The sequence below is a fragment of the Streptomyces sp. MUSC 14 genome, assembly GCF_001866675.1.
Taxonomy (GTDB): domain Bacteria; phylum Actinomycetota; class Actinomycetes; order Streptomycetales; family Streptomycetaceae; genus Streptomyces.
In genome coordinates, this window is record NZ_MLYN01000007.1 from 56,678 (window position 1) to 166,375 (window position 109,698).

A 109,698-nucleotide genomic window follows, 5' to 3' on the forward strand; every position below is an offset into this window, starting at 1 on the left:
AGGTCTCGGCGCCGAGGAAGCCGGGGTAGGAGGCGGCCGCGGTGTTGAGGTCCGCCTGCCAGGACGCGAAGTCCTCCTCAGCCCCGGGCAGGACCTTCTGACCGATGATCGCCGTGGCCGCGGCGGCCGCGTTCTTCGCGGTGTTCATGGTGCTCGGCCCGCCGCCACCGACTGCTGTGCCTGGAGTCGGCCGTAGATCCGTTCCGGGGTGAGCGGCAGCGCGCGGTAGCGGACGCCGGTCGCGTCGTGGACGGCGTTGGCCAGCGCGGGGGCCACCGGGTTGATGCAGCACTCCGCCATGCCCTTGGCGTGCAGCGGCCCCACCGAGTCCGCCGAACCGACCAGGATGACCTCGGTGCGGGGGACGTCGGCGTAGGTGGGGATGCGGTAGTTGCGCAGGCTGGGGTTGGTCATGACGCCGTGGTCGTCGACGTGGTGGTTCTCGGTGAGTGCGAAGCCGATGCCCTGGGCGACCCCGCCCTCCACCTGCCCGCGGACCTGAGCGGGGTTGATCACCACTCCGGCGTCCGCCGCCTGCACGCTGTACAGGATCCGTATCTCCCCCGTCACCCGGTGCACGGCGACCCGGAACCCCTGGGTGTTGGAAGTGACGCTGCGGGGCGAGCCGTAGGCCTTGCGGGCGGCGGTGAACCGGATGCCGCGCGCGCGTGCCGCCGCGACGAGCTCGGCCAGCGACACCCGCCGGTCCCCGCAGACGACCCCGTCGTCGTCCATGGAGCACAGCACGACGTGCACGCCCGTGTGCGCCGCGGCGAACTCCAGGATGCGGTCGCGTACGGCACCGGCGGCGCGCAGCACGGCGTTGCCGGCCACGGACAGGCCCGCGCTCGCGAAGGCGCCGGTGTCGAATCCGGTGCGGTCGGTGTCGGACTGCACCAGACGGATGCGCGCCGGTGTCGTGCGCAGCTGACCGGCCGCGAGCTGGACATGGGCGGTGGAGGTGCCCTCCCCGAACTCGACCGTTCCCACGGCCAGTTCGTAGACGAGGTCGTCGCCGAGCGTCACCCAGGCCTCGGAGAGGTGCTCGGTCGGAGGCGCGGTCTCGTGCAGGGAGCTCGCCACGCCGGTTCCGACGAGCCACTCGGGGCCGGGGGGCCGCTGGTCGGCCGTACGGGCCAGGGCGTCGCCCACCAGGTCGATGCACCGCGCGAGGCCGTCCTCGGTGAAGACCACGTCGTCGGGGCCGTCGTGCAGGGCGACCAGGGGCTCGCCCGGCCGCACGATGTTGCGCCGGCGCAGTTCGAGCGGGTCGAGGTGCAGGGCACGGGCCAGTTCGTCCATCGCCGACTCGACGGCGAACGCCGGCTGGGTCATCCCGTAACCGCGCAGGGCGCCGCTCGGCACGGTGTTCGTGTAGACGGAGTAGGCGTCGTACCTCTTGTTGGGGCAGCGGTAGACCATGACGGCGGCGCCGCCCGCGTACAGCGTCTCGCCGCCGTGGTTGCCGTAGGCGCCCGTGTTGGACACGTTGCGCACCTGGACGGCGGTGAGCGTGCCGTCCGCCTTCGCGCCGAGCTTGACCGTGAGGGTCATCGGGTGCCGCGGCGAGGCCGTGGTGAACTCCTCCTCGCGGGTGTACTCCAGGCAGCTGGGCCGCCCGGTGTCGAGGGTGGCGAGCGCGACCAGGTCCTCCGCTATCACCTCCTGTTTGCCGCCGAATCCGCCGCCGACGCGTGCGCAGAACACCCGCACCTGGTCGGGCCGCAGCGCGAAGAGGTACTCCAGTTTGACCTTGGCGATCGACGGCGACTGCGAACTGGTGCGGACGTTCAGCCGGCCGTCCTGAAGCCAGGCGATCGCGCCGTGGGTCTCCAGGTGGGCGTGCTGCACCCGCGGTGAGACGTACGTGCCCTCGTGGACCACGTCGGCCTGGGCGAAGCCGGCGTCGACGTCGCCGACGTGGGAGTGCAGTTCGAGCAGGATGTTGTGCTCGGGGTCGCGGACGAACGGGTCGTCGCAGCCGTGCAGTCGGGGCGCGCCGTCGGCCATCGCCGCCTCGGGGTCGAACACCGCCGGCAGCACCTCGTACTCCACGGCCAGGCGCCGGCAGCCCTCCTCCGCCGCGCCGACCGTGTCGGCCAGGACCGCGGCGACGCGCTGGCCGGCGAAGCGGACCGTGTCGTCGAGGACGAGGGTGTCGTCCGGGTCGACCAGGTGGTCGGTGTGGATCGCCGTGGTGAAGCGTTTACGGGGCACGTCCTGCCAGGTGTAGACGCGGTGCACGCCGGGCACCGCGAGCGCGGCGCTCTTGTCGATCGAGACGATCCGGGCGTGCGCGTGGGGCGAGTGCAGCACCTTGAGGTGCAGCATGCCGTCGATGTGCGTGTCCATCGTGAACTCGGCGTGGCCGGTGACCACGTCGTGGCCCGCGGGCGCGCCGACGCTCGTCCCGACGGTCTTGCCGGGCGTGGCCGTCTCCACCGCGCCGACGCCCTTCACGGCGTCCTCGATCGCCCGGTAGCCGGTGCAGCGGCAGAGGTTGCCCTTCAGCGACCGGGGCAGATCGGCCTTCTGTTCCTCGGTGAAGGTGGCCGACGTCATGATCATCCCGGCGGTGCAGAAGCCGCACTGGAATCCCGGGGCGTCCTCGAAGCGCTGCTGCACGGGATGCGGTGCGCCGGGCCGCCCGAGGCCCTCGATCGTGGTCACCGCACGGCCGTCCGCCCGGAACGCGGGGGTGATGCAGCTGTGCACGGGGTCGCCGTCCAGCCATACCGTGCAGGCTCCGCAGTCGCCCGCGTCGCACCCCTTCTTGACGCCGAAGTGGCCGAGTTCGCGCAGGAAGGTGCGCAGGCACTGGCCGGGGGCCGGTTCCCGGTCGAACGTCCGGCCGTTCACGAGGAAGGTCATGGCAGGTCCCCAGCCGTGAGCTCGCGGCGGATCTCCTCGGCGAAGTGGTACGTCAGATGGCGGCGGTGCTCGGGGGTGCCGTTGGCGTCGGCGAACCAGAGGTCGGCCGGCAGGGCGTCGATGCGGCGGCGCAGGGTCCGGGCATCGGGTACGGAGGCGAAGTCGAGGCGGACGGGCCGGGTGGTGCCGGCGGTGAGGGTGAGCGACAGGTCGGTCCCGCCCCGTCCCTGGGTGCCGACGAGGAACACCGTCGAACGGCCGAGCCGGGTCAGACTGAAGCGGCGGTGCGCGGTGCGTCTGCGCAGCGCGTGTGCGGGAAGGGTGACGCGGCGCAGGATCTCGCCGGGCGTGAGGATGTTGCGGTGCTCGCCCGTGACGAAGTCGAGGGCGTCGACGAAGCGCCGGGAGCCGTCGGGAGCCCACAGTTCGCAGCGCGCCTCCAGCGCCACGGCCAGCGTGATCATCGGACCTGCGGGCAGGGCCATGCAGATGTTGCCGCCGACGGTCGCCGCGTTCCAGACCTTGAACGAGGACAGGAAGGCCTCGCAGGCCGCGTGGAAGAGGATGCCCGCCGTCCAGTCCAGGGGCCAGGTCTGGGCGTACAGGTCACGGATGGTGCAGGTGGCACCGATCTCCAGGCCCTGCTCGCTCTGGACGAGGGGCTCCCAGCGCAGCGCGGTCAGGTCGATCAGCCGGCTCAGGTCCGGTTGCTCCACGGAATAGAGCCAGGTGCCCCCGGCGAGCCAGGCGTCCCCCTCACGCCAGTCCGCGCCCGGCTGTTCGGAGGGCCGCCGGACTACGTGGGTGATGGTGTTGAGGTCCATGAGAACCGACCTACGGAGGACCGGCCCACGCGGGACGATCGCCCCGCCCGTCACGGCGGGGACCGGTGGGGCCGGGAGGGCAGAACACCTTTGTCCCAGCGTATCTCGGCGCATCCACGACGGCCCGGGGGACGCGAACGACCGACCGTAGCCGGACCGCGCCGGAGAGTCACCCCGGCGTCGTACCGTCAACTCGGCCCGCCGACGGCCGAGTTACGGCCATGGCGGCCGCCGGGCCGGACACCTCGCAGCACCCGTGCCGGCAGCGATGGTGTCCCCTCTCGTGGCGTAGCCGAGCAATGCGGCGGAATCCCCAGGTCACGGATCGGCTCCGAAGCGGGGCTGGCAGGCCGTGACCGGCTCCCACCACCACGAGGGACACGACCCGGCAGCCCCCCGTGACGCCGCGCGGCCCTACAGCACCGGCAGGTTCTTCCGCAGCTCGAACGCGGTGACCTCCGAGCGGTACTCCTCCCACTCGGACTTCTTGTTGCGCAGGAAGTGACGACGGCTCGCGGCGACCTCGCGTGATCGCCGTCAGCGCAGGGTTGGCCGGGTGCCGAGCGGTCGTCATTGGCCGTCGTTGGTCACCTTGGGCCGCCCTTCGACGGCCCACAGACGGCCCGGCAAACCCTGCCCCCAAGCGTGCCCAGCCGCCTTGTGGCCTTGCTCAGGTCGCCCCCTGACTTGCTCAGTTTCTGAGTACCAGCCTCACTCGGACCTCGGCACGTCCACAATGTCGTTGTGACACCACAACAACGGCGGAATGTATGGATTTCACTGGTCGTGACCGGCGTGGCCCTGGCAGGGTTCGGGGCGTACCTGATCAACATTGGACTAGACAAGGCAAACCAGGTGACAGGCATCGCAGGGTTCTTTGTCACAGTTCTCGGCCTTGGAGTTTCTGTCTATTCGACAATGGAAGCGCGAGGCGGCGCCCGATCGGGACCTGCCGCGACCACCCGGATGAGCCAGAGAAGTGGCGATAATTCAACGAACATTCAAGCTTCGGGTGATATTAAATTCGGCAATGATAACAGAATGGGTCGTTAATTGAAGAAATGGCTAAAGCAGAGCGCGGGAAGCAACAGTGCTCTAATTCAAGCGGAGAATATCAGCATTGGTGTTGGGGTCGCAGATGTAGAACATATTTGCGGCAGGCTATTCGAGGAGAGGTTTTCCAGTTACTCACGGGAGGCGTACGAGCTCGCCAAGGAGCGCTTCGAAGAGTTCACAGTTAATTATCTCGCCGAAATAGTCGGAACAGATCCGTGTCTTCTTGAAAATATCAAGGATCCCGGTGTCCAGTCGGCCGTCATGGAGGCGCAATGCGGGTTCGCACGTAGCGGCGATGAGGATTTGGGGATAATTCTCGTAGAGTTGCTTGTTCAGCGTACCGGCGTGATCAACCGAGACATCAAACAACTCGCTTTTGATGAGGCGATCCGCGTTGCCCAGAAGTTGACACTGCGCCACTTGAGATTGGTCAGCCTTCTCTTCTACTTCCGCAACGTTACTTATCGAACCAGGAGCTATAAGGAGCTGCGTGACTCGTGGGGAATCCACCTCCCTCCCCTAGTCAAAGACTTGGACTTCTCTAGCTCTGACGCGAAGTACTTACTGGCGACCGGCTGTGCAATCCATGACATCGAGCCCGTCAGTGTTATCAAGGCCATCAAGGATGGCAGCCCCGGCCTATTACAGAGGGGGCAATTACGATCACGCCGTGAGATATCAGAGTTTCTGAAGGTTGAATCAGAGGAGCCCCTCCTCGTTCCATCTGAGCGTGGCCCCGGACCATTTGAAGTTAATGCTCAGACCGAGGAAGAGGCTCGCGAGCTAGCGAAGAAAGCCGGCCTCCAGTCGGCCGACACGGAAACCCTCGTTTCACTGATGAAATCAGATCTCATTGGCAATACCGAGATCATTAACGACCTCGCACAAGCCGTCCCCCACGGGAGAGAGCTGGTTCGAAAATGGACGCAGCTCGGAATGTCGCGTCTGGAGCTCACGATTTCAGGTATTGCTATTGCCCACTCGTATTGTGGCCAACTTTACGGCAAGGGGTTCCCGGGTGACATCGGTACTTGGATCAGCTAGAACGGGCGGCGGTATGAGTGCGAGTAGCTGAGATCGGATCGCCAGCCGCATGTATGCACCAACTGACACAGACCATGTGCCTCGAAGCGGCAAGTATGCCACCTTGGCAAATATAACCAAGCGGGGACTGCTGCACCAACAGAAAAAGTATTGGCAGGTACCATTGATCTGGCGACAGAAGCAGCGCGGCGGCGACAGCTCGACAAATATCCAAGCACAAGTAGCGCAGTTCGGCGTAAGCTACGACGACGCCAAAGCTATTGCCATGGACGTCTTCAAAGAAAATTTCGCAAAGCTGTCACAGAATGCACATCGTATAGCGATTGAACGGGCTGATGAATTCACTCTGAACTACTTGAGTGAACTCCACGAGAGGGAGCCCGAGGCAGTCGAGAACATCGAAGATCCGGGCGTACAGTCAGACATACTAGAGGCGCAGGCAGGTTTCGCACGAAGCGGCGATAGAGACCTCGGCGAGGTGCTTGTAGATATTTTGGTGGATCGAACCGCAAGAACAGGTAGAACCACCGTCAGCCTCGCCCTGAGTGCCGCGATTTCAACGGCGCAGAAACTCACTAGGAGTCAATTTGCAGCACTAAGTGCTCTTTTTGTCTTCAAGCAGCTCAGGATTCTCCAGGTTGGCCACTATGAGCAGGTATACCAGCATCTCTCTCGCTACCTAGATCCTATGAGGGACGATATGGTGCGCCTTTCAGGCTCGGACGTTCAGTACCTGGCGGCACTCGGATGCATCACAATCTCAATGGGATCAGCTCCAATCCCCCAGGTCCTACAGAGGACTTACCCGGGACTCTTTTTTCAAGGTGTCGATATCAGCTCGGCACCAAGTGGGCCGAGCGGAGCAGCAGAAGACGGGCCAGAGTTCATCATAAACAAGCTGAAAGGAACTCGCGCGGTAATCAGAAGTCTTAGAGATCCCGCAAAATTCCAGATTAACGCGGTTGACAGTGAGGGTCTGCATGCTCTGCTGTCAGACAGTGATCTTCTTGAATACGAAGAGCTCTTGCAGCGCACACTTAGCGCTCGCCCCGTAGACGGAGATGTAATTCTCAGTGAAATGCGGAAGCATAGTGCTGCGCTGGGAGAAGTGATAGACGCATACCAGGAGAGAACACTTCAAAATTGCAGCAACACGGCCATCGGAACAGCTATCGGTCACGCCAATCTACGCAAGACGACGGGCGGGGAATTTGGATCCGCTCTTGACATTTGGATCTAGTAGATCCGCAAAAACACGAGATCAGAGACCCGGACATTGTGTCCGGGTCTCTTTGCTATGGGTCCTTCACGCTGGTGCTGGCGCTGGTGGTGAACAAGGCCAACTACCCCCATCATCACTGGCTCTGTACCGTGAAACTGGCCCCCAACCAGCAGGAGGCAGCAGGCAATGCGTGGTCTCGGAGATCACCTCAGCATCGGCGAGCGGATCGCGTTCTACCGCAAGCGCCGTGGCTACACGCAAGAGGTCTTGGCCGGACTGGTCGGACGAAGTACCGACTGGTTGGCCAAGATCGAGACAGGACGTAGGAAGCCGCCCCGTATCGACATGCTGGCGGAACTGTCGCGCATCCTGCGCGTCCCTCTCGGGGACCTGCTCGGTCAGACCGTGCTCATGGAGGACGAGAGGCACCAGGACGACGTGCCGGCCGTACGCGACGCGCTCATGAGCCCGCGTCGGCTGTCACGCTTGCTCTTCGGTCCGGAAGCCGAGGTGCAACTTCCTACACCTGCCCCTGTCGCCGTGCGTGTGGAGCAGGCATGGAACGACTATCAGGGCGGCCGGCTCGGCAGCGTCATCACGGCTCTTCCGGCCCTTCTACAGACAGCTCAGGAGCTGGAGGAGCGAGCGGCTCGCCACGGTGACGACCGTAGCGACTGTTGGGCGGTGTCAGCCCGTACCCACCACCTCGCAGCGACGACCCTCGCCAAGGTCGGCGAATCGGATATCTCGTGGCTCGCTGCCGAGCGCGCGATGCGTGCCGCAGACGAGTCTGACGACCCGCTCGTCCTGGCGTCCGCCGCACGGTCCGGCACGCACGCCCTGCTGGCCAATGGCCGGTACAACGACGCGTTGGAACTAGGCGACACGGCCGCCGCTTGGCTCTCGTCTCGGGTGACCGACAACGACCCTGCGGCGCTGAGTCTGCTGGGGATGATCCACCTGCGGGCGGCTGTCGCAGCGGCACGCCACCAGGACCGGCCCACCGCAACCCGCCTGTTGGATCGAGCCGAGGAACTCGCGGATGACCTTGGCTCGGATGAGAACTACTGGCAGACCGGCTTCGGCCCCACGAACGTCCTGCTTCACCGTCTGTCGGTTGAGCTGGACCTCGACAACGTGTCGTACGTGGTGGAACACGGTCGGATCAACGTCGACCACATGCCGCAGGAACGCAGCGTGTCGCACCGTATCGACTTCGCGCGCGCCCTGTCGCTCAGCGGACAAGGCGATGAGGCGTTCGCGGAACTGCGTACTGCTGAGCGCACATCTCCGCAGCTCGTGCGCAACAATCCGAGGGTTCGCGAGACGCTGCGGGATCTCATCAAGCAATCACCAGTCACCGGCGGCTCGCGATCGTCCGAAGTGTTCGTGATGGCTCAACGGTGCAGGGCGGTGCAGTGAGTTCAGGCAAGCGTGGAGTGCTCGGAGTCGTCGGGTCGGCTGCCGGAGGCGTAGAGGCGCTGCGCACCGGCCTGGTTGAGCCAGCGATGCAACGCGGCTGGCAGGTGGCTGTCACTCTGACGCCGACCGCAGGTCAGTGGCTACGGATGAGTGGCGAGGTCGAGCAATTGGAGAAGCTGACCGGCCTACCCGTGCGCGATGAACCGCGCCTGCCTGGCGAGGCACGACCGCACCCGCCGGTCGACTGCTACGTCGTGGCCCCCGCATCAGCCAACATGGTGGCCAAACTCGCCACGGGACTGATGGACAACCAGGCGTTGACTCAGGTGGGCGAGGCGATCGGCACCCTCGGGTTGCCCGTCGTCGTCTTCCCTCGGGTGAACGCTGCACACGCCCGCCACCCGGCATGGCAGCACCACATCGACACCCTTCGGGCGGGGGGCGTGCGTGTCATCTACGGCCCGGAGGTGTGGCCGCTGTACGAGCCGCGCGAAGCGCCGGCGGGGCGCGAACTCCCGTGGGGGGCAGTGCTGGACGCCGTGGATGAGGTCACCAGGTAGCGGGCCGTCAACCCTCCTGACCTGTGAAGAAAGAGGACCCGGACAGTCTGTCCGGGTCCTCTGCCGTTCACGGCTACATGCTCATTGGCATGCCAGGGATCAATGAGCGAAGCGGCGAGCTGGAATGCATGACTCCTGCTGAACTCGCTTTGATCAAAGCGAGTTTGGGGGACGCACGCCTCAAGGTCGAACGACTGCTGAGGCGCGCGGAAGAACTCACGGCGAAGGTGGAGTCTCGCTACCCACAAGTCGCTCAAGCCGATCAAGCCGCTCCCCGAGCGAATGGAGAGCGTCATGGATCGTGCTGAGTTCCGTGGCCAAAGCCGCGAAGGCAGGGCTGCTTCCTGGCTCGGTGCCAAGGGGCGCCGCAGGATCACGGACGAACGTCCCGCGTCCCTGCTGACTGAGGATCAGCCCCTCGTCACGGAGTTGACCGTACGCGCTCTGAACAGTCATGAGCTGCACACCAAGCTCTTTGGCGAGCGCGCGGGCTGCCGGCAACCGGTCCCCTGCGTCGTACTCGCGATCGGGGCCCGTGATCTTCTCGCGGAACTGCGCCGCAATCTCCTTGGCCGTCGGCGTGGGCTTGGGCACTTCGGGGCTCTGATCCATACCCCCGAGAGTAACCGGACCTAGGTCAATCTCTCACCCTCCAGCCGAACCCTCTTGACATTCAGATTGACCTGGGTCAATCTGAACTCATCGCCGGAACGCAAGGCCGCAAGGGCTTCACCGGCTGTATCAGCAAGTGCTTGACCTGCAAGAACGCACCACGAAGGACCCCGTCGGACCCGCTTACACGCGGCCCGAGCGGCAGGGGAGACGTAGAAGTCCGTCGTCTTCACGGATTGATCGGTGTCATCGGCTAAGCCGTTGGTCTGACCCTCGGGCGTAGACCCAGGGACCGGATCGGCGGGGATCCCGGTGATTGGGCCGCACCCAGCCCATGGCATCCAGGGAGCATCCACTCAGCGAGTGACGACTGAGTGGCCGTGGTGACCGCGCGCCGACCAAGCGAAGGGAATAAGGCGCGTACGGAGCCGCGAGAGACAGTGACGGGCTTCCCGTCACTCGTCATGCGGGCAGGGCGCTGGGCGTCGCGTCGGTGGCCTGCCCGTTTGATGAGGAACCAGAGCGGTCCCCACGGGGTGCGACCCGGGGGACCGCGTACAGGCACCTGATCTGGAGGAACCTGTGGTCACCAGTCTGACAGACAAGGAGCGCGACAACCTGTCGCGCAAGAACGCTGAGGCGAACAAGCGCAGTGAGGACAACGCCCGTGCGCGGGGCGGTCGTTGATGGCTGACACCGAGCACACCAAGGCGAAACCGCCGCTTCCAGTACGTCCGCCTCGCCCGCACCCGCACGCGGAGGTGCGCTGATGGCGCCCGACCCGGCGGCCTGGCACTTGGAAGCGAGCGCGGACGCGTGGGCCGCCGACCTCGGCCGGCAGGACCCCACTCCGGCCGCGGCTGAGCTCGCCTGGCAGCAGCAGGAGATCCGCACCGCCTACGAGGACGCGGCCCATCTGACCGAGCAGCCTCGGTAACACCCACCACCTCTACAGCCCCGGCCCGGCCGATCTCGGGCCTACGCCTCGAATGCAAGCCGGGGTACTCCCGCTGACCAGCGGGCCGCTCACATTCCAAAGGGAGAACCTCATGCGATTCCGTGACAGCGCCTCCGCCGCCGCCTCCGACGACCGGATGAAGGGCCGCACCAGCAACGACCTGCGGCGCGAGTACGACCTGATCAGCAGCGAGCGCGCCGGGGGCCACAACGCGCTCAGCGCGATCAACGCGCAGAACGACATTGCTCGCGAGCTGGAACGCCGGGACCGCTGACCCGGAAGCCCCGATGGTCGCAGGCCGGGTTCGACTCCCGGCCGGGGCACGCATCACCGGCCACTTCGTCTGGAGTTCGCATGAGCACTGTCGAGATCGTCTCGTTCGGCTACCTGCACGACGCGCCCCCGGCGGCGCACCTCACCATCGACCTGCGCCACCACTTCCGTGACCCGCACGTCTCGCCGGACCTGCGGTACATGACCGCCGAGGACGAGGCGGTCCGCACTGCGGTGCTGGGCACGCCCGGCATCACGGACCTGGTGGAAGCCACCGCCACGGCGGTCGACGCGTTCGCCTCCGGCCCCAGCGCCGGGACCGTGACCGTCGCCGACGGATGCGCCGGCGGCCGACACCGGGCCCCGACCTTCGCTCTCGCACTGGCCGAGCGGCTGACGGCCGCCGGGCACCGCGTGAGCATCCGTCACCGCGACATGGCCAGGGCCGTCGTTGAGCGCTGACCGCCCAGCCCCGGACCGGCCGTGACGGTGCTGCATCGAATGCAGCCCCGGGCACGCACCACCACCCCGACCACCTCGGAGAGGGCACCACGTGTTCGGTAAGAGCCACAGCATCTTCGTTATGTCCGGCGCACGCGGCCGTGGATACCGGTACTGCTGCACCTGCGGGGCCGAGGGCTTCACGGACCCCACCCGCCTCCTCGCGAGGCAGAGGGGCGAGCGGCACGTCGCCAAGTTCAAGGCCAACGGCCGCTAGCGAGATCTCTTCAGCCCCCACGGGGCTGATCCACACCACAACGGCGCGCACCCCCGGAGCGGCTACTCCGGGGGTGCTGTTGGGCCGTTCCACCTGTGAGAGGAACCACGACCCATGAAGCACATCGTCACAGTTCAGGACGCTGTTACCGCGTTCGAGCCGTGGATGGAACCCACCAGCGCGGAACTGGACGCTATCGAGCAGGAGATGCCGCTGATCCTCGCGGACGTCGACCTGTTGGACGCGCAGATCATCACCCTCGACCACGCCCCCACCGAGCTGGACACCCGCCGGATCCGCCGGGCCCGCCGCCGGGTGCTGGCCGAGCGGGCCGCGCTGGCCGAGCGCACGGCCACGGCGAGCCTGCCGGGCGGTGCGGCATGAACGACGACACCCGCGCGTTCCTGGCCGCCGTCCTGGACGCCATCGACATTCCCGCACCGGCCACCTTCGGCGACAGCGAAGCGTTCAGCCGTCTGCTGGAAGACCGTGTGCTAGACGCGGTCGTTGCCCTGACCGGCGCCCTGGAAGAGCCGCCGGCCGCCGACTGGGGGCTCGGCTGGCACACCAACTACCTGCGCAAGCAGCTCGCGAAGAAGCCGCCGACCACCTACCGCCACCACGACGCGGACGGGGGTGCGGCATGAACGATCTGCTCACCATGGCGTCTGCGGCTGCGCCGCTGGCAGGCGGGTGGGGCGTTCACGGGCTGTGGATGCGCCGCCGGCTGTCGGCCGCCCGGCGGGACCCGTTGTCGGGGCTGTGGACGAGGGCGCCGTTCGAACGCCGTGCGGCCCGCCTGCTGGCCCGCCACCACGCGGCGGTCGTGCTGGTCGACCTGGACGGCTTCAAGCCCCTCAACGACACCTTCGGGCACGCCGCCGGTGACGAGGCGATCCGGGTCACCGCCGCGAGCCTGAACATCGCGCTCGCCGAGCAGTCCGGGGCGATCGTGGCCCGGCTGGGCGGGGATGAGTTCGCCGCCGTCGTGCCGCTGGAGGAGCCGTTCACGCTGCCCTGGCTGCTGAACGATCTGCACGGAGCGCTCACCACCCCGTTCACCTACCGGGGCCGCACCCTCCGCGTCGGCGCTTCGGTGGGCGCGTGTCTGACCGCCGAGCTTCCGTCCCGTTCACTGCCGTTGGCGTTACGGCGGGCGGATGAGGCCATGTACACGGCCAAACGCGACGGGGGCGGCTGGTGCCTCGCCCACGGCCCCGACCTGACCCACACCAGCCGGGCCGGCCGCCGCTCGGGCCGCCCGGGAACGGGCGGAAGGGAGGCGGCGTGAACGCCGTTCATATCCGTTCAGCCGAGCGCGCCCTGTCGGTGGGCACCTGGCTGATCGTGGCCGGAGCGGTGCTCTACTCGGTCCTCACAGTGACCCCGCTCGCCGCCGCTCACACCCCGGCGAAGTGGTCGTGGACCGCACCGATTCTCCCGCTCGTCGTAGACGCTGCGGTCGTCATCGTCGTCCGGCTGGACGCCGTCCTGGCCCGGTTGAGCGGTCACGGTGGCCGGTGGCCCGTGGTGCTGCGGTGGATGACCGGGGGCATGACCCTGGCTCTGAACGTCGCCGACTCCGCCCTGAAGAACGACCTGGTGGGCGTCGCGGTCCACGCCGTGGCGCCGCTCCTGCTGATCGTGACCGCAGAGACGGGGCTCGCCTACCGGCGGGCCATCGCCGCCGCTGTCACAGCGTTGCAGGAACGGGAGCGGGCCGAGCGCGAGCAGCGTGAGCAGGCTGTTGCCGCCCGGCGGGAGGATGCCGCGCGGCGGGAGCGGGAGGCACGCGAGCACGCCGCGCAGTTGGCCCGTGAACAGCGTGAGCACGAAGCCCTCATGGCCCGGGAGCGGGCCGAGCGGGAAGCCGCCGAACGCCGCGAGGAACGCGAGCGGCAAGAGGCCCGTGAACGCGAGCGTGAACAGCGCGAGCGCGACCGTGAACGGGCCGAGCGGGAGGCGGCCGAGCGTCGCGAGCGCGAGCGTCGTGAGCGGGTGGAGCGTGAACGCCGTGAACAGGCCGAGCGGCAGCAGCGGGCCGAGCGTGAACGCGCCGCGCTGCTGGAGCGTGGCCCGGCCACCGTCAAGCTCCCGGAGGACGAAGCGCGCGCGATCGTGACCGCCGCGTTCACCGCCGGTCTGCCGGTGCGCTCTGCGGCCGAGCTGTGCGGCTGGTCGGTGGGTTGGGTCAACGCCCGCTATGCCGAACACCGGCCCCCGGACGCCGGCGGGGCTGGACTGACCGTCGTCGGCCGCTGATGGCCGCCATACCCGTCTACCCCTGGCACCTGGCCCCGGACGGATACGCCACCGTGCGCCAACTGCGCGCGCAGGGCCTCCGGCCGGGCGGCCAGGATGTGGCCGCGCAGGTCGAGCGCCCGCGCCGCCGGCGCGGCCCGCTCATCGCCTACCTGTACCGCGTCGACCTCGCCAAACCGGTCCGGCCCATGACCCCGGCCAGGTGGGCGGCGCTGGGCAAGGCGAACGCCGCCCGCCGCATCTGCCCCGCCTGCCGCGCGGATGCCGGATACGTCATTCCCTCTTCGCTCGGCATGTGCGTGCCGTGCGCCTTCCCCGAAGGAACCTCCTCGCATGGAATCGCTGCCTGACGTGCCCAAAGTCGTCCAGCTCCCGGACGGCACCTACGCCTACACCGATCAGCTTCCCGCCCCGCCGCAGTACTACAGCGGCCCGCAGATCATCCACCAGCACGTGCACCAGGCGCCCCCGGACCGCACCGTCCAGCGCATCGCTCTCGGCTCCGGCGTCGGCGCCGGAGCGGTCGCGGCCGGCGTGTACTTCGGCCCGCTGCTGGTCGGCGTGCTGACCGCCATGGCCGCGAACCTCGCACTGATCGCGTTCCTCGCGGCCGTGTGCGTGTGGGGTGTCGTCACCGTCGTCCGCTCCGTGGGCGGCACCGATGGCAAGCGCGCCGCCGGCAACGTCCGCCGGGCCCGCCGCCGGCGCTGACGGTTCCCCGCGGTTCCGGACCCTCGTGGTCCGGGGCCGTCGGGAGCCGGACAGTCCGGACCGGAACGGAGAAACCGCCGTGAGCAAGGAACAGCTCCGCCTCACCGCCGGCGAAAAGGCCCGCATCGCGTTTCTGGTCGCTCGGATGGCCAAGCGTGGGCTCGCCGATGACCGCCAGTTCGGCGGCCGGGTCGACCAGCGCGACCTTCAGCGCAAGGTCGAGCGGATCGAGGAGCAGGCCCGCAAACGCGCCAAGAACGGCAAGTAGCGACGCCCCGGGGGCGGTCATCCCGGCCAAGGAATCAGACCGCCCCCGGGCCACCCACCACCCTTCTGAGCAGCAGGAGTAGCCAGCATGACGGAAAGCCTGACGGGCCCGCACCTGCGCCCCGTGCCCAGCCTCGACAAGGACGACGACGCCCCGGCCGCGCCCGTCGCGGTCGACAACCCGGCGTTGCCGGACCCGAAGGTGACCATCGAGAAGCGCAAGCCGGTTCTCGCGGGATGGCTCACCAACCGGCGTGACTTCCTGGCCACCGCCCGCCACGCCGGCGCCAACGTCGGCTACGCCGCCCTCTACCACGGGGTCCGGCTCCCCGTGTATGCCGGACGGCTCGCCCTCATGTCGCCCCGGGGCGCCTGCCGGTACATCGCTTCTACCAACCGGTGGGTGTGGGACCGCGAGGCCGCCCCGTTGCGGGCTTACGCGGTCAAGACCGAGGACGTTGAGGAGTACATGCGCCTGGCCCGGCTGCGCGCCGGCCGCGTCCGGCTGCGCGGCCTGGTCACCGTCGTCGCGACCATGTTCGGTCTCGGGTTCGCTCTCTACCTGTACGTTCTCGCCCCCGAGTACCTGTACGCGTTCGCGGCTGGCGGGGTGCTGCTGCTCGGGATGGGCGGACAGCAGCCGGACGCCCCGGTCGTGGGCCCGGCGGTGCTGAAGACCGAGTTGCAGAAACTCACCGGCACCATCGTCCTGCGCGGTCTGGAGTCCATCGGCAACCCGAAGATCACCGCCGCCATCAAGAGGGGCGGCGACATGGACGGGATGCGCTTCACCAGCGAGATTGTCCGGGACGGGCCCGGCTACCGCGCCGACCTGGACCTTCCCTACGGAGTCACGCCGGACGACATCATGGAAAAGCGCGAGTCCCTCGCCTCCGGCCTGCGCCGCAAGGTCGGCTGCGTCTGGCCGTCCGGAGACGAGCACGAGCACGAAGGACGTCTCGTGCTGTGGGTCGGCGACCGGCCCATGAACGAGACGACGAAACCGGCCTGGCCACTGCTCAAGGACGGCCGCGTCGACCTGTTCAAACCGGTCATCTTCGGCAACGACCAGCGCATGCGCTGGGTCGAGGTCACCCTGATGTTCGCCGCCATCGTCATCGGCTCCATCCCCCGCATGGGCAAGACGTTCCTCCTGCGTCTGCTCCTGCTGATCTGCGCCCTCGATCCCCGCGCGGCCCTGTACGCGTTCGACCTCAAGGGCACCGGCGACCTCGGCCCGCTGGAACCCGTCTGCCACCGCTACCGCTCCGGCGAGGAGGACGAGGACATCGAGTACATCCTGCACGCCCTGCGGGAGATCAAGGAGGAGATCCGCCGCCGGGCCAAGGTGATCCGAAGCCTGCCGCGCTCGCGCTGCCCGGAGTCGAAGGTGACGCCGGACCTGGCCAGCGACAAGAGCCTTGGCCTGCACCCGATCGTCATCGGTATCGACGAGTGCCAGATGGTGTTCGAGCACGAGAAGTACGGCGCCGAGATCGAGTCCATCTGCACCGACATCACCAAGCGCGGCCCGGCCCTCGGCATCGTCGGCATGTTCGCCACCCAGCGGCCCGACGCGAAGTCGCTGCCGCCCGGCATCTCCGCCAACGCGGTCCTGCGGTTCTGCCTGAAGGTGATGAACCACCAGGCCAACGACATGGTTCTCGGCACCGGCACGTACAAGTCCGGGATCCGCGCGACCATGTTCAGCCGCCGCGACCTCGGTATCTGCTGGATGGCAGGCGAGGGCGACGACCCGCGCATCGTCGCGAGCGCGTTCGTGGACGCCCCGAAGGCCGAGCTGGTCGTCACCCGGGCGCGGAAGATGCGCGAGGAGTACGGCAACGTCACCGGCCACGCCATCGGCCAGGGCCCGCAGACCACCGGGACTGGATCCGACGTCCTCGCCGACACCCTCGACGTCATCGCGGAAGACGAGAAAGCCGTGTGGTGCGAGCGCATCGCGGTCCGTCTCTCCGACACGCGCCCCGAGACCTACGCCGGATGGGCCGGGGAGAACGTCACCGCCGCGCTCAAGCCGTGGGGCATCAAGCCGGGGCAGGTGTGGGGCACCACCGATGAGGGTGAGGGCGCCAACCGGCGCGGTATCAAGCGCGCCGACGTGGTGGCCGCGATTACTCGCCGTAACGCCGATCGGGCCGCCGCTTAGACCGAGCGCAGGTGCTAGACCTAGCGGCCGTCGCCGCTAGGTCTAGCACCTCCACTAGCGCCCTATAGGGCCGCTGATCAGCTTACTAGCGTCTAGCGGCCCACCTGCGAAAACACCCCGAAACCGCCCTGAGAAGGGATGTGAGCCCCCGTGGGCTTCGCTAGCCTCGCCCTCCTGCTGATCGCCGCTGGTTACGCACTGTTATGTGCGGTCCAGCCGTTCGCCCGGTGCCGGAAGTGCTCCGGCATCGGCGTTAGGCAGGCCCGCCGCAAGGTCAAACTCTGCCGCCGCTGCCACGGAGACCGCTACCGGCTCCGCCTCGGCCGCCGTCTGCTCAACACCGGCCGCGACATCCACCGCGCCGGCACCCGGCGCCCCCACTACGACCGCCACACCGACCGGGGGTTCACCTCATGGCCGTGACCGTCTCACTCGTCGCCCTGTTCGGACTCGTCCTGTTCTTCCTGCTCCGCAGTCACAGCCTCAGCTTCGGCGCCGCGTTCGCCGCCGTCATGTTCGGCTTCTTCCTCGCCTCCACCGGCGCCGCCGCACCCATCAACACCCTCACAACCGCCGTCGTCCACGCCATCCCCAACCCCTGAACCACCAGTGACGGAAGGAACACCGCACGTGGAAGACGAGATCTACTGCGACGACTGCGCCGACTACGGATGCCCCGGACACGAGACGTGCGAGGAGTGCTCCGGCGACATCTGCAACGAGTGCGGCGGCTGCGACTGCCCCGATTCGCCGTGCCCCGGCCCCGTCGCCCACTCCACCGGCACCGACTTCTAGCTACGCCAAGGGCGGCCCCCACTCTCGCCAAAGACCGGGGCCGCCCTCGTTCCACCCATCCAACTGAACAGTGGAGGTCACCAGCATGACCCACCCCACCCCTGCGTTGCGAGTGGCCCTCGCGCTCGCGGCCGCCGGCGTGCCCGTGCTCCCCCTGCGGCACGGCAAGGTGCCCGTCGGCAACTGCCCCTCCTGCGCGGGCGCCCCGCCCCGGTGCGGCGGACGGCCGAACATGAAGACCTCCGGGCCCTGCGCCTGCCCGGCCCCCTGCCACGCGTGGGCCGCCGCCACCACCGACCCGCACGTCCTCACCTCACCCGCGTGGGCACCGGCATGGCGCGAGGCTTCGGGCGTGGGCTACCACCCCGGCGGCGCGCGGCTCACCGTTGTCGACCTCGACACCCCGGACGCCGTCGCGTGGGCGCAGCGCAACTTGCCCGCGACCCGGATCGTGCCCACAACGCGCGGTCAGCACTGGATCTACCAGGGCGTCATGCGCTCGTCCAACGCGGTCCGGCCCGGCGTGGACCTCAAGTCCTCCATGGCTTATGCCCGGTGGCTTGGTCCCGGCATCGGCACCATCACCGCCCTGCCGGACACCGTCCGCGCGCTCACCGCGAGGAAGCACCTGATCCGGCCCGCACCGCAGGCCCTCACCGTGCCGACCGGGGGCGAGCAGTGCCGCCACCGCACGCCCGCCTACCTGGAGCGCGGCATCGTCATGGCCGAGCAGCAGATCACCGCAGCGCGCAGCGCGATCCACCACACCGTCTACCGCACCTTCCTCGCCGTGCTGTCCGCGCACGGCCGGTGCGGCTGCCTCACCGACGCCCACGTCGCGCGCCTGTTCACCGCCGCGCAGGCCAAGGGCGAATCCCCCCGGCACTGCACCGACGCGTGGACCAACGCCCGCACCGCACTGGGGATGTAGCCGTGTCCGAGGACGAGAAGACACCGGCCCGCCAGATCATCACCGACTACGCACAAGCGCACTTCCGCTACTTCCGCACCCCCGACGGAACCGTGTACGCGCAGCGCAACGGCCACCCCGTCGCCCGCCCGATCCGCTCCCAGGGCACGACCGGCAGCCACCGCCAGGAACTCATGGTCGGCCTCTACCGCGACGGACTGGGCGTCTTCAACGGCAGCGCTCTCAAGGAGGCGTTGGACTTGATCGAAGCACTCGCGCTGAGCGAGGACGTACAGCCCGTGCACATCCGCGTCGCCCCGGGCTTCGACGGCGCGACATGGCTGGACCTGGGGCGCACCGACGGGCAGTCCGTCCGCATCCACCCCACCGGCTGGGACATCACCGTCCCCGACCCGCGCGAGGTGTGCTGGCGCCGCACCCAGCTAACCGGCGAACTCCCCCTGCCCGCCCGGGACTCCGACGGCAAGGGCATCGATCTGCTGCTGCGGCTGTGCAACTTCGCCACCGCAGAAACGGAGTGCCTGGCCATCGCCTGGCTGATCGGCTGCCTCGGACCGTCTGTGCCCGTCCCCGCCCCCTTCCTCACCGGCCCCCAGGGTGCCGGCAAGTCCACCGGCGGCCGAATGCTCGTAAGGGTCATTGAGGGCATGAGCGGCGACCTACGCCGCGCCCCGAAGGACGAGGAGAACCTGATCGCTGCTGTGGCGGCCGGCTGGGTCACCGCCCTGGACAACCTCTCCCACATGACCCCGGACCTGTCCGACGCCATGTGCTGCATCGTCACCGGCGCCGAGAACGTCAAGCGCGCTCTGTTCACCGACGGGGACGTGTTCCGCGCCCGCTACCGCCGCCCCCTGCTCCTGACCGGCATCGACGTCGGCGTCATCCGCCCCGACCTTGCGGAACGGCTCCTGCCGTTGCGTCTGGAACGGCCAAAGGTTCGGCGCACCGAGGCGGAACTGTGGGCGGAGTACGCGGAGGTTCTACCCGTCGTCCTCGGCTCCCTCCTCGACTTGACGGTCAAGATCCGTGCGGTTGAGGCGGAGACCCCCACCGACCTGCGCATGGCGGACTTCGCTCACCTGTGCGCGCAGCTCGACGCGGCAACCGGCCTCGGAGCGCTCACCGCCTACCGGGCCAGCCTGGACGACCTCAACGACGACGTCATTGAAGGCGACCTCCTGGCGCAGACCGTACTCAGGCACGCCGCAGACCTCGAACCGGGTGGAGATCAGAGGATGACCTCCACCGAGTGGCTGCACTGCCTCACCCGCCTTTACACCGGCGAGGACTTCCGCCCCTTGCCCAAGGGTTGGCCGACCACCGGCAAAGTCCTCTCCGACCGGCTCAAGCGTCTCCAGCCGACCCTCGCCGCCCGGGGCGTCCTCATCGACTCGGGCCGCACCAAAGAGGGCCGGTACATCGAGATGACCCGCTCGCACAGCGCGCCCGCGCACGAGCAGCAGACGTTCTGACCGGCACCGCCCCCCGACCGCACAAGCAAGAGGAGCACCACGGGCGAGGCGTGCTCCTCTTGCTGTTCGGCGGCGGCGCCGCCCTGCGATGGACGCGCCGCGAAGCGGCTCCTTCTTCACGCCTTGAGCCGCGCCGCACCACCACAGACACCCCCTCTCTTTTCCTAAGTGAGAAACGCTGCGTCACCTGCGTCACCAGGGCCTGGAAAACGACGGGTGACCTGCGCATACAGCGGTGACGCAGGACGGCGAAGTCTGCGTCACCTCGCGTCACCTGCGTCACCGATGACGGACAGCCTGCGTCACCGATGACGCACCCCCACCCCTCTGCGTCACCCAAAAACCGCAGGTCAGAAGGCCCGATTGACGCAGGTGACGCGGTGACGCAGAAATCCGCACCTCGGACACACGCGGAGTCCGAGGAACCCCCGAAGCCAATGCGACTCAACCTCTGAGGAACCCATGAGCCGAACCGGTTCCGCTCAACCCGACCCCCGCGCCATCCTCCGCAACGGCCTCCCCGACCGGTATCTGACGCCGGACGACATCGCCGAGATCTTCGAGGTGCCTAAAGAGACCGTCTACCAGTGGCGTAAGAAGCGCCTGGGCCCGCCCGGCTTCCGTATCGGCAAGCACGTGCGCTACGACCCCGCCGACGTGTACGCCTACGTCGCTCAACGCAAGAGCGTCATCCAAGACGCTGCCTAACCGAACACCGCCAGAGACAGCAGGGAGAGCCGCAAACCAGCGGCTCTCCCTGCTGCGTGTCGAGAGAGGACCGCTGCCTCATGGCAGGCCACATCCAAGACCGCTGGTACAAGACCGAGATCAACGCCAACGGCAAGAGCGTCCGGGTCAAGACCGACCGCTACGGGACCGGCTTGCGCTACCGCGCTCGTTACATCGGCCCCGACGGCACGGAGAAGAGCAAGTCGTTCCCCGACCGGCAGAAGCGACTGGCCGAGGATTGGCTTTCCCGCATCGAGGCGGACATGTCACGCGGTCAGTACGTCGACCCCGCCGCCAGCCGAGTCACGTTCCGGCAGTACGCCGAGAAGTGGCTGGGCACGCAAACCACCGAGATGACCACGCGAGAGTCAGTGGAGTCCGCGATTCGCGGCCATGCGATCCCCTATCTGGGACCGCGACCGCTCGGCTCCTTCAAGCCGGAACATATCCGGGACTGGCTCAGCGCACTGGAACGGGCCGTGCCTGCGTCGTCGTACCGGCGCGTGATCTACAACAACGTGTCGACGGTCCTCAACGCGGCTGTCGATGACGGTCACCTGTCGAAGAACCCGTGTCACGCGCAGTCGGTACGTCCCCCCGCCGCGGGAAGTGGCCGCGTTGTGCCGTGGAGCGCAGACCGCGTCTTCGCCGTACGCGCCGCACTGTCAGAGCAATATCGCGCGACGGTCGACCTCGGTGGCGGATGCGGACTCCGGCAAGGGGAGATCTTCGGGTTGCCCGTTGATGAAATCGGCTTCGATTCCGGATGGTTGCACATCAAGAACCAGGTGAAGGTGACGAAGGAGGGGCTCGTGTTCGCCCCGCCGAAGCGGAACAAGGTCCGCGACGTCCCGTTGCCGGACCGCGTAGCGCACGTCCTCAAGCAGCACATAGAAGCGTTCCCCCCGGTAGAGATCACTCTCCCCTGGCTCCGAGTGGACGGCCCGCCCGTCACGAAGCGGCTGCTGTTCACACGTCTCGACGGAGCGGGGGCGGTTCGGCGTAGCGACTTCAACGATCGGGCCTGGAAGCCTGCCCTCGTCGCCGCCGGGGTGATCCCCCGGCCGCAGCAGGGCGAGCGCCACCAAGCCGCGCGCGAACACGGCATGCACGCGCTCAGGCACTTCTATGCCTCGGTACTGCTGGACGCCGGCGAGAACGTCAAGGCGCTGAGTCACTACCTCGGCCACAACGATCCGGGGTTCACACTCCGCGTCTACACGCACCTCATGCCGAGCAGCGACGCGCGTGCCCGGAAGGCCGTGGACGGCTTGTACGCGGGCTCTGATCCGACGCCGGACGGCCCAGAGACGGCCCAGGGGCTGTGAGACGCCTTGGGGCCCACGGTCCGTGACCGTCGGCCCCAAGCGATCGTTTTAGCAGGAAGCCGCTCTGACCTGCGGTTACAGCACCGGCAGGTTCTTCCGCAGCTCGAACGCGGTGACCTCCGAGCGGTACTCGTGCCACTCGGCCTGCTTGTTGCGCAGGAAGAAGTCGAAGACGTGCTCGCCGAGGGTCTCGGCGACGAGGTCGCTGCGTTCCATCAGGGCGAGGGCCTCGCCCAGGTTCTGGGGCAGGGGCTCGATGCCCATCGCGCGGCGTTCGGCGTCGGACAGGGCCCAGACGTCGTCCTCGGCGCCGGGCGGGAGCTCGTAGCCCTCCTCGATGCCCTTCAGGCCGGAGGCCAGGAGCAGGGCGTAGGCCAGGTACGGGTTGGCGCCCGAGTCCAGGGAACGGACCTCCACGCGCGCGGAGCCGGTCTTGCCGGGCTTGTACATGGGGACGCGGACCAGGGCGCTGCGGTTGTTGTGGCCCCAGCAGATGTACGACGGGGCCTCGCCGCCGGCGCCGGCCGTGCGCTCGGAGCCGCCCCAGATGCGCTTGTAGGAGTTCACCCACTGGTTGGTGACCGCCGAGATCTCCGCCGCGTGCTTGAGCAGACCCGCGATGAAGGAACGGCCGACCTTGGAGAGCTGGTACTCGGCGCCCGACTCGTAGAACGCGTTGCGGTCGCCCTCGAAGAGGGACAGGTGGGTGTGCATGCCGGAGCCCGGGTGCTCGGAGAAAGGCTTCGGCATGAAGGTCGCCTGCACCCCCTGCTCCAGGGCCACCTGCTTCATGACCAGGCGGAACGTCATGATGTTGTCGGCCGTGGAGAGCGCGTCGGCGTAGCGCAGGTCGATCTCCTGCTGGCCGGGGGCGCCCTCGTGGTGGGAGAACTCGACCGAGATGCCCATCGACTCCAGCATGGTGATCGCCTGGCGGCGGAAGTCCATGCCGACGTTGGTCGGGGTGTGGTCGAAGTAGCCCGAGTTGTCGGCCGGGGTGGGGCGGGTGCCGTCCAGCGGGCGGTCCTTCAGCAGGAAGAACTCGATCTCCGGGTGGGTGTAGAAGGTGAAGCCCAGGTCGGAGGTGCGGGCCAGGGCGCGCTTGAGGACGTAGCGCGGGTCGGCGAAGGACGGGGAGCCGTCCGGCATGAGGATGTCGCAGAACATGCGGGCGGTACCGGGGGTCTCGGCGCGCCAGGGCAGGACCTGGAAGGTGGAGGGGTCCGGCTTGGCGATCATGTCGGACTCGTAGACGCGGGCGAAGCCCTCGATGGCGGAGCCGTCGAAGCCGATGCCCTCGTCGAAGGCCTGCTCCAGCTCGGCGGGGGCCACGGCGACGGACTTGAGGAAGCCCAGCACGTCCGTGAACCACAGCCGTACGAACCGGATGTCGCGCTCCTCCAACGTCCGGAGCACGAACTCCTGCTGCTTGTCCATCTTCCGCTTCCCCATCCTTGCTGGTCAGGCCGTCTCCACGCGCGAGCGCGGGAGACGGTCGGGCACCCGAGCATCACACCACGACAGCGTTTCGAGCGCGTTGCGGACCTTGATCGCCCGAGCGTCCTCGGCCTGAACGGCTCTCGTACGACAGGTGTACTGCCGTCTCTCGCCCATCTTGCCCGCTCGGACCGGCATTCGTCATGGCCGGATCCACGCGGGACGTGAGGCAGGCCACGCCCATTTAATTTGCATCTCAAATGCAAGTTTTTATAGCGTGGCGATCAGTCGGGATGTGAAGAGATCCGGCGCGATCCGAGGAGATCCGATGCTGTCCGAGCAGTCCGCGAGCACCGTCCGCGCCACCCTTCCCGCCGTCGGGGCGGCCATCGGCGAGATCACCGAGCGCTTCTACACCCGGCTCTTCGCGGCCCACCCCGAGCTGCTGCGCGACCTGTTCAACCGGGGCAACCAGGCCTCCGGCGCCCAGAAGCAGGCGCTCGCCGGCTCCATCGCCGCGTTCGCCACGCATCTCGTCCAGCACCCGGACCAGCGGCCCGACGCCATGCTCGGCCGGATCGCGCACAAGCACGCCTCCCTGGGCGTGGCCCCCGAGCACTACCCGATCGTCCACGAGCACCTCTTCGCCGCGATCGTCGAGGTCCTCGGCGCGGCCGTCACGCCCGGGGTGGCCGCCGCCTGGGACGAGGTCTACTGGCTGATGGCCAACGCGCTCATCGCCGTCGAGAAGCGGCTGTACGAGGAGAGCGGCAGCACCGAGCGGCGGCCGTGGGAGGTCGTGGAGCGCGTCGAGGAGACGTCGGACGTCGTCACCTTCCGGCTGCGCCCGGCCGACGGCGGCCCGGTGCGCGGCTTCCGGGCCGGCCAGTACGTCTCCGTCCAGGTCGAACTGCCCGACGGCGCCTGCCAGATACGGCAGTACAGCCTGTCCGGCGCGCCGGACGACACCGTGCGCCAGTTCAGCGTCAAGCGCGTACCGGGCGACGGGGCGGCGCCCGACGGCGAGGTCTCGAACCACCTCCACGCGCGCGTGCGGGCCGGTGACGTCGTGCACCTGTCCGAGCCGTACGGCGACCTCACCCTCGGCGACACCGAGGACCGCCCGCTGCTGCTCGCCTCCGCGGGTATCGGGGTGACCCCGATGGTCGCGATGCTCGCCGCGCTGGCCGCCGACGGCCACCAGGCGCCGGTCACCGTCGTGCACGGCGACCGCTCCCCCGCCGGCCACGCCCTGCGCACCGACCACGAGGCCTACGCCGCGAAGCTCCCGGACGCCTCGGTCCACCTCTTCTACGAGCGCGACGCCGAGCCCGGCACCCGCACCGGCCTGGTCGACCTCGCCGACGTGGCCGTGGCCCCCGGCACGCGCGCGTACCTGTGCGGCCCGCTGCCCTTCATGCGCGCGGTCCGCACCCAGCTGATCGACAAGGGCGTGGCCCCTGCCGACATCCACTACGAGGTGTTCGGTCCGGACCTGTGGCTGGCGCAGCAGGCCGGCTGACGGGATCAGCCCCGGTCGTGTCCGGCGGCCGCCTCGGTCACCTGGGTCATCAGGGGCTGGAGCCTGTCGACCAGGTTCTGCCGGTCGGAGCCGCGGCCGTCGGACCACTGGGCGAGGCCGACCACCAGCAGCCTGGAGCGGCCCGCGAAGGACTGCACCAGGGCGCTGTCCGCCGGCAGCGTCCGCAGACCGGATCCGGCGGGCGGCGCCAGCACGCCCACCTCGTCGTCCGTGGGGCGCGAGCCCAGGGCGGTGACCAGGTGGACGACATCGACCGGGTCCTTCATGCCGAAGGCGACGATCGTGTACTGGTTGTCCGACGCGTCCTTGTAGAGGGCCCCGATCACGCCACGGCAGCCCTTGCTCGCCTCGATCAGCGCGGTCAGGTTCGGGCCGACCATGCCCGAGCCGGTGCAGTGCGGTCCGCCCGACTGCCCGACCTTGGTGTAGCCGGCGACCCGGGCCGGGAACGCCTGGTCCGCGGTGACCATCGACAGCGGCGCCGCGGACGACCGCGCAGGCCGCTCCGCGGGGACGGCCGAGGCGCGCGCCGCAACCTTGTCGGCCGCTTCGCCGGCCGTCCCCTGCCGCGTCCCGTGCCCCGCGCTCAGCCAGAATCCCGCCCCGGCGACCACGGCCGCGGCTCCGGCGACGACGACCGTGGCCGCCACAAGCCTGCGGCGCCGCGGACGCCCCGGGGTCGCCTCGCGCCGGGTCGCGCCCGGCTCACGGCTCCCCGCGCCGGACTCGTGGCTCTCCTCGGCCGGCCGCCGGATCCCCCTGCTCTGCTCGAACTCCCTGACGAACTCGTTCCACCGTTCGTCGTCCGTCCCCTTGTTCCCCTCCGTCACGCGCGCACCGTAGCGCCCGCCGGTGAACGCCGAGCGGCACAGGCCGTCAGCCGACCGGCGCCCGGGAGATCCCCAGCAGCAGGGGTCCCGTCGGCTCCGCGACGATCTCCCCGATCGTGATCGGGTCCAGGCTGGCGTAGAACGCCTCCTGGGCCTGCCGCAGCGCGCCCCGCAGCCGGCAGCCGGAGCGCAGCGGGCACGGTGTCGCGCCCTCGCACTCGACCACGTCACCGTCGCCCTCGAAGACGCGCACGACCGCGCCCACCGACGCCGTACGGCCCTTCTCGGTGAGCGCGAGGCCGCCGCCCCGGCCGCGCCGGGCGTCCACCAGGCCCAGGTGCTGGAGTTCGGCGACGACCTTCGCGGCATGCGTGTAGGGCACGTCCATGTCCGCCGCCACCTGGCGGGTGGTGGGCGTGACGTCGGCGGTGACGGCGAGTCGCATCAGGACCCGCAGGGCCAGGTCGGTGGAGCGCAGGAGCCGCATACGGCGAGCCTAGGTAATACGCATCCAGGGTTCAAATTAACTGATTGCCGTCGTGCCCTACGGTGCGGCACGGGTCGCCCAGTACGATCAGCACACCCCGCACCCCACCCACACGCCCCTTTCCCCCAGAAGGACACACGCCTCATGGGTTCCGCCAAGAACAGCAGCAGTGCGGCGCGCGCGGCGCGCATAGAGGAGATGCGACGTGCGGAGCGCGCCCGCGAGCGCCGCAACCGGATCCTGGTCGTCGCCGCGAGCGTGGTGGTCGTCGCCGGCCTCGTGGTCGGCGGGGTGGTCCTCGTGAACTCCCAGTCCTCCTCGGCCAAGACGTCGGACACGGCGAGCGACGGCAAGAACGGCGGGACCTCCGGTGACTCCGGACACTTCGTCAAGGGCAAGGACGGGGTGATGACCTGGAGCGGCACCCTGTCGCGCACGCACGTGACGACGAAGGTGTCGTACCCGATGCGCCCGCCGGTCGGCGGCAACCACAACCCGGTCTGGCTGAACTGCAACGGTGACGTCTACACCGAGCCGGTGCAGGACGAGAACGCCGTGCACGCGCTGGAGCACGGCGCCGTCTGGGTGACGTACACCGCCAAGGCGAGCAAGGCGGACGTCGACGCGCTCGCGGCGAAGGTGAAGCAGACGCCGTACTCGCTGATGAGCCCGTACGAGGACCAGGCCGCGCCGCTGATCCTGTCGGCCTGGGGTCATCAGGTGACCGTGCAGAGCGCGAAGGACCCCGAGGTCGCCAAGTTCTTCCAGACGTACGTGCAGGGCCAGCAGACGCCCGAGCCGGGTGCCTCGTGCACCGGCGGAGTCATGAAGTGACCCGCCGGCGCATCGGCTGGATCGCCGGGGCCGCGGCGGCGGTGCTCGTCGCGGCCGGCGGGGTCACGTACGCGGTCGCCGAGGATTCGGGCGGCGGTACGACGCAGCTGACGGTGCCCGGCGCGGAGTCGGCGGACGCCGGCTTCGCCCGGGACATGGCCGTGCACCACCAGCAGGCCGTCGAGATGTCGTACATCGTCCGCGACCGCACGACGAACGCGGACGTCCGGCGGCTCGCCTACGACATCGCGCAGACGCAGGCCAACCAGCGCGGCATGCTGCTCGGCTGGCTGGATCTGTGGGGGCTGCCGAAGGTGTCGGCCAAGCCGCCGATGGCCTGGATGGGCATGGGCGACATGCCCGAGCGCGGCGACGGCTCGCTGATGCCGGGGATGGCGACCGATACGGAGCTGAAGAAGCTCCAGTCGCTGAGCGGGAAGCAGGCCGAGGTCTTGTACCTCCAGCTGATGACGGACCACCACAAGGGCGGCATCCACATGGCCGAGGGGTGTGTGGCCAGGTGCACGGTCGGCGTGGAGAAGCGGCTCGCGCAGGGCATGGTCGACGCCCAGCAGTCGGAGCTCGAGGTGATGGCCGGGATGCTCAAGGAGCGGGGCGCGAAGCCGCGTTCGTGACCGCGAATGTGAAGAGCGGGCGAGCAGTTGTGAACAGCGGACAAGCGGTTTCGTAACGCAGCCGTAAGGATAAAGAGGCTCAAATCGCCCCACCTGACGGTTACTTGAGCGTCTCTTGACCTTTCCGTTCCCCTGGCATGAACGGTTCATCGGAGAGAGTGACCCCCATCGTGTGATCCATACGGCCGGCTGAACCGCCGCCGGGCCGGCACGCGGACCGCATGACGTACCGACCACGACATGCATGCGAACCGCATCGCAGGGGGTTCTATGAGATCCAACCGCGCCAAGCTGCGCACCGTGAGCATGGCAGCGACGCTGCCCATGATCGCCGGTGCGCTGGCGCTGGGCATACCCGCGGCCCACGCCGCGGACAGCCCCGCTCGTCAGTCCCTGAAGGGCACCAAGCCCCTCTGGGCGACGGCCAAGGCGGACAAGGGTGCGACCGCGAACAGCGCCCAGGTGAACGCCAAGGTCTATCTGGCCGGCAAGGACGCGGCGGGCCTCGCCGCGTACGCCAAGGCCGTGTCCGACCCCAGCTCGCCGCTGTTCGGCAAGTACCTGAGCGCCAAGACGACGCAGGCCCGCTTCGGGGCCACCAAGGCCCAGGTGGCCGCGGTCAAGTCCTGGCTGACGTCGGCCGGCCTGAAGGTCACCGAGGTCACCCAGCACTACGTCGCCGTCTCCGGTGACGTGGCCGCCGCCGAGAAGGCGTTCGGCACCCAGCTGCACAACTACACCAAGGGTGCGAAGACCTACCGCGCCCCCGCGCAGGCCGCCTCGGTCCCGGCCGGCCTCCAGGGTGCCGTCCTGACCGTCACCGGCCTGGACAGCGCCCCGCACATGGCCAACCACGACGACACGCTGCCGGCGCCGGACGCCGTGTTCAAGAACGCCGGCCCGTTCTCGTCGTACTACGGCTCGAAGACCGCGAGCACGCTGCCGGACGCGTACGGCCAGAAGATCCCGTACGCCGTCAAGGGCTACACGGGCAAGCAGCTGCGCGCCGCCTACGGTGCCGGCAGCTACACCGGCAAGGGCGTCCGCGTCGCCATCACCGACGCCTACGCCTCGCCGACCATCGCCTACGACGCCGGCACGTACGCGGCGAAGAACGGCGACCAGGCCTGGAAGACCAGCCAGCTGCACCAGTCGCTGCCGGACAACTGGACCAGGACCACCGAGTGCAAGGCGGCCGGCTGGTACGGCGAGGAGACCCTCGACGTCGAGGCCGTGCACGCCGTGGCCCCGAACGCCGACGTCACGTACGTCGGTGCGGCCTCCTGCTACGACGACGACCTGCTCGGCGCGCTCAGCAAGGTGGTCGACAACCACCTCGCCGACATCGTGTCCAACTCCTGGGGCGACGTCGAGGCCAGCCAGACCCCGGACCTCGCGGCCGCCTACGACCAGGTCTTCCAGCTGGGCGCGGTGCAGGGCATCGGCTTCTACTTCTCCTCCGGCGACAACGGCGACGAGGTCGCCAACACCGGCACGAAGCAGGTCGACACCCCGGCCAACTCCGCCTGGGTGACCGCGGTCGGCGGTACGTCCCTGGCCGTCGGCAAGGGCGACAAGTACCAGTGGGAGACCGGCTGGGGCACCGAGAAGGCCTCGCTGTCGGCCGACGGCAAGAGCTGGACGGGCTTCCCCGGCGCCTTCACCTCGGGCGCGGGCGGCGGCACCAGCAAGACGGTGGCGCAGCCGTACTACCAGAAGGGCGTCGTCCCGGACGCGCTCGCGAAGGCGAACGGCACCACCGCCAACCGCGTCGTCCCGGACATCGCGGCCATCGCCGACCCGAACACCGGTTTCCTGGTCGGCCAGACCCAGACCTTCCCTGACGGGTCGCAGCAGTACAGCGAGTACCGCATCGGCGGCACGTCGCTGGCCGCGCCGACCATCGCGGCCATCCAGGCCCTGGCCCAGGAGGCGCGCGGCAAGGCGATCGGCTTCGCCAACCCGACGATCTACGCCGACTACGGCAAGAAGGGCGTCTTCCACGACGTCACGGACAACCCGACCGGCTCCGGCCTGGCGGTCGCCCGCGTGGACTTCACCAACGGCCTGGACGCCTCCGGCGGCCTGCTGTACTCGGTCCGCAGCCTCGGCAAGGACAGCTCCCTGTCCGCGACGAAGGGCTACGACGACGTGACGGGCGTCGGCTCCCCGGCGGACGGCTACGTGCAGTCGTACGCGAAGGCCGCGAAGAAGCACTGACGCTCCACCGAGCGGCGGGGGCGTGGGGTCCTGACGGACCCCACGCCCCCTTCCTTCTTTTCCGGGGCACGAGCCTTGCGGCGGGACCGTTTAGCACGACTCGCCCCACCACATAAGCACCGACACGTTTTGACGACGGGTGAGAGGGGGTCCACAGATCACCCCGAAGGGCTAATAGTATTTCAATCCCACCTTTTCTGCGGCGAATTGACCTCCTGTCGCCCCCCGCGAAACGCGGTACCCGGCGCCATAAATACCCCGATTGGCGCTCTGGTGGCACTCTCCTGAAATTGCCGACATCTCAGATCTCAGTACTTTTGATCTCGAACCGGCCGACGGTCGGCATCTCCGAGAGACGAGACAGGAGCACCACAATGAAGCTCGCCCGTTCCACCATGATGGCAGGCGCCGTCGCAGGCGCTGCGGGTCTTGCCGTGACCGGCATCACCTACGCCTCCGCGGCCTCCGCCCCAGCCCCCCAGGCGGCCCCGGCCGCCGCCGTCTCCGCCCCCCTCGGCGGCAACGGCAACAACAACAACCAGAACAACAACAACGACAACTGGGGCAAGGGCAACGAGGGCAAGGGCAACGAGGGGCGCGGGGGCGGTGAGCGCAGGGAGCACAGGGAGGGCCGCGTCTTCATCAACGAGCGGTCCTACTCCGCGCACCCCGGCGACTGCATCACCGTCGTCAGCGGCCTGGGTGCCAGGAGCCTGAACATCCGCAACGACAGCCACCGGACCGTTGAGGTGTTCCGTGGGGCGGTCTGCGACAACGGCGCTCCGATCGCCACCGTCGGCCCCTTCAGCGACAGCAACGGCGTGCACGCGTGCCCGCCCGAGGGCGTCCACGTCAAGGACGGTGTGCTGGCCAGCTTCCGTGTGGTCCGGCACCACCGGCACGGCGGCGACTGGGACTAGTCCGACGCCGGCCCAGTGATGCGGAACCCCGGCCCGCCGCAATCGGGCCGGGGATTCCGTCCCCGCCATTGTCCGACAACCCCGCGCCGCGCACACCCTGCCGAGCCGCACGCCAGGCACTTCAGCCTGTCGTACGGGCGTCCGTCCCTGCCCTCGCCAGCCGACCCTTCCTGGTGCCAACCACCCGAACGCCTCCTGTGGGCGCTACCCCCGTGGCGTGGCCGCCGGCCTCCTTCCCCGGCGTAACCCCACCCCGAACGGGTGAGAAAGGACGCGCACGGCATCTCGGCGAAAGCGGTACGGCGCAGTGGTCGTCCCGGCCTCCCCGCCCGCTGTCCGGCGGGCGGGGAGGCACCCTTCGTATCCGCGACACCGCAGGATGAGCGAGGTGAGCATGCGCCTGGTGGAGGACACGAGCGACGACACCTACGTCCTGGACATCCTCGACATCACGTTGACCCCCGCATTGCCGTGGCTCGGGCGCCAGGTCCGTTGGGAGATGAGCGGTCGCCTCAAGGAAACCGTCGACCTGACCCGGGTCACCTGCAATGTGATCATGAAGTTCGGTCCGGTGAAGATGCTGGACCGCAGCTACCGGCTGCCCGACCTGCTGGCGCGCATAGGAGCGAGACTGCCCGGTGACCCGAGGCTGCCGGCCGGGCCGTGGCAGCAGACGTGGACGCTTCGGATTCCCGAGACGGTGCCGGTGGCCCGGCACCGGATCCGGCTGCGCGCACGGACGGGAAGCGGGAAGAACTTCCTCGCCCTGGACATCCCTGTGGACTTCAGCTGCAAGTTCCGTCCGGTCGCGGCGACCTGCGGCGGCAGCTCGCGCGTGCTGCACAGCACACGCCGCCGCTGACCGTCGGTCCTGCCTGCCCGTCCCGGGACGGGCAGGCAGGACCGGGGCCGGAGTCAGTGGTGCAGCGCCGCCGGCTCGTCCGGCACGTGGGAGGTGACGATCCGCCCCGCCGAGGGGGTCCCCCGGCGCCGGTCCACCGCGTACGCCACGCTCGCCACGCCCAGCCCCAGTACGGCCAGGGCCGCGCCGGCCGGTGCCGGGGACGTGACGCCGAAGCCGGCCGCGATGGCCAGGCCGCCGATCCAGGCGCCGCCGGCGTTGGCCAGGTTGAAGGCCGCCTGGTTGGCCGAGGAGGCCAGGGACGGGGCCGCCGAGGCCTTCTCCATGACCATCAGCTGGAGCGGGGAGCCGGTGATGAACGCCGCCGTGCCCAGCAGGGTCACCGCCAGGGCCGCGCTCCACTCCGCCCGCATCAGCAGCGGGAACAGCGCCAGCACCGCGCCGAGCGACGCCAGGCCGCCGAAGAGCGTACCGCGCAGGGAGTGGTCCGCCAGCCGGCCGCCCAGCAGGTTGCCGGCCGTCGCGCCCACCCCGAACAGGGCCAGGAGCAGGGTCACGTTCGACTCGGCGAAGCCGGCCGACTCCGTCAGCATCGGGGTGACGTAGCTGTACGCCGCGAAGAGCGCGCCGAAGCCCGCCACCGTCGTGCCGAGAGCCAGCCAGACCGGCAGCGACCGCAGCGCCGCCAGTTCGCCGCGCAGGCCCGTCGACGGGGCGGCGTGGCCGCCGTCCCGCGGGATCAGCAGGGCGAGCGCGGCGATGGCCGCGAGGCCGATCACGCTCACGCCGAGGAAGGTCGCCCGCCAGCCGAGGTGCTGGCCCATCAGCGTGGCCGCCGGGACGCCCGCGATGTTGGCGACGGTCAGGCCGAGGAACATCAGCGACACGGAGCGGGCCTTGCGCTCCGGGGCGACCATCGAGGTCGCGACGACCGCGCCGACGCCGAAGAAGGCGCCGTGCGGCAGGCCGCTGAGGAAGCGGGCCGCGAGGAGCGAGTCGTTGCCCGGGGCGAACGCCGACAGGGCGTTGCCCACGACGAACAGTCCCATCAGGGCGATCAGGACCGTGCGGCGGGACATCCGGGCCGTCACGGCGGCGAGCAGCGGGGCGCCGATCACGACGCCCAGCGCGTACGCCGAGACCAGGTGTCCGGCCGCGGGGATGGAGATGTGCAGGTCGTCCGCGACGTCGGGCAGCAGGCCCATCATCACGAACTCGGTCGTACCGATTCCGAACGCGCCGACGGCCAGGGCGAGCAGGGCCAGGGGCATGAAGGGCCTGTGCCTTTCAGGGGAGAGGGGTTCCGTACAGTCTAAGTTCAGCTACGGAACAAAGTCTCTCGGGCCCGGTATTCCGACGGGTTACGACGACGTGTCCAGCTTCACACGGGCCGCCACCGGGAGGTGGTCGCTGCCCGTGCGCGGCAGGGTCCAGGAGCTCGTGGGCTGGATGCCCTTGACCATGATCTGGTCGATCCGCGCCATCGGGAACGACGCCGGCCAGCTGAACCCGAATCCGCTGCCCGCCGCGCCCTGCGTGGAGCGCATCTGGGACGTGACCGCGTTGAGCGAGCGGTCGTTCATCGTACCGTTCAGATCGCCGAGCAGGATCACGCGCTTCAGCGGCTCGTGGGCGATGGCCTCCCCCAGCGCGTCGGCGCTCGTGTCGCGCTGCCGCGCGGTGAAGCCGGCCTCCACCTTCACCCGGACCGAGGGCATGTGGGCGACGTACACCGCGACCGGGCCCTCGGGCGTCGTCACGGTGGCGCGCATCGCGCGCTTCCAGCCGAGCCTGATGTCGACGGCCTGGACGTCGGTCATCGGGTACTTGCTCCACAGCCCGACCGTGCCGACGACCGCGTGGTACTTGTACGTCGGCGCGAGCGCCTTCTCGTAGACGGGTACGGCGGTGTTCGGGACCTCCTCCAGGGCGAGCACGTCGGCGCCGGAGGCGGCGACGGCGGTGGCGGTCCCGGTGGGGTCGGGGTTCTCGGCGTTGACGTTGTGCGTGGCCACCATCAGGTTGCCGCCCGACCCGGTCCGGTCGATGACCAGCCCGCCGAAGAGGTTCAGCCACACGATCACCGGGAGGAGCAGCGCGAGCAGGGCCGTCGCCGACTTGCGGAGCACGGCGCAGACCAGCAGGAGCGGGATGGCGAGGCCCAGCCAGGGCAGGAAGGTCTCCGTGAGGCTGCCGAGGTTGCCCACCTGGTTGGGGATGTGCGAGTGCAGCAGCATCACCAGGGCCAGCAGGAGCGCGAGGACCGCGAGGACGATGCCCCGGCGCCAGATACGCGGGTCGCCGCGCCAGCCGGTGAACAGGCGTCGGAGCCGGGATCCAGGTCGCTTCGGCCCCGAGCCGTCGCCCACCGTCTCCGAAACGTACGCCTGCTGCGCCATACCGTCTGCCTCACTGCCTGCCGTGCACGCCGTCGTTCCCCCGCGCCGTTGTCGACCCTAGGGGATGTCCGGCTCTGTTCCCGCCGTCCCGTGACGGCCGTACGGAAGTCGAGGACGAACGGGTCGGGGCCGCGAGTTCCGTTCCCCCTGGGACAGGCGGGGTCTGTGACGAAACGCGCACATGGATGCTACGAGGCTGTCGACCTGACGGGACGTAGGCCTTCGAGGACCGTGTCGACGATGTCCTCCGCGAGGCCCTCGGGCAGCTCGCCCTCGGGGCGCAGGGTGCTGCGGACGAGCATGGCGCCGACGAACAGGTCGTTGGCCAGTTCGAGGTCGACGTCCGGCCGGAGTTCGCCGCTCTCCTGCCCCCGACGCAGCACCTGCATGACGAGCTCGCGGCGGGGGGCGACGACGCCGGCGTGGTACGCGGACCAGATCTTGGGGCTGGACTTCATCTGGGCGTACACGTTGTGCAGGATCGCCGAGGATCGGGTGGCGAGGCCGCGCTGCCGCAGGGACTCCAGCAGGGCGACCAGGTCGTCACGCAGGCCGGTGCCGGGGAGTTCGGGGTCGGGGGGCTCGGCGGCGCGCACGACGTCGATGAACAGCTCGTCCTTGCCGTTCCAGCGGCGGTAGATGGTGGCCTTGCCGACCCCGGCCGTGCGGGCGACGCGCTCGATGGAGAGCTCGGCGAGGGGGACGCCCTCCTCCAGGAGCTTCATCACGCCTTCGAGGATGGCGCGCTCGACGGCCTCGCTGCGGGGCCTGCCCCGTGCGGGTCCGCAGGGTCGCGGCGGGTTGTCGGTGCCGGTGTCGGCAAGGCTCACGTCGGTTCCGTCCTCTCACTGCGCTGCGGGAATTGTCCCGCAGCCGCCTCCTTCCCCCGTGGCTGTGTCGATCCGTATCAGTCTGTGGCTGCTGCTCAGTCCGCCGCTACGACCAACTCCGGCTCTTTCTCGCCCTCTTGGCCCGCCGTCGGCCTGCCCGGCAGGAACAGAACGGTCACCACGGCGCCGATCAGCGCGACACCCGTTCCGCACAGCGCGGTGACGTGCATGGCGTGCAGGAACGCGTCGTTGGCGGGGGTGACGAGGGCCTTGCCCCGCGGGCCGAGCCTGCCGGCGATGCCGAGGGTGGCCTCGATGGACTCGCCGGCCTTCTCGCGCAGGGCGGGCGGCAGCAGGCCGAGCTTGCCCTCGACGCCGTTGCGGTACGACGTGGCGAGCACCGAGCCGAGTACGGCGATGCCGAGCGCGCCGCCGACCTGGCGGAAGGTGTTGCTCAGCGCCGAGGCCGAACCGGCCTTCTCGCGCGGCAGGGCCTGCATGATGACGACCGAGGTCGGCGTCATGATGTGCGCCATGCCGGTGCCCATGAGGAAGAAGATCACCTCCAGCAGCCAGATCGGGGTGTCGGCCTCGAAGGTGGCGAACGCGGCGAGCGTCGCGGCGATCAGCACCAGGCCCGCGGTGGTGGTGGCCCGGTTGCCGAACCGGTCGACCACCAGCCGGGCACGCGGCGCGAAGATCATCTGCGCGGCGGCCAGCGGCAGCATCAGCACACCGGACTCCAGCGGCGAGTAGCCGCGCACGCTCTGGGTGTAGAAGACCGAGAAGAAGGTGACGCCCATCAGCGCGAAGAAGACCAGCGCGATGGCGGCCATGGCGGCCGAGAAGACCCTGTTCTTGAAGTAGGTGACGTCGAGCGACGGGTGGTCGCTGCGCTTTTCGAAGATCACGAAGGCGACGAGGACGACGACACCGGCGCCGGCCGTCGCGAGCACCTTCGGGTCGGTGAAGTCGGCCAGTTCGCCGCCCTTGATGATGCCGTAGACCAGCAGGACGAGGCCGACGACGGACAGGACCACGCCGATCGGGTCGAGGCGCCCCGGGCTCGGGTCGCGGGAGTCGGGCACCAGCCAGGCCATCAGGACCAGCGCGACGATCACGATGGGCACGTTGACGAGGAAGACCGAGCCCCACCAGAAGTGGTCGAGGAGGGCGCCGCCGGTGATCGGGCCGATGGCGATGGCGAGGCCGACGCCGCCGGCCCAGATGCCGATGGCCTTCGGCTGCTCCTCGCGCTCGAAGACGTTCATCAGGACGGCGAGCGTGGCGGGCATCACGAAGGCGGCACCGAGGGCCATCAGCGCGCGGAACGCGATCAGCTGGGCCGGGGAGCCGGACTCGGCGGCCAGCGCGGAGCCGATGCCGAACACGGCGATGCCGCCGATCAGCACCTTCTTGCGGCCGAGGCGGTCGCCGACGAGGCCGGCCGTGAACAGCAGGCCGGCGAAGACGAGGGTGTAGGCGTTGATCGCCCACTCGATCTGCCCCTGGCTGGCACCGAGGCCGACGGGCGCCGGGGTGGAGATGGTCTTGATGGCGACGTTCAGGATCGAGTTGTCGAGCACCACGATGAGCAGGCTCAGCATCAGGACGCCGAGGATCGCCCAACGGCGCCGGTGCACCGCTTCCGGTATCCGGGAGGCAGGGACGGGACTTGTCATGTGTTCGAGGCTACGTTTATTTCGATACGGAACGGTCTCGTATCTAATTCCTTTACCAAGGCCTTACGCGAGAGCGGATCACGGCGGACCCCTCTGGCCCTGCTCGGCACGAAGTGCCACCATGGAGGCGATCCGGGGACGCCGTACGGGCGCCTCGAGATGACTGAAGGAGCTGTTCCCATGACGCAGCTTTCGGCTGCCCAGACGAAGCCCTCCGACGGCAGCAAGGCGCTGTACGGGGGCAAGGGCACACGCCGCATCACGGTTCGCGACATCGCCCTCGCCAAGGAACGCGGCGAGAAGTGGCCCATGCTCACCGCCTACGACGCGATGACCGCGTCCGTCTTCGACGAGGCCGGGATCCCGGTGATCCTGGTCGGCGACTCGGCGGGCAACTGCCACCTCGGGTACGAGACGACCGTGCCCGTCACGCTGGACGAGATGACCATGCTGTCGGCCGCCGTGGTACGCGGCACGCAGCGCGCGCTGATCGTGGCCGACCTGCCGTTCGGCTCGTACCAGGAGGGTCCGGTGCAGGCGCTGCGCTCGGCGACCCGGCTGGTGAAGGAGGCCGGGGCCGGCGCGGTCAAGCTGGAGGGCGGCGAGCGCTCGCACGAGCAGATCCGGCTGCTGGTGGAGGCCGGCATCCCGGTGTGCGCGCACATCGGTCTGACCCCGCAGTCCGTGAACGCGATGGGCTACCGGGTGCAGGGGCGCGGCGAGGAGGCGGCGCAGCAGCTGCTCCGCGACGCCAAGGCCGTGCAGGACGCGGGCGCGTTCGCGGTGGTCCTGGAGCTGGTCCCGGCGGAGCTGGCGGCCGAGGTGACGCGCGTCCTGCACATCCCGACGGTCGGCATCGGCGCGGGCCCCGAGTGCGACGCGCAGGTCCTGGTCTGGACGGACATGCTGGGCCTGACCTCCGGCCGGGTCCCCAAGTTCGTCAAGAAGTACGCCGACCTGCGTGCGGTCATGACCGGCGCGGCGAAGGCGTACGCGGAGGACGTCGTCGGTGGAACGTTCCCGCAGGAGGAGCACTCCGTCCACTAGGCGTCGCCACTGAGCCACTGCGGAAACACCCCGGGCAGCCCGCCGATCTTCCCCCGTCGGCGGGCTGCCCCTTCTTCAGGTGTGCGCCGGTCCGCTGTCGGGTGGCCGTCGGCGGCCTGTCGGTCGTTTGTCGGTGGGGCCTGGCACCGTCTGTGGCATGACGCGAATCGATGACAACCCCGTCGGCGCGGGCCATGCGGTGACGGTGCGGGGACTGGTCAAGCACTACGGCGAGACCAAGGCGCTGGACGGCGTCGACCTGGACGTGCGCGAGGGCACCGTGATGGGCGTGCTCGGGCCGAACGGCGCCGGCAAGACGACCCTCGTCCGGATCCTGTCCACCCTGATCACCCCGGACGCCGGACAGGCCACCGTGGCCGGGTACGACGTCCTGCGCCAGCCCCGGCAGCTGCGCCGGGTCATAGGGCTCACCGGGCAGTACGCCTCGGTCGACGAGAAGCTGCCCGGCTGGGAGAACCTGTACATGATCGGGCGGCTGCTCGACCTCTCCCGCAAGGACGCCCGCGCCCGGGCGGACGCGCTGCTGGAGCGGTTCTCCCTCACCGAGGCGGCCAAGCGGCCCGCCAGTACGTACTCCGGTGGCATGCGGCGGCGGCTGGACCTCGCCGCATCCATGATCGGACGGCCCGCCGTGCTGTATCTCGACGAGCCGACCACCGGGCTGGACCCCCGCACCCGCAACGAGGTGTGGGACGAGGTGAAGGCCATGGTCGGCGAGGGCGTCACCGTGCTGCTCACCACCCAGTACATGGAGGAGGCCGAGCAGCTCGCCGCCGAGCTGACCGTGGTGGACCGCGGCAAGGTCATCGCCACCGGCGGGATCGAGGAACTGAAGGCCAGGGTCGGCGGCCGCACCCTGCGCGTGCGTCCCGTCGATCCGCTGCAGCTGCGCCCGCTCGCCGACATGCTGGACGAGCTGGGCATCACCGGGCTCGCCGCCACCACCGTCGACCCCGAGACCGGGACGCTGCTGGTGCCGATCCTCAGCGACGAGCAGCTGACCGCGGTGGTCGGCGCGGTCACCGCGCGCGGCATCACCATCTCCTCCATCACCACCGAACTGCCCAGCCTGGACGAGGTGTTCCTGTCCCTCACCGGCCACCGTGCCGGTGCTCCGGAGAAGGACGCCACGCCCGCCGACGCCCGTCAGGAGATCGCCGCATGAGCTCGGTCACCACCACCGTCGCCGAGGCCGACGGCCGTATCCCGCTGCGCGGTCATCTGCGGCACACCGGCGCGCTCATCCGCCGCAACCTGCTCTGGATCCGCCAGGACCCGGAGTCGATGTTCGACGCACTGCTCATGCCGATCGTCTTCACGCTGCTGTTCGTGTACGTCTTCGGCGGCTCGATCGGACAGGCGCTCGGCGGCGGCCAGGGGAAGTACGTGCAGTACGTCATCCCCGGCATGATCGCGATGATGAGCATGACCCTGTCGCAGGGCGTCGGCACCGGCTTCAGCCAGGACTTCAACAGCGGGGTCATGGACCGGTTCCGCTCGCTGCCGATCGGCCGCGGCTCCGTGCTGTTCGCGAAGATCGCAGTGGAGCTGGCGCGGATGCTGTTCGCGACCGCCATCCTGATGGCCGTCGCGGTCCTGGTCGGGTTCCACATCCACAGCTGGCCCGGGCTGCTCGCGACCGTGGGGCTGTCCGCGCTGTTCGCCACCTCGATCATGTGGGTGTTCCTCACCCTCGGCGTCGTCCTCAAGAACGCGCAGTCGGTGCAGGCGATGGGTTTCCTGGTGCTGTTCCCGCTGCAGTTCGGGTCGTCCATCTTCGCCCCGCCCCGGTCGATGCCGGGCTGGCTGCGGCACTTCACCGACTACAACCCGCTGTCGACGCTCGCGGACTCGGCCCGCGGCCTCATGAACGGCGGTCCGATCGCCCACCCTGTGTGGATGACGGTGGGCTGGTCGGTGGCGATCACCGTGGTGATGGCGCCGGTCGCGATCCACAAGTTCCGCACGAAGAGCTGACGTCCGCCGTGCGTCAGAACAGGGCGGTGGCCTCCGCGAGGGAGAGGCCACCGCCCTCGGCGTACGCCGCCGCGTATTCGGCGGCGTCGAGCCGCTCGCGGACACGGGCCTCGGTCAGGTCGTGCGCCCGGCGCTCCATGCCGGAGCGGACATGGCCGGGCGGCAGCAGGGCGTCGGCGGCGCCCAGACAGCGGGCGCCGTCCACGGCACCCGCGTCGCCGCGCTCGGCCAGGGCCATCGCGGCGACGGCGAGACAGACGGACGGCAGGTGCGGGCTGATGGCCTCGGACAGCGGGTCGCGGGCCAGCCGCAGCGCCTGCCGGACCCGGTCCAGGGCCTGCTCCGGCAGCCGGTCGAGGGCATCCAGCCAGGCCTCCTGGACGAGGATCATCGCGTCGAAGACCACGAAGTGCGCGATCTTGAACTCCTCGCGCAGCAGCCGGAGTTGCTCACGCGCCTCGCCGGTGCGGCCGTACACGCCGAGCCAGCAGGCGAGGAAGAGCCGGGCGGCGGGCATCGCCTCGTTGAAGGAGCCGTCCTGGCTGGCGATGACGTCACGGAGCATCTCCTCGCCGCGCTCCAGCTCGCCCTGCTCCATGAGCACGCTGCCGAACCGCGCACCCAGGACGGCCGCCTGGGCGCGGGCGCCGAGGCGATCGGCGTAGGCGATGGCGGCCTGGTAGTCGTCGGCGGCGGCCGCGTAGGCGCCCTTGCGCTCATGGGCCTCGCCCCTCGCGGACAGCGCCTCGGCGATGCCCCACGCGTCACCGAGGCGGTGGTGGATCTCCAGCGCCTCGTCCGCGTCGCGGGACGCGTCGCCCGCCCAGGCGGTGCGGTTGGCGAGCAGGCCGGCGCGCATGTGGAGGGCGAAGCCCAGCTCCCACTCGAAGCCGGGGGTGCTGCGGCACGTCTCCACCGTGGCGTCCATGATCGTGTGCAGCCGGTCCATGCCGCCGGTCATCATCTCGGCGAAGAACCACAGCATGCCCGGGACCCGGCAGGTCTGCGGCAGGCCGGGCTCGTACACCTGCGTGACGGTCCGCAGCTTGGCCTGCGCCTCGGGCGTCTGCCAGGCCTCCAACTCGGTCTCCATGCAGGCGAGATGGGCCAGATGAACGCCGCGCCGGGCCTCGGCGAGCACCTCTCCGGTGTACGGGGGCGGGGCGTCGGTGCAGCGCTGCCACACCGGCAGGGCCGGGCGGGCCGGTGCGGCGAACGGGTCGGGGCCGAGCCGCATCACCTCCGCGCACCAGGTGCGGGTCTCCAGGCGCTGGTCGCGCATCTGCCAGAACCACAGCAGGGACAGCACGAGGCACAGCGCCTCCTGCTCGTCACCGAGGGCGACGGCGTGCCGCAGGGCGGTGCGCAGGTTCTCGTACTCCAGCTGGAACCGCTCGATGGCGGTGCGCTGTTCGGGGCCGCGCAGCAACGGGTCGGTGGTGCGGGCGAGTTCGCGGTAGTAGGTCAGATGCGCGTGCTCGGCGTCACCGCGGCCACCGGTCTCGGCCAGCCGTTCGGCGGCGTACTCGGCGACGGTCTCCAGGAGGCGGTAGCGCATCGCGCGGTCGCCCGACGGAGCGGCCACCACCAGGGACTTGTCCACCAGGGACCCGAGCGCGTCGAGTGCGACGGGGCCGCACACCGCCTCGGCGGCGGCCAGGTCGCAGCCGCCCGCGAACACCGACAGCCGGGCGAGTACGGCGCGTTCGTCCGCGTCCAGCAGGTCCCAGGACCAGTCCACGACGGCCCGCAGCGTCTGCTGGCGGGGCAGCACGGTCCGGCTGCCGGAGGTGAGCAGCCGGAAGCGGTCGTCCAGCCGCTCCGCTATCTGCCGGGGGGTGAGCATGCGCAGCCGGGCCGCGGCCAGCTCGATCGCGAGGGGCAGCCCGTCGAGCCGCCGGCAGATCTCGGCGCAGGCGTCCGGATCGTCCTCGGTGCGGAACCCGGGCCGGGCCGCCGCGCCCCGCTCGGCGAGCAGCCGCAGCGCGACGGGTTCCGGCAGCGGCTCCACCGGGCGCACCAACTCCCCCGGCACACCGAGGGGTTCGCGGCTGGTGGCGAGGACGACCAGCCCCGGGCAGCGCTCCAGCAGCCGGGCGACCAGCTCGGCGGCGGCCTCCACGACGTGCTCGCAGTTGTCGAGGACGATCAGCATCCGGCGCCGGGCACAGTGCTCCAGGAGCCGTTCGAGGGGTTCGTCGTGCCGGTCGGCGACCGCGCGCATGTTCTCGACACCGGCGCCGTGCAGCACGGTCTCGCGGGCGCCGATCGCGGTGACCACGGCCTGCGGTACGGCCCCGGGGTCGTCCACGGGAGCCAGCTCGGCCAGCCACACGCCGTCGCGGACGGTGTGCCGTACCGCGTCGGCGGCCTCCTGGGACAGCCGGGTCTTGCCGGCGCCGCCGGGCCCCAGCAGGGTGACCAGCCGGGCCCGCCCGAGATCGGCGCCGATGGCGTCGATGTCGGTCTCCCGGCCCACGAAGGAGGTGAGCCGGGCGGGCAGGTTGCCCACGGCGGGCCGCGGCTGCTGCGGCCTCGGGGGTTCCTGCGCCTCGGCCGTCAGCAACTCGGCGTGCAGGGTGCGCAGTTCGGGCCCGGGGTCGACACCGAGCCGGTCCGCGAGCAGCCGTCGCACGTCCTCGTAGGCGGCGAGCGCCCGGGCGGGGCGGCCGGTGTCGCGCAGGGCGCGCAGCCGCAGCGCCTGGAGCGGCTCGTCCAGCGGGTGCTCGTCGCACAGCGCGGTCAGCTCGGGCAGCGACTGCTCGGCCCGGCCGAGCGCGAGGGCGGCGGTGTGCCGGGCGCGCAGCGCGTCCAGCCGGCGGGTCTCCCAGCGGGCCGCCTCGCCGCCGTGGTCGGGCAGGTCGGCGAGGGCGGGGCCGTGCCACAGGGCGAGCGCGTCGTCCAGGACCACGGCGGCCTTGGCCGGGTCGCCGTCGGCGAGCGCGGCGAGCCCGTCGCCGGTGAGCCGCTCGAACCGGTTGAGGTCGACGTCGTCGAAGGCGGCGGCGAGCCGGTAGCCGCCCTCGGCGGAGGCGACGGCGGCCGCGCCGAGGGTACGGCGCAGCCGGCCGACCAGCGCCTGGAGCGCGCCGGCGGCGTCGGCGGGCGGGTCGGCGCCCCACACCTCGTCCACGAGCACGCCCACGGGCACGGTCCGCCCGGCCCTGAGCGCGAGCACGCTCAGCAGGGCGCGCAGCCGCGCCCCGCCGACCGGGACGGTCGTACCGTCGGGGCGGAGTGCCTGGGTGGTGCCGAGAAGCCGATAGCGCACGGGGTCCATTGTCTCCGGCTACGACCGGGCGCGGCTTGTGGGTTTCAGATGCGCATGAACTGGGAGGAGTCGAGGGTGAGGGTCCGGTCGGCGACGGGGATCTCGATCTCCTTGCCGAAGGGGCCGGACTGGGTGCACTGGTAGGCACCGTTCTCCGGCTGGGTCAGGAGCGTCCAGGTGGCGGCGAGGACGTCGACGATCAGGTAGGCGGGGATGCCGCGCAGCGCGTAGTGGTCGGGCTTGGTGCTGTAGTCGCGGTGCTTGCTCTCCGGCGATACGACCTCTACCACGAAGGGCAGCAGCGATTCATCGATCTCGCTCTTGCCCGGACGGATCTGCTCCAGCGGCAACGCCGACGCATCAGGCTCCGGCTTGTAGCCCTCCCGGGGAGGGACGACCGAGAACTCGCCTGTCGCCATCCAACCGGGCAGTCCTGCCTCGATCTGGTTGGCGATGCGCCGGGCCGTCGTCACGTGCGCCTGAGTGACAGGTACCAAGGTGAGCCCATTCCTCGTCAGCCGGAGGCGCGCGGTCTTCGGCACATGGATGGCGTCCTGGACAAGCTCGACCCAGCCCTCGGCAATCGTCATGGCCACCTCCTCAGTCGACTCGATTCCAGCCTACCGATTACCAGGAACCTCTGGCCGTCCGCAGGACGTTCCCCCCACATCACCGGTACGGTCGACCCCACCCCACCCAAGACACCAGCAGGAGCCCTGCCCATGACCACCGCCACCACCCGCTCCAGTGACCGCCGGGTCAGTCCCGTGTTCGTCGGGATCATGGCCGTGACGGCGGTGACCGGCTGGGCCACCTGGAGCGGGTACGCGACGCAGCCGGGCGTCGCGGTGTTCCTGTTCGTGACGGCGGCCTGGGTCGTCTCCCTGTGTCTGCACGAGTACGCGCACGCGCGCACGGCGCTGCACGGCGGTGACATCACGGTGGGCGCGAAGGGCTACCTCACGCTGAACCCGCTGAAGTACACGCACGCGCTGCTGAGCATCGTGCTCCCGGTGGTCTTCCTGATCATGGGCGGGATCGGACTGCCCGGCGGCGCGGTGTTCATCGAGCGCGGCCGGATCCGGGGCCGCTGGAAGCACAGCCTGATCTCGGCGGCGGGCCCGATGACGAACGTGCTGTTCGCGGTGGTGTGCAGCGCGCCGTTCTGGCTGCACGCGCTCGACGGGGTGCCCGCGGACTTCCGGTTCGCGCTGGCGTTCCTGGTGCTGCTCCAGGTGACGGCGTCGATCCTGAACTTCCTGCCGGTGCCGGGCCTGGACGGCTACGGCGTGATCGAGCCGTGGCTGTCGTACCGGATCAAGCGGCAGCTGGCGCCGTACGCGCAGTTCGGCCTGCTGTTCGTGTTCGCGCTGCTGTGGGTGCCGTCGGTCAACAGCGTCTTCTTCGACGCGATCGACACGATCCTGCGCGCCCTCGGCGTCGACGACTACTCCCGCTACTGCGGCCAGGAGCTGTACCGCTTCTGGCGCGGCACCCCGGAGATCTGCACGATCAGCCGGTGACGGACTCGCCCTGCGCCGCCGCCTGCCGGCCGCGCTTCACGTAGTACCAGCTCATGTTGGACGACAGGCCCGCCAGCAGCACCCAGACGATCCCCAGCCAGCTGCCCTGGACGAAGGAGACGACGGCGGCGGCCACGGCGAGGACGCAGACGGCGAGGGCATAGAGGGCAAGTCGCCGGGTCTGGGTGGGCGGGGGCAGGGGGGGCATGGGGGTCGGCTCCTGTCGGGGGACACTGCTCGGACTGCTTCGCCGACCAGTGTCCCCCATCGCCCCTCGCGGCTCACACGTCGGTGACGCGGAGCCCGGCGTGTGCCTTGTAGCGGCGGTTGACGGAGATCAGGTTCGCGACGAGCGACTCGACCTGGTGGGCGTTGCGCAGCCGCCCGGCGAAGACGCCGCGCATGCCGGGGATGCGCCCGGCGAGGGCCTGCACGATCTCCACGTCGGCCCGCTGCTCGCCGAGCACCATCACGTCGGTGTCGATCTCGTCGGTCTCCGGGTCCTGGAGCAGGACGGCCGACAGGTGGTGGAAGGCGGCGGTGACCCGGGAGTCCGGCAGCAGGGCGGCGGCCTGCTCGGCGGCGCTGCCCTCCTCGGGCTTGAGGGCGTAGGCGCCCTTCTTGTCGAAGCCGAGCGGGTTGACGCAGTCCACGACGAGCTTGCCGGACAGGTCCGCGCGCAGGGCGGCCAGCGTGTCACCGTGGCCGTCCCACGGTACGGCGACGATCACGATGTCGCTGCGGCGCGCGGTCTCGGCGTTGTCGGCGCCCTCGACGCCGTGGCCGAGTTCGTCGGCGGCGGCCTGTGCGCGCTCGGCGGAGCGCGAGCCGATGATCACCTTCTGGCCGGCCCGGGCGAGCCGGTAGGCGAGGCCCTTGCCCTGCGGGCCGGTGCCGCCGAGGACGCCGACGACGTACCCGGAGACGTCGGGCAGGTCCCAGGGGTCCTTGGCGGGGGCCTTGGCAGGGGTCTGTGCGCTGTCGGTAGAGGTCATGCGCCCGACTCTACGTCCGTGGCGGCCACGGCACCGGGTCAGGTGAGGCGGCGCAGCGGGACCCGGCGGAAGGCGATCCTCTCGTACGGGCCGAAGTCGCCGGTCTCGTAGAGGAGTCCGACCGTACCGGCGTCGACGCGGACCAGGTCGCAGTAGGCGGCGGGCAGCCCGTCGGCGGTGAACGCCGGGCGCCAGGTGGTGCCGCCGTCGGCGGAGACGCGCAGGGTCATCAGGGCACGGGCGGCGGGGTCGGCCGGGCCGGCGTAGAGGAGCAGGTCGGGGTCGCGGAGCTGGTGGACGGAGGCCTGGCAGACCGGCCCGGCGAGCCCGGCCTGGGGCCGGAAGGGCAGGGCGAGGGTGCGGCCGCCGTCGGTGGAGTGGGCGTCGGCGCGGGTGCCGGGGGCCGGCCTGGCGCCGGGGATGGTGCGGGTGTTGAAGTACAGGCGCCCGTCGGGGAGTTCGGCGGCCGTGGTCTCGTTCGCGTTGATGTACCCGTCGGTGTTCTCGTCGACGTACCCGAGGTACCAGCTCTCGCCCCGGTCGTCGCTGAGCAGGCAGTGGCCGCAGTAGTACCGCGGTTCGGCGCCGGTGTCGGTGCCGGTGGGCGGCACGGAGTGGTTGGCGGGGACGACCACGCGCCCGCCGCCGAGCTGGAGGGCGTGCCCGGGGGTGGTGGCGTACCAGCGCCAGCCGGGCCGCCTGACCTGCGCGGTGATCTCGGTGGGCGCGGACCAGGTCAAACCCTCGTCGTCGCTGTGCCGCACCCACACCCGGCGCCCGTCGGCGTCCGGGACCTGTCCGCGCATGACGGCGTCCTCGGTGGCCCCTGCGGCGGCGCGGATGTGCACGAGCAGGACCCGGCCGGTGTCGAGGACGACGGGGGCGGGGTTGCCGGCGAGGCCGGTGCCGTTGCTCGCGGCGACGGTGAGCGGGCCCCAGGTGCGGCCGCCGTCGGTGGAGCGCCTGAGCACGAGGTCGATGTGGCCGTGGTCGGCGCCGGAGTCGTGGCGTCCCTCGCAGAAGGCGAGCAGCGTGCCGGCGCCGGTGGCCACGATCGCCGGGATCCGGAAACTGGCGTAGCCGTCGTGTCCGGCGCGGAAGGGGACGGTGACGTCGCTCATGGGCGCTCCTCGGGGTCGTCGGGGCCGTCGGGTTCTTTCGGCGTCGCGTACGTGACCGGTGCTTGTCCCCGAGGCGGGCGAATTCCGGGTGAACTCCGCGTCACGAGTGACCGGTTGCGGCAGGATGCGGTCACATGGACGCCGTACGGGTCGCGTTGCTGCGGGAAGTGCTCGCCGGGACGGAGTGGCTGGGGGCCACCCGCCGGTTCGCGGGGGCGCTGCGCGGGTCGGTGGTGGCGCACGGGGGCGGGCTGCTGCTGGTCGGCACGCCGGAGTACGAGCCGTGGCATCTGGCGGCGCACCTGGTCGACGAGGCCGCGTGGTCGGGTACGCCGGAGCTGGCGCCGACGCTGGTACGGCACCGGGCGCACCCCTCGGACCCGCCGCATCTGGCCGTCGGGCCGGGCCGCATCGAGGCGGCGGGGCGCGGCGAGACCCTGCTGGTCGTGGCGCCCGAGGAGCCCGCGCCGCTGCTGGAGCGGGTGCACGCGGCCCGGCGGGCCGGGGTGACGGTGCTGGCGCTCGGCACGGGCGGGGGCGAGCTGGCCGCGATGGCCCACGAGTCGCTGGCGGTGCCGGAGGGCGCGGAGCTGGACCTCGACTCGGTGCAGCACCTGGTGAGCGCGGGTGCGGGCGAGAACGGCGCGGGCTCCGCGAGGGCTCAGCAGGGTTTCCGTGACCGGCTGTCGAAGCTGGCGGAGATTCTGACGGCACCGCCGCCGGCCCCGTGGTGACCCGCACCCTTGTGCCCCCGGTGACCTGCACCTTCGTGGCCCGCGCCCGGAAATACGGTTGCCCGGAGCGCGCGGCCCGCCGAGCATGACCCCTTGTGCTTCGCGATCTTCTGCGCCACCTCCTCCCCGACCTCTCCCCCTGGAAGGCCTCCGCCGACTTCCGGCGGCTCTGGACATCAGGGCTGATCAGTAACTTCGGCAGCTTTCTGACCTTCGTCGCGCTGCCCGTCCAGCTGAAGGACCTCACCGGTTCCGCGGCGGCGGTGGGCGCGGTCGGTGCCGTGGAACTGCTGCCGCTCATCGTCTGCGGGCTCTACGGCGGCGCCCTCGCCGACGCCCTGGACAAGCGGAAGCTGATCGTGTGGACGGAGGCCGGGCAGGGGCTGCTGAGTGCGGCGCTGCTGGTCGACGCCCTGCTCCCGCACCCGGCGGTCTGGCCGCTGTACGCCGTCGCGGCGCTCTCCGCCGCTCTGGGTTCGGTCCAGCGCCCGGCGCTGGATTCCCTCTGGCCCCGGCTCGTGGCCCACGCCGACCTGCCCGCCGCCGCCTCGCTGAACTCGCTGCGCTGGACGGTCGGCGGCGTCGCCGGCCCGGCGGTCGCGGGCGTGGTCGTCGCGTATGCGGGCCTCGGCTGGGCGTACGCCGCCGATGTGCTGACCTTCGCCGTGTCGCTGGTGTTCATCGTGCGGATCGCTCCCTCCCCCGCCGCGCACGAGGCCGCGAAGCCCTCGCTGAACGCGGTCCTGGAGGGCGCCCGGTACGCGTGGAGCCGCAAGGAGCTCCTCGGCACCTATGCCGTCGACCTCGCCGCGATGTTCCTGGCCATGCCGCTCGCGGTCCTGCCGTTCCTGGCCGACGAACTGCACGCCGACTGGTCGCTCGGGCTGATGTACGCGGCCGTCCCGGCCGGCGCGATGCTGGTGAGCCTGACCGGCGGCTGGACCTCGCGGGTGCACCGGCACGGGCTGCTGGTCGTGGTGTCGGCCGCCGGCTGGGGCCTGGCCGTCGCGGCGGCGGGCGCATGCGGGAACGTCTGGCTGGTGCTGCTGTTCCTGATCGTCGGCGGCGGCTTCGACATGGTCTCCGGGATCTTCCGGGCCGCCATGTGGAACCAGACGATCCCCGACGAGCTGCGCGGCCGGCTCGCCGGGATCGAGCTGCTGTCCTACTCGGTCGGCCCGCAGCTCGGCCAGGTCCGCGCGGGTGGTCTCGCCGCCTGGGCGGGCGTGCGGACCTCGGTCGTCTCCGGCGGTCTGGCCTGCGTGGGCGCGATGGGGCTGCTCGCGCTGTGCCTGCCGGGGCTCATGACGTACGACGCCCGGACCAACGAGCACTCCGTACGGATGCGTGAGCGGCGCGCCGCCGCCGGACAGGCCGTGGGGTGATCACTCGTCGTCGGTGTTCCCCCGCGCGGACGCGTCGTGCCAGCGCGGGTCGTTCTCCCACTCCAGGTTGCGCTCGGCGGCGGTCTCCATCGCCCGCCGGGCCTCCTCGGGCGAGGCGTAGGGCCCGAAGCGGTCCTTGCCCGGGCACTCCGGGCCCTCCTCGACCTTCTTGTGTTCCAGGCAGTAGTACCACTCGCCCGGCTTGCCGACGGTGCGCTTCTTGAACAGGGGCATGGACAGCTCCTCTCGCCACGGACATGTTCCCCCATCTCCGCTCGATAGACTCGCTGGCATGTCTGGCCAGTCGCTGCTCGTACCAGGGGAGCTGTCCCCCACCCGTCCGGTCCCCGGAAACATCCGCCGCCCCGCGTACGTCGGCAAGCCCGCGCCGGCGCCGTACACCGGGCCCGAGGTGCAGACCCCCGAGACCATCGAGGCGATGCGGATCGCCGGCCGCATCGCCGCACAGGCGATGGCGGAGGCCGCGAAGATCATCGCGCCCGGGGTCACCACGGACCAGCTGGACAAGGTCGCCCACGACTACATGTGCGACCACGGCGCCTACCCGTCCACGCTCGGCTACCGCGGTTTCCCCAAGTCGCTGTGCACGTCCGTCAACGAGGTCATCTGCCACGGCATCCCGGACTCGACGGTCCTGAACGACGGTGACATCGTCAACCTGGACGTGACGGCGTACATCGGCGGGGTGCACGGCGACAACAACGCCACGTACCTGGTCGGGGACGTGGACGAGGAGTCGCGGCTGCTGGTGGAGCGGACCCGCGAGTCCCTGAACCGCGCGATCAAGGCGGTCCGGCCGGGCCGGCAGATCAACATCATCGGCCGGGTCATCGAGTCCTACGCCAAGCGCTTCGGCTACGGCGTCGTCCGTGACTTCACCGGGCACGGCATCAACTCGTCGTTCCACTCCGGCCTGATCATCCCGCACTACGACAGCCCGCACGCGACGACGGTCATGCAGCCCGGCATGACGTTCACGATCGAGCCGATGCTGACGCTGGGGACGTACGAGTACGACCTGTGGGACGACGGCTGGACGGTCGTGACGAAGGACCGCAGGCGGACGGCTCAGTTCGAGCACACGCTGGTGGTGACGGACTCGGGCGCGGAGATCCTGACTCTTCCCTGAACACCGACGTGCCCACCCCCTGCCGGGGTGGGCTTTGTCTTGTAGACTTTTACCGACAAGGTGTCGGCAAAGCTCCGCAGACCATCCAGGGACGGGCTCATGGACTCCTTCTCGGCACTCATCCGCACCGCCTCGCACGAGCAGCACATGGCGGCGGAGACCTCGACCTTCATGAGCGACCTGCTCGGCGGCAGACTGGGCGTGGCCGCGTACGGGCGCTACACCGAGCAGCTGTGGTTCGTGTACGAGGCGCTGGAGAGCGGCGCCGGGCGGCTGGCCGCGGACCCGGTGGCGGGGCCGTTCATCCGGCCGGAGCTGCTGCGGCTGCCGGCGCTGGAGCGGGACCTGGCGCATCTGCGCGGTCCCAGCTGGCGGGCGGCCCTGTCCGCACTGCCCGCGACCCGGGCGTACGCGGACCGGGTCCGCACGTGCGCCGAGCAGTGGCCCGGTGGCTACGTCGCCCACCACTACACCCGCTACCTGGGCGACCTCTCCGGCGGCCAGGTCATCCGCGACCGGGCGGAGAAGACCTGGGGCTTCCCGAAGAAGGGCGACGGGGTCCGCTTCTACGTCTTCGAGGGCGTCGCCAACCCGGCCGAGTTCAAGCGGAGTTACCGGCGCACGCTGGACGCGATCACCGTGGACGACCTGGAGAAGCAGCGGATCGTGTCGGAGTGCAACCGGGCGTTCGCCCTGAACACGGCCGTGTTCAGGGCACTGGGTGAGGAGTTCCCGCTGAGCGCCTGAGCGGGTCCGGCGAAGTCCGGTGCGGTTCGGCGGCGCCCCGAAGGGGCGCGGGGCTCCATCGACATGCGGCTCCGCCGCGTGGGCGCGACCAGCCACGACGGACCCGCAGATGACCGACGGCACATCGCGGCACTTCCAGCGGAGCGCCTGGCGCTGCCCGGCGGGCGGTTCAGTGCTCCAGGGAGACCCGTCCGCCGACCTCCACCCAGCCGTGCGGCTGTGGGGCGGTGAGGAGCTGGGAGCCCTTGCCCTGGGTGATGTTGAGGGCGCGGCCGAGCCGGTCGGTGAGGAGGATCGCCGCCGCGCCCGTCGCCTCGTCCTCGTCGATGCCGTCACCGCGGCCGGGGAAGGCACGGGCGCGGATCCGGCCGCCGGCCTCGTCCTGCCAGGCCCAGGCGTAGATCCACTCCCCCGGCGGCGGCACGTCGAGGGAGTCGACCTCGGCGGGGGTGCCGTACTGGCGCAGGGTGCGCGGCGGGGCCCACTCGGCGCGGGCCTCGATCCAGCTGAACTCGCCGTCCAGCCGGGCGCCGACGACTCCGGCGGGGGTGACGAGCTCGGGCACGTCGAGCAGCCAGGCGGTGCCGACGCAGGGGTGACCGGCGAAGGGCAGCCGCAGGGCGGGGGTGTAGATGTCGATCACGCCGCGCTCGGGGTCGTCCACGAACACGGTCTCGCTGAAGCCGAGTTTGGCCGCCAGCTGCTGCCGGTCGCTCCGCTCGGGCAGCACGGAGCCGTCGCGGACGACACCGAGTTCGTTGCCGTGGCCGCCGTCCGGTCCGCAGAAGACGCGGAGTATGTCGTAGTCAGTCACCCGGGAATTGAAACATCGCGGCCCGCCGGGCCGTGGGGCGGCTCGGCCAGGTCACGGTGTGGCCGCTGTACCCGGTCCCGGCACGCACCGTGTTCCCCGCCCCGGTAGGGTTCGCCTCCGGGAAGGGGAAGGTGAAGGTACCTGATGAGCAGGGATCGCAGCCCGCGCAGGCTCCGCAGGCGTGCCGGTGACGCACGCGCGGCGGTGCGCCGGGGCGCACTCATGGCGGCCTCGCTGACCGCCCTGTCGCTGACGGCGAGCGGATGCGTGGTGGTGCACGGGGAGCGGGTGGTGCTGCCCGCCGCCACCCGCGCCGAGGCCACCAAGGCGGTCGCCGCGTTCACGGCCGCGTACAACAAGGCGGACAAGGCGTTCGACAGCTCCCTGGACGCGCCCTATGTCACCGGCCCGTTCGGTGACATCGACGCCGCGCGGCTGAAGGCCGGGCACGTCAACAGTCCCTCGGGCAACGCGGCCCACGTGCCGCTGAAGCTGTCGGACGTGAAGATCACCATCCCCGAGAAGGCGGGCTGGCCGCGCTGGTTCCTCGCCGACGCCCGGGGCAACAAGGCGGGCGACGCACGCTGGCTGCTGGTGTTCACCCGCAGCGGCCTGAACGAGCGCTGGCAGGTGGCGTATCTGACGCTGGTCGCGCCGGGCGCCGTGCCACGGTTCACGACGGACAAGGACGGCTGGGCCGAGGCCGTACCGGCCGGCTCGGCCCAACTCGCCGTCACGCCCGACGCGTTGAGCGCGGACTTCGCGACGTACCTCCAGAAGGGCGGCAAGACCTTCGCCGACGGCGCGTACACGAGCGTCGAGCGGGCGAACCGCGCCCAGCGGGCCCGCAAGCCGGGGCTGGTCACGCAGTTCATCGACAAGCCGCTCACGAACGGCGACTACCAGCCGCTGGCGCTGCGCACGGCGGACGGCGGGGCGCTGGTGTTCTTCTCCTCGCGCCACTACGAGAAGCGGACGGCCGCCGCGGGCACCACGATGCCGCCCGACAACAAGGACGTGCAGGCGCTGACCCAGGGCGAGGTGAACCAGTCCCTGACGCTGGAGTTCATGTCCAACGAGGTCGCCCTGGACCCGGCGGGCAGCGGCGCGGTGTCCCTGCTGGGACGGGTGCCGGGGCTGACGTCGGCACAGGGCGGATAGCGCTCAGAGGTGCAGCGGCTCGGTGGCTCAGTGCCGCAGCGGCCAGGCGGAGGCCTGGTGCTCGGCGCCCGCGTACCGGGCGCAGGCGTCGGTGAGGACCTCCAGCAGGCTGAGCGGGTCCGGGAGCGCGTGCTCCGGGCCCCGTGCCCAGCGCACCCGCTGGTCGTCGCCGGGCAGCAGGGCGGGCGGCACGAGCACGTACGACCCCCGGCAGTGCCAGCGCAGGCCGGGGTGCTCGTCCATGGTCTCGGGGTGGCAGTCCAGCTCGCACGGCCACCACTCGTCCTCGTCCTCGGGGGTGCCGCGGGTGAGCGTGAAGAACAGCATGCGGCCGTCGTCGCTCTCGGCGACCGGGCCGACCTCGACACCGGATCCGAGCAGCCGCTCCAGCGCCTCCCGGCCGGCCGGGAGAGGCACGTCCAGGACGTCGTGGGTCATGCCGGTGGCGGTGATGAAGTTGGCCTGCGGCTGGTGGCGGACCCAGCGCTCGATCTGGGCGCGGTCGGTGGTGGACTGCGTCTGCCAGGCGAACGACACCGGGTGCCGGGCCGGGGTGGGACAGCCCACCCGGTCGCAGGAACAGCGGTAGCCGGGGGCGGGGTGCGCGGCGGGGGCGAGCGGCAGGCCCGCCCCGGCGGCGGCGAGCAGCAGGGCCTCACGGCCGCCGTCGTCGGCGGTCTCCTTCGGTCGGCGTCCGCGCAACCACTGGGAGAGTCTGCCCTGCCGGCCGGACCGGCCGCCGAACGTCGCGCTCATCTATCCCCTCGCCTCGCAGATCGCCTCGCTGATGTGCCTCGCTGGTGTGCGGGACAGCATGCCTTATCGTCCCATCCTCCTCCGCTTCGGGGGGCCGCGGGGCGGATCCGGAGGAACCGGACGAGACGCGCCTCACACGGATCAGCGGGGGGCAAGTCCGTACAGGGCGTAGTCGACGAGGGTGTCCGTGTAGGCGTGGGTGATCGGGCCCGTGTGCTGGAGCCAGCGCTGGGCCAGGGGCGAGACGAACAGCTCCAGGGCGATACGGGGATCGACGTCGGCCCGTACCGCCCCGGCGGCCTGTGCGGCCCGCAGCCGGTCGGCGTACAGCTGGAGCTGGGGTTCGAGCAGCTTGGTGACGCACTCCCGGCCCAGCGGCTCGTTGACCAGGCCCTCGGCGGCCAGCGCCCGGGCGGGCACCGCGAAGCGCGGGTCGGCCATCTGGTCCACCGTGATCCGCAGCACGGCCTTCAGGTCGGCGGCGAGGTCGCCGGTGTCCGGGATGACGTACGGCGCCTGCCCCGCTTCCTGCGCCGCCTGCATCGACAGGTCGAGGAACGCCTCCAGCAGCACGGCCGCCTTGGACGGCCACCAGCGGTAGATCGTCTGCTTGCCGACCCCGGCCCGGGCGGCGATCCCCTCGACGGTGGTCTTCGGGTACCCGACGTCACCGACCAGGGCGAGGGCGGCTGCGTAGATCGCCCGACGGGACTTCTCGCTGCGACGGCTGGCGTCGGGGGCGGGGTTCTTGGCCATGGGGGGACGCTAACAAGCTCCGCCGGTCACGCGTCCGCCTCCGGCGGCGGCCAGGGGTCTCCCCACTCCGCGTCCCGCGCCGCCTTGTACACGTCGCCATGCCGCTTGGTCACCGTCGTACGGTCCAGCCTCCCCTCGGCCTCGCAGAGATCGAGCAGCACCTGGCCCTTGCGGATCTGGGGGCGGCGGACGATCCGGGCGGGGGCCGGCGCTGCCGGCAGGCGGGTCGCGGCGACGTAGGAGAACTTCTCGTCCTCGTACGGCAGGGTGCCGCCCTTGACCTGGCGGTGCAGGGAGGAGCGGCTCACCCGGGAGGAGAAGTGGCACCAGTCCCGGCCGGGCTCGATGGGGCAGGCGGCGCTGTGCGGGCAGGGTGCGACGACGCGCAGCCCGGCCCGGACCAGGCGGTCGCGGGCCTCGATGACGCGGGCGTAGCCGGCCGGGGTGCCGGCCTCCACGATCACCACGGCCTGCGCGGCGGCGGCAGCGGCGTCGACGAGGGCGGCCCGGTCGGGCTCGGCGAGTTCGTTCAGGACGTACGACACCGTGACGAGGTCGGTGTCCGCCAGGGTGAGGTCCGCGCCGATCCGGGCGCGCTGCCAACGGGCGCCCCGCAGGGCCGGGTTGGCGGCGGCGAGCTCCCGGCCGAGAGCGAGCGCGGGCTCGGCCCAGTCCAGCACGGTGACCTCGCGCCCGCCGGGCCAGGTCGCGCTGACGGCCCAGGTCGCGGCGCCGGTGCCGCCGCCGACGTCGACATGGCTGCCGGGCGTCCAGTCGCCGGCGGCGTCGGCGAACGCCGCCAGCGCGGAGCGGACGGCCTCGAAGGTGGCGGGCATCCGGTAGGCGGCGTAGGCGGCGACGTCGGCGCGGTCGCGCAGGATCGGGGCGGAGGTGGGGGTGTCGCCCCGGTAGTTGGCGATGAGCCGGTCGACGGCGGCCGCTGCCTGCCGGGGCGGGAGTCCGTCGAGCAGTTCGGCGAGGCTTCGGCGCAGGGCTTCGGCCGGTGGTACGGGGGCGTTCACCCGGCGATTCTACGGCGCCGCCCGGACCACCGTGCCTACGGCGGTGCTCAGACGACCGCGCTCGCCAGCAGCGTCGCCAGCGCCGCCCGGGGTCCGCTGTCCGGTGGCCGGCGCCTCGGGTGGACCGTGTTCGCCAGGAGCACCAGGAACGTGTCCGTCGCCGGGTCCAGGACCAGCGACGTACCGGTGAAACCGGTGTGGCCCGCCGCTCCGGCGCCCGCCAGTCCGCCCATGAACCAGGGCTGGTCGACGGCGAAGCCGAGCCCGGGCGGGGTCAGCAGCAGTTCGACGAGGTCGGGGCCGAGGATGCGGGCGGGGCCGTAGGAGCCGCCCGCGAGCAGGGTGCGGCAGAAGACCGCCAGGTCGGGTGCGGTCGAGAAGAGGCCCGCGTGGCCGGCGACCCCGCCGAGCGCCCAGGCGTTCTCGTCGTGGACCACGCCCCGCAGCATCCCCCGCTCCGCCTTGGCCCAGGGCCGCCGCTGGTCCTCGGTGGCCGCCGCGCCGGCGCAGGGCCCGAAGCGGGTCGCCGTCATGCCGAGCGGGCGCGTGATGCCGTCCTCGATCAGGACGTTCAGGGCGCGGCCGGTGATGCGCTCCAGCACGGACTGGAGCAGGAGCATGTTCAGGTCCGAGTAGACGTAGGTGCCCGGCGCGGCCGTCGGGGCCTCGGCCCGCAGCAGCGCGCGGCGGGCGGCGTCGTCCGGGCAGTCGTACAGCGGGAGTTCGGGGCGCAACCCCGAGGTGTGCGTGAGGAGTTGGCGGACGGTGATGCCGTGGTCGGCCGCGGCGTGGAAGTCGGGCAGGTAGTCGCCGACGCGGGCGTCCATGCCGAGGGTGCCGCGCTCGATCTGCTGCACGGCCGCCACCGAGGTGAACAGCTTGGTCAGGGAGGCCAGGTCGAAGGGCGTGTCGACGGTCGCCGGGACCCGGGCTTCGGGCGGCAGCTCGATGCCGGTGTCGGTCTCGGCGTCGTACCCGGCGTACCGCACCGCCCAGCCCGCGGCCGCGGCGACGGCGATCACGGGTCCGCGGCCGGCGAGGGCGACGGCGCCGGGCGCCCAGGGGCGGTCCCCGTGGGTGAGGGCGTGCAGCTCGCCGATCAGGTGCTCGACGGCGGCCGGGTCGAGCCCGGCCCGTTCCGGCGTGTCGACGCGCAGTCTCGGTGCGCTCAGTGCTCGTCTCCCTCCGACCCCGCACGGGCGTTCCCCCGTGTGTCCCAGGGACGGCACATTCCCACGAAGCAGGCCGCCGCGACCAGTGCTCCCGCCAGTTGGACGAGCGCCATGGGTACGGCGGTGTGTTCCCCGGCGACGCCGACGAGGGGCGAGGCGACCGCGCCGACGAGGAAGGAGGTGGTGCCGAGCAGGGCGGAGGCGGAGCCGGCGGCGTGCCGGGTGCGCAGCAGGGCGAGGGACTGGGCGTTGGGGAGCGTGACGCCCATCGCCGACATCAGGACGAACAGGGCCGCGGCGACGGGGGCGAGGCCGACGTCGCCGAAGACGCCCGTCGCCATCAGCAGCAGCGCCGTCGCGGCGAGGACGATCACCGCGAGGCCCGCGCCCAGCACCTTCTCCAGGGCGACCCGGCCGACCAGCACCTTGCCGTTGAGCTGTCCGGCAGCCACCAGACCGACCGAGTTGAGGCCGAACAGCAGGCTGAAGGTCTGCGGGGAGGCGCCGTAGATCTCCTGGACGACGAAGGGGGAGGCGGAGATGTAGGCGAACAGCGCGGCGAAGGCGAAGCCGCCGGCCAGCATGTAGCCGGTGAAGGGCAGGTCGGTGAGCAACGCCCGCATGGCGCGCAGGGCTTCGGGCGCTCCGCCGCCGTGCCGTTCCCCGGGCGGGAGCGTCTCGGGCAGCCGCAGCCAGACGAGCGCGGCGAGCAGCGCGCCGACGACGGTGAGCAGGACGAACACGCCCCGCCAGTCGGTCACCCGGAGGATCTGCCCGCCGATCAGCGGGGCCACGACCGGGGCGACCCCGGAGATCAGCATCAGGGTGGAGAAGAAACGGGCCATGGCGACGCCGTCGTACAGGTCGCGTACGACGGCTCGGGCGATGACGATCCCGGCGGCGCCCGCGAGGCCCTGGGCGAGGCGGAAGGCGACCAGCGTCCCGACGTTCGGCGCGAACGCGCACAGGGCGGTCGCGAGGACGTAGACGGCGAGGCCGGCGAGCAGCGGGCGGCGGCGGCCCCAGCGGTCGCTCATCGGGCCGACGACCAGCTGCCCGAGCGCCATGCCGGCCAGGCACGCGGTGAGCGTGAGCTGGACCGTGGCGGCGGAGGCGTGCAGGGACGTGGTGACCTCGGGCAGCGAGGGCAGGTACATGTCCATCGCCAGCGGGGGTGTCGCGGTGAGGCCGCCGAGGACGAAGGTGACGAGCAGGCCGGTGCGGCGGGCGGCGGCCGGGAGCGGTGCCGGGTGTCCGCTCCGCGCCGCGTCCGGGGCCGTGCGCTCGCGCATGTTTCCCTCCCTCTGCGAGACAACCGGCACCCATGCTCTCAGCTCGTACACAGTGCCGGGGCACGCATGAGCGAGGACGGAGCGGCCGGGACGCCGGGTAGCCGTATGGCGGACATGGCGTTCCGCATGGCGGACTTCCCGCCTACGCTGCGGAGCCATGACTGACAGGCAATCGAAGATCGCGGTGGTGACCGGCGCCGGTTCCGGTATCGGGCGGGCCGTCGCGGTGGAACTGCTGCGGGCCGGCTGGTCGGTGGCGCTGGCCGGCCGGCGCACCGGGACGCTGGAGGAGACGGCGGCGCTGGTCCCGCGGGGCGCCGCGCTCGTCGTGCGTACCGACGTCTCCCGGCCCGAGGACGTGGACGCGCTGTTCGCGGCGGCCGTGGAGCGGTTCGGACGGGTGGACCTGCTGTTCAACAACGCGGGGACCTTCGGGCCCGGCGGGGTCCCGGTCGAGGAACTCCCCTACGACGCCTGGCGGCACGTGGTGGACACCAACCTCACCGGGGCGTTCCTGTGCGCGCAGGCGGCGTACCGGCGGATGAAGGAGCAGGACCCGCAGGGCGGCCGGATCATCAACAACGGCTCGATCTCGGCACACACGCCGCGCCCGCACTCGGTGGCCTACACGGCGACCAAGCACGCGCTGACCGGGCTGACCAAGTCGCTGTCGCTGGACGGGCGGCCGTACCGGATCGCGGTCGGGCAGATCGACATCGGCAACGCGGCGACCGACATGACGGCCAGGATGCAGGTCGGCGCGCTGCAGGCGAACGGCGAGACGGTGCCGGAACCGGTGATGGACGTGGCCGACGTGGCGCGCACCGTGCGGCACATGGCCGAGCTGCCGCTGGAGGCGAACGTGCAGTTCGCGACAGTGCTGGCGACGGCGATGCCGTACGTCGGGCGGGGCTGAGAGCGCGCCGGGCCCCGCTTCCCGCCTGTCCGCAAACGGAGTTCGAACATCCGCGGTATTGCGGCCCGTCGAGCACATGTGCTCAACTTTCCTCCACGAGAGCTTCACAGTTGGAGCGCGTGGATTCCGCAAGCCATACCGAGGGGGGAGGGCGGCGGCTGTTCCACCGGGCCGGAGTTGGGGGTGGACCTCGCGGGGACGCGGGGTACGCACCGGCGGGTGGAACGGCCGCCGCACCGTTCAGCGGTTCGAGCGGTTCCGGGGCAGCCGGTTCAGCGCCGGTGGCGGCCGCCCGGCTCCGTCGGCTCGGGCTCGACCGGTGCGGCCGGCTCGGCCGCCTCGGCCGCCGCGACCGTCCTGCGCCGCCGCTTGACCACCCAGGCGCCCGCCGCCGCCAGCAGCAGTGCCGTACCCGCGGCGCCCTCCACCAGCCGGCCGGCGGACGGGCCGCCGGACGACGTCGATTCGCCGCCGCCCGCCAGCTGCGCCCCCTTGGCCCCCGGCGCCGGGCTCGCCTTCGAGCCGCCCTCGCTGAGCGGCTCGACGAGTGTGCCCACCGACTGGGCCGAACGCCCGCCCCCGAAGCCCCAGTCGAGCAGCGCGGCCGTCTGCTCGTAGACGGCGTTGCTGCCCTCGGCGGGGTGCATGACCGTCACCAGCAGGGTGCGGCCGCCCCGGGTCGCGGCGCCGGTGAAGGTGTTGCCGGCGTTGCTGGTGTAGCCGTTCTTGACACCGATCAGGCCGTCGTACGTCCTCAGGCCCATGGCCCCGGTCAGCAGGCGGTCGGTGTTCTGGATCTGGAAGGTCTTCTTGCCGCCCGCCGGGAAGTCCGCGATGCGGGTGCCGCAGTAGCCGCGGAAGTCGGTGTTCTTCAGACCGTGGCGGGCGAACAGCGTGAGGTCGTACGCCGAGGAGATCTGGCCCGGGTGGTCGAAGCCGTCGGGACTGACCACGTGTGTGTCCAGGGCCTGCAGGTCCGTGGCCTTGGCCTGCATCTCGGCGACCGTCGTGCCGATGCCGCCGTTCATGTGGGACAGCACGTGCACGGCGTCGTTGCCGGAGCGCAGGAACACGCCCTGCCACAGCTGCTCGACGGTGTAGGTGATGCCGGGCTTGATGCCGACCAGGCTGGAGCCGGCCGGGATGTCGGCGAGGTCGGAGTCCTTGACCGTGTACCGCTCGGTGCGGCCGAACTTCTCCAGCACGGTGTCGGCGAAGAGCATCTTCAGCGTGGACGCGGGCGGGAGCCGCCGGTGCGCGTTGAACGCGGCGAGCACCTCGCCGCTGTCGCAGTCGGCGATCAGCCAGGAGCGGGCGGTGATCTTCGCGGGAAGGCCGGCGGCACCGCGTACCTGGATGCCGCCGCGGGCCAGCTGCTCGCCCCCGATGACGGCGGGCTCGGCCGCGGCGGCCGTGGCCAGGGGCAGGGTCGCAGCCGTGGACAGAGGAAGGGCGGCGGCCGTCAGACCGAGGACGGCACGCCGGCTGATCCGGGAACATTCACGCACTCCCGGACCGTACACCGCGACGAGCTGCGACTTCCTGAACCGGGGGGCCGGACGGCGCGGAATTTGCCGCGTTATGAAAATCCTATGAGCTGCTGTCGCGTTTCCCCGGTTCTTACGGCCGTGGGGCCGCTCACCGCCCGAGCAGACGCTCGACCTCGGTCAACTGCCCGGCGGTGAGCGACCCCTTCGCCATGGCTCCGGCGTTCTCCTCGGCCTGCGCGACCGTGCGGAACCCGGGGATCGGGATCGTGCGCGGGCTGCGGGCCCACAGCCAGGCGAGGGCGCCCTGGGCGAGGGTACGGCCGTCGCTCGTGAGGATGTCCCGCACGGCGTCGATCCGGGCCAGCCACTCCTCGTCGGCGCCGGACCCGTCCGCGTCGTAACCCGGGAGCCACGCCGGCGGCCTGCTCCGGATGTCCCCGGCCGCCGGTCGCCCCCGCCCCTTCCCGGCCAGCAACCCCATGGCCAGCGGGCTCCTGTTGATGCTCGCGAGCCCCCACTGCGCGCACCGCGCCAGCATGTCGGGGGCGTCCTGCAGCACGTTGAGCGCGTGCTGTACGGCAGCGCAGTGCTCCCCCTCGGCGAACACGGCGGCGCGGTCGGGATCGTCGGTGCTCCACGCGTAGGCGTGCACGACGCCCTCCCGCACGAACTCCTCGCAGGTCTCCCGGAGTTCGGCCGCCCGCTCCGGGTCGGCGTCGGAGAGGTGGAACTGGTAGAGGTCGATGTGGTCCGTGCCGAGCCGGCGCAGCGAGTCGGTCAGGGCGCGGCGGGCGTGGGCCGGGGTGTCGTCCTGGCCGTCGGCGGTGCGGGTGCGCTCGTCGAAGAGGTTGCCCCACTTGGTGGCGACGACGACGTCGTCGCGCCGCTTGCCCAGCGCCCGGCCGAGGATGCGCTCGCTGTGCCCGGTGCCGTAGCAGTCGGCGGTGTCGAAGAAGGTGACGCCGAGGTCGAGGGCACGGTGGACCGCCCGTACGGACTCCGCGTCGTCCACCGCGCCCCAGCCGAGCGGCTGCCCGTCGGCGGCCTGCCACTCACCGCCGATGGCCCAGCACCCGAAACCGAGCGCGCTGACGTCGATCCCCGTACGTCCCAGGGTCCTCTGGGTCTCTTGTGTCATGCCCGTGGACGCTAGGAGCTGGAGCGCACACGAGGACAAGCCCTGGGACGCCGGATCGCTGTCTCCTGACCGGCCGTGTCACGCCTGCCCGGTCTCGAAACGGGAGATCTGTCCCCCGTCGTCGACGGTGAAACGCCACTGGGTGCTCATCTCGCCATAGGTGTCGTTGCGGTAGCGGGCGCGCAGCGCCCGGCCGCCGTCGGACTCGTTCTCGACCTCCATATGGCCGTTGGAGGAGAAGATCTCGTCCTCGATCCACTGGTCGAGTTCCCGGTCCCGGCCGTCGTCGGCCATGGTCGCGCCGGGCGCGAGGAGGTGCAGCAGGCCTTCCCTGTCATGGGAGTTGACGGCGGTGACGAAGGCCCGGACGGCCGGGTCGCTGAGATTGGCTGGTTTGATCGTCATGGCGCCAGGCTCACACCGCTCCCCCGGCCCCGCCACCCGAACGCCTTCCCCGACGCGCCCGTGAGGGTGAGCCCTGCGACGGTGGGAGACGGGGTCCTGCACCTGTCCGCCCGTCCGCTGTCCGCCGTCTGCTGGGAGTCGCCGTGAGCTGTTTCGACCGACGTGATCTGGGCCTGCTGCTGCTCCGGCTGGGCACCGGCGGGGTGCTGGCCGCGCACGGCGCGCAGAAGCTGTTCGGCTGGTTCGGCGGGCACGGTCTGGAGGGCACCGGCCAGTTCATGGAGTCCGTCGGCTACACGCCGGGCAAGGCGAGCGCGACGGCGGCGGGCCTCGCGGAGACGGGCGGCGGCGCCCTCCTCGCCCTGGGCCTCGCGACCCCGGCGGCGGGCGCGGCGGCGGCCGGCGCGATGGCGGGGGCGGCGGCGGTCCACCTGCCCAACGGCTTCTTCGCCCAGGCGGGCGGCTACGAGTACGCGGCGACCCTGGGCCTCGCGGCGGCCGGCCTCTCGGTGGCCGGGCCCGGCCGGCTCTCCCTCGACCACGCCCTCGGGCACGTCCTCGACCGCGGCTGGATGGTCCCGGTGGCCCTCGGCGTCACGGCGGCGGCCACGGCCGTGGTGGTGGGGGCCCGGAACTGCCGGGTGCGGTTCAAGGAGGAGGGCGAGCAGGAGGCGCTGTTCGAGGAGTGACCCGACTGCCGGCCGGACGGCGGTACGGCGTGGGACCCTGAACGGCATGACCGATCAGGATCCCGCCGCCCCTCTCTGGCCGGCCGTCGACGACCTCTGGACCCGCCTGGAGTCCACCCGGACCCACACCGGCCAGGAGGGTCTCCTGCTGCGCGTCCTCAAGCTCTCGGAGGAGGTCGGCGAGGTCGCGGAGGCGGTGATCGGCGCGACCGGCCAGAACCCCCGCAAGGGCGTCACCCACGACTGGGACGACGTCCAGGCGGAACTGTGCGACGTGGCCATCACCGCCCTCGTCGCCCTGCGCACACTGACGCCGCAGGCGCGGGAGGTGTTCGAGCGGCATGTGGCGAGGGTGCGGGAGCGGGCCATGAGGCCGCCGGTGTCTCCCTGAACCGAACCTTCCACTCCTCACGGAGCGTGCGGTGCCTGCATCACAGCTATGCGCCAGTCGACGCTCGGTCCCGCTGTCAGTTCCAGAGCCGTATCGGCCGGCCGGAGCGCGCCGCGGCTGTTGTACATGGCTGCGGGACTTCCTGTGCAGGTGACGATGCGCAGCAGGAGCCGTCCGGACTTGTCGGTCACCTTCAGCGGGCCTTTGCCGAGACAACTCACGGCAATGACGAGGTCTCCGCTCTTTTCCTCGCCGCGAATGGAAAGGGATGAATCTCCCTTTCCGCGGGTGTGGAGAAGTGGCTGCGCTCCGGAGACGGATCGCCGGTACGTATCCGGATCGACGAGAGCGCCGCCCTGCTGCGCGGAGCCGGTGGGAGCGGCCGACGTCGGGGACGCGTGCCCGTGCGGTGCGTGACCGGAGGACGTACAGGCCGTCAGGCCGAGCAGGAGTACCGCGAGGCCGGTCGCCGCGGCCGGTTGACGCCTCATGAGGTGTGCCAGAACGTGGGGACGCGGTACGGGAAGACCGCCGTCCCCTGCCGGCTCACGATCCACTTGCAGCCGCCGTTGTACGAGCCGTGCTCCCAGTGCATGCTCTTCGCGTCGGCGCCCGCGTGCAGGTAGCCGATGGGGCGGTCGACCTTCCAGGTCGCGGAGTAGGCCACCTGGGCGGTGATGGTCTTCGTGACCGTTATGCCCTTCGCGATGGTGATCCCGATGGTCTCGTCCTTCTGACCTTCGACGCTGCTCACCATGCCCTGCCTCGTATTAGTGTCAACCGAATCGGGGAAATCTCCGGCTTCCTCAAATTCAGCTCAATGAGCCTCTTCCATTCCGATGATCATCGAAAGAAAGGCTTGGCGGCAGACGAGTCGGGCTGTACGCCGGGTTCTGTTCCCCGGGTCCCTCACGGGCGCCGGGGCGACGGCCATCCATCTAGGGCCGGCGTTGCCGCCGGCCTCGTGCGGTCTACCCGCGGACTCGGGCGGGCAGCCCTCGAACGTCCGCGCAGAGCGCGTGTTACGGCGCTCCTCTTGACCTTGCTCCGGGTGGGGTTTACCTAGCTGCCCAGGTCACCCTGGGCACTGGTGGTCTCTTACACCACCGTTTCACCCTTACCGAGGACCGAGGTCCCCGGCGGTCTGCTTTCTGTGGCACTGTCCCGCGGGTCACCCCGGGTGGCCGTTAGCCACCACCCTGCCCTGTGGAGCCCGGACGTTCCTCGGGAAGCCCCCTAGGGGGACTCCACGCGGCCGCCCGCCCGGCTCGTCTGCCGTGTCGACCATGGTACCGGGAGCCGGAGGCGGCGGGGACCGGTGGATGCCGTCGCCAGGACCGAGCCCGCGAGGATCAGGACGAAGGCCACCAGGACCGTCGAGGTCAGGGACTCGTTCAGGAAGACGGCGCCGGCGGCGACCGCGATCGCGGGGTTGACGTACGTGATGACCGTCGCTCGGGCCGGGCCGGCCTCCTTGATCAGCTCCAGGAAGGCGACGAAGGCCACCGCCGTGCAGAGCACGCCGAGGCCGGCCAGGGCGGCCAGGACGGAGGCGGAGGGGACGGAGGAGGGGAGGTTCGCGGCTGCCACCGGGGCGTAGATCACGGCCGCCAGGGTCAGGCAGGCCGCGGTCAGGTGCAGGGAGGGCACGTCCTTCAGACGGCGGGCCGCTATCACCGGGGCGGTCGCGTAGCCGATGACCGTGACCAGCACCTCGGCCAGGGAGCGCGTGTCGCCGCCGGTCAGGTGGGGCAGGGCCAGGACCGTCACGCCCGCCAGACCGAGGGCGAGGCCGGTCATGCGCCGCGCGCCCAGGCGCTCCGTGCCGCCGAGCAGACGGGCCACCACGACTCCGACGATCGGCACGCCCGCGATCAGCAGGCCGGACGTGGAGCTGGACAGGTGCCGTTCCGCGTCGGTGAGGGTGAACCAGGGGACGACGATCTCCAGGACCGCGAAGGCCAGCACGGGGCGCCAGTGGGCCCGGACCGTGGCGGGCAGGCTGCCCTGGCGCAGGGCGAAGGGGAGCAGCAGGAGTGCGCCGAGGGCACAGCGCGTGAAGACCAGCGCCGGCGGGGACACCTCGGCCACCGCCACCTTGATCAGCAGATAGGGAATGCCCCAGATCACTCCCATGAGGGAGAAGAGGAACCAGCCGCGTGCAGTCATGCGGCGAGTTTCGGCCGCAGGGTCAGTGTGTGTCTTGAACGCTGTTGCGGTAGGCCGCCGGGGTCACCCCGAGCACCCGGCGGAACCAGCGGGTCAGATGCGCCTGGTCGGCGAAGCCCACCAGACCCGCCACCTCGGCCGGGCGCAGCCCGGTCTCCAGCAGCACCCGCGCCCTGCTCACCCGGTACTGGGCGAGCCAGGCGTACGGCGGCAGGCCCATCGTCGTACGGAAGGCGCGCAGGAGCTGGTAGCGGGACAGGTCCAGGTCGGCGGCGAGGGAGGCGAGGGTCGGCGGGTCGGTCAGCTCGTCGGCCAGGCGGTCGCGGACCGTCAGGGCGATCGCGGCCGCGCCCGGCACCAGGTCGGGGCAGGGCCGGGCCGTGGAGTGCCGGCGGGCCAGGGCCGTCAGCAGCCACGGCATGCGGGACTCGGCCTCCAGCGGGTCGGGGCAGCGGCTCAGCTCGGTGTGGGCGAGGCGGAGCGCGGCGGCGAGTTCGGGGTCCTGGAGGAGGGGTTCGCGGAAGTACGGCAGTCCGCCGAGGACGCCGTCGGCCAGCAGGGACGGCTCGGCGTACAGGGCGCGGTAGGCGTAGCCGTCGCCGGCGTCGGCGGGGCCGCCGGTGTGCGTCTCGCCGGGGTCGAGGACGACGATCGTGCCCGGTCCGGTGCGGATGCGGCCGCCCCGGTAGTCGATGACCTCGTTGCCGCCGACACAGACGCCGATCGTGTACTCCTCGTGGGCGTGCGGGGCGTAGGTGTGGCGGTGGAAGTTCGCGGTCAGGAGGTCGAGCGGGGGACCGCAGCGGCCCAGCCGGGCTCGCGTCCACAGCGCCTGTTCCACCATGGAACACCCCCTTGTCGCACGAAAGCGTCGTAACGGAAACGGCGTACGGAAACGCCGTACCGAACCCGTCAGGGATGCAACGCCTTCAGGCCGCGTTTCCATGCCGCCTCCAGGTCGGCGTCGCCGGGAAAGCGGCCGTGGATCTCCAGGATGACCATGCCGTGCGCGAAGGCCCACAGCGCGCGGGCCCGGTCGACGTCCCCGCCGCACACCCGCATGAGCGGCAGCGCCGCGCGGTCCTCCAGTCCCTCGGGGAGTTCGGCGCGGGGCAGGGGGCGTTCGGTGGCGAGGCAGTACAGGTGCGGGTGGGCGAGGGCATAGGAGCGGTAGGCCCCGGCGAGGGCTTCGAGGGAGCCGGGTGCGCGGGCCTCGGCCGCCTCCAGGGCCTCGGCCGACTCCGCGAGCAGCTGCGCGGTCAGCTCGACCTCGACGGCGTGCTTGTCGGCGAAGTGCTTGTAGAGGGACGGGGCCTTGATGCCGAGGCGGTCGGCGAGGGTGCGCATGGTGAGCCGGTCGGGTCCGGACTCCTCCAGCAGCTCCAGGGCGGCGGCCACGATCTCGCGGGCCCTCGGGGTGAGTGCGGCGCCCGGTCGGTCAGCCACGCCGGAAGCCCTCCTTGGTGCGCAGGCCGTAGCCGAAGGCGCGGTCGTACGAGATGTGGGCGAGCCAGCCGCACAGGGCCGCGAAGGCGGGCGGCCAGGAGACCGGCAGCAGCGTGTAGGCGACGATCAGCGCGAGCGGGACGACGGCGCGGTGCAGCGCGTTGTAGTACGGCACCGCGCGCGGCGGCAGCTGTCCCTCGGTCATGCGGGGTGCGTCGCCGAGGGCGACCAGGAACGCCAGGTCCGGCAGGACGAGGAGGGTGAGGGCCAGGGCGCCGGCGAGCCAGCCGTGGTTCACGCCCTCCAGCACCGCGAAGGCCGACCAGAACAGGGCGAGCGCCAGCCAGGCGGTGCGGCGCAGGACGGTGAGCGGGGAGCGGGACGTGCGGGTGGTACCGGCCAGTGCGGCCATGGCTGCCTCCGGTGTCGTACGGCTCTCTCGGCGCCCTCGGTGCTTCCGGTGCGGGCCGAGCAGCGCGGCTAACGTCGTTAGCCACATCCACGACCGTACGGCTAACACCATTAGCCGTCAAGACCCGTCCGTTCCAGCGCCGTGAACGCGGCCTCCAGGCGCGCCCGGTGGCTCCGGGCCACCTCGGCCACCGGGTCGCCGGCCAGCAGGCGGCCCACGGAGGCGAGGAAGACCGTGCGGCAGGCGGCGACGGTCAGGGCGGCGAGGAGGCGGGGATCCGGCGCGCCCGCTTCCGTGAGCGCGGCGGCGAGGGCCTGCTCCACCTCCTCGACACCCTCGCGGGCCCGGGAACGCAGGGCCGGGGAGGCGATGACGACGCGGAAGAAGTGCGGGTAGCGCTCCCCCACCCCGCTCAACGGGTGCCGCTCGTCGAGGAGGCGGAGGACGAGGCGGCGGAGGGCGGCCAGCGGCGGTTCGTCCGGGGCGCGGTCGCGGACGGCTCCGGCGAAGAGTTCGGCGGCCTGCGGGATGCGGTCGAGGAACAGGTCCTCCTTGCGCGGGAAGTAGTTGAAGACCGTCATCGCGGACACACCTGCCGCCCGCGCCACCTCGGCGACCGTCACCGCGTCGAAGCCGCGCTCGGCGAAGAGACCCGTGGCGATGTCCGAGATCCGCTGCCGCGTCTCACGCTTCTTGCGCTCCCGCAGGGGGAGTTCGTCATCGCTGCCACGCGCGCGTTCGTCGTTCACAAGAAAACTATAGCCGCTCAAAACTTTTAGTGACTACAGTAAGAGTCATGACGACGACGGACTACGACGTGGTGGTGGCGGGCGCCGGACCCGTGGGGCTCTTCCTCGCCTGCGAACTGCGGCTCGGCGGGGCGCGGGTGCTGGTCGTGGAGCGGCTGACCGAGGTGGACGAGACGATCAAGGCGGGCGCGATCAACATCCCGAGCGCGGTCGCCCTCTACCGGCGCGGCCTGCTGCCCGAGCTGGCGGCGGTGTGGGAGGCGGCGCTCCAGCGGATACGCGCCTTCAGGGGCGAGGGCGCCGAGGACCGGATGCCTCCCAAGTTCGCCGGGCACTTCGCCGGGATCCCGATGGACAAGACCCTGTTCGACGGCTCCGACCCCGCCTGGGCCGAGGTCGGCCCGGCCGCCGACTCCGGGCTCGGCGTGCCGCAGGCCGCGCTGGAGCGGATCCTGGCCCGGCGGGCCGAGCGGCTCGGGGTCGAGGTGCGCCGGGGCGTGGAGCTGACCGGCTTCGACGCGGGCGCGGACGGGGTCGTCGTGCACACCGGTCAGGGGCCGATCGGCGCGGGCTGGCTGGTCGGCTGTGACGGCGGGCGCAGCACGGTCCGCAAGACCGCCGGGTTCGACTTCCCGGGCACGGACCCGGAGATCACCGGCTATCAGGCGATCGTGGAACTGACCGGCGGCGAGCGGCTGCGCGCGGGCTGGAACACGACCGACACCGGGACGTACGTCCACGGGCCGTTCCCCGGGCGGATCCTCACCGTGGAGTTCGACGGGCCCCCGGCCGACCGCACGGCCCCCGTCACCGCCGAGGAACTCCAGGGCAGCCTGCGGCGGGTGGCTCAGGTGCCGGAGGTGACCGTCACCAAGGTGCTCAGCGCCACCCGGTTCACCGACAACGCCCGCCAGGCCGCCGACTACCGCAAGGGCCGGGTACTGCTCGCGGGGGACGCGGCGCACGTGCACTCGCCGTTCGGCGGGCAGGGGCTGAACCTCGGCCTCGGGGACGCGATGAACCTGGGCTGGAAGCTGGCCGCCGTCGTACGCGGGCAGGCGCCCGAGTCCCTGCTGGACACCTACACCGCCGAACGGCATCCGCTCGGCGCCTGGGTGCTCGACTGGACCCGGGCCCAGATCGCGGTGATGCGCCCCGACCGGCACGCCCGCGCGCTGCGCCGCGTGGTGACCGACCTGGCGCTGACCACGACGGGCACGACATACCTCGTCACGAAGATCTCCGGCGTCTGGCAGCGCTACGACCTGCCCGGCGAGCACCCGCTGACCGGTGCGAGCGCGCCCGACCTGGAGCTGTCCGACGGCAGCCGGCTCGGCGACCGTCTGCACACCGGCCGCGCCCTGCTGCTCGACCTGGCCGACGACCCCGGGGTACGCGCACAGGCCGAGGGCTACGGCGACCGGCTGGACGTCCGCACCCTCGCCTGCCCGGCCCGGCCCGGCCTCGGGGCACTGTTCGTACGGCCGGACGGGTTCGTGGCCTGGGCCGCCGACGTGGCAGCGCAGGCCGTGGAGACGAAGGTCCTGCCGGCGGTACTGGAGCGCTGGCTCGGCCCCCGGGCCGCCTCCGCTTGACCCTGCCGCAACGTCAACGTCTGTACTGGTCCCATGCGGATCGGAGAACTCGCCGCCGCGGTGGGCGTCACGACGCGCACCGTGCGCTGCGCTGCAGTCGACGGCTGCCGAACAGCCCCGTCTGCCGGGCTGAGCCACTGGGAGCTCCGCCCCCAGACCCCCGCCTCCCACCTGCCCACCCGACTCGGTCGGCCGTAACGCACAGGCGGCAGCGAAGGCAGCGGTTACGAGCACCCGACCTGTTCGGCTCGTTGCCCGTCGGCGGATCCTCCGCCGCCGCCAAGGACCGCGAGGTGCTCGCGCTCATCGACACCGCGGCGGCGCCCGAGGAGCGGGAGCGGATGGCGGCCGCGCTGCGCGGTGTCCTCGACGACCCGGACGCTCTGGCGCGCACCCAGGAGGCCTACGCGCTGCTCGACTCGCTCGTCGGTGCCGCCCCGGATGATCCGCGGGTGGCCGGGGCCGCGCGAGTCCTGGCCGGGTGCGTGCCCCGGGAGTTGCTGCCCGCCGGGCCGCTCGACCACGGTCACGCGGTCCTGCGCGCCCTGTACGAGGACGTGGCGCCCGCTCAGGCCGAGGTGATCCGTCGTGCGCTGAATATCATGGCGGAGGAAGGGAGTTGAGGATGATGACCACGACGGTGGGGCGACTGGTGCGGTACGAGATGCGGCTCTACGCCGGCCTCGCGCTGTGGATGGCGCGGCGCACCCAGGGGACCGCGGGCGGGCGGGTGTTCGGGTATGCGCGCGGGCAGGGCGCGACGATGCTGGGGCTGGCCTTCGTGTGCGTGGTCGAGACGGTCGGCGTCTCGGTGATGCTGCGTGACATGCCCACCGCACACGACGTCCTGCTGGTGGTGGACGTCTACACCGTGCTGTTCGTCGTCGGCATGCACGCGGCCTGCGTGGTCCGCCCGCACGTGCTGACGCCGGACGCGGTCCGGGTGCGGTACGGGGCGCACGTGGACCTGCGGATCCCGCTGTCCGCGATCGGCGCCGTACGCCGGGAGACACGGATGACGCACACCCCGGCCGAGGGCGCGCTCGACCTGGCCGTCGGCTCGCAGACCTCGCTCACGCTCGAACTCACCGAGCCCGTCACCCACACGACGCTGCTCGGCCGGCGCAGGGACGTCACCGTCGTACGGCTGCACGCGGACGACCCCGGCGGCCTGGTCCGGGCGCTCACACGGCCGTGAACAGGATCTTCGACGTGCCCGGTGCCGCCTGAGCGAGCCGTACCCGAAGGCGTTCGCCGAGCGGGAGGTGGTCGCCCTCGACGCGGCCGATGACGGCCGGGGAGATCAACTGCACGGTGCCGACGGTCGGCCGGTGCTCCTCGACGTCCACCACGCAGGCCTCGAAGACCTCCCCGATCCGGTCCTTGAGCAGGGCCGCCTCCACCAGGTCGATGCACTCCCGCTCGACCGTCCCGGCGATCCTGGCGCCGTCGGCCATCCGCCGGGGCAGCCCGTCGAGCGCGGCGAGCACCCAGTCCGGCGCGGACTCGCCCGCGACGGCGGCGAGGCAGATCTCGGCGGCGTACCGGTCGGCGAGGCGGCGCAGTGGGGCCGTGCAGTGGGTGTACGGCGCGGCCACGGCGGCGTGCGTGGTGATCGCGGGCAGGTCGCCGCCGGTGAAGACGGTGTACCCGGCGCCGCGCAGCAGCGTGGTGCACTCCTGGAGGAAGGCCGCGTGGCGCGGGTCGCTCGGATCGAGGGAGCGGATCAGGGCCGCGTACGACACATGGTGCGGCCAGTCGATGTGCAGCGCGGTCGCGGTACGGCGCAGCCGGGCTACGGCACCGTCCGGTGCGGCGGGCAGGGTGCGCAGTACGCCGGTGCCGTGGGCGAGCATCAGCTCGGCGGCGGCCATGCCGGTGAGCAGCGAGAGCTGGGCGTTCCAGCCTTCGGCGGGCAGCGGGGCGCGGTAGCCGAGGACGTAGGTGTGGTCCCGCGCGGTGATCTCCTGTTCGGGCACGTTGAGGGAGATGCCGCCGCGCTCCACCTCCAGCCGTTCCCGCGCCTCGCCGATCTCCCTGAGCAGCGCGACGGGTTCCTCGGCGGTCCCGGCGTCGATCTGCTGCTGCACGCCCGCGTAGTCGAGCTTGGCGCGACTGCGCACCAGGGCGCGGCGCACGTCGACGGCGGTGGTCCGCCCGTCCGCGTCCAGGTCGATGGTCCACAGCACGGCCGGGCGGACCTGGTCCGGCAGCAGGCTCGCTGCACCCTCGCTCAGCACGACGGGGTGCAGCGGCACCTTCTCGTCGGGGAAGTACAGGGTGTTGACGCGCCGGTGCGCCTCCGCGTCCAGCGCGCCGCCGGGTGCGACGAAGGCGGGGACGTCGGCGATGGCGTACCGGACCCGGTAGCCGCCGGCCCGCCGGGACAGGTGGGTGGCCTGGTCGAGGTCGGTGGAGGCGGGCGGGTCGAGGGTGAAGAAGGGGATGTCGGTGGCGTCGTACGACGGTACGGCGGGCGCCTTCGCCACGCGCTCGGCCTCCTCCCGGACCGGAGGAGGGAAGTCCTCCGGGATGCCGAGTGCGGTGCGCAGCGCGGCGAGCGCGGCCCGGAGCGGGGCCTCGGGGGCACCGGTCACACGGATCTTGCGGCGGGGCATACAGCGAGCGTAGGTCGCGGGCGCACCGAGGGCACGCCGTACGCTGTCGCGGAGGTCTAGGTAAGGAGTACGTGGTGCTGGTCCTGCTGCCGCCGTCCGAGGGCAAGGCGAACTCGGGTGCGGGTGCCCCGCTGAAGCTCTCGTCGCTGTCCCTGCCGGGGCTCACCGCCGCGCGGGAGGCGGTGCTCGGCGAGTTGGTCGAGCTGTGTACCGGGGACCCCGAGCAGAACGAGAAGGCGCGCGAGGTGCTGGGCCTGAGCGAGGGGCTGCGCGGCGAGGTCGCGAAGAACGCCGGCCTGCCGACGGCGGGCGCCCGCCCGGCCGGGGAGATCTACACCGGTGTCCTCTACGACGCCCTCGGCCTGGCCACGCTGGACACGGCGGCGAAGCAGCGCGCGGCGCGCTCGCTGCTGGTCTTCTCCGGGCTGTGGGGCGCGGTGCGCGTGACCGACCGGATCCCCTCCTACCGCTGTTCGATGGGCGTGAAGCTGCCGGGGCTCGGCGCGCTGGGCGCGCACTGGCGGGGGCCGATGACGGACGTGCTGCCCGAGGCGGCGGGGCGCGGCCTGGTGCTGGACCTGCGTTCGGCGGCGTACGCGGCGGCCTGGAAGCCGAAGGGCGAGGTCGCCGGGCGGACGGCGACGGTACGGGTGCTGCACGCGCCGACCCGGAAGGTGGTCAGCCACTTCAACAAGGCGACCAAGGGCCGGATCGTGCGCAGCCTGCTGTCGGAGGGCGTCGCGCCGAAGGACCCGGCCGAGCTGGTGGAGGCACTGCGGGACCTCGGGTACGAGGTGGAGGCGCAGGCACCGGAGAAGGCGGGCCGGGCGTGGGCGCTGGACGTACTGGTGGAGGAGATCCACTAGGCCCACCCATATTGCAACATACGCAACGCTCATTGCGCGTGATGCGGCCGCTGGGCACGATGAGGGCATGACCTCACCGCTGCCCGCGCCCTCGCCTGCCTCCGTCCACGATCTCGTCGCGCCGGCTCCCGTCGTCCCCGTGGTGGCCGTCTCCGACGTCGCCGACGCCGTGCCGCTCGCGCGGGCGCTGGTGGCGGGCGGGCTGCCCGCGATCGAGGTGACCCTGCGGACGCCTGCGGCACCGGCCGCGATCCGCGCGATCGCCGCCGAGGTGCCCTCGGCGGTGGTCGGCGCGGGCACGGTGATCACACCGGAGCAGGTGCGCGCGTGCACGGCGGCGGGGGCGCGGTTCCTGGTCAGCCCCGGGTGGACGGACGTGCTGCTGGCGGCGATGCGCGAGTCGGAGCTGCCGTTCCTGCCCGGGGTGTCGACCACCTCGGAGGTCGTCGCGCTGCTGGAGCGCGGGGTGCGGGACATGAAGTTCTTCCCGGCACAGGCGGCGGGCGGCACGGCGTATCTCAGGTCGCTGGCCGGGCCGTTGCCGCAGGCCCGGTTCTGCCCGACCGGCGGGATCGGCCCGGCGAACGCGCCGGAGTATCTCGCCCTGCCCAACGTCTGCTGCGTGGGCGGGAGTTGGATGGTCCCGGCGGACGCGGTGGCCGCCGGGGACTGGGCGCGGATCGAGGAGCTGGCGCGGGCGGCGGCCGGGCTCAGGGACGCAGGTGGGACGTGTCGTTGAAGAGCCGGACGCTGGCGTTGCCGTCGGCGTAGTACGCCACCGCCGACAGGGAGGCCGCCGACAGTTCCATGCGGAACAGGGACTCGGGCGGGGCGCCGAGGGCGAGCCGGATGAACGTCTTGATCGGCGTCACATGGCTGACCAGCAGGACCGTGCGGCCCGCGTAGGCCGCGACCAGCTTCTCCTGGGCGGCGGCGATCCGGGTGGCCGTCTCGGCGAAGCTCTCGCCGCCGCCGGTGGGGTGGGCCCCGGGGTCGGCGAGCCAGGCGTTCAGGTCGTCCGGGTGACGCTCGCGGACCTCGCCGAAGGTGAGGCCCTCCCAGGCGCCGAAGTCCGTCTCGCGCAGGCCGTCCTCGATCGCCACGTCCAGGCCGAGGCGCTCGGCGACGATGCCGGCGGTCTCGCGGGTGCGGGCGAGGGGCGAGGCGACGACGGCCTGGACGGTCCCACGGCGGGCGAGCGCTTCGGCGGCACGGCGGGCCTGCTCTCGGCCGGCCTCGGAGAGGGACGGGTTCGTGCCGCCGCTGCCCGAGAAGCGTTTCTGGGGGGTCAGCGGGGTCTCACCGTGGCGGAGCAGCACGAAGGTGGCGGGGGCGCCGAGGTCGGGGGCGGAGCTCCAGCCGGGGGCGCCGGCGGTTTCCCCACTGGTACCGGAAGGCCGAGGCTCGCCGGGGGTCTTGAGTCGCTGCTCGCTCGGAGGTGCGCCTCTCTCCGGGACGGGAGCCGCCCCAGCGGCACGATCGCCCGCAGCTACGACGGATTCGCCGCCGCCCTTCGTCCCCGCGTCCATCGCCTCGTTCGCCAGCCGGTCCGCGTGTTTGTTCCGTTCGCGGGGGATCCACTCGTACGTGACCCGGTCGGGCGGGAAGACCGAGCGGGCCTGGGCCGCCAGGGGCTTCATGTCGGGGTGTTTGATCTTCCAGCGGCCCGACATCTGCTCGACGACGAGCTTGGAGTCCATGCGGACATGGACCGTGGCCGTCGGGTCGAGGGCATGGGCGGCGCGCAGGCCGGCCAGCAGGCCCCGGTACTCGGCCACGTTGTTGGTGACGACGCCGAGGAACTCGGCCTCCTCCGCCAGTGTCTCCCCCGTCGCCGCGTCGCTGACCACGGCGCCGTAGCCGGCCGGCCCCGGGTTGCCCCGTGACCCGCCGTCGGCCTCGACGATGAACTCCCGCACCCGACAAGCCCCTTGTCTACAGAGGTCTACGAAGGCCTACAGACCCGACTCGGCCGTGCGCACCAGGATGCGGCGGCAGTTCTCACAACGCACCACGGTGTCCGGCGCGGCCGCGCGGACCTCGTTCAGCTCGGTGATCGCCAGCTCCTGGCGGCAGCCCTGGCAGGTGCGGGCGTACAGCTTGGCCGCGCCGATGCCGCCCTGCTGCTCGCGCAGCTTGTCGTAGAGCTTGAGGAGGTCGGCCGGGACGGACGCGGCCACGACCTCGCGCTCCTTCGTGACTGTCGCCACCTCGCCGTCGATCTCCTCGAAGGCGGCGTCCCGGCGCCCGGTCGCGTCGTCGATCCTCGACTGGACCGACCCGGCCCGCTCGGTCAGCTCGGCCACCCGCTCCTGCGCGGACTCGCGGCGCTCCATGACCTCCAGGACGACGTCCTCCAGGTCGCCCTGGCGCTTGGCGAGGGAGACGATCTCCTTCTGCAGGTTCTCCAGGTCCTTCGGCGAGGTGACCGCGCCGGAGTCCAGGCGCTGCTGGTCGCGGGTGGCGCGCTGGCGCACCTGGTCCACGTCCTGCTCGGCCTTGGTCTGCTCGCGGGCGGTGTCGCTCTCCTCGGTCTGCGCGGCGACGAGCAGGTCGCGCAGCTGCGTGAGGTCCTTGTTCAGCGAGTCGATCTCGGCGTGCTCGGGCAGCGACTTCCGCTTGTGCGCGAGCTGCTGGAGACGGACGTCGAGGGCCTGGACGTCGAGGAGACGGATCTGGTCGGCGGGCGCGGCGTTCAGTTGGGGGCTCCTGTTAGCTGTTCGGGGTGGTGGACGCCGCGTGGGCGGTCCAGGGGTCGGTGACCGTCGTGGAGACGTGGACGCGCAGGTCCCAGCCGTGGCGGTCGGAGATCTCGTCGAGCTGGCTCGCGGCCAGCTCGCACCAGGGCCACTCGGTGGCCCAGTGCGCCGCGTCGAGCAGCGCGAGAGGGCTCGTGGCCACCGCCTCGGAGGCCGGGTGGTGGCGCAGGTCGGCGGTGAGGAAGGCGTCGACGCCGGCCGCGCGGACCTGGTCGAAGAGGCTGTCGCCGGAGCCGCCGCTGACGGCGACCGTGCGGACGACGGCCTCGGGGTCGCCGGCCACCCGGATGCCCTGCGCGGTGGCGGGCAGCCGCTCGGCGGCGCGGGCGGCGAGCTCGCGGACCGTGAGGGGGTGGTCGAGTTCGCAGATCCGGCCGAGGCCCCGGCGGCCCGCCGGGTCGGCCGGGTCCGGGACGAGGGGGCGTACGACCCGCAGGTCCAGGGCACCGGCGAGGGCGTCGGAGACGCCCGGGTCGGCCGTGTCGGCGTTGGTGTGGGCGACGTGCAGGGCGATGTCGTTCTTGATCAGCGTGTGCACGACGCGGCCCTTGAAGTGGGTCGCCGCCACCGTCGTCGTACCGCGCAGGTAGAGCGGGTGGTGGGTGACGAGCAGGTCGGCGCCGAGCTTCACCGCCTCGTCGACGATCTCCTGCACCGGGTCGACGGCGAACAGGACGCGGGTGACCTCCTGGTCGGGGTCGCCCACGACCGTGCCGACCGCGTCCCAGGACTCGGCCCGCTCGGCGGGCCACAGGTTGTCCAGCGCGGCGATGACTTCAGACAGACGGGGCACGGGAAAAGGCTACCTGGCCGTTCGGCGCGGCCGTACCGCATGCGCACGGTCTCGTCCCGGTCAGCACAAACGCCCCGGATTCCTCAGCTGAATCGCTTCTGCGCCACCCGTATGTGTGAAGTGGCCATCGGCCGTCCCACGCGTGTGCGTACGAAAACTAGCTTCGTCGCCGGAGGTGACCGAACGATGACGGCCTGTGCGATCGAACCCCCGTCCACCGGTGCGGAAGCCGAGGGGAGCGGCTGCGCCCTCACGGTGGACGGGACGTACGCCGCCCGGCTCGCGCCGGCCGGGAACTGCTGGTTCCCGGAGCGCTGGACGCTGGACGGCCCGGAGCCGTACGCGGTGCCGTTGCCCGGCGACCAGCCGGAGGAGCCCGGCACCGAGGTGCAGCCGCTCACCGACGGCCGGGTGCTGATCCACCGGCTGATCGAGCGGCGGCACGCGTTCTCGCTGCTCTATCCGACCGGCCCCGGCACCGGTGAGCTGCCGCTGGGCTCGGTGGAGTGCGCCGAGCCCGGTACCCGGCTCACGCTGCTGCCGCCTGCGCCGGGTGGCACGCGCGCGTACGCCCTCGCCACCGGTCCGCACTCCAGCACGGTCTGGCTGGTGGCGGGCGGGGCCTTCGGTCCGGAGCGGCTCGCCGAGGTGCCGGGGCGCTGTTCGGGCGGGGTGTGGCTGGACCGCGCCGGGCGGATGCTGGCCCTGGACCGGCGGCCGGCCGGCGGCCCGGTGAAGACGGTCGTGGTGGACCTGGCGCGCGCCGAGGTCTCGCCCCTGCTCCAGATCGCGGCCGACAGCGACGACCGGCTGCTGCTCGCCGACCCCGACAGCGGACTGCTGCTCCTCTCCTCCGACGCGCCCTCGCCCGGGCAGGAACGGCTGGGCTGGGGCGTGCTCGGCAGCACGCTGCCGGTGCGCTTCCCGGAGTCCCTGCGGCTGCCCGAGTGCGTGGTGACGCCGTTCGCGATCCAGCCGGGGCAGATCCTGACGCCGGAGAACTGCGCGGTGGCGCTGCGCATCGACGGGCCGCTCGGCAGCTGGGTGGGCGCCTGGCGGCCGGCCGGGCGGCGGGTGAGCCACCTCCCGGCGCCCGAGGGCTGGCTGCCCGGCACCGGGCTGTGGACGCCGGACGGGGTGCTGCGGCTGCCGTACGCCACGCGGGAGACTCCCTGCGGCGTGGCGGAGCCGACGGTGGACTGGGGGGAGGCGGCCGCGGGAAGCGGTACGGCCGTGACCGCGGGCGGGACGGGGGGCTCGGGGGAGGCGGGTCCGGAGGGTCCGGTCCGGGACGGCACGGCCGACGGGGCGCCCGAGGCGCCACGGCGACCGACGGAACCGGACCCTCCGGAACCTGTGGAACACGCGGCCCCGGTGGTTCCCGAGCCGGTGGAACAAGCGGCCCCGGTGGTTCCGCAGCCGGTGGCGGCGCGTCCGGTGCCGTTGCAGCAGGCGCCGCTCGGGCGTCTTGTAACGAACTAGTGCCGGTTGGCGTGTGCGCCTGGATTCGGCCGGTGGGGTGCCGGTTAGACTCGCCGGGCTGTACGAAAGATCATGTTGACGGGGTGAATTCTTCCGATGAGCGACACCAGCATCACCGAGCAGCTGTCTGCCGACTCTCAGGACGCGGACGGTCACGGCCGGCACCGGGGCCCGGTGGCGGTCCAGGACGACGAGGCGGCTCCGCACGGCAAGCACCGCAAGCCGACCGTGGAGACCACCGAGGCAGCTGCCTGACGGTACATGGCACAAGGGGCGCCCGCCCGGCGGGCGCCCCTTTTCCATTCCCTCGTGTTCCCTCGTGTTCCCTCGTATGCCCTCGTATGCCCTCGTCTCTCTATCCTCGTTTCAGCCCCAGCACCTCCGCCGCCGCGAACGTCTCCCCCGGCGGCCGGTCCGCGTAGTGCGGGGTGAGCAGCGCGTCGAGTTCGTCGTACGTGAACGTCTCCTGCTTGCTGTCGAACTTCGCCTGTACCCGCGGCCGTTCGACGATCGCGACCATGCCGCCGTGGACGACGAGCAGCTGGCCGTTGATCCCGGCGGCGGCCGGTGCGGCCAGATAGCCGACGAGCGGGGCGACGTGCTCGGGGGCCAGCGGGTCCAGGCCCTCCTCCGGCTGCCGGAAGCCCGCGAAGACGTCCTCGGTCATCCGGGTCCGGGCGCGCGGGCAGATCGCGTTGGCCGTGACGCCGTACTTGGCGAGGGCCAGGGCGGTCGAGGTGGTCAGGCCGACGATGCCGCCCTTCGCGGCCGCGTAGTTGGGCTGGCCCGCGGAGCCGGCGAGGAACGCCTCCGAGGAGGTGTTCACGATCCGGCCGTAGACCTTCTCCCCGCCGGCCGCCTTGGACCGCTGCCGCCAGTGCGCGGCGGCGAAGCGGGTCGTGTTGAAGTGGCCCTTGAGGTGGACCCGGATCACCGAGTCCCACTCGTCCTCGGTCATGGAGAAGACCATGCGGTCGCGCAGGATGCCCGCGTTGTTGACGAGGATGTCGAGGGTGCCGTACGCGTCGATCGCCGACTCGACCAGTTCCGCGGCCTGCCGGAAGTCGGCGACGTCCCCGGTGTGGGCGAGCGCCGTGCCGCCGGCCGCGCGGATCTCCCGCGCCACCTCTTCGGCGGGCCCGGCCGACGCCTGTCCCGAGCCGTCCCGGCCGGGCTGCCCGTAGTCGTTGACCACGACGGCCGCGCCGAGCCGGGCGAGTTCGAGGGCTTCGGCCCGGCCGAGGCCGCGCCCGGCGCCGGTGACGATCGCGGACATCCCCTCCAGTGGCAGTGTCATGGCGGGCGCCCTCAGATCTCGATGCACGTACGCAGGGCGGTCCCGGTACGCATCTGGTCCAGTGCCTCGTTGATCTCGGCCAGTGGCACCCGGTGGGTGATCAGGCCCTCAAGGTCGATCCGGCCGGCCCGCCACAGGGCGATCGCGCGCTCGTAGGAGCGCAGCACGTCCCCGCCGCCGTACAGGGACGGCAGGATGCGCTTCTCGTCGAAGAACAGCTCGAACATGTTGAGCTGGAGGTAGTCGTCCATCGCGCCCGCCCCGACGACGACGAGGGTGCCGCCGCGCCGGGTGTTCTCGTAGGCGGTGCGGGCGGTGGCGGAGCGGCCGACGACCTCGAAGACGTAGTCGAAGCCCTCGCCGCCGGTGACCTGCTGTTTGGCGTCGGCCAGTCCGTCGGGCGGGACGGCCTTCGTGGCGCCGAACCTGAGGGCGGCCTCGCGGCGGGAGGCGACCGGGTCCACGGCGACGATCTCGGCCGCGCCCTTCAGCCGCGCGCCCTGCACCGCCGAGATGCCGACGCCTCCGCAGCCGATGACGGCGACCGACGAACCGGCCTGCACGTCGGCGGTGTTGAGGGCGGCGCCGAGTCCGGTGGTGACCCCGCAGCCGATCAGTGCGGCGATGTCGAAGGGCACGTCCTCGGGGATGGGCACGGCGCAGCCCGCGTCGACCACGACCTCCTCGGCGAAGGTGCCGGTACCCGCGAAGCCGAAGACGTCGGAGGAAGTTCCGCCGGTGCGCCGGAAGTTGGGGGTGCCGGCGTTCATGAATCCGGCCAGGCACAGCTGGGTCTGGCCGCGCTTGCAGGCGGCGCAGGCGCCGCAGGCGGGCAGCCAGCAGAGCACGACCCGGTCGCCGGGTTTCATGTTCCGTACGTTCTCGCCGACTTCGAGGATCTCGCCCGCGCCCTCGTGGCCGGGTACGAACGGCGCGGGCTGCGGCAGCACCCCGCTCATCGCGGACAGGTCCGAGTGGCACAGCCCGGTGGCGCGCACCCGGACCCTGACCTTGCCGGGCCCGAAGCCCACGGCCTCGACATCGTCGACGACGTCGAGCTTTTCCTGGCCGATCTCGTGCAGTACGGCTGCGCGCATGGTGCGGCTCTCCCCTCAACTACAGCCTGTGTCAGGAGTGTTGGACGATGGTGTCGGCGAGGACGGGCGCGTCGCCGCGTTCGACGGCGCTCACGGCCACCCGGACGGCGCTCCCCTCCCCCTGCCACATGCGGATGCGCAGGGTCTCGCCCGGGAACACGACTCCGGCGAACCGGGTGCTGTACGACCGCACGCGGCTCACGTCCCCGCCGAGCAGCGTGTCGACGACCGCCTTGAGCGTGATGCCGTAGGTGCACAGTCCGTGCAGGATCGGCCGGTCGAAGCCGGCGCGCTTGGCGAAGTCGGGGTCGGCGTGCAGCGGGTTCCAGTCGCCGCTCAGGCGGTAGAGCAGCGCCTGGTCCGCGCGGACGGCCCGTTCGACGGTCCGGTCGGGCTCCCCGAGGGGCGGGGCGAGGCGGGTGCTCGGGCCGCGGTCGCCGCCCCAGCCGCCTTCTCCCCGTACGAAGATCTGGGCGTCGTTGGTCCACAGCGGGCCGTCGGCGTCGGCGACCTCGGTGCGCAGGACGAGGACGGCCGCCTTGCCCTTGTCGTGGACGGCGGCGATGCGGGAGGTGGCGGTGGCGGTGCCCTGGACGGGGAGCGGGCGGTGGATCTCCAGGCGCTGCCCGCCGTGCAGCACCTTGGCGAGGTCGACCTCCACGCCCGGCATGGACAGACCGCTGATCACGCCGGGCGAGCCGGCGCCCGCGACGGTGGCGAAGCTGGGCAGGACGTGCAGCCGGGACTCCAGGGTGTAGCGCAGCTCGTCGGGATCGGTGGCGGGGAGGCCGGCGCCGATGCCGAGGTGGTAGAGCTGGACGTCCTTGTGGTCCCAGGTGATCTCGCCGGTCCGGGGTTCGGCGGCGAGGGCCACCGCTTCGTCGATAGGCATACGGCTCCTGACGTGGGCTGCGCGGCGAAAGACCCCGGCACGGCCGTCCGCACCGTCGGCCGCACCGAGGTCGCTACGGGCCGATCTAGAACGCGTTCCAGTCCGGCGCCCCTTGTATAGCCGAGCACTCCGCACTTGTGAAGGCTCCTGACGTTGTGTCAGATGCTGTCGGCAGTGACATTTGTACTGCCCGAGTCCGTACATGCGCATCTGTCGCGTCCCACGGCCGGGCCCGTAGCGTCGTGGCCATGACGCAACGGGGACAACGGGAACGACGGGGCCGGCCGGGACCGCGGTCGGGCGCCGTCTCCTTCACGGGGGCGGTCAAGACGTACGGCGAGGTCCGCGCCGTGGACGGTGTCGACCTGGACATCGCGCCCGGCGAGACCGTGGCCCTGCTGGGCCGCAACGGCGCCGGCAAGTCGACCACGATCGGGCTGCTGCTCGGGCTGTACGAGCCCGACGCGGGCGCCGTGGAGCTGTTCGGGGCGTCGCCCGAGCGGTCGGTGCGCGCGGGGCGGGTGGGCGCGATGCTCCAGGAGGCGCGGCCGGTGCCCCGGGTCACGGTCGGCGAGCTGGTCGCGTTCGTCGCCTCCCGCTACCCGGCGCCGATGCCGGTGACCCGGGCGCTGGAGCTGGCCGGCATCGCCGACCTGGCCGGGCGGCGCGTGGACCGGCTGTCCGGCGGGCAGGTGCAGCGGGTGCGGTTCGCGGTCGCGCTGGCCGGGGACCCGGCGCTGCTGGTGCTGGACGAGCCGACGGCGGCGCTCGACGTGGAGGCCCGGCACGCCTTCTGGGAGTCCATGCGCGACTACGCCCGGCACGGCCACACCGTGCTGTTCTCCACGCACTACCTGGAGGAGGCCGACGACCACGCCGACCGGATCCTGATCATCGACCGGGGCCGGATCGTCGCCGACGGCACCGGCGAGGAACTGCGCCGCGCGGCGGGCGGCAACCTGGTCTCGATCGACCTGGCGGGCGGCGACGCGGAGGGACTGGCCCTGCTGCCCGGGGTCCGCTCGGTGGAGGTACGGGGCGGGCGGGCGCGGCTGCGCACGGACGACTCGGACGCCACGGTGATCGCGCTGGCGGAGCTGGGGGCGATACGGGGGCTGGAGGTGGCGCCGGCGTCCCTGGACGACGCGTTCCTGACGCTGACCGGCCCCCGGGCCGTCCCCGACTCCCACGACCTGGAGCCCCGCTGATGCTCGCCTACATCCGTCTGGAAACCCGCCGCACGCTCCGCGACCCCGGCTTCGTCATCGGCGGCATCGCCATGCCGGTGCTGATGTACCTGCTGTTCACGAACATCGGCCAGAACGACGGGAGCTGGAAGGCGGCGTCGATGGTCGGCATGGCCGCCTACGGCGCCGTCGGCTCGGCCCTCAACACCGGGAGCGCCGTCGCCGAGGACCGCGCCGTCGGCTGGCTGCGGCAGCTGCGCGTGACCCCGATGACCCCGCGCGAGGTGGTGACCGGGCGGACCCTGACCGGCACGGTGACCGTGCTGCCCGCGATCCTCGCCGTGCTGGCGGCGGGCGGGCTGGTCAACGGGGTGCGGCTGGCCCTGTGGCAGTGGGCGGCGACCGCGCTGCTGCTGTGGCTCGGCTCGCTGCCGTTCACCCTGCTCGGCCTCGGCAACGGCTACCGGCTGACCGGTCCCGCCACGGGCGTGACGAACATGCTGTGCGGCCTGGGGCTCTCGGTGCTCGGCGGGCTGTGGTTCCCCGTCAGCCTCTTCCCCGGCTGGCTGCGCGCCGTGTCGGCGTACACCCCCACCCACCGGTTCGCCCAGCTGGGCGCCGCCGTCACGGAGGGGCGCGCGCCGGGAACCGGTGCCATCATCGTGCTGACGGCGTGGCTGGGACTTTTCGGTTCGTACGCTGTGCTGTCGTACCGCCGCGGGGCGGGCACGATCTGACGGGGGGCAACATGTCGGAGATGTCGCAGATGTCGTGGATACGGGGAATCCAGTGCCGGGCACGGTCCTGGCAGACGGCGCGGCGCGAGTGGAAGGCGGAGCACGACAGCTGGAAGGCCGAGCACGAGCGCTTCGTCGCCGCGGCGAAAGCGGCCAAGAAGGCGGGCAGGGCCCCGGCCGTCGACCACCCGGGCCCGCCGCCCACCGGCTTCGCGCTGCTGCCCTGGCTGCTGATGGGGATGGGGTCCTTCTCCAACCTCCTCCAGGGCAAGACCCCGAACCCGCTGATCGGCGGCCTGGGCCTGGCCCTCTTCAACTCGCTGTACGTCTACGTCACCTTCCGCTCCTTCGACCGCAGGAAGCGCGAGGCGGTCTCCACCCGGGTGGCGCTGGTGATCATGGCTCTGGTCACCACGGGACTGGCCCTCGGCTACGGCGGCAACTGGCTGCTGTTCTTCCCCCTGTTGGGCCTCGCGACGGGCGCGGCGATGCGCGGCCCGTGGCTGGGCCGGACGGGCATCCTGCTGGCCTCGTACGCGGGCGCGATCGCCGGCGTCCGCGACGGCTCGAACGCTGCGGACATCGCCTACGGGACGTTCCTCTCCAGCATGGTGACCGCCGCGATCCTCGGTCTGTCCGAGGCAGTGCGGGAACTGCGGGCCGCGCGTGAGGAGCTGGCGCGGCGGGCGGTGGAGAAGGAGCGGATGCGGTTCTCGCGGGATCTGCACGATCTGCTCGGGCACACGCTGTCGGTGATCGTGGTGAAGTCGGAGGCGGCCCGGCGGCTGGCCCCGCGCGACATGGACGCGGCGCTGGGCCAGATCGCGGACATCGAGTCGGTGGGCCGGCAGGCGCTCACCGAGATCCGCGAGGCGGTGACCGGCTACCGCGAGGGCAGCCTCGCCACCGAGCTGACCCGGGCCCGCTCGGCGCTCTCGGCGGCCAGCATCGAGCCGCGGGTCCGCCAGTCCGGGGTGCCGCTCGCCCCGCAGACCGAGGCGCTGCTCGGCTGGGTGGTGCGCGAGGCGGTGACCAACGTGGTCCGGCACAGCGACGCGAGCCGCTGCGAGATCACCGTCGAGAGCGGCGCCGAACAGGCCCGGCTCACCGTCACCGACAACGGCACGGGCAGGCCGGTCAGCAGGCCCGAGCCGGGCATCGGCGGCACGGGCCTGAAGGGGCTGACCGAGCGCCTCGCGGCGGCGGGCGGCTCCCTCTCGGCCGGCCCGTCGCCGCGCGGCGGCTTCACGGTCACCGCAGAACTCCCGGTGGAGTCGGCGGAGTTGACGCACGTCGTGGCTACGGCGCCCAGGGCGCACTGACCGCCCAGCTCACGTCGTCGGTCCAGGACGTGCTGCTGTCGAAGGCGTTGGACCCGCCGTCGCTCGCTATGTAGAGGTCGTAGTCGTAGTGGCGCAGGTATCTCGTCGGGTAGTTGTACGAGGCGAACGAGGTGCCGGTGCCGCTCTTGCCGGTCTGCGGGCAGAAGGTGGCGTCCTGCCGGAACAGTGCGGTGCCGTCCATGGGCCGGCGGTAGAGCGTGAAGTCGGAGTGGCGCAGGTAGTCGCCGGGGTAGTTGCGCGACTCGAAGGAGACGCAGGAACTGTCGGCGAGGCCCTTGCGCACGATCCAGGTGGCGTCGTTCCTGTCGAGGGCGGAGCTGGACGAGGTGACGGAGGACAGCACGCCCGCGTCGTTCTGGTGGCGGACGTAGTCGCCGGTGCAGCAGGACGTGGTCGCGCGCAGGGAGATCTCGGAGCCGGCGTTCAGCGTGCCGGCGGCGCCGGTCGCGCCGCCGTAGCCGACGGAGACGATGTTCGACTGCACGGAGTTGTCGGCGGCGTCCGTCGGGATGCCGGAGGTCATCACGCCCTCGAAGAAGGACCCGATGGAGCCGTTGCTGTTGTCCCCGCCGGTGCCGAGGACGATCGCGCCCTCCTGGTGCATCGGCGCGTACCCGCTCGTGGTCGGCTCACCGCCGGAATAGGTGGTCGTGAGCCCACCCGACTGCGCATTCCCCCATTTGAGCGCGAAATGGTCCTGGCCGTTGTTCTTGAGCAGTGCGGTCACGAACGGCAGCGCGCCCGTGCCGGTGTCGGAGGAGTTCTTGCTGTATCCGGCGTCGGACTGGAACAGCCCGTTCTCCAGGTCGGCCTGCACCCAGGGTCCGGAGCCGTGACACGGCGCGAACCAGCACTCGGTGCCGAAGTTGATGGCGTCCATGTGCCCGTTGCCGGTGTCCTTGTTGTTCGTCTCGGCGTTGCCGTAGTCGAAGCAGCAGGAGCCGTTGACGTGGGTGCCGGAGGTCACCATGTACATCCCCTCGGCGGCGCCGTTCGTGGCGACGCCCGAGGTGGCGTCGTTGCGGTAGCCCATGCCGGCGGAGATCTCCAGGCCGTAGACCTGGTGGCCGCCGACGGTCACCGGCAGCGCGTCCGCGGGCGCCCCGACATCGGCCTTGCCGGCTCCGCCCGCGCCCTCGACCGTGAGGTCGTTGTGGCGGGCGGACTGGTCGTAGATCCGGGTGACGATGCAGGTCGTGCCGGAGCAGAAGGAGTCCTGGGCGGCGGCGTCGGCGTAGCCGCCGGCGGACAGCAGCCCGATGTTCTTCGTGGCGCCGTCCGAGGACCGCTGCACCTGGTACAGCGAGCCGTTGTACGACGAGTACAGCGCCCTGACCATGCTGTGCGCGGCGACACAGGGGGTGCCCGCGGCGGCGTAGACGTCACAGGGCAGCGAACTCGCGGCGGCCGCCTGGGGCGCACCGGTGCCGAGGAGCAGCGCGGCGACGGTGATACAGACGGCGAGCAGGGAGAGGACGGCGCTTCTCAGGCGCCCTGGGCGGGGGGTTCCGGGGGGCAAGGTGCACCTCAGTTCGTGTGGAGCAGCGACTCGTTCGGAATATCGGACGACGTTCGATCGAAATCCCGAACCTATTCCACTGCTGAATTACCGGGGATTTCTGGAAATGCAGGGGCGATTGTTTGGGCGACGCCGAAGGCCGTCAAGACCCGCCGCAGCGGAACATGCGATTTCTTTAATCGGCGACTGCTGCCCGCGCCGCGGGCAACGACTGGAAGAAACCCGTCTCTTCGGGCATCAGCCAGACGATGTCCGCGAATCCCTCGGCGGCGAATCCGGCGAGCCGGTCCCACCCGAGCGCCCGGCAGCTCGCCGCCCGGTGCCGTCGGCGGCCGCGTGCACCTGCGGGGGCGTCGAGGCCTCGGCGGGCGCGGCCCGCACGTCCTGCTCGGTGAGCAGGTGGGGCAGCGCGTTGTCGGCACGGACGACGACGCCGAACCGGCCTGCGGGGAAGGGCAGTTGCCGCATGTCGGCCGTCGCGGCGGACAGCTCCGCCCCAGCCTCCTGGCCTCCCTTCCGGCCCGTGCGACAGCCCGGGCGCTGACGTCGGTCCCGACGACCCGGTGCCCGCGCAGGGCGAGCCCGAGCGCCTGCGTCCCGATCCCGCAGGCGAAGTCCGGCACCGCCGCACGCTCCCGCCCGATCAGGGCGTCGAGGGCGGCGCCCTGGCGGCGGAGGGGCGCCTCCCGGTCCGCACGGATCAGGAGGTGGTCGTCGGCCAGTTCGTCGTAGCAGCGGGACGCCGACGCGGCGTCAGGCATGTCGGCACACCAAGCGGGTCCTGCGCGGTCCGGTGCGGTTCGGCGGCGCCCCGAAGGGGCGCGGGGCTCCATCGACATGCGGCTCCGCCGCGTGGGCGCGACCAGCCACGACGGACCCGCGGATGACCGACAGCACATCGCGGCACTTCCAGCGGAGCGCTCAGCGCTCGGCGGATGCGGCCGGACCCCGTGGCCGTACGCTGAGCCCATGAACGAGATGCCCCCGGACGGCAGGCCCGCCAAGTGCATCCGGGTTCTGCTCGCCGAGGACCAGGGGATGATGCGCGGGGCGCTCGCGCTGCTGCTCGGGATGGAGGACGACATCGAGGTCGTCGCCCAGGTCGCCCGGGGTGACGCGATCGTCGATGAGGCGCTGCTGCGCCGTCCGGACGTGGCGCTGCTGGACATCGAACTGCCGGGCGCGAGCGGGCTGGACGCGGCGGCGCAGCTGCGCGAGCAGGCGCCCGACTGCCGGGTGCTGATCCTCACCACCTTCGGCCGGCCCGGCTATCTGCGCCGGGCCATGGAGGCCGGAGCGGCCGGGTTCCTCGTCAAGGACGGGCCCGTGGAGGACCTGGCCGCGGCCATCCGGCGGGTGCTCACCGGCGAGACCGTGGTCGATCCCGCGCTGGCCGCCGCCGCGCTCAGCGCCGGCCCGAGCCCGCTGACGGCCCGGGAGCGCGATGTGCTGAAGGCGTCGGTGGACGGCGCGACGGTCGCCGACATCGCCGGCCAGCTGCATCTGTCCGAGTCCACCGTCCGCAACTATCTGTCCTCGGCGATCGGCAAGACGGCCACCCGGAACCGGGCGGAGGCGGTACGGGAGGCACGGCAGCAGGGGTGGCTGTGACCCTCCAGGGGGCGCCGTTCTGATCAGGCCGGCCGGAGGCTCCGCCGCCGAGGGAGCGCGTGCCGGACCCCGCGACGCCGGGGGGCGATCCGGACGACACCCCCTACGCAGCCCGCAGCACCGTCACCACCGCCGCGCCGCCCAGCCCGATGTTGTGCGCGAGCCCCACCCGCGCTCCGGGCACCTGCCGCCCGGCCGCCCGGCCGCGCAGCTGCCAGACCAGTTCGGCGGTCTGGGCCAGGCCGGTCGCGCCCAGTGGATGGCCCTTGGAGATCAGCCCGCCGGAGGGGTTCACCACCCAGCGGCCGCCGTACGTCGTCGCGCCCGACTCGACGAGCTTCCCGGACTCCCCCGCCTCGCACATGCCGAGCGCCTCGTACGTCAGCAGCTCGTTGACGGAGAAGCAGTCGTGCAGCTCGATCACGTCGACGTCCTCGACACCGAGCCCGGACAGCTCGTACGCCCGCCGCGCCGCCTCGCGCGACATCGGCTGTCCGACGACGTCGATGCAGGAACCGGAGGCGAAGGACTCCTCGGTGTCCGTGGCCATGGCCTGTCCGGCGATCTCCACGAGCCCGGTGAGCCCGCGCGTGTCCGCGAACCGCCGCGACACCACCACCACGGCCGCCGCGCCGTCCGAGGTCGGCGAGCACTGGAGCTTGGTCAGCGGCCGGTGCACCATCCGGGCGGACAGGATGTCGGCCACCTCGTACACGTCCCGGAACTGCGCGTACGGGTTGTGCGCGGAGTGCCGGTGGTTCTTGGCGGCGACGGCGGCGAGCTGCGCCTGTGTCGTGCCGTACCGCTCCATGTGCTCGCGGGCCGCGTCGCCGAAGATCTGCGCGGTCGGCGGGGCCGGTTCGAAGCCGTGCCGGGCGGCCATGACGCCGTAGTGCCGGGCCACGGGAGACGTCGCGAAGTCTCCGCCGTCCGCCCCGCCGCCCAGCGCGCCCTTCTTCATCTTCTCGAAGCCCAGGGCCAGGACACAGTCGGCCGCACCACCCTCGACGAGCTGCCGGGCGAGCATCAGGGCGGTCGAGCCGGTGGCGCAGTTGTTGTTGACGTTGTAGACGGGGACGCCGGTGAGACCCAGCTCATACACGGCACGCTGGCCGGCGGTGGAGGGCTGGAAGCAGTAGCCGACGGGAACCTGTTCCACATCCGCGTAGGAGATCCCGGCGTCGGCGAGGGCCGCCTCGCCCGCTTCCCGCACCATGTCCCAGTACTGCCATGAACGGGTCTCGGGCTTCTCGAACCTGGTCATCCCGACCCCGGCGACATAGGCCTTCATGGCGCGCAAGAGTAGAACCTGTTCCATCAACCCACCAGAGCTGACGCATCGCCAGAATCCCATGAGCGGGTCAAGGATCCGTTAGAAGCCCGAAGCAACGGAATAGTTGCCTGTGCATACGAGGTTTACCCGGCACTTATGTACACGGGAGGCCTCACCCAATGACCCACACGACGACCGACCAGCCGCCGCCGAAGCAGGCGAGCGGGGCCGTGGTCCCGGTGCTCGCCTTCGCGGGCATCGTCGTCGCGGTGATGCAGACGCTGCTCGTGCCGGTCATCAAGGACCTGCCGCAGCTGCTGAGCACCGCGCCCAGCAACGCCACCTGGGTCCTGACCTCGACCCTGCTGTCCGGCGCCGTCGCCACCCCGATCATGGGCCGCCTCGGCGACCTGTACGGCAAGCGCAGGATGCTGATCGTCAGCCTCGCCGTCATGGTGGTCGGCGCCCTGGTCAGCGCGCTCACCAGCCAGCTGCTCACCATGATCGTCGGCCGTACGCTCCAGGGCTTCGCCATGGGCGCGATCCCGCTCGGCATCGGCCTGATGCGCGACATGCTGCCGCGCGAGAAGCTCGGCTCGGCCATGGCCCTGATGAGCTCCTCCATAGGCGTGGGCGGCGGCCTCGCGCTGCCCGCCGCCGCCCTGGTCGCACAGCACACGAACTGGCACGCCCTCTTCTACGGCGCCGCCGGCCTCGGCGTACTCGCCATCCTCCTCACCCTCCTCGCCGTGCCCGAGTCCCCGATGCGCGCCGAGGGCTCCTTCGACCTGCCCGGCGCGCTCGGTCTGTCCGCCGGACTGGTGCTGCTCCTGCTGCCCATCACCAAGGGCAGCGACTGGGGCTGGTCCTCCGGCACCACGCTCGGCCTGTTCGCCGCGTCCGTCGTCGTCCTCCTCCTGTGGGGCCTGTTCGAACTGCGCGCCAAGGCACCCCTGGTCGACCTGCGCACCACCGCACGCCCCGCCGTGCTCTTCACGAACCTCGCGTCGATCATGGTCGGCGTCGCGTTCTACGTCGTCTCGCTCGTCCTGCCCCAGCTGCTCCAGCTGCCCAAGGCCACCGGCTACGGCCTCGGCCAGTCCATGGTCGTCGCGGGCCTGTGTGTGGCCCCGCTGGGCCTGACGATGATGTTCACCGCGCCGGTGTACGCCCGGCTGTCCGCGCGCTACGGCCCGAAGACCACCCTCATCCTCGGCCTGCTGATCATCGCGATCGGCTACGGCGGCGGCCTCGGCCTGATGGACGCGGCCTGGCAGACCATCGTCACGTCCGTCATCCTCGGCGCGGGCATCGGCCTCGCCTACTCGTCCCTGCCGGCGCTGATCGTGGGCGCCGTGCCCGCCTCGGAGACCGGCGCCGCCAACGGCCTGAACACGCTGATGCGTTCCATCGGTACGTCGGTGTCGAGCGCCGTCGTCGGCATGGTGCTGGCCAACACGGCGAAGAACGTGGGCGGGATCGCGATCCCCACCATGCACGGCTTCCGGGTCTCCTTCCTCATCGCCACGGCCGCCGTCGCCGTGGGCCTGCTGCTCGCCCTGTTCCTTCCGAAGACCAACCGGCCGGCCCCGCAGCAGCACACGCAACTGCGGGCCAGCAGCGAGGAGGACGAGGTGCTGGAGCGGGCCGAGGAGGTGCTGCGCGGCTTCCGCGGGCGCGTTCTCGACGCCACCGGTGTTCCGGTCGCCCGGGCCAAGGTCACGCTGATCGACCGGCGCGGGCGGCAGGCGGGGACGACGGTGTCGGGCTCCGACGGCACGTATGCGCTGGCCGTGCCGGAGCAGGGGGCGTATGTGCTGGCAGCGAAGGCCTCCGGCCATGGGCCGCGGGCTTCGTCGGCCACGCACTCCGGTGAGGAGTTGGCTGTCGATCTGGATCTCTCGTTGCCGGGGGAGGTTGTGAACGCCTAGGAGCTCGGGGGGTCTGTTCGGTTTGCGGCTTCCCCGCCGTCGTGGTCGATCGCGCAGTTCCCCGCGCCCCTTGGAAACGCACCCCCTGTCTACACGTGGCCGGGGGTGCGGCAGCATGGGCGGCCAGACAGTTGTACGAACCGGAAGGCCCCCCATGTCCGCACCCACCCCCGCCCCCGAGATCCTCGCCGCGTTCGAGGCGGCCAAGGGGTTCATGCCCGTGGACGAGGGGCTGGCGCTGTATGCCGCGGCCGTGGCGGCCGGGCGGGCGGGGTTGCCGTTGCTGGAGGTCGGGACGTACTGCGGGCGGTCCACCGTGCTGCTCGCCGACGCGGCCCGCTCGGCCGGGGTCGCCGCGCTGACCGTCGACCACCACCGGGGCAGCGAGGAGCAGCAGCCCGGCTGGGACTACCACGACCCGGAGACCGTCGACCCCGAGATCGGGCTGATGGACACGCTGCCGGCCTTCCGCCGCACGCTGTTCCGGGCCGGGCTGGAGGAGCACGTGGTCGCCCTGGTAGGCCGCTCCCCGCAGATCGCGGCGGTGTGGAACTCCCCGCTCGGCCTCGTCTTCATCGACGGGGGCCATACGGACGAACACGCGAGCGCCGACTACGCGGGCTGGGCGCCGCACGTCGCCGAGGGGGGCCTGCTCGTCATCCACGACGTCTTCCCGGAGCCCGAGGACGAGTTCACCGGCCAGGCGCCGTACCGCGTGTACCTGCGGGCTCTGGCGTCCGGGGCGTTCGAGGAGATCTCCGTCACCGGTTCGCTCCGTGTCCTGCGGCGAACGCGCGCGGGGATCTGAGGCCCCGGTTAGAGTCGCAGACGTGTCGTACACAGGCCCGGAATTCGAAACCCCGCAGCCGCGCCGGCCCCGGCGCGGCCCCCTGACCGTGGCACTCGCCGCGCTGGTGCCCGGTGCGCTGCTCGGCTGGGTGGTGTACGAGGCCGTGGGAGGCGGCGGTCCGGACCACGCCGCTTCCGCCGCGTCGGCCTCCGGCACTTCCGCCGCGTCCTCGTCCCACTCGTCGCCCTCGACCGACTCCGCCTCGCCCTCCGGTTCCGCGGGCGACGGCAAGGACACGGCCGGCGGGTCCGGTCCGCTCGCGGGGAAGGTCGTCGTCATCGACCCCGGGCACAACCAGGGCAACTTCGAGCACGCCACCGAGATCAACCAGCAGGTCGACATCGGGACGAACCGGAAGGAATGCGACACCACCGGGACGTCCACCGACGCCGGTTACACCGAGGCCCGCTTCACCCTCGACGTCGCCCACCGGCTGCGCACCCTGCTGGAGAAGCAGGGCGCCATGGTGAAGATGACCCGCGACGGGGACAGCCCCGCCTGGGGACCCTGCGTGGACCAGCGGGCCCACATCGGGAACACCGCCCGCGCCGACGCGGCGATCTCCATCCACGCCGACGGCGCCGCCGAGGGCGACCGCGGTTTCCACGTGATCCTGCCGGGGTCCGTGCACGCCGGTGCCGCCGACACCCGGAAGATCGTCGGCCCCTCCCGCGACCTGGGCACCCGTATCGCGGGCGACTTCCTGCGGGACACCGGCGAGCCGCCGTCCAACTACGTCGGCAAGGGCACCGGTCTCGTCACGCGCACGGACCTGGGTGGTCTCAATCTGTCAACAGTTCCGAAGGTGTTCATCGAGTGCGGCAACATGCGCGATAGCAAGGACTCGGCACTGCTGACCAGCGGAGCCTGGCGGCAGAAGGCCGCGCAAGGGATGTCTGACGGAATCGTGAGTTTCCTGCGCGAGTCGTGACCGGCGGGCGGATACGGCCGGACGGCCGGATCTTGCGGACGGTAGTGTCTACCGACGACGAGAGACGACCTACGAAGGACCTGAAGTGAATATCCGCTCCCTCACTAGAGGCGATGGCGTGGTGATCGGAGCAGCGGTGGTGCTGTTCATCGCGTCGTTCCTCGACAACTACTCCGTCAACGGAGTACCGGACAGCGTTTCCATGCCCAGCCTGTGGGCAAGCGGACCGGTTCTGCTCAGCGTCGTGTTCGCGGGCATCATCGGCGCCGCGCTCGTCGTCGTCGCCCGCGCCCTGCCGCAGCCGCCCAAGGTCGTGGGCCTGGACCTCGGCCAGTTCGGCGTCGCCTTCACGGTGTTCGCCGCCTGGAGCGCCCTCGGCAACATCATCGACCCGGCCGGCGGCCTGAACAACGTCGGCAACTCCAACGACGGGCCGAGCGCCGGCACCGGCCTGATCATCGCGCTCATCGCCACGCTGGTCATGGCGGGCGCCGCCATCGCCACCCCCCTCGTCCCCGCCCTCCAGGCCGCCCTGGTGCCGGCGCCGAAGCCGGTCGCGCCGCAGCCCTACGGGGCCCAGCCGCCGAGCGGTTACGGCTACCCGGGTGCCCCGGCACCGCAGCAGCCGTACGGCGCCCAGCCGCAGCCCGGTCAGCCGTTCGGGCAGCAGCCGCCCGCTGCGCCCCAGCCGCAGGCTGCCGCTCCGGCCGCGGCGCAGCCGGCCTCCGCGGACTTCTCGCCGTTCTGGTTCGCCGTGCCGGTGACCCGGCCGCTGTTCGGTGAGGACGGCGCGCCGACCCCGATCGCCGAACTGGCCCCGGGCACCTGGTACTTGGCCGTCGAGCAGCGCGGTGCCACGCTCGTCGCGCAGACCCAGGACGGCCGTCGCGGCGTCCTCCAGGACACCTCCGGCATCCAGCGCGGCTGAGCCCCGAGCGCCAGGACGTACGGCCCCTCGCCCTTCCGGGCGGGGGGCCGTTGCCGTACCCTCGGCTCCCGGTCAGTTAACTGATGTATCGTCAGATGACAGTCGCCGGAAGGCAGGTGGCGTATGCGGCTCGGCCTCGCACTCGGATACTGGGGACGCGGCCCCGACGCCGGACACGTGCCGCTGGCCGTCGAGGCGGAGCGGCTCGGGTACGACTCGGTGTGGACCGCGGAGTCGTGGGGGTCCGATGCCTTCACACCGCTCACCTGGATCGCGGCGCGGACCTCGACGATCAGGCTGGGTACGGGAGTTGCCCAGATGGCCGCCCGCACACCGACCGCCACCGCCATGCACGCCCTCACCCTGGACCACCTCTCCGGCGGGCGGATGATGCTCGGGCTCGGACTGTCGGGACCGCAGGTGGTGGAGGGGTGGTACGGCCGCCCGTTCCCGGCCTCGCCGCTGACCGCGACCCGGGAGTACGTCGACGTCGTACGGCAGGTCCTGCGCAGGCAGGGGCCGGTGGCGGTGGAGGGGCGGTTCCATCCCGTGCCGTACCGGGGCCCGGACGGCACCGGGCTCGGCCGGCCGCTGAAGCCGATCACCCATCCGCTCCGGTCCGACCTGCCCGTCCTGCTCGGTGCCGAGGGACCGAGGAACGTCGCCCAGACGATCCGGATCGCCGACGGGTGGCTGCCGCTGTACTGGGCGCCGAGCCGGCCCGAGGCGTACGGGGAGGCGGTGCGGAAGCTGCCCGAGGGGTTCATGGTGGCACCGCTGGCCCAGGTGCGGGTCTGCGACGACGTGGCCGAGGGACTGCTGCCCGTCAAGGCCATGCTCGGCTTCTACATCGGCGGGATGGGACACGCGGCCCGCAACTTCCATGCCGACCTGATGGCCCGCATGGGATTCGAGGAGCAGGCCCGGCGGATCCAGGAACTGTTCCTGGCCGGGCGGCGCGAGGAGGCCGTACGCGCCGTGCCGGACGCCTTCGCCGACGAGATCTCGCTGGTCGGCCCGCGTGAGCGGATCGCCGAGCGGCTGGCGGCGTGGCGGGCGGGCCCGGTGACGGACCTGCTGGCCGTGTCACCGGACCCGCACACGCTCAGGGTGCTGGCGGAGCTGAACTCCTAGCCGCCGCCTAGCCCTTGGCGAGCTGCGCCGCCGAGGGCACCTTGTTCTGGACCGGGGCACCGGCACCCGCACCCGCGGTCTTGACCTTGTTGACGGTGTCGTTGAAGGAGCTGACCGCGCCGGTGTCACCGTTCTTGAGCTTGGCCGGCAGGTTCTTCAGCGCGTCGATGCCCGAGGAGAGCGGCGCGAGCGCCTTGGCGAGCGCCGGGTCGCCCTGCGCGTTGCGCTTGGCGGCCTTGAGGCGGTTGTACGTGAAGGCACCGGCCAGCGCGGCCTTCACCAGGGCCTTCTTGCGGCCGTGGGCGCCCTTCTTGAACTTGCCCGCCTTCCAGGGCTTCACGATCCACTGGTAGGTCGCGCCGGCCGCGAGGCCCGCGTTCGTCACGAACCGGGTCTTGGCGAACTTCTGGCGTTCCGCCGAGGTGGTCGGGCTGGGTTTGGCGGCGGCGGGGACGGCCTGGACCGCCGCGGTGTCCTTCGTGTCCTTCGTACTGGTCATCTCGCCGGTTCCGCAGGCCGCGGTGCCGGCCAGCAAGGCGGTGGAGAGCGTGAGCGCCACGACGTGGCGTCGGATCGGTACGCGCACGGGGTCCTCCGGACGTTTTCCCCGAGTTTTTCGTTCCCTTGGCAGGGTGGCGCGGCCCGACCGGATGCGCCACTTGGGTGGCTTCCGGTTGCGATCTCGGCCGCGGGTGCGCGGCTCAGTCACAACAGTCCGGATCCAGGCCGGACGGCAGCTGCTCGCCCCCGAACACCGCGCACGTCGCCTCGTGGCCGCCCAGGGCCGCCACCGCGAGCAGCAGGGAGCCCGCCGTCCAGGTGGTCAGCTCGCGCGGCCAGATCGCGTCGTCGTCGAAGACGTAGCCGGTCCAGTACAGGCCGCTGTCGGGGTCGCGCAGGTGCTGGATGGACTGCAGGATGGTGAGGGCGCGGTCCGACTCGCCCACCGCCCACAGGGCGAGGGCGAGTTCGCTGGACTCGCCGCCGGTCACCCATGGGTTGGGGACCACGCAGCGCACGCCGGTGTCCGGTACGACGAAGCGGTCCCAGGACTCGGCGATGCGGGCCCTGGCCTCCTCGCCGGTGAGGGCACCGCCGAGGACCGGGTAGTACCAGTCCATCGAGTAGCGGTCCTTGTCGAGGAAGCGCTCCGGGTGGCGGCGGATCGCGTGGCGCAGCGCACCGACCGCCAACTCCCAGTCCGGCTGCGGCTCTTCACGCTGTTCGGCGATCGCGAGGGCGCAGCGCAGCGCCTGGTGGATGGAGGAACTGCCGGTGAGCAGCGCGTCCGTGACGGGCGTGCCGTCGTCGTCCTTCCGCCAGCCGATCTGGCCGCCGGGCCGCTGGAGCCGCAGGACCCATTCCACCGCCGCGTAGACGCTGGGCCACATGCGGTCCAGGAACGTGTCGTCGCCGGTGGAGAGGTAGTGGTGCCAGACGCCGACGGCTATGTAGGCGACGAAGTTCGACTCGCGGCCGCGGTCGGTGACGTCGTCGTGGGCGCCGTCGGCGTAGGCGGCGTACCAGGAGCCGTCCTCGTTCTGGTGCCGGGCCAGCCAGGTGTACGCCCGCTCGGCGGCCGCGTGCTCGCCGGCCGTGTCCAGGGCCATCGCGGCCTCGGTGTGGTCCCAGGGGTCCAGGTGATGCCCGCGGAACCACGGGATCGCGCCGTCCTCCCGCTGTACGGCGAGGATGCCGCGGACGGTCGCGGCGGCCTGCTCGGCGGTGAGGACCCCGGGCAGGACGAGGTGTTCTGTCCGGGGGGTGGTCACTTGGCGGCCACCTCTTCCGTACCCTCCGCGAGACGCGGCAGGTGCGGCTTGGTGGCGTAGACCACGAAGCTCTTGCCGATGACCGGGTTGAGCGCCTGCTCGGCGACCCGGGTGGCCAGCGGCTTCTTCATGATGTCCCAGACCAGCAGCTTGTGGTACGCCCGCACCGGCAGCGCCTTGTCGTTGTCGACGCCGAACGCGCACTTCAGCCACCAGTACGGCGAGTGCAGCGCGTGCGCGTGGTGGCTGCCGTAGGGCCTGAGGCCGGCCTCGCGGACCTTCGCCGTCAGTTCGTCGGCCTTGTAGATGCGGATGTGGCCGCCCTCGACCTCGTGGTAGGCGTCGGACAGCGCCCAGCAGACCTTCTCGGGGCCGTAGCGGGGCACGGTGATGGCGATGCGGCCGCCCGGCCTGAGGACGCGGACCATCTCGGCGAGCACGCCCTTGTCGTCGGGGATGTGCTCCATCACCTCGGAGATGATGACGACGTCGAAGGACTCGTCGGGGAAGGGGAGGGCGAGGGCGTCGCCCTCCATGGCGGTGGCGGTGGCCCCCTCGGGCGCCTCGCCGGCCTCCTTCATCGCCGCGAACCACTTGGCGACCTCGCGGATCTCCTCGCCGTTCTGGTCCAGGGCCACGACCTGGGCGCCGCGCCGGTAGCACTCGAAGGCGTGCCGGCCGGCCCCGCAGCCGAGATCCAGGACACGGTCGCCCGGGGCGAGCGGGAACCGGGAGAAGTCGACGGTCAGCACGTGGCCCTGCTTTCGGTGTAGACGCCTGTTGCTGCGGCCGCGGGGCGGCCCTCGGGGAGCGGCTGGTGGTGCTGCGGGCCGCCTGCGTCGGCGATGGCCTCGCGGTAGCGGGTGACGGTGCCCTCGGCGGCCCTGGCCCAGGTGAAGCGGGCGAGCACCCGCTCCCGGCCGGCCCGGCCGAGCCGGGCGCGCAGCTCCGGGTCGCCGAGCAGCCGTGCGAGCCCGGCGGCGAGCGCACCCGCGTCGCCGGTCGGCACGGCCAGACAGGTCTCGCCGTCGCGGCCGGCGACCTCGGGGATCGCGCCGCCGGTCGTGGCGAGGAGCGGGGTGCCGGTGGCCATCGCCTCGGCGGCCGGCAGCGAGAAGCCCTCGTACAGCGAGGGCACGCAGGCGACCTCGGCGGAGCGGATCAGGTCGACGAGTTCGGCGTCGGAGATGCCCTTGACGAACTCGACGGCGCCGGCGAGGCCGTAGCGCTCGACGGCCGCCGCCACCGGCCCCTCCTCGGGGCGCTTGCCGACGACGACGAGGTGCGCGGCCGGGTGCTCGGTGCGCACCTTGGCGAGCGCCTCCACGAGGAAGACCAGGCCCTTGAGCGGCACGTCGGCGCTGGAGGTGGTGACGATCCGGCCCGGCACCTCGGGCACGGCCGGATTCGGCGAGAACAGGTCGGTGTCGGCACCGATGTGGACCACGTGGATGCGGTCGTCGCGCACGCCGAGGTGGTCCACGATCTCCTGGCGGGAGGTACCGGAGACGGTGAGGACGGAGGGCAGCCGACGGGCGACGCGCTTCTGCATCCGGGTGAAGGCGTACCAGCGCCGGACCGAGTAGCGGCGCTGCCAGCCCTCGGCCGCGTCCAGCTCCAACTGCCGGTCGACGGTGATGGGGTGGTGGATCGTGGTGACGAGGGGCGCGCCGATGTCGCCCAACAGTCCGTAGCCCAGGGTCTGGTTGTCGTGGACGACGTCGAACGCGCCGCGTCGGGCCAGCAGATGGCGCCGGGCGCGCAGGGAGAACGTCAGCGGCTCGGGGAACCCGCCGGTCCACATGGTCGCGACTTCGAGGCCGTCGATCCAGTCCCGGTACTCGTCCCTGCCGGGGGTGCGGAAGGGGTCGGGCTGGCGGTACAGGTCCAGGCTCGGCAGCTCGGTGAGGGTGAGCCCGGGACACCCCTCGTCGAGGACCGGGTACGGCTGTGAGCCGATCACCTCGACACGGTGCCCGAGGCGGGCCAGCTCGCGCGAGAGATGCCGTACGTAGACACCCTGGCCGCCGCAGAACGGGTTCCCTTTATAGGTGAGGAGCGCGATGTCGAGCGGTCGCCCGCCGTCGGCCGCAGGATCCTCCTGGACACCCGCGGCACGGGCCTCAGCGGTCACTCCGTGCCCCCTTCTGCCTGCGCTGTCCCGCGAGACTACGCCGGGACGCTAATCTAGAACAAGTTTCAGACTTGATCGTTCAAGAGGCTCTGAATCTACCGGCAGGTAAGGGGGCTGTGAGCGGTGGATCAGGTGATTCACGCCACGGCGGACCGCTCTGCCATGCTGTTTGATCACGTGCCCTACAGACGCCCTCACCGACTGTCACGGAGCGGGACCCATGCCTGCGGAATCCAAGCCGGAAGCCAGTACGGTCCGGCCCTCGTCGTCGGCCTTGTCGGCCTTGTCGCCCTCGGCTCCGCTCACCGAGCGGCAGGAGGCCCGCCGCCGCAGGATCCTGCACGCCAGCGCCCAGCTGGCCAGCCGGGGCGGTTTCGACGCCGTCCAGATGCGCGAGGTCGCCGAGTCCTCCCAGGTCGCCCTCGGCACCTTGTACCGCTACTTCCCCTCCAAGGTGCATCTGCTGGTCGCGACCATGCAGGACCAGCTGGAGCACATGCACGGCACGCTGCGCAAGAAGCCCCCGGCGGGCGACACGGCCGCCGAGCGCGTCGCGGAGACCCTGATGCGCGCCTTCCGCGCCCTGCAGCGCGAGCCGCACCTGGCCGACGCGATGGTGCGCGCCCTCACCTTCGCCGACCGCAGCGTCTCCCCCGAGGTCGACCAGGTCTCCCGCCAGACGACGGTGATCATCCTGGACGCGATGGGCCTGGAGCACCCCACCCCCGAGCAGCTCTCGGCGGTGCGCGTCATCGAGCACACCTGGCACTCGGCCCTCATCACCTGGCTCTCGGGCCGCGCCTCCATCGCCCAGGTGAAGATCGACATCGAGACGGTGTGCCGCCTGATCGACCTGACGGAGCCGGGCGCGCACCGGTGACCGCGGTCACCCCTGACCGTCGTCGCCGGTGACCGTCGTCGCCGGTGCGCGCCGCTCCTCACTCCTCCGGCGGAAACACCGCCTCCCCGCCCTCCGCCAGCGTGATCAGGATCGCCTCCACCGGGCAGCTCTCGGCCGCCTCCAGGATCTGTTCGGTGGCGTCGGTGTCCGGGGTCACCGGGTGGGACTGGCGGGCCGAGTCGAGGCGGAAGACGTCGGGGGCGTGGTGGAGGCACTGGGCCGAGCCGATGCACAGCGAGCGGTCGACCTCGACGTGCCAGCGGTCGCCCATGCTCACGCCCCCGCCGGCAGGTGGATCATCTTGTGTTCGAGGTACTCGCCGTAGCCCTCCGGGCCGAACTCCCGCCCCAGACCGGAGTTCTTGTAGCCGCCGAACGGGCCGAGCATGTCCAGGCTGAAGGTGTTGACCGAGTAGGTGCCGGTGCGGACCTGCCGGGCGACCTCGATGCCGTGCTCGACGTCGGCCGTCCACACGCTGCCGGACAGGCCGTAGTCGGAGTCGTTGGCGATCTCCACCGCTTCGCGCTCGTCGCCGTACGGGAGGAGGCAGATGACCGGGCCGAAGATCTCCTCGCGGGCGATCCGCATGCCGTTGTGGACGTCGCCGAAGAGGGTCGGTTCGACGTACCAGCCGCGCTCCAGGCCCGCCGGGCGGCCGCCGCCGGTGAGGACCTTGGCGCCCTCCTCCTGGCCGATCCGGATGTAGTCGAGGTTGCGCTGCTGCTGGCGGCGGGCGACCAGCGGGCCGACCTGGGTCGCCGGGTCCAGCGGGTCGCCGACCGCGAGCGCGCTCGCCGCGGCCGCGAAGGCGTCGGCGTACTCGTCGTAGCGGGTGCGCGGGACGAGGATGCGGGTCTGGGCGACGCACGCCTGCCCGTTGTTCATCCAGGCGGCCGGGACGATGCCGGCGACCGCCGTCGCCACGTCCGCGTCGGGCAGCACGACCGCCGCCGACTTTCCGCCCAACTCCAGCGTGACGCGGGTGAGATGGCGGGCGGCGACCTCCATCACGCGCTTGCCGGCCGCGACCGAGCCGGTGAAGGAGACCTTGTCGACGCCGGGGTGACCGACCAGGTACTCGCTGACCTCCCGGTCGGCGGGGAGGATCGAGAGCACCCCCTCGGGGAGGCCGGCGTCCCGGGCGATCTCGGCCAGTACGTACGCGTCCAGCGGCGACTCCGGGGACGGCTTCAGTACGACGGTGCAGCCGGCCAGCAGCGCGGGCGCGAGCTTGGCGGCGGCCACGAACTGCGGGACGTTCCACGGGACCACGGCCGCGACCACCCCGACCGGCTCCCGCCGGACGAGGATCGGCCCGAGGACGCCGTCGCGCCGCTCCTCGTACGCGTACCCCTGCGCGACCCTGATCGCCGCGTCCCACACCATCATCGCGCCGAGCGCCTGGGCGAGGACGCTCCAGGAGTACGGCGAGCCGTTCTCCGAGGAGATCACCCGGGCGATCTCCTCGTGCCGGGCGGCGATGCCGTCCTTGATGCGGGTGACGACGTCGATCCGCTCCTCCTGCGTCGCCCGCGGCCAGGGCCCCTCGTCGAAGGCGCGGCGCGCCACGGCCACCGCCCGGTCGACGTCCGCCCGCGAGGCGTGCGGAACCCGGCCTATGACCTCCTCGGTGTGCGGCGAGATCACCTCGATGACGTCCTTGCCCACGGGGTCGGTCAACTCCCCGCCGATGAACAGCTGTCCGTGTTCGATGAGCTCGGTCATGGCCGCCGCCACCTTTCTGACACTGTTTCAGAACTGATATCAGTTCTAGTCAAACTAGGCCAGACCTAGGGTCGGATAGGCCCCCACCAGCAGGTTCACCGCTGGCGGGAGGTCCCTTCACGCGGCCTGGGCCGTCTGTGGGGCGTCGTTGCCTTCACCGGCCGCCCGCAGTCGCCCCGGTCCTCTCCACGGCGGGCCGCTCGCTCTTCCAACTCCTGAGCGGTCTGGAGGAGGGCAGGAAGAGCAGCGATGACGCTACCGAGCCGGCCGCCCTGGTAGTCGTTCCATGCCTGCTCCACACGGACGGCCACAGGGGCAGGAGTGGGAAGCTGAGCCTCAGCGTCCGGACCGAAAAGCAGCCGCGACAGCCGTCGAGGGCTCATGAGAGCGTCACGGACAGCCGGGACGTCATCCTGTTGCCGCTCGTCCTCAACAAGTACGGTCTGACCGAGCAGGTCGCCAAGCGGGACACGCAGGATGCGCGACAGCTCGGCAAGCATGTCGATGCGGGGGCGGCTTCCTGCGACCAGTCTCGATCTTCGCCAGCCAGTCAGTGCTGCGGCCGACCAGGCCCGCCAGAACCTCTTGCGTGTAGCCGCGACGCTTGCGGTAGAACGCGATCCGCTCTCCGATGCTGAGGTGATCTCCGAGACCACGCATGCGCTACTGCCTCCCGCTGTCGAGTAGGGGCGCCCTTCACCGTACCGATCAGGCGACAGGGCAGGGAGGGCCCTGCGCTCGTCGCCGAAGCTAGCTTCTGATGTCCAACTGGTGGGAGCCCAGACAAAGTGTCCGGGCTCCCACCGAGCACGCCCCCTGGGCCGAGCCCCACTCTGGTTCCGCGTGGCCCCGTAGGGCGATTCAAGTTTCCCTGCTGCATCAAGCCCCGGCTGCGCTCCGCTCCGCCGGGCGCGCTCCCGGCTCCGCTGCGGGCGCCGCTCCTGCCTCCGGCCCGCTCCGCCCGCGCTGCGCCGACGCGCGCCCACTGGTGGATAGGCCGGTGGCCATCAGTCGATCACCGCACTTCGCGGCCACGGTCAGAACAGTGCCTCTGGCGGGGGATCGGCCAGCACCGGGGTGGAGGAAGCGCCGTTCGCGGCCGCGGGTCCGTAGTGGCGTGCGCGGGGCGCTCCCATCCCGTACGCCGTCGACCCAGGCAGAGCCGAGCAGACGCGGCCCATGGCGTCCAGGTCGTTCGTACAGTGGTGCGCTCCACCTGGACGCCATGAACCACGCCGGCTCCACGGTGTGTGGGTCGACGGCGTACGGGATGGGAGCCGGGGAAAGTGGTGGGTAGAGGTACGGGAGGGCGCAGCAGACGCACACTGATGCAATCCCGTTAGATGGGGCTGCCGATCGACCTGTCCTCGGGGGGATTACCTTGCTAAACACCATCGTTGCCGTTTTGGGAACCTTGCTGGGGTCAATCGCGACCGGCATGTTCCAGCACCTTGCCTCCGGCCGTACCGAGCGAGCGGCGATGGCTGCGCAGTTGCGCCGTGACCAGCTCGACGCGATCACCCAACTCGCCGCCGCCGGAGCCGACTACCGTCGCATCATGCGGAAGCGCGGGCAAGCACGGCTCAGCCAGGCAGGCGCAGCCCAGCAAGAGCAATTACGGAACGAGTCCCATGTCATTCGCTCCGCGCTCACCCAACCCATGACGGTGCTGCAAGTACTCATACCCAGCCCCCATGTCTACTCTGCCGCGCGGGCAATGGTGACTACGGCCCTTGCCCTACGGGACGCCACCGATTCCGATGCCCTCGACGCCGCACAGGAGGCAGCGCGGGCCGCCCACGACGACTTCGTAGGCGTTGCCGCTCGGCACATCGCAAGCAGTACAGGCGGCGCGAGGGCGGCGGCGGTTGACACCAACGGCTGACACCAACACGCACGAACAGCGGCGGTCGGCGCCGGACCTCAGTGGACGATCGACCGAGGCGCAGGCCCAGTCGACCGACGTCGACGGTCCCCTGTAGTCGACCTGATAAGGATGAGGGCAGACCTCAAAGCCTGTGCGCCGGGACGGCTCAGAGCACTGGTGAGAGCCGAGCAGGGCCCGGGACAGGCTTGAGCAGGAGGGCTGAGAGCCACACGTCCCCCCGCGTGCCCGATGAGGGGGGGTACCCCACGGGGAGTCACGGCAACTGGCAGCGCCCTACATCGACCTTCCTGTACTTACCGGCAGCCTGTATGACCTCTCATGACCGATCTCTGCAGAGCTACGGATCAGATGGCGCTCGCGCCCTGCCCCGCCCGTTGCATCGCCCCCGGTCTTCGACCATCCGAGGAATTCGGCTCATCGGTTCGGGTGACTATCTGCGACTCCTTCACCTCTCAGGCATATGCCGCGCGTGAACTGAGCCCTGTAACACGATGAGGCGGTCAGCCGGTCACCGGAGCCGACCGACCGCCCCCACGCGGCGCCTGTTGGCGCCGGAAGAGAAAGGGAGACCGGATGCGCGTACTGCGCGCTTTCGTGGGGAGCGTCCTCGCTTCGCTCCTCCTGCTGGTCGGCATCTCACCGGCCACGGCCCACGCAGACCACCTCCGGGCGGGGAACGAATCCCACTGCCCGACGACGCACCGTAGCCGCGGGAACAACTCCGCGCCGACGACTGCGTACCAGCGCTACTACCTCAACGACTGGCGGCTGGGGCCGACTTACCTTCCCCGGACAGGCGCCCTCGGCAAGATGCTGAGGGGCTATCACCGCACGGACGACACCTCCGCCTCCCGGTTCCTCGGATGCTACTGGCAGACGGATCCCCAGACAGGGAAGCCCGGCTGGTGGTATCCCGACAACAACGGCTTCGTGCTGAAGAACGGCCAGCCGGTGAAGCACTCCGTGACGCTGCGCAAGGGCCAGCTGGTCGACCTCTTCGGCAGCGGCTTCGGCAACTTTCTCGCCCCCGCAGGCACGCCGTACGCCAAGCGCGCGATCCCACCGAGCAATCTCGACACCTACGTCAAAACGTACCCGTTCAGCTACCACCTCTACAGGGTCCTCCAGCCGTTCACCGTCGACGCCGGCCCGATCAGGCCCTGGTTCGGCCAGCCCGGCCTGGGCCTCCAGTACGTGACAAAACCGACGATCCCCATGCTCATCAACGCGTACAAACTGGAGGAACTGCACGTGAGCTGACGAAACCAGGCCCGGGGTGGCCGCGGATCTACCCGGTCGGTGGCCACCTCTGAGGCAGACGATGGGACGGACCTGATGGACAGCGCAGAACTCGTTGAAAGGCTCCGCGAGGCGGACGTTCCAGAGGCGTTCTACGACATCCCTGGTATCCACGACGTGCCCATCCAACTGGATGCCTACTACTTCCTGTGTCGTGAGGGCGACGGCTGGACCGTAGGGCTGCGCCAACGCTCACAGGACAGCGTCATGCAGAGTTTCGCCACCGAGACCGAAGCATGCGCGTACCTCTACGAAACGCTCATCCAGTCGCACCCTTCCCCCTCCCCGCCGACGCAGCCCCTGGAGGAACTCCTTGCGAATACCGAGGAGATCCAGCGGCAGGCGTGGGAAGACTTCGATCGTCACCGTGAGGCAGCTGACGACGGTTGAATCCTGAGCCGTCGAGAAGCGGCTCAGCACGAGCAACGGCCCGGCTAGCGGGCCTCCATGATGAACCTGTCGGAGAGCTTCGGCCCGGAGGAAGAGGACGAGACCTCTTGAGGCCACATCTGGTGCCGACGCTGGACGTGCCAGATCCGTGCCAGGTCGGGCGGGGAACAGCGGGGAATACCGGGGACCGAGCCAGCGGTCGGCCGGACACCGACACCGCTCCGCCCCAGGTCAGCAGAGCGATCGACCCCGGATCACCTGAGCTTCCCAAGCTGATGGCGCCAGCACCATGGGTACCCGCCGGCCAAGCGACTACTAGACGCGTATCCGGCTGTCGCCGAGGACGTCCGCAGCCGCTGCGCGGAGGCCTTTCACGGCCTGGTACAGCAGGTGCTCGCGCTCAGCGGCGAGCGCGGTGTCCTCAGCCTTGCGGGATGTGTCACCCGCATGGGCATCACGCGCCATCCGCCGCATGAGCTCGGCCAGGTCCTCGGACGCATGCACCGCACAGTAGAGCGCCTCCACCACGGACTGCGGACCTTCGAGGATGACAAACTCGGCAGCCCGGTGAACGCTGCGGACCTGGGCGTCGAAACGCTCCATCTTCTCGTCAACCTCGCGCAGGTCCGGTCGGTCTCCCCGCAGCGTGTCTCGCACCGCGTCCAAGGCGACATCGCGGTCGTACACCGCAGCCAGGTAGTTCGCATAGGCATCCCGGCGGTGCTGCCGACGCCACTGAGCGAACTGCGAGCGTGCCGCCACGCGCCCGGTGACCATCGCAGAGCCGAGGGTGGCGAGTGAGCCCACGGCGGCGCCGAGCAGTGCAGCCAATCCAGCGTCCATGGCCCCATTCTGTCGATAGCCAGGCTCTAGCAGGCCACCGGCCTGGGCAGCCGTCGTATCAGACTGACATCCACCGATGACATCAACACTGCCGGACACCAGCACATTCGCATGCCCCCGGTGCCCACCGCAGGACTCTACGGCCAGACAGAACACGGATCGAACTCCTAAAGCGGGTATCACAAGGTGCGAGCCGTGCCAGGGCGCCAGCCCACGCACCCCGGCGTCGACCCCTTGACCGTGATCACCCGCGGGAGGAGGATCCTCCTCCTGATAAAGGAGTTGTGATGCTGCGGTTCATGGACTGGTCCGTAGTTGCGATGGGGTGCGCACTGGTCCTCATGAGTCTCGGCGGCCAGTGGTGGGAGCGGGCCAGAGTTCGGAAGGGAATGAGTCCCGATCAGGGCATGCGCTTCTATCGGGCATGGTTCCCTCTCCTCGTTGGCCTGGGGTTGATCAGCGCCAAGGTGCCGGGCCTGCTGCTCGCGCCCCACCCCATCGTCATGGTCATGGACACTCTCGACGGTGCGCTCTGGGTCGCGGTGCTGATCCTGGTCCTCCGGGCGGGGCATCGAGCCTCCCGGGCGCAGAGACCCCGCACCTGATTGACGGCAGCGCTGACGACAACGAGCGCGAAGCGTGAGTGTTTAACTGCGTGACAACGCCGACGCACACCGGCTTACGAGCACGGACGCGTACGAACTATCAGCGCAGATGAAGAGCACACCAATCCAAGGCAGAGCGCCAGCCTAAGTTGCTTCGGGACGAAGAGGTCGCCGTGCCACAGCCGTGCCAGATGCCGGGGTCAGCAGCGGTCAACAAGGGTGGCCGGCGGGCACATCTGTGCCCGCCATCTCGGCCGCCGAAGCAGCAGGTCACCGGCCCGACGCCTCACCCTCTCTCCTAAAGCGGTGATTGTTCGTCTGGCCGCCGTACACCGAAGCAGGCCACCAGTGCGCTGCCGTCATCGGCGAGGAAGAACGTGAAGGTCCAGGACCGATCGGCAGGTCTGATCTGCCCGAAGCGCAGGGGCTGGTCATGCTGGCGAAGGCGCTGCACCGCTCGTTCCACCCCTAGAGTCGTGATGCCCTTTCGCCGCCAGTACCGAAGTCGGGTCGCATAGCCGACGGCAGGTCTCTCTGCGGGAACGGTCCAATCTGACACATCATGAGTAGCGCCGCCGCGGAGGGCAGCAAGGGCTGCCGCGGACACGTCGTCGTTGTCACCGGCCAGCAGCTGCATCAACAGATGCCGTTCCATAGTCACCCCCGCCGAGTTGCTGCGGTACAGCAGTGAAGTACCGCAACCACAGCAACCCCTCACGCTCAGCAACAGCCAGTCTGCTCCCCTGCGGCTGCTCCGTCTCAGTTTCCGTCTCATTCAGCTACGTTCACCGTCGTACAGACGAGTCCATCGCCAGCGGCCAGCCCGGCCCCCGCTCGCCCATGAACGCAGGTGAACGGCCACAGCCGCGCCCCTTGCCCCCACCAACAGACTTGGAAAGCGCGATGGGGGCTGATCGTGTCTGTCATCAGCGAGGCCAGGCACAAACCAAGCGAACGTCATGGCCACTGGCCATCCGGGCAACCGGTCATGACTCAGAGCCGGGCCGCCTGTGGGCCGTCCGAGCTTGGCCGACGACGACGGACAACGACCGGTAACCACTGCCCGATGGCAGGTCAGTTCGCGGTCACGTGGCAGACATCCATGGCTATCTGACGTGTAATCAGTTCTAGTTACAGTGAGCAATGGCGGTGGGGCGGAGGACAGATGGCGACGACGTTCGATCACGGCGGGGGCGTACGGTCCGTTGCGGTGCCGATCCCGGACAACCCCCTCGGCCACACTCTCGTCCACGTGGTGGAGACCGACCGGGGGCCCGTGCTCGTCGACACCGGCTGGGACGATCCCGGCTCCTGGGACACCCTCGTCGCGGGGCTCGCGGCGTGCCGTACGGCGGTGGACGAGGTCTACGGCGTCGTCGTCACCCACCATCACCCGGACCACCACGGGCTGTCCGCGCGGGTGCGCGAGGCCTCCGGCGCCTGGGTGGCGCTGCATCCGGCCGACGCGGCGATCGTGCGCAGGACGCGGGAGACACCGCCCGAGCGGTGGTACACGTACATGGCGGCCAAGCTGACGGCGGCCGGGGCGCCCGAGGAGCATGTGGCTCCCCTGCGCACCCCGCGCCCGCGGACCCTGCCCGGCCTCTCCCCCGCCCTCCCGGACCGGGAGATCGCCCCGGGGGAACTCCTCGACCTGCCCGGCCGCCGGCTGCGCGCCATCTGGACACCGGGGCACACACCCGGGCACGTGTGCCTGCACCTGGAGGAGGAACATCCGGCCCGACTCGCCGGTCACGGGCGGCTGTTCAGCGGCGATCACCTGCTCCCGGGGATCACCCCGCACATCGGCCTGTACGAGGACCCCGACGACACGACCGTCACCGACCCCCTCGGTGACTACCTCGACTCCCTGGAGCGGATCGGCCGGCTCGCCCCCGCCGAGGTCCTCCCCGCACACCAGCACACCTTCACCGACGCGCCGGGCCGGGTACGGGAGTTGCTCGCCCACCACGAGGAACGGCTGGCCGGCCTGCTCGCCCTGCTCTCCGAGCCGCTCACCCCCTGGCAGGTGGCCGAGCGGATGGAGTGGAACCGCCCGTGGGAGCAGATCCCGTACGGATCGAGAAACATCGCCGTCTCGGAAGCGGAGGCCCATCTGCGCCGGCTCGTGAAGCAGGGGCGGGCGGAGGCGGTGCCGGGGAGCGAGCCGGTGGCGTTCGTGGCGGTGTGATCGGCAATCGGCTCGCCCCGGGCGCGGCTCCCCTGTAGGACAGCCTCATGGATACCTTGGAGCTGCTGCTCGCCGAGCGCGCCTGCGAGCGCCTGATCACCGACTTCGTCCACCGCCTCGACCTCGGCGAACCGGCCGGCGTGGCCGGGCTGTTCACCGAGGACGGCGTCTGGGAATGGCCCCCGCCGGGAGACGGACGGCGGGTGGCCGGGCGGGCGGCGCTGCGGGAGTACTTCGGCTCCCGGCCCGCCGACCGGCTCTCGCGCCGGTTCATGTCCAACGTCCTCGTCACCGTGACCGGACCGGACACCGCCACCGCCGTCTCGTACTTCGCGACCTACCGCGTCGACGGGTACGCCGGCGGCATGGTGCCCGCCGGACCACCCGTCCAGATCGGAACGTACGAGGACTCGTTCCGCCGGGTCGACGACGGCCGGTGGCTGCTGGACCGCAGGGCGCTGCGACTGCCCTTCAAAGGGCCGACTCCCCCGGCCGGGAAGGCTGGTTGAGGTCGGTCAGGGGTGGGCCGGGGAGGGGGCGCTTGCGGGGGCCGAGGGCGAGGTTCAAGGCGTTGTCCACCGGGCGAGCGACCGCGCGCGGGACGCGGCGGGCGGTGCGTATACCAGCGGCTGCGTCAGGCATGCGCGACGGGACCTTCCGTGCCGGCCGGCTGCCGACGGAACCTGTCGATGACCGGCGCGTGGAGCCGCAGGGCGTGCAGGAAGGCCTCGGCGCCGGTCGGCGCGGTGAAGGTACGGGCCGTGTCACGCATCAGCCGGTCGAGGAACCGCTTCGGTGACCTGGAGGGCCTCACCGACTCGCGTCCCCCGCCGGTTCCGAGGAGATGATCATCTCGGCGAGGTCGGCGAGCGTGGCGAGCTGGCGGGCGTTCATCTGCGGGGCTCGTGCGGCGAGCCGGACCAGGCCGCTCTCGCGCAGCCGCAGCAGCGGGTCCGCCTCGGCCTCCAGCCCCTGGAGCACCGGCTGCAACGCCTCGTGCAGCGCCTCCGGTTCGTCGGCCGTGAAGAAGCCGGCCGGCAGTCCGAAGAACCGGCGCAGCCGGTCGGTGTGCTCCAGGCTCGGCAGCCCGCTCCTGCGCCACTCGCTCAGCCACTGCCTGCTGGTGCCGGCGATCCTGGCCAGCTCGTCCAGCGAGTACCGCTTGCCGTCGGGGCGGCGCCGGGTCTCGCGGATGAAGTCCAGCCGCTGGCGCACGCGTTGGGCCAGTCCGGCCTCGGGCGCCCGGCCGCCGCCGAGCAGCTCCACGACGGTGCCGACGGGGATGCCGGTGCGATGGGAGAGGTCGGCCACGTCGACGGCCTCCGGAAGCCGGCCGGGCCGGCCGGTCAACTCCCCGATTCTGGCCAGCACTTCGGCCAGCGCGGTGTAGGCGTCACGCACCGAGGCCCCCTGAGCTGTGTCGTACGTCCCTCGACCGCTCGACCGGGCGA

At 71.2% G+C, this 109,698-nt stretch carries 115 protein-coding genes, 1 other RNA gene and 3 pseudogenes (1 of these 119 running past the window's edge); 64 read left to right on the plus strand and 55 right to left on the minus strand.

The window, feature by feature from the left end:
* From BIV25_RS01505 to BIV25_RS54170, 4 genes and pseudogenes are all read right to left on the minus strand, one after another.
* On the minus strand, positions 1–148 hold the beginning of the coding sequence (locus tag BIV25_RS01505) for an antibiotic biosynthesis monooxygenase (RefSeq protein ID WP_071370244.1). Its footprint begins 827 nt before the window's first position; the window shows 148 of its 975 coding nt (coding positions 1–148); the start codon lies at positions 146–148; its stop codon lies beyond the left edge, outside the window.
* Positions 145–2,871, minus strand: a complete 2,727-nt coding sequence (locus tag BIV25_RS01510; protein ID WP_071370245.1) for a molybdopterin-dependent oxidoreductase — start codon at positions 2,869–2,871, stop codon at positions 145–147. Before BIV25_RS01510 ends, BIV25_RS01505 begins: the two co-directional genes overlap by 4 nt.
* Positions 2,868–3,695, minus strand: a complete 828-nt coding sequence (locus BIV25_RS01515; protein WP_071370246.1) for a xanthine dehydrogenase family protein subunit M — start codon at positions 3,693–3,695, stop codon at positions 2,868–2,870. Before BIV25_RS01515 ends, BIV25_RS01510 begins: the two co-directional genes overlap by 4 nt.
* 414 nt (positions 3,696–4,109) lie before the next feature.
* Positions 4,110–4,196 (minus strand): annotated as a pseudogene (locus tag BIV25_RS54170) (glutamine synthetase); the annotation flags it as partial.
* 552 nt (positions 4,197–4,748) lie between these two features.
* On the opposite strand from BIV25_RS54170, the gene BIV25_RS50205 reads away from it, so the two are divergent.
* The 4 genes from BIV25_RS50205 (at position 4,749) to BIV25_RS01530 (ending at position 8,999) form a co-directional block, all read left to right on the plus strand.
* Entirely contained in the window at positions 4,749–5,795 is a 1,047-nt protein-coding gene (locus BIV25_RS50205; protein ID WP_143076564.1) for an LPO_1073/Vpar_1526 family protein, read from the plus strand.
* 49 nt (positions 5,796–5,844) lie between these two features.
* Positions 5,845–7,035, plus strand: coding sequence for an LPO_1073/Vpar_1526 family protein (locus BIV25_RS50210; protein WP_371272977.1), 1,191 nt, complete (start codon positions 5,845–5,847; stop codon positions 7,033–7,035).
* 168 nt (positions 7,036–7,203) lie between these two features.
* Positions 7,204–8,439 carry a helix-turn-helix domain-containing protein gene (locus BIV25_RS01525; RefSeq protein ID WP_071370248.1) on the plus strand — a complete coding sequence of 412 codons (1,236 nt, stop codon included), beginning with the start codon at positions 7,204–7,206 and terminating at the stop codon, positions 8,437–8,439.
* Positions 8,436–8,999, plus strand: a complete 564-nt coding sequence (locus BIV25_RS01530; protein WP_256255513.1) for a flavoprotein — start codon at positions 8,436–8,438, stop codon at positions 8,997–8,999. The genes BIV25_RS01525 and BIV25_RS01530 overlap by 4 nt, the downstream gene beginning before the upstream one ends.
* Before the next feature lie 216 nt (positions 9,000–9,215).
* Here the strand turns inward: BIV25_RS01530 and BIV25_RS01535 are convergent, their stop codons facing one another.
* Positions 9,216–9,611, minus strand: a complete 396-nt coding sequence (locus BIV25_RS01535; protein WP_071370250.1) for a GntR family transcriptional regulator — start codon at positions 9,609–9,611, stop codon at positions 9,216–9,218.
* A 769-nt stretch (positions 9,612–10,380) separates the two neighbouring features.
* On the opposite strand from BIV25_RS01535, the gene BIV25_RS50735 reads away from it, so the two are divergent.
* The 18 genes from BIV25_RS50735 to BIV25_RS01615 all read left to right on the plus strand — a co-directional run bounded on the left by BIV25_RS50735 (position 10,381) and on the right by BIV25_RS01615 (position 22,228).
* Positions 10,381–10,548 (plus strand): hypothetical protein, encoded by a 168-nt coding sequence (locus tag BIV25_RS50735; protein WP_177235123.1) that lies wholly within the window; start codon positions 10,381–10,383, stop codon positions 10,546–10,548.
* A gap of 112 nt (positions 10,549–10,660) precedes the next feature.
* Positions 10,661–10,843 carry a hypothetical protein gene (locus tag BIV25_RS01540; RefSeq protein ID WP_071370251.1) on the plus strand — a complete coding sequence of 61 codons (183 nt, stop codon included), beginning with the start codon at positions 10,661–10,663 and terminating at the stop codon, positions 10,841–10,843.
* 80 nt (positions 10,844–10,923) lie between these two features.
* Positions 10,924–11,304: an RNase adapter RapZ gene (locus tag BIV25_RS01545; RefSeq protein WP_071370252.1), complete on the plus strand. Its 381-nt coding sequence runs from the start codon at positions 10,924–10,926 to the stop codon at positions 11,302–11,304.
* 121 nt (positions 11,305–11,425) lie between these two features.
* Positions 11,426–11,560: a hypothetical protein gene (locus BIV25_RS52315; protein ID WP_256255514.1), complete on the plus strand. Its 135-nt coding sequence runs from the start codon at positions 11,426–11,428 to the stop codon at positions 11,558–11,560.
* 114 nt (positions 11,561–11,674) lie between these two features.
* Positions 11,675–11,944 carry a DUF6284 family protein gene (locus BIV25_RS01550; protein ID WP_071370253.1) on the plus strand — a complete coding sequence of 90 codons (270 nt, stop codon included), beginning with the start codon at positions 11,675–11,677 and terminating at the stop codon, positions 11,942–11,944.
* Positions 11,941–12,207, plus strand: coding sequence for a hypothetical protein (locus tag BIV25_RS01555; RefSeq protein WP_071370254.1), 267 nt, complete (start codon positions 11,941–11,943; stop codon positions 12,205–12,207). Before BIV25_RS01550 ends, BIV25_RS01555 begins: the two co-directional genes overlap by 4 nt.
* Entirely contained in the window at positions 12,204–12,851 is a 648-nt protein-coding gene (locus BIV25_RS01560; protein WP_071370255.1) for a GGDEF domain-containing protein, read from the plus strand. Before BIV25_RS01555 ends, BIV25_RS01560 begins: the two co-directional genes overlap by 4 nt.
* Positions 12,848–13,822 carry a DUF2637 domain-containing protein gene (locus BIV25_RS01565; RefSeq protein WP_071370256.1) on the plus strand — a complete coding sequence of 325 codons (975 nt, stop codon included), beginning with the start codon at positions 12,848–12,850 and terminating at the stop codon, positions 13,820–13,822. Before BIV25_RS01560 ends, BIV25_RS01565 begins: the two co-directional genes overlap by 4 nt.
* Positions 13,822–14,172: an RRQRL motif-containing zinc-binding protein gene (locus BIV25_RS01570; protein ID WP_071370257.1), complete on the plus strand. Its 351-nt coding sequence runs from the start codon at positions 13,822–13,824 to the stop codon at positions 14,170–14,172. Before BIV25_RS01565 ends, BIV25_RS01570 begins: the two co-directional genes overlap by 1 nt.
* Entirely contained in the window at positions 14,156–14,533 is a 378-nt protein-coding gene (locus BIV25_RS01575) for a DUF6251 family protein (protein WP_071370258.1), read from the plus strand. Before BIV25_RS01570 ends, BIV25_RS01575 begins: the two co-directional genes overlap by 17 nt.
* A gap of 79 nt (positions 14,534–14,612) precedes the next feature.
* Positions 14,613–14,801, plus strand: coding sequence for a DUF6257 family protein (locus BIV25_RS01580; protein ID WP_071370259.1), 189 nt, complete (start codon positions 14,613–14,615; stop codon positions 14,799–14,801).
* Between the two features lie 87 nt (positions 14,802–14,888).
* Positions 14,889–16,970, plus strand: a complete 2,082-nt coding sequence (locus BIV25_RS01585; protein ID WP_071370260.1) for a cell division protein FtsK — start codon at positions 14,889–14,891, stop codon at positions 16,968–16,970.
* A 413-nt stretch (positions 16,971–17,383) separates the two neighbouring features.
* A complete protein-coding gene (locus BIV25_RS01595) occupies positions 17,384–17,572 on the plus strand; it encodes a hypothetical protein (RefSeq protein WP_071370262.1) in 189 nt (62 codons plus the stop codon).
* A 28-nt stretch (positions 17,573–17,600) separates the two neighbouring features.
* A complete protein-coding gene (locus BIV25_RS50740) occupies positions 17,601–17,765 on the plus strand; it encodes a hypothetical protein (protein ID WP_177235124.1) in 165 nt (54 codons plus the stop codon).
* Positions 17,766–17,850: 85 nt separating this feature from the next.
* Positions 17,851–18,696: a bifunctional DNA primase/polymerase gene (locus tag BIV25_RS01600; RefSeq protein WP_071370263.1), complete on the plus strand. Its 846-nt coding sequence runs from the start codon at positions 17,851–17,853 to the stop codon at positions 18,694–18,696.
* Between the two features lie 2 nt (positions 18,697–18,698).
* Positions 18,699–20,171, plus strand: coding sequence for an ATP-binding protein (locus BIV25_RS01605; RefSeq protein WP_071370264.1), 1,473 nt, complete (start codon positions 18,699–18,701; stop codon positions 20,169–20,171).
* A gap of 462 nt (positions 20,172–20,633) precedes the next feature.
* Positions 20,634–20,879 (plus strand): AlpA family transcriptional regulator, encoded by a 246-nt coding sequence (locus BIV25_RS01610; RefSeq protein WP_071370265.1) that lies wholly within the window; start codon positions 20,634–20,636, stop codon positions 20,877–20,879.
* Between the two features lie 80 nt (positions 20,880–20,959).
* Positions 20,960–22,228 carry a site-specific integrase gene (locus BIV25_RS01615; protein WP_071370266.1) on the plus strand — a complete coding sequence of 423 codons (1,269 nt, stop codon included), beginning with the start codon at positions 20,960–20,962 and terminating at the stop codon, positions 22,226–22,228.
* Between the two features lie 75 nt (positions 22,229–22,303).
* Here the strand turns inward: BIV25_RS01615 and BIV25_RS01620 are convergent, their stop codons facing one another.
* Entirely contained in the window at positions 22,304–23,665 is a 1,362-nt protein-coding gene (locus tag BIV25_RS01620) for a glutamine synthetase family protein (protein WP_071370601.1), read from the minus strand.
* 328 nt (positions 23,666–23,993) lie between these two features.
* Here BIV25_RS01620 and BIV25_RS01625 point away from each other — a divergent pair, with 328 nt between their 5' ends.
* Entirely contained in the window at positions 23,994–25,187 is a 1,194-nt protein-coding gene (locus tag BIV25_RS01625; RefSeq protein ID WP_071370267.1) for a globin domain-containing protein, read from the plus strand.
* Positions 25,188–25,192: 5 nt separating this feature from the next.
* On the opposite strand, the gene BIV25_RS01630 is transcribed toward BIV25_RS01625, so the two are convergent.
* Positions 25,193–26,038 carry a hypothetical protein gene (locus BIV25_RS01630; RefSeq protein ID WP_071370268.1) on the minus strand — a complete coding sequence of 282 codons (846 nt, stop codon included), beginning with the start codon at positions 26,036–26,038 and terminating at the stop codon, positions 25,193–25,195.
* A gap of 46 nt (positions 26,039–26,084) precedes the next feature.
* A complete protein-coding gene (locus BIV25_RS01635) occupies positions 26,085–26,525 on the minus strand; it encodes an Rrf2 family transcriptional regulator (RefSeq protein ID WP_071370269.1) in 441 nt (146 codons plus the stop codon).
* Positions 26,526–26,669: 144 nt separating this feature from the next.
* On the opposite strand from BIV25_RS01635, the gene BIV25_RS01640 reads away from it, so the two are divergent.
* From BIV25_RS01640 to BIV25_RS01660, 5 genes are all read left to right on the plus strand, one after another.
* The gene (locus BIV25_RS01640) at positions 26,670–27,359 is read left to right on the plus strand and encodes a DUF3105 domain-containing protein (protein ID WP_071370270.1); all 690 of its coding nucleotides are present in this window, start codon (positions 26,670–26,672) and stop codon (positions 27,357–27,359) included.
* Positions 27,356–27,994, plus strand: a complete 639-nt coding sequence (locus BIV25_RS01645; protein WP_071370271.1) for a DUF305 domain-containing protein — start codon at positions 27,356–27,358, stop codon at positions 27,992–27,994. Before BIV25_RS01640 ends, BIV25_RS01645 begins: the two co-directional genes overlap by 4 nt.
* A gap of 270 nt (positions 27,995–28,264) precedes the next feature.
* On the plus strand, positions 28,265–30,214 hold the full coding sequence (locus BIV25_RS01650) for a protease pro-enzyme activation domain-containing protein (RefSeq protein WP_071370272.1): 1,950 nt from the start codon (positions 28,265–28,267) through the stop codon (positions 30,212–30,214).
* A 374-nt stretch (positions 30,215–30,588) separates the two neighbouring features.
* Complete coding sequence (locus BIV25_RS01655; protein ID WP_071370273.1) at positions 30,589–31,134, plus strand: hypothetical protein; 546 nt, start codon at positions 30,589–30,591, stop codon at positions 31,132–31,134.
* Between the two features lie 394 nt (positions 31,135–31,528).
* Complete coding sequence (locus BIV25_RS01660) at positions 31,529–31,996, plus strand: hypothetical protein (RefSeq protein ID WP_256255555.1); 468 nt, start codon at positions 31,529–31,531, stop codon at positions 31,994–31,996.
* Positions 31,997–32,049: 53 nt separating this feature from the next.
* On the opposite strand, the gene BIV25_RS01665 is transcribed toward BIV25_RS01660, so the two are convergent.
* The 4 genes from BIV25_RS01665 to BIV25_RS01680 all read right to left on the minus strand — a co-directional run bounded on the left by BIV25_RS01665 (position 32,050) and on the right by BIV25_RS01680 (position 36,907).
* Entirely contained in the window at positions 32,050–33,267 is a 1,218-nt protein-coding gene (locus BIV25_RS01665; RefSeq protein WP_071370274.1) for an MFS transporter, read from the minus strand.
* Positions 33,268–33,357: 90 nt separating this feature from the next.
* On the minus strand, positions 33,358–34,395 hold the full coding sequence (locus BIV25_RS01670) for an endonuclease/exonuclease/phosphatase family protein (protein WP_079176378.1): 1,038 nt from the start codon (positions 34,393–34,395) through the stop codon (positions 33,358–33,360).
* A gap of 188 nt (positions 34,396–34,583) precedes the next feature.
* Entirely contained in the window at positions 34,584–35,225 is a 642-nt protein-coding gene (locus tag BIV25_RS01675) for a TetR/AcrR family transcriptional regulator (protein WP_177235125.1), read from the minus strand.
* A 95-nt stretch (positions 35,226–35,320) separates the two neighbouring features.
* Positions 35,321–36,907 (minus strand): MFS transporter, encoded by a 1,587-nt coding sequence (locus BIV25_RS01680; RefSeq protein WP_177235126.1) that lies wholly within the window; start codon positions 36,905–36,907, stop codon positions 35,321–35,323.
* A 180-nt stretch (positions 36,908–37,087) separates the two neighbouring features.
* Between BIV25_RS01680 and panB the strand changes: the two genes are divergently transcribed.
* The 3 genes from panB (at position 37,088) to BIV25_RS01695 (ending at position 39,952) form a co-directional block, all read left to right on the plus strand.
* Positions 37,088–37,954 (plus strand): 3-methyl-2-oxobutanoate hydroxymethyltransferase, encoded by an 867-nt coding sequence (gene panB / locus BIV25_RS01685; protein WP_071370276.1) that lies wholly within the window; start codon positions 37,088–37,090, stop codon positions 37,952–37,954.
* A gap of 157 nt (positions 37,955–38,111) precedes the next feature.
* Positions 38,112–39,140, plus strand: coding sequence for an ATP-binding cassette domain-containing protein (locus BIV25_RS01690; protein WP_071370277.1), 1,029 nt, complete (start codon positions 38,112–38,114; stop codon positions 39,138–39,140).
* Positions 39,137–39,952 carry an ABC transporter permease gene (locus BIV25_RS01695; protein WP_071370278.1) on the plus strand — a complete coding sequence of 272 codons (816 nt, stop codon included), beginning with the start codon at positions 39,137–39,139 and terminating at the stop codon, positions 39,950–39,952. The genes BIV25_RS01690 and BIV25_RS01695 overlap by 4 nt, the downstream gene beginning before the upstream one ends.
* 13 nt (positions 39,953–39,965) lie before the next feature.
* Here the strand turns inward: BIV25_RS01695 and BIV25_RS01700 are convergent, their stop codons facing one another.
* A complete protein-coding gene (locus BIV25_RS01700; protein WP_071370279.1) occupies positions 39,966–43,232 on the minus strand; it encodes a BTAD domain-containing putative transcriptional regulator in 3,267 nt (1,088 codons plus the stop codon).
* A 35-nt stretch (positions 43,233–43,267) separates the two neighbouring features.
* Positions 43,268–43,813 (minus strand): Uma2 family endonuclease, encoded by a 546-nt coding sequence (locus BIV25_RS01705; RefSeq protein WP_071370280.1) that lies wholly within the window; start codon positions 43,811–43,813, stop codon positions 43,268–43,270.
* Positions 43,814–43,945: 132 nt separating this feature from the next.
* On the opposite strand from BIV25_RS01705, the gene BIV25_RS01710 reads away from it, so the two are divergent.
* Positions 43,946–44,746, plus strand: a complete 801-nt coding sequence (locus BIV25_RS01710) for a site-2 protease family protein (protein ID WP_071370281.1) — start codon at positions 43,946–43,948, stop codon at positions 44,744–44,746.
* Here the strand turns inward: BIV25_RS01710 and BIV25_RS01715 are convergent.
* The 3 genes from BIV25_RS01715 to BIV25_RS01725 are packed head-to-tail and all read right to left on the minus strand — an operon-like array spanning position 44,736 to position 46,862.
* Entirely contained in the window at positions 44,736–45,014 is a 279-nt protein-coding gene (locus BIV25_RS01715) for a hypothetical protein (RefSeq protein WP_079176379.1), read from the minus strand. The two genes, BIV25_RS01710 and BIV25_RS01715, sit on opposite strands and share 11 nt — an antisense overlap.
* 13 nt (positions 45,015–45,027) lie before the next feature.
* Positions 45,028–45,741: an NADPH-dependent F420 reductase gene (gene npdG / locus BIV25_RS01720; protein ID WP_071370283.1), complete on the minus strand. Its 714-nt coding sequence runs from the start codon at positions 45,739–45,741 to the stop codon at positions 45,028–45,030.
* Between the two features lie 38 nt (positions 45,742–45,779).
* The gene (locus BIV25_RS01725; RefSeq protein ID WP_071370284.1) at positions 45,780–46,862 is read right to left on the minus strand and encodes an exo-alpha-sialidase; all 1,083 of its coding nucleotides are present in this window, start codon (positions 46,860–46,862) and stop codon (positions 45,780–45,782) included.
* 134 nt (positions 46,863–46,996) lie between these two features.
* Here BIV25_RS01725 and BIV25_RS01730 point away from each other — a divergent pair, with 134 nt between their 5' ends.
* Positions 46,997–47,596, plus strand: a complete 600-nt coding sequence (locus tag BIV25_RS01730; protein ID WP_071370285.1) for a hypothetical protein — start codon at positions 46,997–46,999, stop codon at positions 47,594–47,596.
* Between the two features lie 110 nt (positions 47,597–47,706).
* A complete protein-coding gene (locus tag BIV25_RS01735) occupies positions 47,707–48,981 on the plus strand; it encodes an MFS transporter (protein WP_071370605.1) in 1,275 nt (424 codons plus the stop codon).
* On the opposite strand, the gene BIV25_RS01740 is transcribed toward BIV25_RS01735, so the two are convergent.
* Positions 48,982–49,215, minus strand: a complete 234-nt coding sequence (locus tag BIV25_RS01740) for a hypothetical protein (RefSeq protein ID WP_071370286.1) — start codon at positions 49,213–49,215, stop codon at positions 48,982–48,984.
* A gap of 58 nt (positions 49,216–49,273) precedes the next feature.
* Between BIV25_RS01740 and map the strand changes: the two genes are divergently transcribed.
* Positions 49,274–50,131, plus strand: a complete 858-nt coding sequence (gene map / locus BIV25_RS01745; RefSeq protein ID WP_071370287.1) for a type I methionyl aminopeptidase — start codon at positions 49,274–49,276, stop codon at positions 50,129–50,131.
* Positions 50,132–50,230: 99 nt separating this feature from the next.
* A complete protein-coding gene (locus tag BIV25_RS01750; RefSeq protein WP_071370288.1) occupies positions 50,231–50,878 on the plus strand; it encodes a heme oxygenase (biliverdin-producing) in 648 nt (215 codons plus the stop codon).
* Between the two features lie 169 nt (positions 50,879–51,047).
* On the opposite strand, the gene BIV25_RS01755 is transcribed toward BIV25_RS01750, so the two are convergent.
* A complete protein-coding gene (locus BIV25_RS01755; protein ID WP_071370289.1) occupies positions 51,048–51,692 on the minus strand; it encodes a PhzF family phenazine biosynthesis protein in 645 nt (214 codons plus the stop codon).
* 47 nt (positions 51,693–51,739) lie between these two features.
* On the opposite strand from BIV25_RS01755, the pseudogene BIV25_RS52320 reads away from it, so the two are divergent.
* Positions 51,740–51,883 (plus strand): annotated as a pseudogene (locus BIV25_RS52320) (iron transporter); the annotation flags it as partial.
* A complete protein-coding gene (locus BIV25_RS01760) occupies positions 51,837–52,853 on the plus strand; it encodes a hypothetical protein (protein WP_071370290.1) in 1,017 nt (338 codons plus the stop codon). The pseudogene BIV25_RS52320 and the gene BIV25_RS01760, both read left to right, overlap by 47 nt.
* Positions 52,854–52,880: 27 nt before the next feature.
* Here BIV25_RS01760 and BIV25_RS01765 read toward each other — a convergent pair whose 3' ends face one another.
* From BIV25_RS01765 to BIV25_RS01785, 5 genes are all read right to left on the minus strand, one after another.
* Positions 52,881–53,609, minus strand: a complete 729-nt coding sequence (locus BIV25_RS01765) for a bifunctional DNA primase/polymerase (RefSeq protein ID WP_071370291.1) — start codon at positions 53,607–53,609, stop codon at positions 52,881–52,883.
* A gap of 141 nt (positions 53,610–53,750) precedes the next feature.
* The gene (locus tag BIV25_RS01770; RefSeq protein ID WP_071370292.1) at positions 53,751–54,365 is read right to left on the minus strand and encodes a TetR/AcrR family transcriptional regulator; all 615 of its coding nucleotides are present in this window, start codon (positions 54,363–54,365) and stop codon (positions 53,751–53,753) included.
* 26 nt (positions 54,366–54,391) lie between these two features.
* Complete coding sequence (locus BIV25_RS01775) at positions 54,392–55,387, minus strand: small ribosomal subunit Rsm22 family protein (RefSeq protein ID WP_071370293.1); 996 nt, start codon at positions 55,385–55,387, stop codon at positions 54,392–54,394.
* A gap of 47 nt (positions 55,388–55,434) precedes the next feature.
* Positions 55,435–56,616 carry a serine hydrolase gene (locus tag BIV25_RS01780; protein ID WP_177235127.1) on the minus strand — a complete coding sequence of 394 codons (1,182 nt, stop codon included), beginning with the start codon at positions 56,614–56,616 and terminating at the stop codon, positions 55,435–55,437.
* The gene (locus BIV25_RS01785; RefSeq protein ID WP_071370294.1) at positions 56,556–57,851 is read right to left on the minus strand and encodes a multidrug effflux MFS transporter; all 1,296 of its coding nucleotides are present in this window, start codon (positions 57,849–57,851) and stop codon (positions 56,556–56,558) included. The genes BIV25_RS01780 and BIV25_RS01785 overlap by 61 nt, the downstream gene beginning before the upstream one ends.
* A gap of 157 nt (positions 57,852–58,008) precedes the next feature.
* Between BIV25_RS01785 and BIV25_RS01790 the strand changes: the two genes are divergently transcribed.
* A complete protein-coding gene (locus BIV25_RS01790) occupies positions 58,009–58,767 on the plus strand; it encodes an SDR family oxidoreductase (RefSeq protein ID WP_071370295.1) in 759 nt (252 codons plus the stop codon).
* Positions 58,768–59,039: 272 nt separating this feature from the next.
* Here BIV25_RS01790 and BIV25_RS01795 read toward each other — a convergent pair whose 3' ends face one another.
* From BIV25_RS01795 to BIV25_RS01805, 3 genes are all read right to left on the minus strand, one after another.
* Positions 59,040–60,275, minus strand: coding sequence for a D-alanyl-D-alanine carboxypeptidase family protein (locus BIV25_RS01795; RefSeq protein WP_079176380.1), 1,236 nt, complete (start codon positions 60,273–60,275; stop codon positions 59,040–59,042).
* Between the two features lie 130 nt (positions 60,276–60,405).
* The gene (locus BIV25_RS01800; RefSeq protein ID WP_071370297.1) at positions 60,406–61,395 is read right to left on the minus strand and encodes an aldo/keto reductase; all 990 of its coding nucleotides are present in this window, start codon (positions 61,393–61,395) and stop codon (positions 60,406–60,408) included.
* Between the two features lie 78 nt (positions 61,396–61,473).
* Positions 61,474–61,800, minus strand: a complete 327-nt coding sequence (locus tag BIV25_RS01805; RefSeq protein ID WP_071370298.1) for a hypothetical protein — start codon at positions 61,798–61,800, stop codon at positions 61,474–61,476.
* A 143-nt stretch (positions 61,801–61,943) separates the two neighbouring features.
* Between BIV25_RS01805 and BIV25_RS01810 the strand changes: the two genes are divergently transcribed.
* Positions 61,944–62,489, plus strand: a complete 546-nt coding sequence (locus tag BIV25_RS01810) for a DoxX family protein (protein ID WP_071370299.1) — start codon at positions 61,944–61,946, stop codon at positions 62,487–62,489.
* A gap of 46 nt (positions 62,490–62,535) precedes the next feature.
* Positions 62,536–62,880 carry a MazG-like family protein gene (locus BIV25_RS01815; RefSeq protein ID WP_071370300.1) on the plus strand — a complete coding sequence of 115 codons (345 nt, stop codon included), beginning with the start codon at positions 62,536–62,538 and terminating at the stop codon, positions 62,878–62,880.
* 17 nt (positions 62,881–62,897) lie between these two features.
* On the opposite strand, the gene BIV25_RS50215 is transcribed toward BIV25_RS01815, so the two are convergent.
* The 8 genes and pseudogenes from BIV25_RS50215 to BIV25_RS01855 form a co-directional block, all read right to left on the minus strand.
* On the minus strand, positions 62,898–63,371 hold the full coding sequence (locus tag BIV25_RS50215; RefSeq protein ID WP_143076566.1) for a hypothetical protein: 474 nt from the start codon (positions 63,369–63,371) through the stop codon (positions 62,898–62,900).
* The gene (locus tag BIV25_RS01820; RefSeq protein ID WP_071370301.1) at positions 63,368–63,637 is read right to left on the minus strand and encodes a hypothetical protein; all 270 of its coding nucleotides are present in this window, start codon (positions 63,635–63,637) and stop codon (positions 63,368–63,370) included. Before BIV25_RS01820 ends, BIV25_RS50215 begins: the two co-directional genes overlap by 4 nt.
* 109 nt (positions 63,638–63,746) lie before the next feature.
* An RNA gene (gene rnpB / locus BIV25_RS01825) (RNase P RNA component class A) lies at positions 63,747–64,151 on the minus strand.
* 118 nt (positions 64,152–64,269) lie between these two features.
* A pseudogene (locus BIV25_RS54175) lies at positions 64,270–65,049 on the minus strand (DMT family transporter); the annotation flags it as partial.
* Positions 65,050–65,071: 22 nt separating this feature from the next.
* Entirely contained in the window at positions 65,072–65,893 is an 822-nt protein-coding gene (locus tag BIV25_RS01840) for an AraC family transcriptional regulator (protein WP_071370304.1), read from the minus strand.
* A gap of 68 nt (positions 65,894–65,961) precedes the next feature.
* A complete protein-coding gene (locus tag BIV25_RS01845) occupies positions 65,962–66,495 on the minus strand; it encodes a TetR/AcrR family transcriptional regulator (protein ID WP_071370305.1) in 534 nt (177 codons plus the stop codon).
* Complete coding sequence (locus BIV25_RS01850; protein ID WP_079176381.1) at positions 66,488–66,907, minus strand: DUF4260 family protein; 420 nt, start codon at positions 66,905–66,907, stop codon at positions 66,488–66,490. The genes BIV25_RS01845 and BIV25_RS01850 overlap by 8 nt, the downstream gene beginning before the upstream one ends.
* A 110-nt stretch (positions 66,908–67,017) precedes the next feature.
* Positions 67,018–67,656 (minus strand): TetR/AcrR family transcriptional regulator, encoded by a 639-nt coding sequence (locus tag BIV25_RS01855; protein ID WP_071370306.1) that lies wholly within the window; start codon positions 67,654–67,656, stop codon positions 67,018–67,020.
* 47 nt (positions 67,657–67,703) lie between these two features.
* Between BIV25_RS01855 and BIV25_RS01860 the strand changes: the two genes are divergently transcribed.
* The 3 genes from BIV25_RS01860 to BIV25_RS01870 all read left to right on the plus strand — a co-directional run bounded on the left by BIV25_RS01860 (position 67,704) and on the right by BIV25_RS01870 (position 70,449).
* Positions 67,704–69,251 carry an FAD-dependent monooxygenase gene (locus BIV25_RS01860; protein WP_071370307.1) on the plus strand — a complete coding sequence of 516 codons (1,548 nt, stop codon included), beginning with the start codon at positions 67,704–67,706 and terminating at the stop codon, positions 69,249–69,251.
* A gap of 251 nt (positions 69,252–69,502) precedes the next feature.
* Positions 69,503–69,874 carry a hypothetical protein gene (locus BIV25_RS01865; protein WP_071370308.1) on the plus strand — a complete coding sequence of 124 codons (372 nt, stop codon included), beginning with the start codon at positions 69,503–69,505 and terminating at the stop codon, positions 69,872–69,874.
* A 2-nt stretch (positions 69,875–69,876) separates the two neighbouring features.
* The gene (locus BIV25_RS01870; RefSeq protein ID WP_071370309.1) at positions 69,877–70,449 is read left to right on the plus strand and encodes a hypothetical protein; all 573 of its coding nucleotides are present in this window, start codon (positions 69,877–69,879) and stop codon (positions 70,447–70,449) included.
* Here the strand turns inward: BIV25_RS01870 and BIV25_RS01875 are convergent.
* On the minus strand, positions 70,436–71,869 hold the full coding sequence (locus BIV25_RS01875; RefSeq protein ID WP_071370310.1) for an RNB domain-containing ribonuclease: 1,434 nt from the start codon (positions 71,867–71,869) through the stop codon (positions 70,436–70,438). The genes BIV25_RS01870 and BIV25_RS01875 overlap by 14 nt on opposite strands.
* Positions 71,870–71,943: 74 nt before the next feature.
* Here BIV25_RS01875 and yaaA point away from each other — a divergent pair, with 74 nt between their 5' ends.
* A complete protein-coding gene (yaaA, locus tag BIV25_RS01880) occupies positions 71,944–72,735 on the plus strand; it encodes a peroxide stress protein YaaA (RefSeq protein WP_071370311.1) in 792 nt (263 codons plus the stop codon).
* 67 nt (positions 72,736–72,802) lie between these two features.
* Complete coding sequence (gene eda / locus BIV25_RS01885) at positions 72,803–73,474, plus strand: bifunctional 4-hydroxy-2-oxoglutarate aldolase/2-dehydro-3-deoxy-phosphogluconate aldolase (RefSeq protein WP_071370312.1); 672 nt, start codon at positions 72,803–72,805, stop codon at positions 73,472–73,474.
* Here eda and BIV25_RS01890 read toward each other — a convergent pair.
* Genes BIV25_RS01890 through BIV25_RS01900 form a run of 3 tightly spaced genes read right to left on the minus strand, consistent with a single transcriptional unit; the run spans position 73,446 to position 76,287 of the window.
* Entirely contained in the window at positions 73,446–74,654 is a 1,209-nt protein-coding gene (locus BIV25_RS01890; protein ID WP_071370313.1) for a bifunctional RNase H/acid phosphatase, read from the minus strand. The genes eda and BIV25_RS01890 overlap by 29 nt on opposite strands.
* 36 nt (positions 74,655–74,690) lie before the next feature.
* A complete protein-coding gene (locus tag BIV25_RS01895; RefSeq protein ID WP_079176408.1) occupies positions 74,691–75,434 on the minus strand; it encodes a C4-type zinc ribbon domain-containing protein in 744 nt (247 codons plus the stop codon).
* A 13-nt stretch (positions 75,435–75,447) separates the two neighbouring features.
* Entirely contained in the window at positions 75,448–76,287 is an 840-nt protein-coding gene (locus tag BIV25_RS01900) for a Nif3-like dinuclear metal center hexameric protein (RefSeq protein ID WP_071370314.1), read from the minus strand.
* Positions 76,288–76,473: 186 nt separating this feature from the next.
* Here BIV25_RS01900 and BIV25_RS01905 point away from each other — a divergent pair, with 186 nt between their 5' ends.
* Complete coding sequence (locus tag BIV25_RS01905) at positions 76,474–77,769, plus strand: hypothetical protein (RefSeq protein ID WP_071370315.1); 1,296 nt, start codon at positions 76,474–76,476, stop codon at positions 77,767–77,769.
* 96 nt (positions 77,770–77,865) lie between these two features.
* Positions 77,866–78,024, plus strand: a complete 159-nt coding sequence (locus BIV25_RS50745) for a hypothetical protein (RefSeq protein ID WP_177235128.1) — start codon at positions 77,866–77,868, stop codon at positions 78,022–78,024.
* A 100-nt stretch (positions 78,025–78,124) separates the two neighbouring features.
* Here the strand turns inward: BIV25_RS50745 and BIV25_RS01910 are convergent, their stop codons facing one another.
* Genes BIV25_RS01910 through BIV25_RS01920 form a run of 3 tightly spaced genes read right to left on the minus strand, consistent with a single transcriptional unit; the run spans position 78,125 to position 81,055 of the window.
* Positions 78,125–79,066 (minus strand): 3-oxoacyl-ACP reductase, encoded by a 942-nt coding sequence (locus BIV25_RS01910; protein WP_071370316.1) that lies wholly within the window; start codon positions 79,064–79,066, stop codon positions 78,125–78,127.
* Positions 79,067–79,077: 11 nt separating this feature from the next.
* Positions 79,078–80,163 carry a Zn-dependent alcohol dehydrogenase gene (locus BIV25_RS01915; protein ID WP_071370317.1) on the minus strand — a complete coding sequence of 362 codons (1,086 nt, stop codon included), beginning with the start codon at positions 80,161–80,163 and terminating at the stop codon, positions 79,078–79,080.
* Positions 80,164–80,194: 31 nt separating this feature from the next.
* Complete coding sequence (locus BIV25_RS01920; RefSeq protein ID WP_071370318.1) at positions 80,195–81,055, minus strand: MaoC/PaaZ C-terminal domain-containing protein; 861 nt, start codon at positions 81,053–81,055, stop codon at positions 80,195–80,197.
* A gap of 248 nt (positions 81,056–81,303) precedes the next feature.
* Between BIV25_RS01920 and BIV25_RS01925 the strand changes: the two genes are divergently transcribed.
* Genes BIV25_RS01925 through BIV25_RS01935 form a run of 3 tightly spaced genes read left to right on the plus strand, consistent with a single transcriptional unit; the run spans position 81,304 to position 84,301 of the window.
* The gene (locus BIV25_RS01925; protein ID WP_071370319.1) at positions 81,304–82,263 is read left to right on the plus strand and encodes an ABC transporter ATP-binding protein; all 960 of its coding nucleotides are present in this window, start codon (positions 81,304–81,306) and stop codon (positions 82,261–82,263) included.
* The gene (locus BIV25_RS01930) at positions 82,263–82,979 is read left to right on the plus strand and encodes an ABC transporter permease (protein ID WP_071370320.1); all 717 of its coding nucleotides are present in this window, start codon (positions 82,263–82,265) and stop codon (positions 82,977–82,979) included. Before BIV25_RS01925 ends, BIV25_RS01930 begins: the two co-directional genes overlap by 1 nt.
* 29 nt (positions 82,980–83,008) lie before the next feature.
* Positions 83,009–84,301 carry a sensor histidine kinase gene (locus BIV25_RS01935; RefSeq protein ID WP_071370321.1) on the plus strand — a complete coding sequence of 431 codons (1,293 nt, stop codon included), beginning with the start codon at positions 83,009–83,011 and terminating at the stop codon, positions 84,299–84,301.
* Here the strand turns inward: BIV25_RS01935 and BIV25_RS01940 are convergent.
* Complete coding sequence (locus BIV25_RS01940; protein ID WP_071370322.1) at positions 84,279–85,841, minus strand: alpha-L-arabinofuranosidase B; 1,563 nt, start codon at positions 85,839–85,841, stop codon at positions 84,279–84,281. The two genes, BIV25_RS01935 and BIV25_RS01940, sit on opposite strands and share 23 nt — an antisense overlap.
* 237 nt (positions 85,842–86,078) lie before the next feature.
* Entirely contained in the window at positions 86,079–86,309 is a 231-nt protein-coding gene (locus BIV25_RS52325; protein WP_256255517.1) for a hypothetical protein, read from the minus strand.
* A gap of 501 nt (positions 86,310–86,810) precedes the next feature.
* Here BIV25_RS52325 and BIV25_RS01950 point away from each other — a divergent pair.
* On the plus strand, positions 86,811–87,452 hold the full coding sequence (locus BIV25_RS01950; protein WP_177235129.1) for a response regulator transcription factor: 642 nt from the start codon (positions 86,811–86,813) through the stop codon (positions 87,450–87,452).
* 103 nt (positions 87,453–87,555) lie between these two features.
* Here BIV25_RS01950 and BIV25_RS01955 read toward each other — a convergent pair whose 3' ends face one another.
* On the minus strand, positions 87,556–88,743 hold the full coding sequence (locus BIV25_RS01955) for a lipid-transfer protein (protein ID WP_071370323.1): 1,188 nt from the start codon (positions 88,741–88,743) through the stop codon (positions 87,556–87,558).
* Positions 88,744–88,904: 161 nt separating this feature from the next.
* On the opposite strand from BIV25_RS01955, the gene BIV25_RS01960 reads away from it, so the two are divergent.
* The 5 genes from BIV25_RS01960 to BIV25_RS01980 all read left to right on the plus strand — a co-directional run bounded on the left by BIV25_RS01960 (position 88,905) and on the right by BIV25_RS01980 (position 94,499).
* On the plus strand, positions 88,905–90,656 hold the full coding sequence (locus BIV25_RS01960) for an MFS transporter (protein WP_071370324.1): 1,752 nt from the start codon (positions 88,905–88,907) through the stop codon (positions 90,654–90,656).
* Between the two features lie 154 nt (positions 90,657–90,810).
* Positions 90,811–91,464: a class I SAM-dependent methyltransferase gene (locus BIV25_RS01965; protein WP_071370325.1), complete on the plus strand. Its 654-nt coding sequence runs from the start codon at positions 90,811–90,813 to the stop codon at positions 91,462–91,464.
* Between the two features lie 22 nt (positions 91,465–91,486).
* A complete protein-coding gene (locus tag BIV25_RS01970; protein ID WP_177235130.1) occupies positions 91,487–92,437 on the plus strand; it encodes an N-acetylmuramoyl-L-alanine amidase in 951 nt (316 codons plus the stop codon).
* Between the two features lie 85 nt (positions 92,438–92,522).
* On the plus strand, positions 92,523–93,365 hold the full coding sequence (locus BIV25_RS01975; RefSeq protein ID WP_071370326.1) for a DUF5336 domain-containing protein: 843 nt from the start codon (positions 92,523–92,525) through the stop codon (positions 93,363–93,365).
* 123 nt (positions 93,366–93,488) lie between these two features.
* Positions 93,489–94,499 carry an LLM class F420-dependent oxidoreductase gene (locus BIV25_RS01980; RefSeq protein WP_071370327.1) on the plus strand — a complete coding sequence of 337 codons (1,011 nt, stop codon included), beginning with the start codon at positions 93,489–93,491 and terminating at the stop codon, positions 94,497–94,499.
* Between the two features lie 7 nt (positions 94,500–94,506).
* Here the strand turns inward: BIV25_RS01980 and BIV25_RS01985 are convergent, their stop codons facing one another.
* From BIV25_RS01985 to BIV25_RS02000, 4 genes are all read right to left on the minus strand, one after another.
* Entirely contained in the window at positions 94,507–95,085 is a 579-nt protein-coding gene (locus BIV25_RS01985; protein ID WP_071370328.1) for a hypothetical protein, read from the minus strand.
* A gap of 115 nt (positions 95,086–95,200) precedes the next feature.
* The gene (locus BIV25_RS01990; protein ID WP_071370329.1) at positions 95,201–96,271 is read right to left on the minus strand and encodes a prenyltransferase; all 1,071 of its coding nucleotides are present in this window, start codon (positions 96,269–96,271) and stop codon (positions 95,201–95,203) included.
* A complete protein-coding gene (locus BIV25_RS01995; RefSeq protein WP_071370330.1) occupies positions 96,268–97,023 on the minus strand; it encodes a class I SAM-dependent methyltransferase in 756 nt (251 codons plus the stop codon). Before BIV25_RS01995 ends, BIV25_RS01990 begins: the two co-directional genes overlap by 4 nt.
* Positions 97,017–98,405: a glycosyltransferase family 4 protein gene (locus tag BIV25_RS02000; protein ID WP_071370331.1), complete on the minus strand. Its 1,389-nt coding sequence runs from the start codon at positions 98,403–98,405 to the stop codon at positions 97,017–97,019. The genes BIV25_RS01995 and BIV25_RS02000 overlap by 7 nt, the downstream gene beginning before the upstream one ends.
* 220 nt (positions 98,406–98,625) lie before the next feature.
* Here BIV25_RS02000 and BIV25_RS02005 point away from each other — a divergent pair, with 220 nt between their 5' ends.
* The gene (locus tag BIV25_RS02005; protein ID WP_071370332.1) at positions 98,626–99,285 is read left to right on the plus strand and encodes a TetR family transcriptional regulator; all 660 of its coding nucleotides are present in this window, start codon (positions 98,626–98,628) and stop codon (positions 99,283–99,285) included.
* Positions 99,286–99,343: 58 nt separating this feature from the next.
* Here the strand turns inward: BIV25_RS02005 and BIV25_RS02010 are convergent, their stop codons facing one another.
* From BIV25_RS02010 to BIV25_RS52330, 3 genes are all read right to left on the minus strand, one after another.
* Positions 99,344–99,577 carry a ferredoxin gene (locus BIV25_RS02010; RefSeq protein WP_071370333.1) on the minus strand — a complete coding sequence of 78 codons (234 nt, stop codon included), beginning with the start codon at positions 99,575–99,577 and terminating at the stop codon, positions 99,344–99,346.
* A 2-nt stretch (positions 99,578–99,579) separates the two neighbouring features.
* Positions 99,580–101,031 carry an aldehyde dehydrogenase gene (locus BIV25_RS02015; protein ID WP_071370334.1) on the minus strand — a complete coding sequence of 484 codons (1,452 nt, stop codon included), beginning with the start codon at positions 101,029–101,031 and terminating at the stop codon, positions 99,580–99,582.
* 429 nt (positions 101,032–101,460) lie between these two features.
* Positions 101,461–101,691, minus strand: a complete 231-nt coding sequence (locus BIV25_RS52330; RefSeq protein ID WP_256255518.1) for a helix-turn-helix domain-containing protein — start codon at positions 101,689–101,691, stop codon at positions 101,461–101,463.
* Between the two features lie 721 nt (positions 101,692–102,412).
* Here BIV25_RS52330 and BIV25_RS02025 point away from each other — a divergent pair.
* The 3 genes from BIV25_RS02025 (at position 102,413) to BIV25_RS02035 (ending at position 104,608) form a co-directional block, all read left to right on the plus strand.
* Positions 102,413–102,916: a hypothetical protein gene (locus BIV25_RS02025; RefSeq protein ID WP_071370335.1), complete on the plus strand. Its 504-nt coding sequence runs from the start codon at positions 102,413–102,415 to the stop codon at positions 102,914–102,916.
* A 576-nt stretch (positions 102,917–103,492) separates the two neighbouring features.
* Complete coding sequence (locus tag BIV25_RS02030) at positions 103,493–104,179, plus strand: TNT domain-containing protein (RefSeq protein ID WP_071370336.1); 687 nt, start codon at positions 103,493–103,495, stop codon at positions 104,177–104,179.
* 75 nt (positions 104,180–104,254) lie between these two features.
* Positions 104,255–104,608 carry a hypothetical protein gene (locus tag BIV25_RS02035; RefSeq protein ID WP_071370611.1) on the plus strand — a complete coding sequence of 118 codons (354 nt, stop codon included), beginning with the start codon at positions 104,255–104,257 and terminating at the stop codon, positions 104,606–104,608.
* A 315-nt stretch (positions 104,609–104,923) separates the two neighbouring features.
* Here the strand turns inward: BIV25_RS02035 and BIV25_RS02040 are convergent, their stop codons facing one another.
* Complete coding sequence (locus BIV25_RS02040) at positions 104,924–105,451, minus strand: proline dehydrogenase (protein WP_071370337.1); 528 nt, start codon at positions 105,449–105,451, stop codon at positions 104,924–104,926.
* Between the two features lie 287 nt (positions 105,452–105,738).
* On the opposite strand from BIV25_RS02040, the gene BIV25_RS02045 reads away from it, so the two are divergent.
* The 3 genes from BIV25_RS02045 (at position 105,739) to BIV25_RS02055 (ending at position 108,756) form a co-directional block, all read left to right on the plus strand.
* Positions 105,739–106,056 (plus strand): hypothetical protein, encoded by a 318-nt coding sequence (locus BIV25_RS02045; RefSeq protein ID WP_071370338.1) that lies wholly within the window; start codon positions 105,739–105,741, stop codon positions 106,054–106,056.
* Positions 106,057–107,221: 1,165 nt separating this feature from the next.
* On the plus strand, positions 107,222–108,247 hold the full coding sequence (locus BIV25_RS02050) for an MBL fold metallo-hydrolase (RefSeq protein ID WP_071370339.1): 1,026 nt from the start codon (positions 107,222–107,224) through the stop codon (positions 108,245–108,247).
* Positions 108,248–108,294: 47 nt separating this feature from the next.
* Complete coding sequence (locus BIV25_RS02055) at positions 108,295–108,756, plus strand: nuclear transport factor 2 family protein (protein WP_071370340.1); 462 nt, start codon at positions 108,295–108,297, stop codon at positions 108,754–108,756.
* Between the two features lie 125 nt (positions 108,757–108,881).
* Here BIV25_RS02055 and BIV25_RS02060 read toward each other — a convergent pair whose 3' ends face one another.
* Together BIV25_RS02060 and BIV25_RS02065 are read right to left on the minus strand one after the other, a co-directional pair.
* Positions 108,882–109,061 (minus strand): hypothetical protein, encoded by a 180-nt coding sequence (locus tag BIV25_RS02060; RefSeq protein WP_071370341.1) that lies wholly within the window; start codon positions 109,059–109,061, stop codon positions 108,882–108,884.
* Positions 109,058–109,648, minus strand: a complete 591-nt coding sequence (locus BIV25_RS02065; RefSeq protein WP_071370342.1) for a helix-turn-helix transcriptional regulator — start codon at positions 109,646–109,648, stop codon at positions 109,058–109,060. Before BIV25_RS02065 ends, BIV25_RS02060 begins: the two co-directional genes overlap by 4 nt.
* Positions 109,649–109,698: the final 50 nt, after the last annotated feature.

What these genes read in the sequence shown, in the direction of transcription:
- BIV25_RS01510 (WP_071370245.1), bottom strand. Translation starts at nt 2,871, where the DNA reads ATGACCTTCCTCGTGAACGGCCGGACGTTCGACCGGGAACCGGCCCCC.
- BIV25_RS01515 (WP_071370246.1), bottom strand. Translation starts at nt 3,695, where the DNA reads ATGGACCTCAACACCATCACCCACGTAGTCCGGCGGCCCTCCGAACAG.
- BIV25_RS50210 (WP_371272977.1), top strand. Translation starts at nt 5,845, where the DNA reads ATGTATGCACCAACTGACACAGACCATGTGCCTCGAAGCGGCAAGTAT.
- BIV25_RS01525 (WP_071370248.1), top strand. Translation starts at nt 7,204, where the DNA reads ATGCGTGGTCTCGGAGATCACCTCAGCATCGGCGAGCGGATCGCGTTC.
- BIV25_RS01535 (WP_071370250.1), bottom strand. Translation starts at nt 9,611, where the DNA reads ATGGATCAGAGCCCCGAAGTGCCCAAGCCCACGCCGACGGCCAAGGAG.
- BIV25_RS50735 (WP_177235123.1), top strand. Translation starts at nt 10,381, where the DNA reads ATGGCGCCCGACCCGGCGGCCTGGCACTTGGAAGCGAGCGCGGACGCG.
- BIV25_RS01540 (WP_071370251.1), top strand. Translation starts at nt 10,661, where the DNA reads ATGCGATTCCGTGACAGCGCCTCCGCCGCCGCCTCCGACGACCGGATG.
- BIV25_RS01545 (WP_071370252.1), top strand. Translation starts at nt 10,924, where the DNA reads ATGAGCACTGTCGAGATCGTCTCGTTCGGCTACCTGCACGACGCGCCC.
- BIV25_RS52315 (WP_256255514.1), top strand. Translation starts at nt 11,426, where the DNA reads ATGTCCGGCGCACGCGGCCGTGGATACCGGTACTGCTGCACCTGCGGG.
- BIV25_RS01550 (WP_071370253.1), top strand. Translation starts at nt 11,675, where the DNA reads ATGAAGCACATCGTCACAGTTCAGGACGCTGTTACCGCGTTCGAGCCG.
- BIV25_RS01555 (WP_071370254.1), top strand. Translation starts at nt 11,941, where the DNA reads ATGAACGACGACACCCGCGCGTTCCTGGCCGCCGTCCTGGACGCCATC.
- BIV25_RS01560 (WP_071370255.1), top strand. Translation starts at nt 12,204, where the DNA reads ATGAACGATCTGCTCACCATGGCGTCTGCGGCTGCGCCGCTGGCAGGC.
- BIV25_RS01570 (WP_071370257.1), top strand. Translation starts at nt 13,822, where the DNA reads ATGGCCGCCATACCCGTCTACCCCTGGCACCTGGCCCCGGACGGATAC.
- BIV25_RS01575 (WP_071370258.1), top strand. Translation starts at nt 14,156, where the DNA reads ATGGAATCGCTGCCTGACGTGCCCAAAGTCGTCCAGCTCCCGGACGGC.
- BIV25_RS01585 (WP_071370260.1), top strand. Translation starts at nt 14,889, where the DNA reads ATGACGGAAAGCCTGACGGGCCCGCACCTGCGCCCCGTGCCCAGCCTC.
- BIV25_RS01595 (WP_071370262.1), top strand. Translation starts at nt 17,384, where the DNA reads ATGGCCGTGACCGTCTCACTCGTCGCCCTGTTCGGACTCGTCCTGTTC.
- BIV25_RS01600 (WP_071370263.1), top strand. Translation starts at nt 17,851, where the DNA reads ATGACCCACCCCACCCCTGCGTTGCGAGTGGCCCTCGCGCTCGCGGCC.
- BIV25_RS01610 (WP_071370265.1), top strand. Translation starts at nt 20,634, where the DNA reads ATGAGCCGAACCGGTTCCGCTCAACCCGACCCCCGCGCCATCCTCCGC.
- BIV25_RS01615 (WP_071370266.1), top strand. Translation starts at nt 20,960, where the DNA reads ATGGCAGGCCACATCCAAGACCGCTGGTACAAGACCGAGATCAACGCC.
- BIV25_RS01620 (WP_071370601.1), bottom strand. Translation starts at nt 23,665, where the DNA reads ATGGACAAGCAGCAGGAGTTCGTGCTCCGGACGTTGGAGGAGCGCGAC.
- BIV25_RS01625 (WP_071370267.1), top strand. Translation starts at nt 23,994, where the DNA reads ATGCTGTCCGAGCAGTCCGCGAGCACCGTCCGCGCCACCCTTCCCGCC.
- BIV25_RS01635 (WP_071370269.1), bottom strand. Translation starts at nt 26,525, where the DNA reads ATGCGGCTCCTGCGCTCCACCGACCTGGCCCTGCGGGTCCTGATGCGA.
- BIV25_RS01640 (WP_071370270.1), top strand. Translation starts at nt 26,670, where the DNA reads ATGGGTTCCGCCAAGAACAGCAGCAGTGCGGCGCGCGCGGCGCGCATA.
- BIV25_RS01650 (WP_071370272.1), top strand. Translation starts at nt 28,265, where the DNA reads ATGAGATCCAACCGCGCCAAGCTGCGCACCGTGAGCATGGCAGCGACG.
- BIV25_RS01655 (WP_071370273.1), top strand. Translation starts at nt 30,589, where the DNA reads ATGAAGCTCGCCCGTTCCACCATGATGGCAGGCGCCGTCGCAGGCGCT.
- BIV25_RS01660 (WP_256255555.1), top strand. Translation starts at nt 31,529, where the DNA reads ATGCGCCTGGTGGAGGACACGAGCGACGACACCTACGTCCTGGACATC.
- BIV25_RS01665 (WP_071370274.1), bottom strand. Translation starts at nt 33,267, where the DNA reads ATGCCCCTGGCCCTGCTCGCCCTGGCCGTCGGCGCGTTCGGAATCGGT.
- BIV25_RS01670 (WP_079176378.1), bottom strand. Translation starts at nt 34,395, where the DNA reads ATGGCGCAGCAGGCGTACGTTTCGGAGACGGTGGGCGACGGCTCGGGG.
- BIV25_RS01680 (WP_177235126.1), bottom strand. Translation starts at nt 36,907, where the DNA reads ATGACAAGTCCCGTCCCTGCCTCCCGGATACCGGAAGCGGTGCACCGG.
- panB (WP_071370276.1), top strand. Translation starts at nt 37,088, where the DNA reads ATGACGCAGCTTTCGGCTGCCCAGACGAAGCCCTCCGACGGCAGCAAG.
- BIV25_RS01690 (WP_071370277.1), top strand. Translation starts at nt 38,112, where the DNA reads ATGACGCGAATCGATGACAACCCCGTCGGCGCGGGCCATGCGGTGACG.
- BIV25_RS01695 (WP_071370278.1), top strand. Translation starts at nt 39,137, where the DNA reads ATGAGCTCGGTCACCACCACCGTCGCCGAGGCCGACGGCCGTATCCCG.
- BIV25_RS01700 (WP_071370279.1), bottom strand. Translation starts at nt 43,232, where the DNA reads ATGGACCCCGTGCGCTATCGGCTTCTCGGCACCACCCAGGCACTCCGC.
- BIV25_RS01705 (WP_071370280.1), bottom strand. Translation starts at nt 43,813, where the DNA reads ATGACGATTGCCGAGGGCTGGGTCGAGCTTGTCCAGGACGCCATCCAT.
- BIV25_RS01710 (WP_071370281.1), top strand. Translation starts at nt 43,946, where the DNA reads ATGACCACCGCCACCACCCGCTCCAGTGACCGCCGGGTCAGTCCCGTG.
- BIV25_RS01715 (WP_079176379.1), bottom strand. Translation starts at nt 45,014, where the DNA reads ATGGGGGACACTGGTCGGCGAAGCAGTCCGAGCAGTGTCCCCCGACAG.
- npdG (WP_071370283.1), bottom strand. Translation starts at nt 45,741, where the DNA reads ATGACCTCTACCGACAGCGCACAGACCCCTGCCAAGGCCCCCGCCAAG.
- BIV25_RS01725 (WP_071370284.1), bottom strand. Translation starts at nt 46,862, where the DNA reads ATGAGCGACGTCACCGTCCCCTTCCGCGCCGGACACGACGGCTACGCC.
- BIV25_RS01730 (WP_071370285.1), top strand. Translation starts at nt 46,997, where the DNA reads ATGGACGCCGTACGGGTCGCGTTGCTGCGGGAAGTGCTCGCCGGGACG.
- BIV25_RS01740 (WP_071370286.1), bottom strand. Translation starts at nt 49,215, where the DNA reads ATGCCCCTGTTCAAGAAGCGCACCGTCGGCAAGCCGGGCGAGTGGTAC.
- map (WP_071370287.1), top strand. Translation starts at nt 49,274, where the DNA reads ATGTCTGGCCAGTCGCTGCTCGTACCAGGGGAGCTGTCCCCCACCCGT.
- BIV25_RS01750 (WP_071370288.1), top strand. Translation starts at nt 50,231, where the DNA reads ATGGACTCCTTCTCGGCACTCATCCGCACCGCCTCGCACGAGCAGCAC.
- BIV25_RS01760 (WP_071370290.1), top strand. Translation starts at nt 51,837, where the DNA reads ATGAGCAGGGATCGCAGCCCGCGCAGGCTCCGCAGGCGTGCCGGTGAC.
- BIV25_RS01765 (WP_071370291.1), bottom strand. Translation starts at nt 53,609, where the DNA reads ATGAGCGCGACGTTCGGCGGCCGGTCCGGCCGGCAGGGCAGACTCTCC.
- BIV25_RS01770 (WP_071370292.1), bottom strand. Translation starts at nt 54,365, where the DNA reads ATGGCCAAGAACCCCGCCCCCGACGCCAGCCGTCGCAGCGAGAAGTCC.
- BIV25_RS01785 (WP_071370294.1), bottom strand. Translation starts at nt 57,851, where the DNA reads ATGCGCGAGCGCACGGCCCCGGACGCGGCGCGGAGCGGACACCCGGCA.
- BIV25_RS01790 (WP_071370295.1), top strand. Translation starts at nt 58,009, where the DNA reads ATGACTGACAGGCAATCGAAGATCGCGGTGGTGACCGGCGCCGGTTCC.
- BIV25_RS01800 (WP_071370297.1), bottom strand. Translation starts at nt 61,395, where the DNA reads ATGACACAAGAGACCCAGAGGACCCTGGGACGTACGGGGATCGACGTC.
- BIV25_RS01805 (WP_071370298.1), bottom strand. Translation starts at nt 61,800, where the DNA reads ATGACGATCAAACCAGCCAATCTCAGCGACCCGGCCGTCCGGGCCTTC.
- BIV25_RS01815 (WP_071370300.1), top strand. Translation starts at nt 62,536, where the DNA reads ATGACCGATCAGGATCCCGCCGCCCCTCTCTGGCCGGCCGTCGACGAC.
- BIV25_RS50215 (WP_143076566.1), bottom strand. Translation starts at nt 63,371, where the DNA reads ATGAGGCGTCAACCGGCCGCGGCGACCGGCCTCGCGGTACTCCTGCTC.
- BIV25_RS01820 (WP_071370301.1), bottom strand. Translation starts at nt 63,637, where the DNA reads ATGGTGAGCAGCGTCGAAGGTCAGAAGGACGAGACCATCGGGATCACC.
- BIV25_RS01840 (WP_071370304.1), bottom strand. Translation starts at nt 65,893, where the DNA reads ATGGTGGAACAGGCGCTGTGGACGCGAGCCCGGCTGGGCCGCTGCGGT.
- BIV25_RS01850 (WP_079176381.1), bottom strand. Translation starts at nt 66,907, where the DNA reads ATGGCCGCACTGGCCGGTACCACCCGCACGTCCCGCTCCCCGCTCACC.
- BIV25_RS01860 (WP_071370307.1), top strand. Translation starts at nt 67,704, where the DNA reads ATGACGACGACGGACTACGACGTGGTGGTGGCGGGCGCCGGACCCGTG.
- BIV25_RS01870 (WP_071370309.1), top strand. Translation starts at nt 69,877, where the DNA reads ATGATGACCACGACGGTGGGGCGACTGGTGCGGTACGAGATGCGGCTC.
- BIV25_RS01875 (WP_071370310.1), bottom strand. Translation starts at nt 71,869, where the DNA reads ATGCCCCGCCGCAAGATCCGTGTGACCGGTGCCCCCGAGGCCCCGCTC.
- eda (WP_071370312.1), top strand. Translation starts at nt 72,803, where the DNA reads ATGACCTCACCGCTGCCCGCGCCCTCGCCTGCCTCCGTCCACGATCTC.
- BIV25_RS01905 (WP_071370315.1), top strand. Translation starts at nt 76,474, where the DNA reads ATGACGGCCTGTGCGATCGAACCCCCGTCCACCGGTGCGGAAGCCGAG.
- BIV25_RS50745 (WP_177235128.1), top strand. Translation starts at nt 77,866, where the DNA reads ATGAGCGACACCAGCATCACCGAGCAGCTGTCTGCCGACTCTCAGGAC.
- BIV25_RS01910 (WP_071370316.1), bottom strand. Translation starts at nt 79,066, where the DNA reads ATGACACTGCCACTGGAGGGGATGTCCGCGATCGTCACCGGCGCCGGG.
- BIV25_RS01915 (WP_071370317.1), bottom strand. Translation starts at nt 80,163, where the DNA reads ATGCGCGCAGCCGTACTGCACGAGATCGGCCAGGAAAAGCTCGACGTC.
- BIV25_RS01920 (WP_071370318.1), bottom strand. Translation starts at nt 81,055, where the DNA reads ATGCCTATCGACGAAGCGGTGGCCCTCGCCGCCGAACCCCGGACCGGC.
- BIV25_RS01925 (WP_071370319.1), top strand. Translation starts at nt 81,304, where the DNA reads ATGACGCAACGGGGACAACGGGAACGACGGGGCCGGCCGGGACCGCGG.
- BIV25_RS01930 (WP_071370320.1), top strand. Translation starts at nt 82,263, where the DNA reads ATGCTCGCCTACATCCGTCTGGAAACCCGCCGCACGCTCCGCGACCCC.
- BIV25_RS01935 (WP_071370321.1), top strand. Translation starts at nt 83,009, where the DNA reads ATGTCGTGGATACGGGGAATCCAGTGCCGGGCACGGTCCTGGCAGACG.
- BIV25_RS52325 (WP_256255517.1), bottom strand. Translation starts at nt 86,309, where the DNA reads ATGCGGCAACTGCCCTTCCCCGCAGGCCGGTTCGGCGTCGTCGTCCGT.
- BIV25_RS01950 (WP_177235129.1), top strand. Translation starts at nt 86,811, where the DNA reads ATGAACGAGATGCCCCCGGACGGCAGGCCCGCCAAGTGCATCCGGGTT.
- BIV25_RS01955 (WP_071370323.1), bottom strand. Translation starts at nt 88,743, where the DNA reads ATGAAGGCCTATGTCGCCGGGGTCGGGATGACCAGGTTCGAGAAGCCC.
- BIV25_RS01960 (WP_071370324.1), top strand. Translation starts at nt 88,905, where the DNA reads ATGACCCACACGACGACCGACCAGCCGCCGCCGAAGCAGGCGAGCGGG.
- BIV25_RS01965 (WP_071370325.1), top strand. Translation starts at nt 90,811, where the DNA reads ATGTCCGCACCCACCCCCGCCCCCGAGATCCTCGCCGCGTTCGAGGCG.
- BIV25_RS01980 (WP_071370327.1), top strand. Translation starts at nt 93,489, where the DNA reads ATGCGGCTCGGCCTCGCACTCGGATACTGGGGACGCGGCCCCGACGCC.
- BIV25_RS02005 (WP_071370332.1), top strand. Translation starts at nt 98,626, where the DNA reads ATGCCTGCGGAATCCAAGCCGGAAGCCAGTACGGTCCGGCCCTCGTCG.
- BIV25_RS02010 (WP_071370333.1), bottom strand. Translation starts at nt 99,577, where the DNA reads ATGGGCGACCGCTGGCACGTCGAGGTCGACCGCTCGCTGTGCATCGGC.
- BIV25_RS02015 (WP_071370334.1), bottom strand. Translation starts at nt 101,031, where the DNA reads ATGACCGAGCTCATCGAACACGGACAGCTGTTCATCGGCGGGGAGTTG.
- BIV25_RS52330 (WP_256255518.1), bottom strand. Translation starts at nt 101,691, where the DNA reads ATGCGTGGTCTCGGAGATCACCTCAGCATCGGAGAGCGGATCGCGTTC.
- BIV25_RS02030 (WP_071370336.1), top strand. Translation starts at nt 103,493, where the DNA reads ATGCGCGTACTGCGCGCTTTCGTGGGGAGCGTCCTCGCTTCGCTCCTC.
- BIV25_RS02035 (WP_071370611.1), top strand. Translation starts at nt 104,255, where the DNA reads ATGGACAGCGCAGAACTCGTTGAAAGGCTCCGCGAGGCGGACGTTCCA.
- BIV25_RS02040 (WP_071370337.1), bottom strand. Translation starts at nt 105,451, where the DNA reads ATGGACGCTGGATTGGCTGCACTGCTCGGCGCCGCCGTGGGCTCACTC.
- BIV25_RS02045 (WP_071370338.1), top strand. Translation starts at nt 105,739, where the DNA reads ATGCTGCGGTTCATGGACTGGTCCGTAGTTGCGATGGGGTGCGCACTG.
- BIV25_RS02050 (WP_071370339.1), top strand. Translation starts at nt 107,222, where the DNA reads ATGGCGACGACGTTCGATCACGGCGGGGGCGTACGGTCCGTTGCGGTG.
- BIV25_RS02055 (WP_071370340.1), top strand. Translation starts at nt 108,295, where the DNA reads ATGGATACCTTGGAGCTGCTGCTCGCCGAGCGCGCCTGCGAGCGCCTG.